Origin of the sequence: Novosphingobium olei (genome assembly GCF_037076535.1) — a bacterium.
Lineage (GTDB): Bacteria > Pseudomonadota > Alphaproteobacteria > Sphingomonadales > Sphingomonadaceae > Novosphingobium > Novosphingobium olei.
Window position 1 is genome coordinate 1,637,291 of the sequence record NZ_AP029021.1, and the last position, 115,343, is coordinate 1,752,633.

Below are 115,343 nucleotides of genomic sequence, written 5' to 3' on the forward strand. Positions count from 1 at the left end.
AAGCGCGGTGGTCGCGTCGAAATGGTAGCGAAGGCCGGCATAGACGGTCGCCATGCGCAGGAAGAACGGGCCGCTGTCATCGGCCATCAGCGTGGCGCTGGCCTTGAAGCTTTCGGGATAGGCGAGCCAGGTGGCGCTGCCGAACACCAGCCAGCTGGCCAGGCACAGTGCGATGGCGCTCGCGGCGGCAGCGGCAAAGGCGCTCCACTTGCGCCCGGCGGCGAGCCAGAACGGCACCAGCAGCGCAAGGTGCGGCTTGACGATCAGTGCGCCCAGCAATGCGCCGGCCAGCAGCGGACGGCGCGGCAGGGCGAGGCAGCCGCCGATCAGCAGCAGCGCGGTAAGGAAGCCGTTCTGCGCATGGCTCGCCGCGAGATAGGCGCCGGGAAAGGCGAGCACGGCGATGGGCGCATCGGGCAGCAGGCGGCGGCAGAGCAGGAACCAGGCGGCCCAGCCCGCGATCACCCATGCCACCCAGGCGCTGGCATAAGGCAGCAGGCCGAGCGGCGCGGCGACGAACAGGTAGGGCGGCGGATTGACGAAGACGACGAGCTGGCCGGTGCCCGAAAGCGCCTGCACCGCCTGTTCGGCGGCGATATCGTAAACCCGGGCCGGCGTGCCCGCCACAACGAGTTTGCCCGCGCCCCAGAAGGCGAGGAAATCGCTGCCGATATGGCCGGTCGCCTCGACATAGACCTTGGCGAGCATCGGCAGGTAGGCGAGCGCGATCATCAGGCCATAGGCGCGCACCCGGCCAAGGTTCAGGAACGCAAGCGAGCGCAGCGCGGCCAGGGGTGCGGCGGACGGCGCGGCGGGCGGGGCAGGGATGGCACGGGGTGACGTCAAGGATCGCTCTGGATTGCCGCTGGTTGCCGGCGTTTATGGCAAACAAGGGGTAAACAAAGCCTTTTGCCCGCCTTTTCCCTTGCGGAAGCGGGGGCTTTGCCTCCATTTTAAAGGCCAGATGCTCCGTCAGTACGAACTTGTCGAACGTGTGCTCGCCTATGCTCCCGATGCGGACGAGGCGATGCTGAACCGCGCCTATGTCTATACCGTGCAGAAGCACGGCACCCAGAAGCGCGCGTCGGGGGACCCCTACTTCTCGCATCCGGTCGAGGTCGCGGGCCTCATGACCGAGCTGAAGTTAGACCAGGAAACCATTGTAACCGCGCTGCTTCACGACACCGTCGAGGACACGCTGGCGACCACCGACGAGATCGAGCGCCTGTTCGGCGGCGACGTCGCGCGACTGGTCGACGGGGTGACCAAGCTCTCCAAGATCGAGACGATGACGGAGAACGAGCGCGCGGCCGAGAACCTGCGCAAGTTCCTGCTGGCGATGAGCGAGGACTTGCGCGTGCTGCTGGTCAAGCTGGCCGACCGGCTGCACAACATGCGCACGCTGCACTTCATCAAGAGCGAGGACAAGCGCCGGCGCATCGCGCGCGAGACGATGGATATCTACGCGCCGCTGGCCGAGCGCGTGGGCATGTACGAATACATGCGCGAGATGCAGCTGCTGGCGTTCGAGCAGCTGGAGCCCGAAGCCTATGCCACGATCACCGGCCGGCTCGCCGCGATCCGCAGCGAGGAAGGCGCGCAGGTTGACGCCATTGCCCTTCAGATCAAGCAGGTGCTGGCCGAAGCTGGCATGAAGGTTGAAGTTTCGGGGCGCGAAAAGCACCCCTATTCGATCTGGAAGAAGATGGCCGAACGGCACGTCAGCTTCGAACAGATCACCGACATCATGGCGTTCCGGGTGCTGACCGACAGCGAGGACGATTGCTACAAGGCGCTGGGCGTGCTCCACCGCGCCTGGCAGATGATCCCCGGGCGGTTCAAGGACTATATCTCCACGCCGAAGATGAACGGCTACCGTTCGCTGCACACTGCGCTGATCTACAGCAATGCGATGCGCGTGGAAGTTCAGATAAAGACGAAGGAGATGCACCGGCTCAACGAGTACGGGCTCGCCGCGCACTGGGCCTACAAGCAGGGCGGGCGGCCTGATGGACAGGTGGGCTGGCTGCGCGACCTGGTCGAGATCCTCGATGCAAGCCACGATGCCGAGGAACTGCTCGAGAATACCAAGATGGCGATCTACCAGGATCGCATCTTCGCCTTCACTCCCAAGGGCGCGCTGTTCCAGCTGCCCAAGGGTGCGACGCCGATCGACTTCGCCTTTGCCGTGCACACCAACCTGGGCGCGCAGGCGGTGGGGGCGAAGATCAACGGCCGCCACGTGCCGCTGCGCACCGCGATTGCCAATGGCGACGTGGTCGAGATCATCAAGAGCCGCAATTCCGAGCCGCAATTGTCGTGGCTGGGCTTCGTCGTCACCGGCAAGGCGCGCGCCGCGATCCGCCGCTTCGTGCGCCAGAAGGAGCGCGCCGAGATCGCCGCGATCGGGCGCAAGCTCTATGAGGAGATTGCCGAGCGGCTGCCTTCGAAGATCGGCAAGAAGGCGCTGGCCGATGCGGTGAAGCGGCTGAAGCTGGCTTCGGAAGAGGACCTGATGGTCGCCATCGGTTCGGCCAAGCTGGACGACCGCGCGGTGATGGAAGCGCTGGTGCCGGGCAGCGCGGCGAACCTGCCGGCAAGCGAGGAATGGCCCAAGCAGCAGCGCGCGATCGCGGTGCGCGGGCTGACCCCGGGCATGGCGTTCCAGCTGGCCGAATGCTGCCACCCGGTGCCGGGCGACCGCATCGTCGGCCTGCGCCGGCCGGGGCGCGGCGTGGAAGTCCATGCGATCGACTGCATGAGCCTGGCCGACGGGGTCGATGCCGACTGGATCGATCTCAGCTGGGATGCGCGCACCGACGGCGCGATCGGCCGCCTGCGCGCCGAGCTGTACAACCGCCCGGGCACGCTGGCCGAAATGGCCGGGATCTTCGCCAAGAACCACGCCAACGTCGTCAACCTGGAGATGACGCAGCGCGAAAATCCGTTTCATACCTATGAGGTGGACCTGGAAGTTCGCGATCTGGCGCACCTGACGCGGATCATCAGCGCGCTGCGCGCCAGCGATGCCGTGGCGCAGGCCGAGCGAATCTGAAGCCGCGCGCTGCGGCTCAGAACCGCAGCGTCAGGGGCACAGGCTCGCCTTCGGCAAGCCTCTCGGCTTTGCGCACCGCAGCCTTGATCGGCACGATCCAGCCGGTGTCCTTCGACGGGAAGGCCGAAGTCGACCAGCGGCTTTCGCCCACCTCGATTGCGACCTTGACCGAGCCCCAGCCGGCGCGGCGGCCGGTTTCGAGCCGGCGCATCGACGCGGTGGCGCTGAGCGCTTCACCCGCCGCGCCGTCGATGGTGACGAAGAACCAGTCACCGCCATTGCCGCCGGTCCAGCGCCACAGCGGCGGCGACAGTGCATGCAGTTCGTCCATGGCAGGCAAGTTCACGGCGCGTGGCGGACGGGGACGGGGATATTGCAGATGTCGGCGCCGCCCGCGGGGCGGATGTAGAACGGATCGCGCCGGTTGGCGCGGGCATCGGCATAGCGGGCGAAACTGGCGCTTTCCGTCGAAAGGTACTGGTAGTGCGGCAGATCGGGCACGTCGGTGCCGAGGCGGATGGCGCGGATGGGGGTGCGTTCGGCGGCGGTCTTGTAGAAGCCGAGATCGCCCGTGCCGCGCGGCAGGCTGGAGAGATGCTCGATCCCTTCGATCACCCGGCCGACGACGGCGATGTTGCGATCGAGCTGGCGCGGCGCGTGCCCGATCACGGCGTAGAGTTCGGCGCCGGTACCGGTGTCTGGCGGCATGTTGCGCCCGACGCCGACGGTGCCGTAGCAGTGGACGGGCGCGACGCCACCCGGTGCATAGGAAACCGGCCATCCCAGTACGACGCCAGTCCCGGCAGCATAGGCGTCATGCTGGGCGTTGGCCCAGCCCTCCGGGGCGGCCTTGGCGGTGTACTGGTCCTGCGCCACCACCGTCAGCCCCTGCGGCAGCGGCTTGGCCTTCGCGGCATCCTCGCCATCGGCATCGCCCCATTGCACGACGTAGTTGTCCTGCACGCGGTTGATGCTGGTGCCGTCCCACCAGTGCGCGGCGGCGACCTTGCGGATGTTGCCAATCCACCCTTGCGAGAAGGGCGGCGGCAGCAGCTGGATCACCACCCGCCGGAGCTTGCCCGCCGCATCGGGGGCGAGGTCCATGACGAGCAGGTCGGCCGGCGCGATCGCGCTCCAGTCGGCGGTGGGCGCCTGGCCCACGATCTCGAGCGGGGCGAGCGGCTTGGGCTCGCTCGCCAGAGCGACCGGAGGCGCGGCGGCTGCCAGGCTCGGGGCGAGGGCTGCCAGCAGGGGCAGGACGGCGGCAAGAAGCGGCTTGTGCATGAAACGCTTGTGCCAGCCTTCGCGCCCTTGCGAAAGCGCCGCCGTGCGGCTAGGGGCGCCGTTCCAGTGCGATTGGATGGTCGCCTGATTCACGGTCCGTGCAGGTCACGAACCGATCAGGCTCGTGCGGAGCGGTGGCCGAGTGGTCGAAGGCGCTCGCCTGGAAAGTGAGTATACGTCAAAAGCGTATCGAGGGTTCGAATCCCTCCCGCTCCGCCATTTTCTCCTGACAATTTGATCTGGTGTCCGGCGCCGGGAAGGGGCTGCGCATCGCTTTGCGAATGACTGGTGATCGGGCGCAAACCGGGTCATACTGCTGGCGCGATATTTCCAGGTGAAAGCGATATGGCGGCCGGAGATGGCGTTCATCGTCCGGCGCATGACAATCAAGCGCACGCAATCGCCTGACAACACAATCGCTGCGGGGGCAAGCGGATGAGGGGTTTGCTGGCAGGCGCCAGATGGCTTGGATTGGCGCTGGCCTTTGGTGCGCTGGCCATCGTGGACTTCGGGTGGTTCGGCTTTTCCCGGATCATCGACCAGCGCGGCGGTGACATCGCGCTGGCGCTTCATGCCCGATCGCGCCCGGCGTCGGATCGGGTCGTGTTCGTCGACATCGACCAGAAATCGCTCGAGGACATGAACGACCTTGCCGGAAGCTGGCCCTGGCCGCGTTCGGTGCATGGCGAGATCATCGATGCGATCGAACGACAGCATCCGCGCGCGATCGTGTTCGACGTGCTGTTCAACGAACCCGACATCTATCGCCCGGAACACGACGCGGCGTTCGTCGATGCCGTTGCGCGCAATCCCAACGTCTGGCTGGCGATGTCGCTCAACGCCGATGGCGAGGGCGCATGGGTCAGCGCGATGCCGGCGGGTGCGGGCGCAAGGCCCGCTGGGGCCGGCGTGCGCGACGCCCGGGTTCCCCTGATGCTGCCGCTGGTGGTGGCATCGCGGCCGGAGGCGATGCGCGGCGGCCTGATCAATTTCACGCCGGACAGCGACGGGGTGGGCCGGCATCATTCGCTTTGGCTGGAGCGCAAGGGCTGGCGCTTTCCTTCGTTGCCGGCACAGGTGATGGCGAGCCTTGGCCGGCCCTTGCCGGCGCAGCAGCGCGTGCTGTTGAACTGGCGCAGTTCCTGGCGGCACGTTTCCTTCGCGGACGTCTACCTCGATTCCCTGCGCGAACGAGCGCAGCGCCCGCGCGATGAATTCCGCGACCGGATCGTCGTCATCGGTACGGCCGCGCCGGGGCTGCTCGACCTGAGAGTGACGCCGCTGTCCAGCACCTACCCGGGGGCGCAAGTGCTGGCGACCGCGATCGACAACCTCGACCGGGGCGACTGGCTGCGCGAGCTGCCGCGGTCGGCAATGCTGCCGCTGGTGCTCGCCTTGATCGGACTTGTCGGATTGGGCTTTGCCCGGCAGGTGACGGCGGGACGGCTGATGGCCATCCTGATCGGCGCGACGGCTGTCGTGCTGGCAGGCGGGTGGGTTCTGCTGGGGCGCGGCGCCTTCGTGCCGATCTTCGCGGCATTGGCCTATGCATGGGCGTTCTACATCGCCGGCGTGGGCCTCGCCTATCTCGAAGAGCGCACGAAGAGGTTGCGCACGTCGCAGATGTTCAAGCGGTTCCTCGATCCCAATGTCGTCAGCGACCTGATCGAGCGTGGCGAGTTCGACCACCGCAACACGGCACAGGCGCGGGAGATTTCGGTGCTTTTCTCCGACATCAGAGGCTTTACCTCGCTGTCGGAGGTTTCGACGCCGGAAGATGTGGTGGCGATGCTGAACACCTACTTTTCACGCCAGGTCGACGTCATTTTTGCGCATTCCGGAACGCTGGACAAGTTCATCGGCGACGCGATCATGGCATTCTGGGGCGCGCCGCTGGAGCAGCCCGACCACGCCGTGCGCGCCGTGAACGCGGCGCTCGACATGTCGGTCGCGCTGGAAACGATGCGCGGCCAGATGGATGGGCTGGCGAGCACGCTCGAGATCGGCATCGGCATTCACACCGGACGCGCGGTGGTGGGTTTCATCGGATCCAGCGACCGGCTCGACTACACTGTGATCGGCGACACAGTAAACCTTGCCAGCAGGGTGGAAGGATTGACGAAGGGAATCGCCCGAGTTCTGGTGACGCAAACCACGCGTGACGCTGCGGGTGATGCCTTTGATTGGCGAGACGTCGGTCTCTATTCGGTCAAAGGGCGTGAAGAACAGGTTCGACTGTATGAACCATTGCGCAAAGATGGTAAGTGACCTGAACGAATTCATGGGGAGCATGATCGTGCGTTTGAGGCTCATGCTGGCGTCTGCGCTCGTCCCGGTGACGGGGGTGGCCCTGCTGACGGCAACGCCGGCCCTGGCCGCGGAAAAGGGCGTGGCCATCCGCGCCAGCGATCTGCTTGCCCGCCCGTTCATCGACGCTGAAAAGGCCGGTGCTGTCGCGGCGAACCAGCCAGTGACGATCGAAGCTCGGCAAGGGGCCTGGGTGCAGGTCAGCGCGGGCGGGAAGACCGGGTGGGTGCGCATGCTGAACCTGCGCCTGGAAGGAGCAGGTGGTGCAGCTGCCAGACCTGCGGTGGCGGACAATCGGCCCACCGCCGGCAACGCGCTGTCGAACCCGGCGGCCCTGCTGCGCACGGGGAGTTCGGGCCGCACGGTGACTACCGGGGTCAAGGGACTGGACGAGGAAGACATCAACAACGCATCGCCCGACTATACGCAGTTGGCGATGCTGGATGCGCTGGCGGTCGATCCGGGGGCGGCCCGCGCCAAGGCGCAGGCTGAAAACCTTACCGAAAACCAGGTGGCATACCTCAAGAAGCCGAAGGGCAGAGACTGATGAAGATCCTGCTCAAAACCGCCATGGCGCTGTCGCTGTTCGGCATTGCAGCCAGCCCCGCGCAGGCCCAGTTCCCCAATCTGGGAAGCCTTCTGAACAAGGCGCAGAATGCCAAGAAGATCGGGGATGGATTGCGCTCGATTTCCCAGGAGGAGGAGATCAAGCTGGGGGGTGATCTTGCCGGGATGATCCTGGGCGCGGCGCCGCTGGTCAAGGACGATGCCAAGCAGCGTTACGTCAACGAACTGGGCAGCTGGCTGGCGAGCCATTGCAGCCGTCCCGACTTGCCCTGGAAGTTCGGCATCATCGACAGTCCCGACTACAATGCCTTTTCCATGCCGGGCGGGTACGTGCTGATCACGCGTGGCCTGTTCGACCAGATGCGCAACGAATCCGAACTGGCCGGCGTGCTGGCCCACGAGATCGCCCATGTCGAGCGCAAGGATCACCTCAATGCCCTGCAGCGCAGCATGCGCGAACAGGCGCTGGGCGACATGCAACAGTATTTCCGCGGACCGGGCGGGATCGCTTCGCAGTTCACCACCGCACTGCTGGCGGCGGGCAAGGACATCTACACCCATGGCCTGAACAAGGGTGACGAGTTCGATGCCGACCGCAATGGCGTCGTCATCGCGGCGCGATCGGGGTTTTCGCCATTCGGACTGGTCGGCGTGCTGCAGACCTTGAGCGGGCAGAGCGATACGACCGGCCGCGCGCTGCACGATCGCACCCATCCCTTGGCTGCCGAACGGATCGACCGGCTCGACCTGGCGATGGGCACGCAGTTCGACGCGATGACCGGGGTGGTGGACGACCTGCCCTCGTTCGTCGCGCTGCGGGCCCCTCCGCCCCCGCCACCACCGCCGGCACAGGCGAAGCCGCCCGTGCGCAAGGGGAAGCGGCGCGGTTGACGGGAAGGGGGCGAGTGCAGCGGTGGCGCGGTCTGGCGTCTGCCGCTCTATCGCCTCATCGAAAGATGCCGGACGATCCAATCCCACGCGGATCGGAAGTGGCGGACCAGCCTGAATTCCCAGCGGTGGTCTGCACCATCCGCATAGGCCGATGCCGCGGGCACAACGATACCGATTGTCGTGCCCGCCGGCACGCGGCGGGCGATCGAAAGCTGGGCGCCGATGGCGGCAGCGCGTTCGCGCATGCCGATCAGCCCGAAGTGTCCCTCGCGCCGTCCCGCGCTGATGATCGGTTCGGCGATGCCGACCCCGTCATCCTCGACAAAGATGCACAGCTGATCCTGATCGTAGTTCACGATGACGTCGACGACATTGCGGCCCGAGTGGCGCAGCGAATTGCAGATCGCTTCGGCAATGATGTCCAGCAGTTGTTCGAGCGCCTGGGCATGCAGGGGCCGGGGGATGCCTTTCGCCGTGACCCTGACCGAGGATTCGTCCCCTTGCGTCATGTTCGCGATGATCCGGCGCAGCACGTTGGCAAGGTCCGCCCCGAGTTCGACCGAGCGCAGATCCTGCACGCGGTTGCGCCCTTCCACGAGGGCATCGTCCCCCCGCTTCATCGCGTTTTCCAGCTTTTCGCGGGCGGGCTGGTCCTGCGGGATCGTGTCTGCCACCGACTGGAACAGCAGCATCAGACCCTGGAACCCTTGCAGCAGCGTATCGTGCAGATCGCGCGCGATGCGTTCGCGTTCCGAAAGACGCGCTTCGTGCTGCGTGCGCAGCCGCGCCGAGAGCTGGGCAAGGCGCAAGGTGTAGGCCAGCCAGAGCAGCAGCCCGACCGCCAGCGCGCATAGCAGCAGAAACACACGCGACTGGAAGAACGTGGGCGCGATCACAAACGTGAAACGGGCGCCGGTGTTGTTCCACACCCCGTCGCTGTTGGCTGCGATCACCTGGAACGTATAGGTGCCGGGGCCGAGCCGGGTGTAGAACGCCTGTCTGCGGTTGCCCGCGTCGACCCAATCGGGATCGATGCCGTCCAGCTTGTAGCGGAAGGCAACGCGTTCCGGGATCGACAGGCTGAGCGCGGTGAATTCGATCTCGATGTTGGAAGTGCCCGCCGGAAGCTGGAGATTCCCCTGCGCCGGGTGGCGGCGATCGTTGGTGGTGATGGAATCGATCACCACGTTCGGCGCAAGGGGATTGTGGAACAGGTTGTTGGGATCGATCCACACCAGACCGTTGCCGGTGGTGAACCAGACCCGATCGGCTGCGTCTGCGACGACGCTGCTGCCATAGACGGCACCGTAAGGAGCGCCGGGCAGGCCATCGCGCGAATCGAGCAGTTCGTATTGCAGCAGACGCGGATCGGCACGATCGAGCGCGCTCTCCAGCGACTGTGTGCGGGCGCGCAGGATGCCGGCCTGGGTAAATATCCACGAGCTTCCGTCCGCTGTGTCGGCAATGCCGGTCACGCCCGAGAGAGCCGGGATGCTTGCCGCGCGCAAGGCGTGGAACTTGCCATCGGCGAAGCTGCCGATGCCATTTTCCCCGCCGATGATCAGGCCGCGACCATGGGGCTGGATGAAAGTGACGTCTCCGATGTTCAGCCCGTTGCGTGAGAAGTCCTCGGTCTTGCCGTTGCGCAACCGGAACAGGGTGCCGCCCGAATAGCGGATCCACATGCTGCCATCCGGATCGGGGATCAGCACTCCCGTTGCGCCGACCTTGGATTCGATGGGCAAGCGGCGCCAGCCAGTCGCCGACCGACTGAACACGCCGCGCACGAAGGTGGAGATCCACAAGGTGCCGCCCGTGTCATAGGCTGCCGAATAGACCGCCTTGCCCTCCACGCCTTCGGGAAGGGGCAGGGGCCTGGCGAGCGTGCGGCCGACCAACTGCTGGATGCCGTCCTGGGTTATCAGCCAGATGGTACTGTCGCGACGGTTGGTGACCATGCCGCGCAGGCGGCCGACATTCGCGACATAGCGTTCGGGCGGGTGCCCGGGCTGGATGCGATAGAGCGCCTGCGTGCCGTCCACCGCCCGGCTCGCAGTGCCGGACCAACCGGTGTAGGCGAAGATGCTGTCCCCGGCTGCACCGACGAAGCGCGCGCGAAAGCCCGATGGTACCAGCGTTTCGGTGACGATATTGGCAGGACGGAACCGATCGAGACCGAGGCTGGTGCCGATCCAGATGTTGCCTTCGCGATCTTCGAACAGCGTGTGGACGAGATCCGACGACAGGCCATTGGTCGAGACCGAAGGACCGCGGCTGTCGGCCCCCTGATCGAGCACAGGGACACCATGTGCGGTGCGCACCCGGCGCAGCCCCCCGCCGCCGACACTGGTACACCACAACGTGCCGTCGCGATCGAGCAGGATCGGGCCCTCGATCGCCTTGGGCAGAACGAGCCCGGGATTGTTCGACGGCTTGGCCGGCGTGCGCAAGCCGGCCAGATCGGGCATGGGATAGAGGTGCGTGACGCGCGTGTCGGTCGTCCACAAGCGGCCATCGGCGGTGGTGGTGAAACCTTCCGGCCCGCCGGCGTAGCCTTGCGCGCGCTGGAACTGCGATTGGCCGGGTTTGAGATAGAACAGGCCGCCAAGGTTCTTGGACCAGACCGTGCCATCGCGGGCCACCCCGAACGACCAGACCCCGCCGCTGCCTTCGCTGAAGGAAAAACCGAAATCGCCCTTGATGACCACCCACCGCTTGCCATCGAAGCGCAGGATGTTGTCGGGCGTCGATGCCCACACGGTCTTGTCCGCGCCGACGGCAAAGGCGTGTACGCTGGTGGAGCTGCGCGAGCTGACCGGGTAGTTGGTGACCTTGCCATCGTGCAGGTACGAGATCACGCCCACCGGCCGTTCGTAGCCGATCCAGAGCCCCCCGGTGGCGGTCGCTGCCAGCGCATGGATGCTCGGACTGGGCAGCTTGTCCGCCGCGATCCGTTCCACACGCACGCCATCGAAGCGATACAGGCCATTGACCGAGCCTAGCCACAGGTAGCCATCGGGTGCCTGCGTGATCGCCCAGATGTTGGCCGGCATGCCATCGGCGATGGTCCAGGCGGTGTGATGGAACTGTGCGATGGAACGGGTGGGATCGAGCGAGCGGGCAGGACCGGAAACCAGCAGCACCAAGAAGCAGGCAAGCACGGCCAACCCGGATTGCCGACGGCGCCTTCCTGCTGCCACCCTCAGGCAGGGTGACGCACTGCAGGTGGGCTTCGTCGATTTGCGCAATGCAGTCTTCCATCACTCGGCATGGGTGGCCGCCGGCACCGTGGGCGCATGCCTCCTGGCCGGACCGGGCTCTTATCACGATCGAGCATGGTATCGTCGACCGTTTTCAATTAGCATTTTCACCTTCGTTGCGGATCGGGGCTGGTGTGGCAACTGACGGGGGGTCTTTGCTCGGCGTATGGCCGCGGCCGTCAAGCGCGAGGAGGGCGGGGCAGTCGCCGAACCCGAGGCTGCCGGCGGTGGCAGTGCTTGCATTGGCCCTGCTTGTCGAACCAGCAGCGTCACGAGCGGCTACACCGGACGGCCCGGACGCAGCAGCCCCGCCGGGCAACGCCGACATCATCGTGACGGCAAACAAGCGCCCGGAACGCAAGCAGGATATTGCCATGTCGCTCTGGGCCATGTCGGCCGAGCAGCTCGATCGCGCGCAGGTCCGCGATTTCGACGACCTTGTGAAAGTCGAACCTTCGCTGACCGTCACCAAGACCACGCAGCCTGGCAACAACAGCATCAACATTCGCGGTGTCGGAACTTACGCCTTTTCGATCGCGACGCGGGCCAGCGTATCGGTCGTTGTCGACGATGTGCCGCAAGCCTTTCAGGCGCAGGCCTTCCGAGAGCTTGCCGACATCGCCTCGATCGAGGTGCTTCGGGGGCCGCAGAGCACGCTGTTCGGCAGTTCGGCGACGGCAGGGGTCGTATCCATCACCACCGCTGCGCCGACGACGAGACTGACGGCGGCAATGACGGGCGGCTTCACCAGCGATGGCGAGCAGCGGGCGAACGGTTTTGTGTCAGGCCCGCTGGCAGAGCGATTGCTGTTCCGCCTTTCGGCCAGCGCCAATCGCTATCGCGGCAACTTGCGCAACATCTACACCGGCAACTGGGTGGGCGGGCAATCAGGCATCGACCTTCGCGGCAAGCTCGTGTGGTCCGCGTCGGACGCGATCACCATCACTGCGGCGGCACACCACGATCGCGCCGGAACGAGCTGCTGCACCTCGGCCTATTACGCCGTTTCACCTGGGGTGAGCTTTGGCAACTTTGCGAGAGTTCGCGTGCCACAGGGCGTGATCCTCGGCAACATCGTGCCCGGGCCCGACAACCGCACGATTTCAGCCGATGTCGATCCGCGAGGCGACGCCACCGAAAGCGGGGCGAGCGTCAAGATGGACTGGCGACTGGGCAAGTATGCGCTAACCGCGATCAGCGGGTTCGCGACCTATGCGCTCGACGATCTGCAGGACACGGACGGCACCGCGTTCAACTGGGGGCCGGGCGGCGCCGGCGTCCCAGGCGCGGCCCGCGGTGGCTCGGCCAACGGCGGCTGGTTCCGCATCCGCTCGGTCACGCAGGAACTTCGGCTGACATCCCCCGCTGCCGAACGGCTGTCCTTCGTCGCCGGCCTGTTCTTCAGCGACACCCGCGCGCAGCGCTCGTTCGTGCGCGGCAGCAATTCGCTGGGTCCATACGGTTCGCTGGCCATCGTGCCGCCGACCACGTCAGCCTATTCGAGCTATTTCGCGCAGGCGCGCGACACCAACATCGCGGCGTTCGGGCAGGCGAGGTATGACCTGACCGGCCGCTTCGCGCTCTCCGCCGGCATTCGCTTCAATCGCGATGCCATGCGCTATCGCCTGATCGACCGGGTGGCCAGTGTCAGCTTCGGGGTGCCGGATTGTTCGTCGGCAACCCCGAGCGGGCTTGCGATTTCGACCTGCGACACCTTCAACGCCGTTGCGGGGCGGGTGGCGCTGGAGTTCCGGCCATCACCGGCGTTCCTCGTGTTCGCAGGCTACGATCGCGGGTACAAGGGCGCGGCCTACGATCTTTCCAGCACGTACACCACGCGCACGCCGGTGACCCAGGCCGGGCCATACAGCGGCTTCCCGGTGGCCGACGCGGTAGCGGCGAAGCAGCCGATCCGCCCGGAAACGGTCGATGCGTTCCAGCTTGGCTGGAAGAGCCGGCCGGCGAGCGGGCTGACCTGGAACGTGACCTTCTACCTGGAGATGTTCCACGGCTTCCAGGCGCAGAGCCGCGACGAGCTGACCCGCCAGAACATCCTGAACAGTATCGAGCGGGTTACTACCAAGGGTGTAGAGATGGAGGTGGCGGCAGAACTTTCGCCGGACTTCAGCGTGCACGGCTACGGCACGTGGAACGACGCGCGCATCGGGGCTTTCCCCAATGCAACGTGCTATTCCAGCCAGACCGCCGCACGGGGCTGCATCAATGGCCAGCAGGATCTTGCGGGCAAAAGCCTGCCCAATGCGCCAAGGTGGAAGTTCAGCCTGAGCGCGGAGCGCGAAATCCGGCTTCGCGCCGAAACCGGGCTGCGGTTGACCGCGAACTGGGTCTGGCAATCGCGCGTGGTGCAGAGCCTGTTGCAGGACCCGAACTCGGTTCAGCGCGCCTATGGCCTGTTGGGGCTTGGCGCCGAGCTGCACGATGGCCGGCGCCGCCTCCGCATCTATTGCTCGAACCTGTTCGACCAGAACTATGCGCTGAACCGAGGGCGCGACGGGAACTGGAACATCAATCCCTATGGCGCGACATCTGCGCCGATCAGCGATGCCACCAAGTGGACGCCCGGACGCGACAGCAGCCGCTATGTTCGGGTGGAATTCGCCTCGAGCTTCTGAAGCGCGAGAAGGCAGGGCGCCTTCGCCCGCACCGCGTTCGGGGCGATCACAGGTCGATGATGCCGCGCCGGGCGGCGACGGTCACAGCATGGGTGCGATCGCTGACGTGGAGCTTGGCGAAGATGCTCTTGATGTTCGACTTGATCGTTTCCTCGGCCACGCCCAGCTTCCACGCCACCTGCTTGTTGGCATGTCCCGCCGCGATCATGCGCAGGATGTCGATCTCGCGCGGGGTGAGCGGGTCCTCGATCGCGTGCAATGCGATCTCCTGGGCGACATCGGGATGAAGATGGCGCTGGCCGCGGTGGACTGCGCGGATGGCGTTGAGCAGTTCGCGGCGCAGGCTGCTCTTGAGCAGGAAACCCGCCGCACCGGCGCGCATCGCGGCAAGCGCCTTGGCATCGCCGGAATAGGTGGTGAGGATGATGATGCGCGCATCCGGATGGCGCGCCCTGATCGTCTCCAACGCCTGAACGCCGCTCATCTCGGGCATCTGGATATCCATCAGCACCAGATCGGGCCGGAGCTCCTCGAACAGGTGGATCGCGTCTGCGCCTGTCGCCGCTTCGCCCACGACGACCATGTCCGTCTGCAGGCCGATCACCGCTGCCACGCCTTCCCGCAACATCGGGTGATCGTCGGCAATCAGGATGCGGATCGGGGCTGTTGCTTTTGCCGGCATCCCAAAACAGTCCCCGCGTAGTCGCTGCGCCGGCGGCCTTGTGGCACGCCGTCCTGCCCGTGCGGTGGGGCCGGCGCATGGGCCACCACTGGCCCGATCGGGCCGACGGTTACCACGAGGGGTGCGCGGTTGGTAGCCACTCGAATTCGGGCTTCAGCCATCCCCCATCCGGGTGTTCCCGGCGTGGCCTGTGCAGCGCATTCTCCCGCCGCATTCGAACGGGGGACCAGACATGGACAAGCAGTTGCCGCCAGCCAGCGCTGGCATGGTCGTGCGCCGGGACGTGCTCGCCGCCGGGGCACTGGTCGCGGTCGCCGCGACCCTGCCGATCGCACCGTATTCAAACGCCGCATCAACTCCAGGAGACCGCACGATGGGCAAGATCACCACCAAGGACGGCACCGAGATCTTCTACAAGGACTGGGGGGCGAAGACGGCGCAGCCCATCGTCTTCCACCACGGCTGGCCGCTGACCGCGGACGACTGGGACAACCAGATGATGTTCTTCCTGGGCCAGGGTTTCCGCGTCATCGCGCACGACCGGCGCGGGCACGGGCGCTCGACCCAGACTGACAGCGGCAACGAGATGGACACCTATGCCGCCGATGTGGCGGCGCTGGCCGACCATCTCGATTTGCGGAACGCCGTCCATGTCGGCCATTCGACCGGTGGCGGGGAGGTGGCGCACTACGTCGCGCGGGCGCGCCCGGGACGCGTGGCGAAGGCCGTGTTGATCGGCGCGGTGCCGCCGATCATGCTGAAGACCGCGGTCAACCCCGGCGGCCTGCCGATGGAGGTATTCGACGGTTTCCGCACCGCGCTCGTCGCCAACCGCGCGCAGTTCTTCCTCGATGTGCCGACCGGGCCGTTCTACGGCTTCAACCGCCCCGATGCGAAGGTTAGCCAGGGCCTGATCCAGAACTGGTGGCGGCAGGGCATGATGGGCGGGGCCAAGGCGCACTACGACTGCATCAAGGCCTTTTCCGAAACCGACTTCACCGAAGACCTGAAGAAGATCGATGTACCCGTGCTGATCATGCACGGCGAGGACGACCAGATCGTACCGATCGCCGATTCCGCGCATCTGGCGATCAAGCTGGTCAGGAAAGGCACGCTCAAGACTTATCCGGGCCTGCCACACGGCATGGCTTCGACCCACCCGGACGTGATCAACGCCGACCTTCTCGCGTTCATCAAGGGCTGATGCGATGAGCTACACCAGCCGCATCGACCTTTCCGACCATGTGCGCAAGGAAGCCTGCGCCTTGCTGCAGGCGCGCCTGTCCGACGCTCTCGATCTGGAAGCGCAGGCCAAGCAGGCGCACTGGAACGTGAAGGGCCCGCATTTCCTGCAACTGCACGAGCTGTTCGACCGCCTGCATGACGAGATCGAGCAATTCGTCGATCAACTGGCCGAGCGCATCACCGCGCTCGGCCATGTGGCCGACGGGCGCATCGCCACCACCGCCGCAGCCACCACGCTCTATGGCTATCCGCTGGAGGCCACCGGCGGGGAAGCGCATCTCAAGGCGATCAGCGCGAACCTTGGCGCCTTCGGCAAGGCCGTGCGCGAGGCGATCGATCGGGCGGGCATGACCGGGGATGCCGATACCGCCGACCTGTTCACCCAGATCTCGCGCGAATGCGACAAGCAGCTCTGGTTCCTCGAAGCGCACCTGCAAGCGCACTGAGCATCACGATTTCAAGGAGAATTCCCATGTCGTTCCGGTCCCAGAAGCTGATCAATGCCGATGACACGCTGTTCATCTTCATCGACCACCAGCCGCAGATGGCGTTCGGCGTCACCAGCATCGACAGGCAGACGTTGAAGAACAACACGGTGGCCTTGGCCAAGGCTGCGAAGCTGTTCAACGTGCCGATCATCCTGACCGCGGTGGAGACCGAGGCCTTTTCCGGCTACATCTGGCCCGAACTGCTCGATGTGGTTCGCCAGAAGCCGATCGAGCGGACCTCGATGAATTCGTGGGATTCCGACGAGCTCGTCGCGCAGGTGAAGGCCAGCGGCAAGAAGAAGCTGGTGATCGCCGCGCTGTGGACAGAGGCCTGCCTGCTGTTCCCCACGCTGTGCGCGATCGAGGAAGGGTTCGAGATCTATTTCGTCACCGATGCCTCGGGCGGCACGTCGCTCGAAGCGCATGATGCGGCGATCCGGCGCATGGAACAGGCCGGGGCGCATCCGCTGACCACGATCAACGCGCTGCTCGAGCTACAGCGCGATTGGGCGCATCGCGATACCTACAACGGCGTGATGGACATCGTGCGCGAACATTTCGGCGCCTATGGCATGGGCGTCGACTACGCCTATACGATGGTACACAAGGCACCGCAGCGAGGCGCTTTCCCGCACGAAGCACCCCACCCCGAAGGCCATTGATACTTCACGGCCGAAGGGAGCCTCCTGCCCATGAAACCTTATCTCGCAGCACTTGGCATCGGCCTCCTGGTCGGTGCGCTGTACAGCCTGCTCGGCACGCGGTCGCCCGCCCCTCCCGCGATCGCGCTGCTGGGCCTGCTCGGCATGTTGCTGGGCGAGCAGGCCGTGCCGCTGGTGAAGCGGATGGTTCATGGACAGGAGGTCGCCTCGTTCTGGAAGAGCAATTGCGCCGAGCGTGTGACCGGCCTGCCACCCAAGGCGGATAAGGAGCCTTGAGCGCCAGTCGCCGCCAGACACTGGCGGGAGCGCTTGGGGTCTCGGCCATGTCCCTGATGCCCGGCATCGCCCGCGCGACCCATAGAAAGCCACAGCCCATGCACGACGGCCTCATCATCGTGAACGCCCTTGTCACCACGCTCGATCGGGAAAATCCCCGGGCCGAGGCGGTGGCCATCCGCGACGGGCGCTTCCTGGCGGTCGGATCGGAACAGGACGTGCGGGCCGCTGCGCCGGGCGCCGCGGTCATCGATGCCCAGGGGCGGCGCATGATCCCCGGACTTATCGACAGCCATATGCACATCATCCGGGGCGGGCTGAACTTCAACATGGAGCTGCGCTGGGACGGAGTGCCCACGCTTGCCGACGCGATGGCGATGCTGAAGGCGCAGGTCGATCGCACGCCTGCCCCGCAATGGGTACGCGTGGTGGGCGGGTTCACCGAACACCAGTTCGCCGAAAAGCGCCTGCCGACGCTTGCCGAACTCAATGCGGTGGCGCCCGATACGCCGGTGTTCATCCTCCACCTCTACGACCGGGCATTGCTCAACGCCGCAGCATTGCGGATCGTCGGCTATGGCAAGGACACGCCCGATCTTCCGGGCGGGGAGATCGTGCGCGATGCCGCCGGCAATCCCACCGGATTGTTGCTGGCGCAGCCCAATGCCACGATCCTCTATTCCACGCTGGCCAAGGGGCCCAAGCTGCCCGAGGACTACCAGATCAATTCGACCCGCCACTTCATGCGCGAGGTCAATTCGCTGGGCGTGACCAGCGTGATCGACGCCGGCGGCGGCTTCCAGAACTACCCCGACGACTACCACGTGATCGAGAAGCTGCACGAGGACGGGCAGCTGACCGTGCGGATCAGCTACAACCTGTTCACGCAGAAGCCCAAGGAGGAACTGGCCGACTTTGCCGGCTGGGTGAAGCAGGTGACCCCGGGGCAGGGCGACGATACCTATCGCCACAATGGCGCGGGAGAGATGCTGGTCTATTCCGCCGCCGATTTCGAAGATTTCCGCGTGGCAAGGCCGGACATGCCGCCCAGCATGGAAGGCGATCTCGAGCCGGTGATCCGCCTGCTTGCGGAACATCGCTGGCCCTGGCGGCTGCATGCGACCTACGATGAAACCATCGGGCGCGCGCTCGATGTCTACGAGAAGGTCAATCGCGACATTCCCCTCCAGGGGATCAACTGGTTCTTCGACCATGCCGAGACGATCAGCGAACGCAATATCGACCGTATCGCGGCCCTGGGCGGCGGGATCGCCGTTCAGCATCGCATGGCCTATCAAGGCGAATACTTCGTCGAACGGTACGGCCACCGCGCCGCCGAACGCACCCCTCCCATCGCCCGGATGATTGCGGCGGGCCTGCGGGTGGGCGCTGGCACCGACGCGACGCGCGTGGCGAGCTACAACCCGTGGGTCTCGCTGTCATGGCTGGTCACCGGCCGCACGGTGGGCGGTCTGTCGCTCTATCCCGGCGCAAACCGGGTGAGCCGCGAAAAGGCCTTGATGATGTGGACGTGCGAGAACACCTGGTTTTCGAACGAGGTCGGCAAGAAGGGCCAGATCAAGGCTGGCCAGCTGGCCGACCTTGCGCTGCTCTCTGCGGACTTCTTCGCGGTACCCGAACACGACATCGCCCACATCCGCTCGGTCCTGACGCTACTGGGCGGCGCGGTGGTGCATGGCGAGGGCGACTTTGCGCCGCTTGCCCCGCAGTTGCCCGCGCCGATGCCGGATTGGTCGCCGGTTCGCACCGTTGGCGGCTACCATCGCACGCCGGAGGCGAATGCCATGCTTGCCGCGGCCTGCGGCTGTGCCAGCGCATGTCAAGTGCATGGACACGATCACGCCCGGGCCTTGGGCGCAGCGACGCCTGTGGCCGATGTCCAGACCTTCTGGGGGGCACTGGGCTGCGGGTGCTGGGCGGTCTGACATGGGCGACACCGAGCCGCCTCTGATCCACGCGATCCTGGACTGGCCGCCGATCTGGCTTGTTGCGCGCCTGCTGCTGGTTGGTGCCTATGTGCTGGGTGCCATCGCGAAGCTGGCCGACTGGCCTGCCGCGGTCGCCGAGCAGGCGCGGTTCGGCATGGCCCCGGCGCCGCTATGGGCCGCGATCACGATCCTTGTCGAAATCGTCGGCCCGGTGCTGATCCTGACGGGACGGATGATCTGGCTCGGCGCGGGCGCGCTTGGTGTCTTCACCTTGCTGGCGGCGTTCGTCGCCAACGCGTTCTGGACGATGGAGGGCCCCGCGCGCTTCGCCGCTACCAATGCCTTCTTCGAGCATGTGGGCCTGGTCGGCGGCTTCATCCTCGCTGCGCTCGTCGCCGAACACGCCCGGCGCGAAGGACGTCCCTGACGATGGCGACCTCCCCACCCGCTCCGGTTCGCACCCCGGCACCGCTGTTTCGCCTGTTGCTGCTGCTTTCGGCGTCCACCGGCATGCTCGATGCGGCCAGCATCCTTTGCCTGGGCAAGGTCTTTACCGCCAACATGACCGGCAACGTGGTGTTCCTTGCCTTTGCCGCAGCGGGCGCGCCGGGCTTTACCGTCACGCCGTACCTGATTGCGCTTGCGGCCTTCATCGTGGGGGCCATCGTCGCGGGCCGGGTCTGGCGCATGCCCGGGCCACGGTCGCTGCAGCACTGGCTTGTGGTGGCGGCGCTGATCGAGGCTGCATTGCTGATCGTGGCAGGGCTGACCGCCCTTGGCGCTGCCCGGCCTGAAGACCTGCCGCCCTGGCGCCTGTTCGCCATCCTTGCCTTGACCGCCAGCGCCATGGGCTTTCGCAACGCGATCGTGCGCCAGTTGAAGGTGCCCGATCTCACCACGACGGTCCTGACGCTCACGATCACCGGTCTTGCGTCGGATTCGCAGTTCGCCGCCGGATCTGGTGCCAACCGGAACGCGCGCCTTGCCGCCGTGGCCATGATCTTCGGCGGGGCGGTGATCGGCGCGGCACTTGTCCTCCACGCAGGGCTTGCCGCCACCCTGCTGCTGACCGCGCTGATCGTGCTCGTCGGCACTGTCATCTTCACCCGCCATCCGCTGATGGCGGACCTTCGCCGCTGATGCGGTACCTTGCGGCAAGCCTGCTGTCGCTCGTCCTCGCGCCGCTGCCCGCCTGCGCCGCGCCCGATCGTACCAACGTGCGCTACGACGAGGACTGGTCAAGCGCTGCAGGCGCAGAGGGCATCGACCGGTTGAAGTACGTGCGGCTGGACGCATCGGGCGATATTTACGCAACGCTCGGTCTTGAGTTGCGAACACGCTACGAAGGATTCGATAATCCGCTGTGGGGCGCGTCCCGCGACGACGGCTATCTTTGGCTGCGGGCGATGCCTTCGCTGGATGTCGAGGCGGGGCCCCTGCGAGCCTTCGTCCAACCGATCGCCGGCTATGCCCGCGGCGTCAACGGCGGCAACGGCCCTGCCGACCAGACCGGGATTGACCTGCTGCAAGGCTTCGGCGAATGGCGGGTGCCGTTGGCGACCCATGGCACGATCACGTTGCGCGCCGGCCGCGAACTTTTTGGTCTCGGATCGGAGCGACTTGTCGGCCTGCGCTATGGCCCCAATATTCCGCAGCCGTTCGACGGAATGCGGGCGATCATCGCTCATGGCGCGGTCCGGCTCGATCTGATGCGGTTGCGTCCGGTGCAGATCGGGCTCGGCAACTTCGACGATCGCACTTCGCAGACGCGGAAGTTGGAAGGGGCCTACGCCACTTGGACAGTTGCGCCCAATATCGGCGTTGATCTCTATCTCCTCGGCTATCGCAACGACCTGGCGCGGTTCGACGGCATTTCCGGGGTGGAAAGGCGCAGGACCTACGGCGTTCGCGCGTTCGGCAAACGCGGCGGACTGTCGTGGAATTGGGAGCTGATGATCCAGCGCGGCTGGTTCGCGGGGCAACCGATCCGCGCCTGGTCCCTGGCGACGGAGACGGGCATTTCCTTTCCCGCCGTGCGGCTGCAGCCGCGTTTGCGGCTTCGCGCCAATGTGGCGAGCGGCGACAGCAAGACCGGTGACGGCAAGCTCGAAACGTTCAACGCCATGTTCCCGAAAGGAAAGTATTTCGGCGAACTTTCCCCGATCGGCCCTCGCAACATCATCAACATCCACCCTGGGATCGACCTTGTGGTGGCGCACGGGGTGGGCATCGAACTGACCGAGGTGTCCTACTGGCGCGCCTCAACGAGCGATGGAGTCTATGACGTTCCCGGGCAGGAAATCCGGGCCGCCGGAGCAAGCAAGGCACGCCACATTGGCGACCAGATCGAGCTAAGCACCTCCTGGAAGGCAAGCGCGACGGTATCCTTCGCAGCCTCGCTATCGTTGTTCCGCGCGGGCAGATTTCTCAAGGAGACCGGGGCCGCACGTCCTATCCACATGGTCGGCACCGAAGCGATGCTCAAGTTCTAACGCGAGACGAGCGCGGAAGTGCGTGCCTCCTATGCCTTGCTTGCATGGATGCGCAGGCGGTGCGGCCGTGGGTGCTTCGCCATCGGTACCGTGCTAGGCCGCGTTGAGGGACGATCTGGCGTAACTTGCAGGGGAGATGGGCGTGAGGCTGGGTTCGCGGTTCGACCTCAACCTTCTGGGCGTTTTCGAGGCGATCTACGCACGATCCAGCGTGACCCACGCGGCCCGGCACCTCAACCTTTCGCAGTCCGCCGTCAGCCATGCTCTGGCGCGGTTGCGGCGCGAACTGAACGACCAGCTTTTCGTCAGGGTGGACGGCAAGCTGGTGCCCACCGCGCTTGCGACGACGATCATAGAGCCCGTGCGAAGGGCGCTGCATGGTCTTGAGAGCGCGATCGGGGCCGCGCATGAGTTCGATCCCGCGCACTCTGCCCGCCAGTTCCGCATCGGCCTTCGCCCCAATATCGAGGCGAGGATGTTTGCCGATCTGGCGGTCGCGGCGCGGGCGGTGGCTCCGTCCGTGCAGCTGGCCAGCGTCGATTTCCGGCGCGCCGATCTGGCGCGCGCGCTGGCGCTGGGCGAACTGGACGTGGCTCTCGACGTCGAAAGCGAGGCGACGGCGGGACTGCAATCGCGAAAGCTGCGGCTCGACGTGCTGGTGGTTGCGGCGCGCCGCGACAACCCGCTGGTCGCCGATGGCCTGACGCTTGCTGCCTATCTAGATGCGCAGCACGTTTTCGCATCGCCTCGTCCGGCGGGGCAGGGGACGGAAGACCTTGCGCTGCAGGCGATCGGGGCGGAGCGCCAAATCGGCATGCGCTGCCAGGGCCTTTCCACCGCCTGGGATATTGTCGCGCGTTCGGACCTGCTGCTGACGTTGCCGCAGTCGCACGCTGAAACATTGCTGCACCGGGGCGGTGTAACGTTGTTCCCGCTGCCGCTGGAAGTGCCGCCCCGGCCGCTCAAGCTGTTCTGGCACGAGGTGGTCGAGGGTGACGGTGGGAACGCCTGGCTGCGTGAATCGATCACCGGTCTGCTCAGCGAGCAACATGCAGAGGATTCATGACCGCTATCTGCAAATGCAATTTGGTGCATGGCATCGGCCTGGGTTAGGCTTGCCGCAGAGAGGGAGCCAACCATGACCGATATCTATTCCATTCCCGAACTTGACGATCTGCGCATGTCCGAAAGCGCGCGGCCTCTGCTCGAGGCGGTGAAGCGGCACATCGCCGAGAACGTCGATCCGATCACCGAGGAATATTTCCGCCTTGGCGAAGGCCGGGCCGACCGGTGGAGCTTCGCGCCAGGCCAGCTTGAACTGCTCGATGGCGCCAAGGGGAAGGCCAAGGCTGCGGGTCTGTGGAATTTCTTCCTGCCCGACGCGGAAACCGGCGAGGGCCTCAGCAACCTCGATTATGCCTACATCGCGGCCGAACTGGGCAAGTCGCCGCTGGCTTCGGAATCGCTCAACTGCTCGGCCCCCGATACCGGCAACATGGAAGTGCTCGAACGTGTCGGCACGCCCGAGCAGAAGGCGCGCTGGCTGGAGCCCCTGCTGGCGGGAGAGATCCGCTCTGCCTATGCCATGACCGAGCCGAACGTCGCCTCTTCGGATGCCAAGAACATCAGCACCCGCGCCGTGCGCGACGGCAAGGACTGGGTGATCAACGGCGAAAAGTACTACATTTCGGGCGCAGGCGATCCCCGTTGCAAGATCATGATCACGATGGTGCGCACCAGCGACGACGGTCCGGCATCGCAGCAGCAGTCGCAGATCCTTGTGCCGATCGACACCCCGGGCGTGGAGATCGTCGGCCCGATGCACGTGTTCGGCGAAGACCACGCGCCGCGCGGCCACATGCACATCCGCTTCAACAATGTCCGCGTGCCGCACGAGAACATCCTCCTGGGCGAGGGCCGCGGGTTCGAAATCTCGCAGGTGCGCCTCGGACCGGGCCGCATCCACCATTGCATGCGCACGATCGGCAAGGCCGAGGTGGCGCTGGACTACATGGTCAAGCGCGGTTCCTCGCGCGAGGCGTTCGGTCGCTCGCTGATCATGCTGGGCAAGAACCTGGAACTGGTCGCCCGTGCGCGCATCGAGATCGAAGCGATGCGAATGGTGGTGCTCAAGGCCGCCAAGGCGATGGACGTGCTGGGCAACCGCGAAGCGCGCGTCTGGGTCAGCCTTGCCAAGGCGATGGTGCCGGAAAAGACCTGCCAGATCATCGACCAGGCGATCCAGATCCACGGCGCCACCGGCATTTCGCAGTGGACCCCGCTGGCGGAACTCTACACCGACGTGCGGCACCTGCGCTTTGCCGACGGTCCGGACGAGGTGCATCACATGGTGGTCGGCCGGCACGAACTCGGGCTGCACTGAACGGCTTGAGCCAGGGGCCGGGCGGCACGGGGTGCCGCCCGGTCCGAGCCTCAACCAAGGCGTCGAAGCGAAGCCTGCAACCCGGCCTCTTGCGATGGCTGCGTTTGTGGCTTGCTTCGAACGGTCGGCGCTGTCAGGTGGTCGGATGAAACCCGAAACGCGCGCGATGATAGCAGCCTCGGCCTATGCCCTGATCTTCGGCAAGAAGGTGGCGGGCGTCCACGATCACGCTTCGGGCGTGGACCTCGACATCGCAGCCGAGGCGCGCGAGGGGCGTGTGCAGGCGGTGGACGGCGCCCGTTCCGTCAGATTTGCAGGGACGCTTCCCGAGGTGCGCGATTCCAGCACCGGCGCGTACATTTCGTTCGAGCTCGACGGGACGACCGCGCGCGGGTTCGACCGTTCGACGTCCAGTCATTTTTCGCTGCGCGCGCAAGACCAGATCGTCCAGCTGTACGATCATGGGCAAGAGGCCTGGTTCGCGTTCAGCATCCAGACGATCTGACACGCTCGTCCGCTTTCGCGCGGTTGACCATGCAGCCACGCTGTGACAGCGCGAAGGCATTCCGGGAGTAGCGAAGCAGCCGTGCAGAACTTGTCTGAAACCGACGCGCCATCCAGCCTGCTTGGCGATCTGATCGCGCTGTTGCAGGTGTCACCGCTCGGCGACGACCGTTTCGAAGGCGGGTGCGAGCGCGACGCGCAGGCGCGCCTGTTCGGCGGGCAGGTCATCGGCCAAGCGCTGATGGCGGCGCAGACCACCGTTCCCGAAGGTCGATTGGTCCATTCGATCCACGCCTACTTCCTGCTTGCCGGCGATGGGCGCGATCCCGTGGAGTACGAAGTCGGGCGAGACCGCGATGGCGGAGCATTCTCGTTTCGATCGGTCGACGCCATGCAGGACGGGCAGGTAATCCTGCGGCTTGCCGCCTCTTATCAGCGCAAGGAGGTTTCGGTATCGCATCAGGTGGCGATGCCCGCAGCGCCCGATCCCGAAACGCTGGTCGATCACATCACCGCAGCCTTGCCGTTTCTGGACGAAATGGTGCCGGAGCTTGCTTCGCGCTGGCCCGGCCAGCGATCGGCAATCGAGTTCCGGCCCACCGATCCGCATCGAAGCTTTTCGGCCGAACCCGCCGAACCCGTGCAGTCGTACTGGTTCCGCGCAGTTGCGAAGGTGCCGGACCATCAGCCGCTTCAGCGCGCGCTCCTGGCCTACGCGTCGGACAAGATGCTGCTTGCAACGACCATGCTACCGCACGGCATCCATTGGTCGCGCCCAGGAATCCGTTCGGCAAGCATCGACCACACGCTGTGGATCCACGGCGACGTCGATATGGGCCAATGGATGCTTTACCACCAGACCAGTGACTGGACCGGCGGCGGTCGCGGGCTGATCCATGGCAAGATCTTCACCCGCGACGGTCGCCTGGTAGCCACCGCGATGCAGGAAGCGGTATTGCGCATCTCGCCTGAATCAACGCCGAAGCGCTGAGCGGATGTAATCATCCAAGCGTCGGCGCCATTGGCGCCAGTTGGTATATCCTTACTCGGGCCTCGCATCTTCGATCTCAGGTATTCGCAACGGCCTTAGGCCGGTGGCCCCTCAAGCGTGCCATCGTTCTGTCACCGAAGTTTATCCAAACTGCCACGTGCAGCGCCTAGCGGACCAATCGCTCCAACGTTCGAGCGTTACGTGGCTAGGGGGATATATCTATGAGGGCATTCAGATCGACGGCGTGCGCCTTGCGGGCGGGCTTGTTGGCAGGCACGATCATGTCATTGGGATTTTCTTCGCAAGCCATCGCTGGCGAGGCTGGCAACGCTGAAGAGACCGAAGCGGCGGCAGCGCCGGTCGCAGGGAACGGCCTGGTCGATGCGAATGCGATCATCGTTACCGGCGCCAAGACGACGCGTTCGGCAACTGCGATCCAGCAGACCGAAATCCAGAAGATCCTGCCCGGCGTTTCACCGCTAAAGGCGATCCAGACCCTTCCGGGGGTGCTGTACATCACGGCCGATCCGTGGGGCAACAACGAGCAGAACGCGCAGACGTTCGTGCACGGCTTTGCCGGCAACCAGCTTGGCTACACGATGGATGGCCTGCCGCTGGGCGACCAGAGCTACGGCAACTACAACGGCCTTTCGCCGCAGCGTGCGGTCATTTCCGAAAACGTTGGGCGCGTGGTGGTGGCGACGGGGGCGGGTGACCTTGCCACGCCATCCAACAGCAACCTGGGCGGTACGGTAGAAACGTTCTCGTCCGATCCGTTGGCGAAGTTCGGCATCCAGGGCGCCCAGACCGTGGGCAGCTATGATGCTTCGCGAACCTACCTGCGGATCGACACGGGCGATTTCGCGGGCGGCAATTCGGCCTATATCTCCGGCGTGCGCCAGCGCGCACGCGCCTGGGATTTCAACGGCATCCAGAAGGGGTGGCAGGCGAACGCCAAGTTCGTCCACGACAGCGAAGCGGGCAAATTCACCCTCTATTTCGACTACAACGACATGGTGCAGCCCAACGAGGACGCCACCGTGTTCTTCAAGCCTTCGGCGGGCGGCACGGCAACTGCGGCGCAGCTCTACACGCCTTATACCAAGCCGTTCTATTACCCTGATTTCGACGGCTACCGTTCGGGCTACCTCAACGCGTTCGGCAATTCGCCGGCCGCGCAGGGCAGCAATTATCGCAATTACTATTCCGATGCCCAGCGCACCGACTATCTCAGCTACCTGCGTTACGACGCGCGGCTTTCCAGCAAGGTGACTTGGTCGAACACGGCTTATTACCACCACAACGACGGCGTGGGCGTGGTAGCCGGACCGTTGGGCCAATCGATCACCACCGCGCAGGCCTATCTCGATCCGAATTACGGCAGCCTGCCATCCAACTGCCGCTTCACTGCCAACAACAACGGGACGAAGCCGGCAGCCTGCACCGCGCTGAATTCGGCGCAGGCGGCTACGGCCGGCGCGGCGCTGGTGGCGGCAACGGGCGGATCGGGCCTGATCACGCGCACTACTGAGTACCGCATCGATCGCGTCGGGCTGATCTCTTCGATCAGCGCGGAATTGGGCCGGCACAAGATCGACCTGGGCGGATGGTTCGAACACAACAGCACCACGCAGTGGCGCCGCTGGTACGCCGTGCCGGTGGGAAGCCCGGCGATGAGCACGCCCTACATCCGCCCGGGCGACGTGATGGAACCGCTGTTCACGCAGTATCAGGGTGAAGCCCGGATCAAGCAGTTGCAATTGCATCTGCAGGACACTTGGCAGGTCACGGATCAGCTGCTGGTTCAGGCCGGTTTCAAGACCAGCGCCCAGTGGGCCAACGGCCGTTTCCCGGTGCAGCCCAAGGTCGGATCGCTTGGTGGCACCACCGCGCTGCCCCAGGGGAAGATAAATTCGTTCAACTGGTTCCTGCCAGCCGTGGGTGCGACCTATAACGTCAACGGCCACGAGCAGTTCTACTTCAACGTGCAGAAGAACCTTCGGCAGTATCAGGCCTATCTCGCAGGCGGTGGCGGACCGTGGTTCACGGGCAGCCAGGCGGCGTTCGATGCTTTCGCCCGCGAAGGCAAGCCGGAGACGAGCTGGACCTATGAGGCCGGCGTCCGGTCAAATCGCCAGCTAGGCTCCGGCGTGGCGCTGCAGGCACAGCTGAACTACTACCATGTCGACTTCAGCAACCGGCTGCTGGCCATCCCGACCAACCCCGGCGGCATTGCCGGCAGCGGTATCACGGGCGGCACGTCGACGCTCGTCAATGTCGGCAGCGTCAAGACCGATGGTTTCGATGCAGCCCTTACGCTGCGCTTTGGCAACACGTTCTCGGTCTACAACGCGTTGTCCTACAACCTGTCGAAGTACAAGAACGACTACACTTCGACCGCTCTTGGGATCGGTGCGGCGACCGATACCTGCATCGGTGGTTACCTTGTCACGGGCGGCATCGTGCCAACCTGCGGAAAGCAGCTGCCCGGCACGCCCAAGTGGATGAACAAGACCGTGGCCACGCTCAACGTGGGGCCGATCGAGATCCAGGGTATAGGCGACTATGTTGGCAAGCGCTTCGCGACTTTCACGAACGATGTTAGCGTTTCGTCCTATTTCCTGACCTCGCTGCGCATTGCAGCGCGTGTGCCGGAAGGTTCGCTGCCACTGCGCAAGGTTGAGCTCGCACTGAACGTGACGAACTTGACCGACAAGAAGGGCGTTTCGACGCTGTCGATCGGCTCGGCCACCAACAGCTACTCGGCCTATCCGATTGCGCCGCGGCAGTGGTTCTTGACGCTTTCGGCTGCCTATTGAGGAAATTCCCCCGGCATCAGTACAAAAACGGCGTGCTCTCACGTTCGTGGGGGCGCGCCTTTTTATTCGGAGCCAAGGCCCACCCCCGACTGTAAGTTTCGGCTACATTCGGCGACAAAGCGGATGATCCCCTGCTAAACCAGGGGGACGGTCATCCAGGGGGGACATCTTGCTCTTACACTCGAGGTTCTTGCACGCCGCCGCAGCGGTTGCGCTGGCTGTTGCATATTCGGCACCCGTGCATGCCCAGCAGGCCGGACTTCAGGTGTCGCTGGTGGAGGGGCAGGGCGACCAGCCGGCGGCAGGCGTCGATGTGATCATCGAGAACGCCGAGATCGGTTTCCGGCGCATGGTCCGCAGCGACGCAAACGGGATGGTGCGGCTGGACGGCGTGTCCACGGCCGGGCGCTACAGCGTTCGCTTGGGCAACGCGCCTGCCAGCGAGGCGGTGACGGTTGCGCTGCGGGCGAACTTCACCAGCAGCGTGACCCTGCGCCGGAATGGTGGCAGAGCGATCGTGGTCGAAGGCCATCGCGCGGTGACAGGGATCAACGCGGTCAATGCCGAGGTTTCGGCTTCGCTCGACAAGGCGGAACTGGTTGCGCTGCCCATCGAGGGGCGCGATGTGCTGGGTGCGCTGGTGCGGCTGCCCAACGTGGTTCCGTCGACCGGGTTTTTCGCAGAATCCCCCTCGATCTCGATCAACGGGGCCAACGGTCTCGACGCCAACTATCTGCTCGACGGGCTCGACAATAACGAGAACTTCCTCGGCGGGATCAAATTCCCTGTTCCGCTGGGTTTCACCCGCAACGTCACCGTCCTCGCGAACTCCTATTCGGTGGCCTACGGCCGGACGGCCAATGGCGTGGTGAACTACACTTCACCATCGGGGACCAACGATTATCACGGTGAAGTCTACGCGCTGGTTCGTCCGGGCCGCCCCTTAGACGCGGCTTCGCCCTATCCGCGGCGCGACCTTTCCGGCAATCCGGTTGGCGAAAGCTTCGAGCGATATCAGGCAGGCGCCAGCATGGGCGGCCCGATCGCGCGGGACCGGACGTTCTTCTACGCGAACTTCGAATACACCCGCGATCGCAACGTGCAGGTGGTCGATGCGCCGGCATTGGGCACGGTGGCGAACGTGACCGGCCACAACGAGGCCTACCTCGGTTCGCTGCGAATCGACCATCGCCTGACAGACGACTGGACGCTGAGCCTGCGCGCCAATGTCGGGCGAGTCACGGTGGACCGGCCCGGAGGAAGCCTTGGCGGGGGCAATGTCACGTTCCCTTCGGCCGGATCGGACCAGCAGCGCTTCTCCACGCTCGTGGCGGCATCGGCCAGCTATTCGGGCGACGCGTGGAGCTATGACGGCGCGGTGCAGTTCAGCCGGTTCCGCTGGGACTATGCCCGGCCCAAGGGAGAGCCCGGGCCGCAGGTCACCGTGCGTGATCCGTCGGGCCTTGCCGTCGCAGTATTGGGCAATCCCGGTTATGTCTTCAACGATCTGGAAAAGACATGGCAGACGACGCACCGGCTGCAACGCAAGCTTGGTGCGCACAAGCTGACGATTGGCGCGGACGTGCTTCATTCGGACTTCGCGCTGCTGGGCGGAGGCAATCCGGACGGGAACTACACGGTGGACCTGACCGATGCGCAACTGGCGACCTTGGCCGGCAGCGGCAAGGGCCTTGCACTGTCGGCGCAAGACGTTCTTTCGCTCAATCCGGCCGTTGCCAACTACTCCGTGGAACTGCGGCCGCGCGCCTTCGGCACAGGGCAGACGCAGTTGGGCTTCTATGTCGAGGATGAATGGCAGGTCGGCCCCCGGCTGACGGCAACATTCGGGCTGCGCTGGGACTATGACAGCCTGACGGGCAAGGGCGGGAAGGGCGCCGACCTTGACAACTTCGCGCCGCGCCTATCGCTGAACTACCGCCCCGACGCCCGATCGACTGTGCGGTTCGGGGCCGGGATATTCACTGGAAAGCTGCCATACTCGGTGATCTCCGACGCCCTGCAGCGCAATACCACCTCGCCTGGCTTCGTTTCGCAATTGCGGGCGTTGCAGGCCAAGGGGCTGGTTCCGGCCGGTGTCGATCTGGCCAAGGTGACGTTCGACGGCAACCTTGCGGTTTCGCCCGCCTGCACGACGGTTTCGGCCTGCCCCGCGCCCCGGCAGGTTCAGGCCCTGCGCGACAGCGCGACGCTGGGCGAAGCGCGGATCCTCAATCCCGAAGGCTACAAGAGTCCGTGGAGCCTGCAACTGAGCGCCGGGTATCAGGTTCAGGCGAGCGATACGCTGACACTGAGCGCGGACGTGATCTACAGCCGATCGCACAATCTGGTGCGGCTGCGTGATCTCAATGCGCCGGCACCGTTCACGCCCAACCTTGCCGCACTGACCGACGCCAACATCGCCCTGCTCAAGGCGCAGCCGGACAACGCATCGCGCTTTGCCCTGGCGCAGTCTCTGGGGCTGGTGCGCAGCCAGGCGGATGCGGACGCCACCCGGCCGGTCGCGCTGGTCGCAGGTGGGGCCAGGCAGATCACCGTGTCGGAAACGAAGGGCGAGTCCGAGTACAAGGCGCTGATCCTGCAGGTGAACAAGGCGCGCGGCGAAGATGCCTATGCCTTCCGCATCAGCTATACGCTGTCCAAGCTGTCCAACGATACCGACGACATCAACTTCCGCGCCGCCAACTCGAACGATTACAGCACGGAGTGGGGGCCATCGGCCAACGACCGGCGGCACGTGATCTCCGCAGTGGGCTACCTTTACCCGTTCGATGGCCTGAGCGTGAGCGTGGCGGGGCTTTTCCAGTCCGGACAGCCAGTGAACCTCGTGCCCGATGCTCGCATTTTCGGGACGCAGGACCTTAACGGCGATGGCGCTTCCTTCGGCGAGAGCTATGTCGGGAATTCGGACCGCTATCCCGGCGCCAAGCGCAACTCCGCCCGGCTGCCATGGTCGGCAACCATCGATATCGGCCTGCGCTATGGGATCCCCGCGTTCGACGGGCGGCTCGAGCTGAGCGCGGATGTATTCAACGTGTTGAACACCAACAACAAGTCCGGCTTTGCCAACGCGGCGACCACGTCCAACCAGATCCAGTTCGGTGGCGGCGCACCGTTCGTGCAGCGCAATGCGGGGCCACCACGCCAGTTCCAGTTCGGGCTTGCGTGGAAGTTCTGACCCGTCGAAGGTCTGGCATCAGCTTGAAGGGGTGAAATAGGCGATGGCGATCCTGCAGCAGGGCCAGGGGCTGATCGGCATCGGGCTGATCCTGCTGATCGCCTGGGGTGTCTCCGAGAATCGACGAGCCATGCCGGGCTGGCGCTGGATCGCGGGCGCCCTGATCATGCAGCTGGCCATCGCGCTTGCGTTCATCCGCGTGCCGCTGGTGTGGCGCGCGGTAGAGGCGATCAACAGTGGCGTCAGCGCGATCGAGCAGGCGACCCTGGCGGGATCGAGCTACATGTTCGGCTATCTCGGTGGAGCGGAGCTGCCATTCGTGCTCAAGCCCGGCGTATCGCCGCCGATGATCATTGCCTTCCAGGTGCTGCCGCTGATCATCGTGTTCTCGGCGCTGACGGCGCTGTTCTGGCATTGGGGCGTGCTGCGCTGGCTGGTCAACGGCCTTTCGTGGGTGCTGCGGCGAACGCTTGGGGTTACCGGCGTCGTCGGATTGAATGCCGGCGCCAACATCTTTCTGGGCGTGGTGGAAGCTCCGCTGATCGTGCGTTCCTGGTGCGCCACGATGTCGCGCTCGGAACTGTTCGCCGTGATGGTGCTGTCGATGGCCAACATCTCGGGCGCGTTGCTCGTGCTTTATGCGACGACACTGGCGCCGATCCTGCCCAATGCCGTGGGGCACATGATCGTAGCGTCGTTCCTGTCGCTGCCGGCGGCGATCCTGATCGCGCGGATGATGGTGCCCGAAAGCGAGGGCGAGCGCGACAGCGCCGCGGCGGAACCGGAAGTCCATTACGAGGACACGATGGATGCCATCCTGCGCGGCACGACCGAAGGCGTGCAACTGGTGCTGGCCGTCATCGGCACGATCATCGTCATCTTCGCGCTGGTGAACCTTGCCGACCAGATCCTGGCCAACCTGCCGCTGGTCGATGGTGGGCCGATCACGCTGCGGCGCCTGTTCGGGTGGTTCTTCGCGCCCTTCATGTGGGCGATCGGTGTGCCGTGGCGCGAAGCGGTACCGGCCGGGGCGCTGATGGGCACGAAGACCATCCTCAACGAATATGTCGCCTATCTGCAGTTTTCGCAGGTGCCCGCTGGTACCTTCACCCCACGAACGGAGCTAATCGTCACCTATGCGCTTTGCAGCGTCGCCAATCTTGCCAGCGTGGGCTTGCTGGTGACGACGATCGGCACGCTCGCGCCCGGTCGGCGACGCGAGGCCGCGCAACTCGGGATGAAAAGCTGGCTCGCCGGCAATCTTGCCTCGGGCATGTGCGGGGCGGTGATCGGCCTTGTCACATTGGCGGGTTGAGGGGAGGCTAACGCGATGTTCGATGCCCGCCTGCGACCGCTGATCGACCCGCCGCTCAACCGGCTGGGAAAGTTGCTGGCCGGCATGGGACTTTCGGCGAATGGGGTGACATTTGCCGGGCTGGCGGTGGGCATTGGCGCTGGCTGGGCGCTGGCATCAGGGCATGTCGGCCTTGGTCTGGCGCTCATTCTGGCCAACCGGCTGCTCGATGGCGTCGACGGGGCCATCGCACGTGCGACGCAGCTGACGGACTGGGGCGGGTACTTCGACATCGTGGCCGACTTCGCGTTCTATGTCGCGGTGCCGGTGGGCTTTGCCCTGCTATCGCCTGGCAACCTGCTGCCCGCGGTGGTCCTGATCGCGAGCTTCACGCTGACCGGCACGAGCTTCCTTGCCTTCGCTACGATTGCTGCGAAGCGCGGGCTTGAGACGACGGCGCACGGCCGGAAGAGTTTCTTCTACAACACGGGCCTTGCCGAAGGCAGCGAGACGATCATCGCCTTCATCACGATGTGCCTGCTGCCGGTTCATTTCCCGCAGATTGCCTATGTTTACGCGGCGCTATGCGTGGCGACGGTGGTGCAGCGCACCCTCGTCGCCCGCGCAACGTTCGCTCAGGCGCCCTGAAGCTGCGCCAGGAAACTGCGGATACGCTTGGCGTTAACGCCCATGTCGGACACGCCGATCCGGCTGACCGAGCGCACGTCGACGATGCTTGCCGTCCCATTGTCGGCCGGCGTTGCGCGCACGGCGATATCATCGTGGAAGCGAATGAAGGAGACCGAAGCCGTCGCTTCGAGCTTGCCCGCGGCGGGATCGTTGAGCGCGATTTCCCAACCGTTCTCCTTGGCGATGCGCGCCGCGTCGGCGATCACCTGCGCCGGCGCCCTGGCAATGCGGACGGTCTTGAGATCCCCATAGGCGGCCGCATGAATCTTGCGCCAGTTGTCCACCGTGCCGACGCCAGCCAGGTTGTCGGCGCGAAGTGGCAGCTTGGTGAACGCCGGCGGATTGGCGAGGTCCGTGGTGATGTCATGGATCGCAGGAACCTTGCCGGAGAGCGCCGGGCGGGTCGCGATGAAGGCCACGAACGGCAAGGACAGGACGATCGCGAGAATTGCCTTGCCGCGTGCAGGCGAGCGATGGCGCAGACCGAGCAGCAGCCCGATAACGCCGAGCACGAACGCAATAAGCGCTACCAGTCCGCCAAGCGCAAGGCCGCCGAAGCCGACCAGCTTGGGGACCACGTCATACCGCCCCAGCGTGACGCCGATGATCGCTATGATCAGGCCAAGAATGGCGAGAGTGCGCGCCCAGGTGCTGAGGCGCCGCGTCCACTTGCCGTCGTTTTCGTCCTTCGCGTTAGACATAATTCCCCCTCCTGATTTACCGTCGCTACCGACCGTGCAGGCTTTGGTCGGTGCGCAGCGCGCATTCTTACACCAGCGGCGATATTCGCCAGCAAAAGATGCCGCGTCAAAAACGCTGTAAGGATCGCGCCGATGGTGCGACCAATGGGCTCAGGGGCACGGGGGGAAGGGGCGATTGTCGTGACACCGGGATGGTCTGGCCAGAAGTCGTCGAACGGGCGGCCGATCCGGCTGTTGCTCGCCGGCGGTGGGCACGCGCACCTCGGCGTGCTCAAGAGCTGGATTGCGCGGCCGCCACACGGCATCGAGACATCGCTGATCACGAGCGAGCGATACCTGATCTATTCCGGGATGGTGCCGGCCTGGATCACCGATCCGGCCGTCGACGAGGACTTTCGGATCGATCTGATTTCGCTGGCGGACCGCGCCGGGATCGACTGCATCATTGGCTCGGTGGTGGGGATGGATGCGAACCAGCGCGAGGTCGTTCTGGACAATGGCGAGCGCTTGTCGTTCGACCTGCTGTCAATCGCGACCGGTGGAGAGATCGACACGTCGACCCTGGCCGATCTCGGCCCGAGACTGCTGCCCGTGCGGCCGATGCCCGATCTTGTGCGACGATGGCCGTTGGTTCGCGACACGGCGATAAGGACGCCGGGATTTCGCGTTGCGGTTGTTGGCGGCGGAGCGGCAGGAGTCGAATTGGCGCATGCGATCAGTTCCACCCTTGCGGGCAGCTGCGCCGCGCCGGTGATGCTTGTTTCGGATGCGGAGGCGCTATTGCCAGGGCATTCAAGTCGTGCGCGTCGTCTGGCGCAAGAGCGATTGGCACATGCCGGTGTCGAGCTTGTGGAAGGGCATGCCTCCGCAACGCCCGATGGCCTGTTGCTGGATGGCGGCCGGCGCATCACGGCAGGGTGTGTCGTTGCCGCGACCGGAACACGAGTGCCACGCTGGCTTCGCAGTTCGGGCCTGCAACTTGACGGGCAGGGGTTCATTTCGGTTGGCCCGGACCTGCGCAGCCAGTCGCATCCCCATGTGTTTGCTGCGGGCGATATTGCTAGCTGGCGGGATCGTCGGGGCGGTCGAACGGTGGCGCGGTCCGGCGTCCATGCCGTGCATATGGGGCCCGTGCTCGCGGAAAACCTGCGCCGAACGGCGCGTGATGCCGGTGCGCGACTTCGCGTCTATCGCCCCCGCCGCCGGAGCCTGTATCTGCTTTCAACGGGTGATGGCCGTGCCATCCTGTCGTGGGGAAGCGTTGCGATGGCGGGGCGCTGGGTCCAGCGGTTGAAGAACCATATCGATCGGCGGTTCGTCAGGGAATGGGCAAGGCTCGGCTCCGGCGCGAAGGGCATGGCGTGGAGCAACTGATCGCAAGGCAGGCATCCGCTGGTGCGATGCAGATCGTGATCGACGATACTTTTGTGCGCGCGGTGCGTCCCGATCTTGTGCGCTTTGCCCGGCTCCAGCTTGGTAATGACGACGAAGCCGAGGATGCGGTGCAGGAAGCGATCGCGGGCGCCCTGCGCAATGCGCGGGCGTTCCGGGCGGAAGCCGCTCTCAAAACATGGCTGATCGCGATCCTGAAGAACAAGGTGGCCGACATCCTGCGCCAGCGGCGTCGCGGGCCGCTGGCGGCAAGCCAGCTTGAACAGGAACCTGCGGACGAGCCCTTGCCCGATCTGTTCAACCGCTTCGGGGTGTGGCGCAATGCCGCGCGACCTGCGTCGTGGGAAGATCCGGAAGCCGCCATTCACAGCCGCCAGTTCCTGAGAATGTTCGATGCATGCCTCAACTGCCTGCCCCCGCAGCAGGGCCGCGTTTTCCTGATGCGTGAAGTCGTGGAGCTTCCCGTCGACGACATCTGTGACGAACTCGGTCTGTCGACTGCCAATGTCTATGTCATCCTCCATCGCGCGCGCCTGGCCTTGCGCGACTGCATGGAGAAGCGCTGGTTTTCCAGGAAAGCGCCAACGCCATGAACTGCCACGATGCGACCTTCCTTCTTTCGCAGCAGCGCGAACGCAATCTGACTCGGCTAGAACGGCTGCGGGTCAAGATCCACGGTGTGGTCTGCCCGGCCTGCGCGCGCTTTGGCGAGCATGTCGACATGCTTGGAGAGGCGGCGCGCAACTACGCCACGATTGCCGAAGACGACGATCATCACAGCAACGGAACCGCAGCATGAAACGCATCGCCATCCTGCTCGCACTCGTCGTGGCGATTGCGGCATTCGTTCACTTCGATGTGGCCCAGATGCTGACGCTGGCGAATCTGAAGGCGCAGCAGGGTGCGATCGATGCGGCCTATCAGGCGTCGCCTGCCAAGGTCGCCGGGCTGTTCGTCCTGCTTTACGTCGTGCTTACGGCGATCTCGTTTCCCGGCGCCGCGATCCTTACGTTGGCTGCAGGCGCGATTTTTGGCCTGGGCGTCGGCCTCGTCCTGTCGTCAGTGGCTTCGACCGTCGGGGCGACGCTCTCGTTCCTGTCCTCACGGTACCTTTTCCGTGATGCGGTCCAGGCGCGCTTTGGCGACAAGCTCAAGGCGCTCAATGCCGGGATAGAGCGCGACGGAGCTTTCTACCTGTTCTCGCTGAGGCTGGTGCCGGTCTTCCCGTTCTTCGTGATCAACCTGGCCATGGGGCTGACACCCATTCGCGTGTGGACGTTCTTCTGGGTCAGCCAGGTCGGCATGCTGCTAGGCACGGCGGTCTATGTGAACGCGGGGACGAGGCTTGCCGAGATTCAGAGCCTGAAGGACGTTGCATCGCCTGCGCTGCTGCTGTCGTTCGCTGCCCTGGGATTGCTGCCGTGGGCGGGCAGGGCGATCATGAACGCGATCAAGCGGCGCAGGGTCTATGCAGGTTTCAGCCGGCCAAAGCGCTATGATCGCAACATGGTGGTGATCGGCGCTGGCGCAGCTGGTCTTGTCACTTCGATCATCGGTGCGACGGTGAAGGCGAAGGTAACGCTGGTCGAAGCCCACAAGATGGGCGGTGATTGCCTTAACTATGGCTGCGTCCCAAGCAAGGCGCTGATCAAGAGCGCGTCCGTCGCCGATACCATCCGTCATGCCGATGCCTACGGTATTGCGGGTGTGGAGCCCCGGGTGGATTTCCGCGGCGTGATGGCGCGGGTACGCGATGTGATCACCAAGATCGAGCCGCATGACAGCGCAGAGCGCTACACGGGGCTGGGTGTCGACGTTGTTCAGGGATACGCGCGGATCGTCGATCCCTGGAGAGTGGAGATCAAGTGCGCCGATGGTTCGGTTCAGTTTCTGACGACCCGTTCGATCGTGATTGCCGCCGGCGCCGAACCGGTCGTTCCCCGGCTGCCCGGGCTTGAAGGCTCGGGATATCTCACCAGCGATACGCTGTGGGACGCTTTCTCTAAGCTCGATCGCGTGCCCGAGAAAATCGTGGTGCTCGGCGGTGGCGCGATTGGCTGCGAGCTGGCGCAGGCGATGGCCCGGCTGGGCGGGAAGGTGGTGCAGGTCGAAATGGCCGAGCGTGTTCTTGCCAGCGAAGACGACGACGTTTCCGCCTTGGCAAAAGCCGCGCTTGAACAGAGCGGGGTCGAGGTGCTGACCAGCCACGCCGCCGTGCGGGTCGAAGGGGCAGGTGATGCGCGCAGCCTGATCGTCAAGGGCCCGAAGGGCGAGCGGACGATCGGGTTCGACGCGCTGATCGTTGCGGTTGGTCGCAAGGCGCGGTTGTCTGGCTATGGTCTGGAAGAGCTTGGCATTTCGACCGACCGCACTGTGGTGACCGACGAATATCTCGCGACCGAATTTCCGAACATCTTTGCAGCGGGCGACGTCGCAGGGCCCTTCCAGTTCACCCATACCGCATCGCATCAGGCCTGGTACGCGGCCGTGAACGCGCTGTTCGGTCAGTTCCGGAAGTTCAAGGCCGACTACCGCGTCATTCCGCGAACGACCTACATCGACCCGGAGATTGCCCGCGTCGGGCTGAACGAGCGCGAGGCGAAGGGGCAGGGGATCGCGCACGAGGTGACGATCTACCATCTCGACCACTTCGAGCGTGCGATCATCGAAGGCGCGACCACCGGCTTCGTCAAGGTGCTCAGCGTTCCCGGCAAGGACCGTATCCTTGGCGTCACCATCGTTGGCGAACACGCGGGTGAATTGCTGGGCGAGTACGTGCTGGCGATGAAGCACGGGCTCGGGTTGAAGAAGATCATGGGGACGATCCACGCCTATCCGACGATGATCGAGGCGAATAAGTTCGCAGCCGGCGAATGGCGCAAAGCGCATGTGCCGCACCGCGTGCTGGGCTTCGTCGAAAGATACCATGCTTGGCGCAGGGGATGATGAGCCGCGCGATGCAAACATTCTGGGAACCGAGAAGCGACATCTGAGTATTCCGCGCGACGACGCTCCCGGCCCCATATGACGGCAGGGCGCCGGGCACGCTGGGGATCGGAAATACATGGCGCAGGCTGCGGCCTATGAGTTCAAGCCGCATGAGCGGCCGACTCTTCCGGGATCGCCGGCCAATCCGGATCATCCCAAGGCGAGGCGTATCGCGTACTTCGGGATAGGCGTTCTGATAGGGCTGGCAGGCGGTCTTGGCAGTGCGCTGGTGGCAGTCAACCTGCCTTTCGCACAAGGAACGCTGGGCCTCGGACCTGACGAGGCGACCTGGCTGACGGCCGCGTACCTGATGACCAACACGTCGGCCAACCTGGTGCTCGTGAAATACCGCCAGCAATTCGGATTGCAGCCGTTCATACGCTGGATGCTGGGCGTCTATGTCGTTGCGACCATATTCCATCTATTCGTTCACGGGTTCTGGTCGGCAATAGCGGTACGTGCGGCCGGCGGGCTTGCGGGAAGCGCGCTATCGTCGCTGACCGTGCTTTATCTCATGCAGGCCATGCCGGCGACCAAGCGTCTGGCCGGCCTCATGATCGGCATATCCGTTCCCCAGATCGCGACACCGCTGGCGCGCGCGCTCTCTCCCAGCCTGCTTGTGTCGGGCGACTGGCACATGCTCTACTGGTTCGAACTCGGGCTGGGCCTGTCTTGCCTCGCCGCGATCGTCGCTTTGCCCTTGCCGCCAAGCGAGCGTGTCAAGGCCTTCGAGAAGGGAGACATCATCAGCGTGCTGTTGCTCGTGCCGGGAATGGCGATGCTGATCGCCGTACTCAGCCAGGGGCGGATCGAGTGGTGGACCTCGCGCCCTTGGATGGGATACGCGCTGGCCGGCGGCCTGGTGATGGTAACCACGGCCTTCGTCTTCGAGCATTTCCGCAAGAGCCCGCTGATCAACACCCGGTGGCTGGGTACCCGTGAGATGCTGCGGCTGATGTCGATCGCTGCGGCCGTGCGCATCCTGCTTTCCGAACAGGCGTTCGGATCGGTCGGCCTGCTAACGGCGGTCGGCATGACCAACGAACAGATGGTCGGACTGAACCTCATCATCATTGCAGCCTCGATTGCGGGGCTGGTCACGGCGCTTGTCACGCTCAATCCTGCCAACGTCACCCGCCCGATCACGATATCGCTGGTCTTGATCGCTATCGGCGCATTTCTCGATGCGGACGCTACGAACTTAACGAGGCCCGAGAACTTCTACCTCAGCCAGGCGCTGATCGGCTTTGCCAGCGTGCTGTTCCTGAGCCAGGCGATGGTGATCGGCCTTGCGCGCACGCTGCTTGCCGGCCCGCGCAACTTCGTCAGTTTCATCGTGCTGTTCAGCATGAGCCAGTCGCTTGGCGGGCTTGTCGGCGGTGCACTGCTAGGCACCTTCCAGACGGTGCGTGAGAAGATGCATTCGGCCGAGATCGTGCAAGGCATCGTGATGACCGATCCGCAGGTTGCGGCGCGCATCGCGGCCGGCGGGCGGCTTGTGGCAAGAACCATCGGCGATCCGGTTTTGCGCAGCGCCGAGGGCGCCGCGATACTTTCGCAACAGGCAACGCGCGAAGCCAATATCCTGGCCTTCAACGACGTGTTCCTGCTGCTTGGCATTCTGGCCGTATGTGCGGTGGCGTGGTCGATCCTGATCCGCTGGCGCATCGTCCGGTCGGGCGAGGAATCGCCGCTGGTCAAGCTGCAGCGCATGCAGCAGGCAGCGGCAGCAGCGGCGGCTACATCCCCTTCGCCAGCTGCGGACCCCACACCTTCAAGGACTTCCGAATGACACAACCGGCGATCGGTGCAGATGCGTCCACGCCCACCCCTCCTGCGGCCGCGGATCCGGCTCCGTCTGACAGCTGGCGACCGCAGCGGCCGACTGGGGCGCGGCTGGTTCTGGTGGTGGTGGCGCTGCTCGGATCGGTGGCGGCGATTCTCTATGCCTGGCATTTGCCGCCGTTTGCGAGCCTGTCCCAATCGACCGACAACGCTTATGTCCGCGGCAAGGTCACGGTGATCAGCCCGCAAGTCAGCGGCTATGTGACGCAAGTGCTCGTCAAGGATTTCGCCCGTGTCCGCAAGGGACAGGCGATCGCCGTCGTCGATGACCGCCAGTATCGCGCCAAGGTAGAGCAGGCGCAGGCAAACCTGGCCGCACAGGAAGCGGCACTGGCCAATTCGCAACAGAGCGAGAAATCGCGCAAGGCTGCCATTGGCGGCCAGGATGCCGCAATCGCCAGCGCGCAGGCGCAACTGGTGAAGGCGCGGGCGGACATGGATCGCGCAAGCGCGCTTGTTCGGGACGGCTCCATCTCCGAGCGCGAAAGGGACCAGACGCGCGCGGCGCTGCTGGCGGCCCAGGCGGCCGTTCAGCAGGCACAGGCGGCAAGGGGCGTTGGCGAACAGGACGTCCGCAGTGTCTTGGTCGGCCGCGGCGGGCTTGCGGCCAGCGTGGAAGCCGCGCGCGCGCAGCTTCACGCCGCGCAGGTCGATCTTGAAAACACCGTGATCCGCGCACCGGAAGATGGCCAGCTTTCGGAGATCGGCGTCCGGCTTGGCGCATTCGTGACCGCGGGCACGCAGTTGCTGTTCCTGGTTCCCGACGACATCTGGGTCATCGCCAATTTCAAGGAGGCGCAGACCGCCCGCATGGCCGTTGGCCAGCCGGCCCGGTTTACCGTTGATGCGCTTGCCGGACAGGAGCTGACCGGCCACGTCGAGAATATTTCGCCCGCTGCCGGTTCGGAATTTGCCGTGCTGAAGGCGGACAATGCAACGGGCAACTTCGTCAAGGTCGCCCAGCGCATTGCCGTGCGCATCCGGGTCGATCCGGGTCAGACGGCGGCACGCCGGCTGCGCCCCGGCATGTCTGTCGAAGCCCGCGTGGACACCTCGAAATGATCCGCGGGATCGCACGCATTTCGCTTGTTCTGCCCTTGCTTGCGACGGCGTGCGCAGGGCCGAACGTGGAGACCGCAAAGATACCGCCGGTGGTTCCGCCGCAGGACTGGCGGCTTGACCTTGGTCCCGGCGTTCCGGTCGATGCCGAATGGTGGCGAGGATTCGGGGACCCCCAGCTATCGTCACTCGTCGAGCAAGCTCTCGCCCGGAACGCGGATGTCGCGATCGCGGCGGCGCGGGTACGCGAAGCGCGTGCGCAGCAGGACCTTGCCGGGTCCGCCCTCCTGCCGACGCTCGACGCCGGCGTTGGCGCATCGGATTCGCGCAGCGTCAACCCGTTTGGCCAGCCGGTCGAACAGCGCGCGGCCCAGCCACAACTCCAGGCGGCATGGGAGATCGACCTGTTCGGCCGGCTTTCGGATCAGGTCAGTGCCGCGCGGTCGGCCTGGCTGGCAAGCGCGGCGGCGCGAGATGCGGCCCGGCTGTCGGTCGCATCGGCAACGGCTAGTGCGTACGTGGCGCTGCTGGCGCTGGACGACAGGCTAGCACTCGCGCGCCGCACTTCGGATATCCGCAAGGGCGCGCGCGATCTGATCGCGCGACGGGTCGAGACCGGCTATTCGCCCAAGCTGGAGCTTCAGCAGGCCGAAGTGGACTATCAGTCCGCGCTGCTGCTGATCCCCGCGATCGAGCAGGCGAGGGCTCGCCAGGAAAACGCGCTGAGCGTGCTGGTCGGCAGGGTGCCGGGACCGGTGGAGCGGGGGCGCGGGCTTGATGCCCTTTCCCGTCCGCCGTTGCCGGGGTCGCTACCGTCCGAACTCCTGCGACGCCGCCCGGATGTGGCTCAGGCCGAATATCAGCTCGCGGCCAGCGACAGCAATCTCGCCGCTGCGCGCAAGCGCTTTCTCCCCCAAGTTAAGCTTTCGGCGTCGACCGGTGCAGCGTTCTCCTCGCTGCTGTCAGGGCCAATCGCGCTTTGGTCGGTGGGCGGAAGCATTCTTGCTCCGCTGTTCGAGGGTGGGCGACTGCGGGCGGGCGTTGGGACAGCCGCAGCCCAGCGCGACGCGGCTGCCTTCGCTTACCGCAAGGCGGCCCTTACCGCCTTCCGCGAGGTGAACGATGCGCTTGCCGCCGTCGACGGACAGGATCGTCAGGTCCAGATCCAGACACGACAGCGCGATGCTCTTGCCGAAGCCAATCGATTGGCCACCAACCGCTATCGCGAAGGGTATTCGCCCTTGCTGGAACAGCTCGACACGCAGCGCGGGTTGCTGTCGGCAGAGCTTGCGCTGATCCAGACGAAGGCCGACGCCTATTCGGCGCGAATCAGCCTGTATCAGGCGCTCGGTGGAGGGTGGTCGCCATCGGAGGGGCCGTGATGGCGGCGACTGCCTGCAGACCGGCACTGGAACGGGGGTGCGAGCGGTCTCTCCTGGCGAGGAGCGCCCAGAGGGCAACGCCATGAAGTTGATCGGCGTGCTCGGCGGAACCAGCTGGCCTTCGACCATCCTGCCATATCGGTTGCTCAACGAAGAGGTCGAGCGCCGCCTGGGTGAGAGGCATTCGGCGCGGATCGTGCTTTACAGCATCGACTATCACGACATCCGAAGTGCCTATTCGGCCGACTGGAGCGTAATTCCTCCGCTGTTGCGGCGCGAGATCGATACGTTGCTGCGCTTTGCTCCGGACTGCTGGATGATCGCCAACAACACCCTGCACAAGATCTATGACCAGCTGGCCCCCGGCTTGCCAGCAGCTCCGCCGATGTTTCACGCCATAAAGCTCGTGCGCGCGCATTTGCTGGAAAGTCGTACGCACAAAGCGCTGCTTCTGGGCACGCGCTTCACCATGGAGGACGGCTACTATGCCGACCCGCTGGTCGCGGCCGGCATCGAGGTGGTCATCCCGCAAGAGGAAGACCGCATCCGCATCGGCGCAATCCAGACCCGTCTTGCCAATGGCGAGATGGATGCAGCATTCACCAGCTATTTCGCGCAGTTGATAGAAGCCCACGCTGCACAAGGTTGCGAGGCAGTGATCCTGGGGTGCACCGAACTGCCGCTGGCGATCACCACAGCGTCTTCGGTGTTGCCGCTGGTCGATCCACTGGTGCTGCAATGCCGCGCCTGCGTCGACTTCGCCCTGCGCTGATCACCGGGCCAGACGGATGCCGCTGAAAGCCCAGCGGGCAGAGGCAGGGAAGAAGTTCCGGTAGGTTGCCCGCGCATGGCCGTCTGGTGTCGCCAGCGATCCCCCGCGCAGCACCATCTGGTTGCTCATGAACTTGGCGTTGTATTCGCCTACCGCGCCTTCAGGCGGCATAAACCCCGGATAGCCGAGATAGGCTGAGGCGGTCCACTGCCAGGCATGGTTGTAGAGGCCATGCAGCCCGCCGTGAACGCTCGCGACTTCCCATTCGGCTTCCGTCGGCAAGCGCGCGCCTGCCCAGCGGGCGTAGGCGTCTGCCTCGAATTGGCTGACGTGGAGCACGGCCTGATCCGGATCTACTGGCCGGCGGCCGCACAGCGTGAACCGGCTCCAGCCATCGGCCTCTTCTTGCCAGTAGAGCGGCGCGGTCCATCCTTCGCGCTGGACCAGGTCCCAACCTTCTGACAGCCACAGCTCGGGCCGGTGATAGCCGCCATCGGCGATAAACGCCGTGTATTCACCCGCCTTTACCAGCCGCGTCGCCATCTCGAACGGTTCCAGCCAGACACGATGGCGCGGTGTCTCGTTGTCGAAGTGAAAGCCTGCGCCGCCATGCCCGATCTCGTAAAGGCCGCCCGGCTGCTCCCGCCAGCCGAACGCCTCACCCAGCGGCTGCAGTTCGAAGGTATCGGCATAAGCGGGTTGCAGCGGATTGCTGGACAGCACGTGCTTGATGTCCATCAGGATCAATTCCTGATGCTGCTGTTCGTGCTGGCAGCCAAGTTCCACCAGCGGCCCCCAAGCCGACGGTGCCAGCTGTTCCATCAGGTGTTCCATCGCGCGATCGACGTGCGCGCGATAGTCCATGACTTCGTTCAGGCGGGGGCGAGTAAGAAGGCCACGATGGGCGCGCGGGTGCCGCTGGCCCACGCCGACGTAGTACGAGTTGAACAAAACCGCATAGGCCGGATCGAAAGGCCGGTAATCTGGCAGCAGCGGCTGCAGCAGGAATGTCTCGAAAAACCACGTCGTGTGGGCGAGGTGCCACTTAGCCGGGCTGACGTCGGGCATCGACTGGACCTGGCAGTCCTCTGGTGACAGCGGCGCGACCAATGCCTCGGTGTAGGCGCGAACTTCGCGGAAGCGTCGCAACACCTGCGTCGCGCTTTCATAGAGCGTGGCCGCACCTGCAGGGACGGGCCCGCTCACGGCTGCATGTCGTCCTTGGCCGCGGCCCAGACGTGCAGCCCGAACATCTCGCGCTCGTCCGTCCAGAAGGCCAGAGGCTCCCACCCGGCGGTTCGCGCCAGCAGACGCGCTTCTGGCAGGGTGTACTTGTAGCTATTCTCGGTGTGGATCGTCTCGCCCCCGCGCATGGCGAAATGTTCGCCCGCTGCCTCGAACGTCACATCCTCGCGCGCGACCAAATGCATCTCGATCCGGCCCAGCCCGTCGTGCCAGATGGCGCGATGTTCGAACGCCTCGACAGGGATCGTGCCTTCCAATTCGCGGTTGATCCGCCGCAGCAGGTTGAGGTTGAACTCGGCCGTCACGCCAGCGGCATCGTCGTATGCGGCTTCGAGCAGATGCGGGTTCTTCCGCGTGTCGATGGCGATCACCAGCAAGGCATCCTCGCCTAGCGTCGCGCGGAACGAGCGCAGCAGTTCGACGGCTGCGCGATGTTCGAAATTGCCAATGGTTGAGCCGGAGAAAAATCCGATCCGCTCCCCCTTCAGTGGAGGAAGATCAAGCGCGTGGGTGAAATCGCCGGGCACAGCAACAACCTCCAGCCCCGGACGCGAGGCAGATAGTGCGGCGGTCGATTCTTCCAGGAAGTCGGCCGAAATATCGATCCCCACGTACGTTTGCGCCGCGACCGCATCCAGCAGCAGCGGGGTCTTGGTGGCAGAGCCCGCGCCGAATTCGATCACCGTCGGATGGCGGCCCGCGAACCGCGCCAGATCGGCTGCATGGTCGCGCAGCAGGCCGAGCTCGGTGCGCGTGGGGTAGTATTCGGGAAGCCGGGTGATTTCCTCGAACAGCTCGGAGCCGCGCATGTCGTAGAAATAGCGCGCAGGGATCGTCTTGCGGTGCTGGGCAAGCCCGCGCACCACATCGCGTGCGAAGGGACTGTCGAGGCGGGTAAGCGTTTCGGTCATAGTCGGCCTTCCTGCTGGAGCGGACATTTCCTGCCCGAGCGGACGGCGCAAAGTCGGCGAAGTGCTGTTCGGACCGGCCCGGTGGCCTTTTCAATACAGCCCGCGCGGCATCCTCAATTCCCCCACACCGTATTATCGCGTGAACCAGCAAAGCCTGTGTTAGTTCCTCAAGCGATGAACAGACGAGGACGAGGCGTGAACGCCCAATCATCCGTATTGTCGCGCGCCTCGCAGGGCATCGCGGCGCTTTCAACCATCGTCGAATGGTACGATTTCACGCTTTACCTCTATCTTGCTGCGGTGCTGTCGCGCGTATTCTTCGGTGCCGGGCAGTCGGGGGTGCTGGTCACGCTGGGAGGCTTTGCAGTCGCCTACCTGATGCGGCCGATCGGGGCGATCGTGTTCGGCCACGTCGGCGATCGGTTCGGCCGTCGGCGCTCAATGCTGGCATCGATGCTGCTCATGACCGTCGCCATGCTGGTAACCGCGCTTCTTCCGACACGCGATCAGGCCGGCGACATTGCCGGTGGCCTGCTCTTGCTCATCCGGTGTCTGATGGGCTTCTCGGTCGGTGGCGAATACACCGGCGTCGTCGCCTACCTGATGGAGGGGGCGCGACCGCATCGGCGCGGTCTTGTCACTTCGATTGCTTCCGCCGCAAGCGAAGTCGGCGCGCTTCTCGCCGCCGGTATCTCGGCGCTCACCGTCAGCCTGCTTAGCGACGCCGATCTCGTCGCGTGGGGTTGGCGTATACCCTTTCTGTTCGGCGCAGTCCTAGCAGGCGCGTTACTGGCAGCCCGGTTCGCGATGGAGGAATCGCCCGAATTCGAACGCCAGAGCCGTGCCGGTACGGTGCCTGTCCGGCCATTGCGGCACGCTCTTGTCCATCACCGCGCCGGAATCGTGCGCGGGTTTGCGATTTCCGCCCTTGGATCGATCACCTATTACGTCGGCATCACTTACGTACCAGTGTTCCTGACCTCTACCGGAGCGTTGCAGGAAGCGCAGACGCTGCAGTTGGCGACGATCGCCGCCGCTGCGGTGATCGTGGTAACGCCACCCATTGGCGCGCTGTCCGATCGGATCGGACGAAAGCCGGTGCTGATCGCGTGCGCGCTGGCTGCCGCGGTTCTGCCGGCGTTGCTCTTCGGACTGATGACCCATGCCTCGCTTGCGCTGGCCACCACCGCAGCCGTGGTGCTCGCTGCGCTGGCTGGCGCAGTCAGCGCGGTAGGCGCGGTGGCAACGGCCGAACAGTTTCCCGGTGAGGGGCGCCTGAGCGGCCTTGCTTTCGGCGCCACCACCGCCACGGCGATCTTCGGGGGCCTTGCCCCGTGGGTTGCCCAGACGCTGCTCGGTCGCACGGGATGGGCACCGCTGCCGGGGGCCATGATCGCGGTCGTCGCGCTGTGCATTCTGCCGGTGCTTCTGACCATGCCTGAAACAGCCCGTCCGGATAAGCAGGACTGATCGCAATCAGTCGGGTGCACTAGGGTTGGATCTCCTCCAACACGAAGCCTACCAGATGCTGACCCGCTGCTCCGGGGGAAGGTACATTGCGTCGCCCGGCTTGATGCCGAAAGCCTGGTACCACGGCGCGAAGTTCCGGACGATGCCATTGACACGGTACTTGTCCGGCGAATGCGGATCGCTGAGCAACTGCTGGCGCACCGCTTCGTCCCGTCGCTTGCCCTGCCACGCGTGGGCGTAGGCCAGGAAGAAGCGTTGATCGCCGGTCATGCCGTTCAGCACCGGCGGTTCACCATGGCGGGCGACGTAACGGCGGTAAGCGGCATAGGCGGTTTCCAAGCCGCCGAGATCCGCAAGGTTCTCGCCCAGTGTCAGACGGCCTTTGATCTTGACTCCCGGGATCGGCTCGTACTGGTCGAACTGCTCGGCAAGGCGGTCAGCCTTGACCGTGTACTGGGCCGCCGTTTCCTTGGACCACCAGTCGCGCAGTCGTCCCTTTGCGTCGAACTGGCGCCCCTCATCGTCGAAACCGTGGCCCATTTCGTGGCCGATCGTGGTTGCACCCGTTTCGGCATAATTGACGGCGGGGTCGGCATTGGGATCGAAGAACGGCGGTTGCAGGATCGCCGCCGGCAACGTGATCTGGTTCATCGTGGGATCGTAGTAGGCGTTCACCGTCTGGGGCGTCATGTACCACAGACCCCGGTCCACCGGCTTGGGGAAGCGCTTCAACTGAAGTCGCCACTGGAAGTCGGCGACGGCCATCTGGTTCGCCAGCGGATCGGTGCGGCTGACTGCGAGCGTGGTGTAATCGATCCATTTCGCAGGGTGTCCCACGCGCGGATCGAACATGCCGAGTTTTTCCAGCGCTGCCTTGCGCGTGGCTTCGTCCATCCACGTCGCGGCTTGGATCTTTTCCTTGTAGGCCGCCTCCATGTCACTGACGAGTTCGTCGGCCTTGGCCTGCGTTATGGGCGACCAATAGCGCTGGACGTAGATTGCCCCGACCGCTTCTCCAAGCGCGTCGTCGATCAGGGCCATCCCGCGCTTCCAGCGGGCGCGTTGCTCGGCGACGCCGCGCAGCGTCTTGCTGTAGAAATCGAAGTTCGCCTGGTCGAACGCCTTGGGCAGGAACGGCGCGACTTCCGAAATGAAGCGGGCCGTCATCCACTCCTTCCACGTCGAAAGCGGCACGTCACCCAACCGCTTGGCCGTGGCCGCCACCGCGCTCGGTTCAGAGACATTGACCTTGGCGGCGCTGGAAAGTCCCATCGACGCAAGCGTCGCATTCCAGTCAAGTTCCGGCGCGAACTTGGCAAGTTGGGCGCGCGACATCGGGTTGTGCGTCTTTACCGGGTCGCGGCGCTGCTCCGGCGTCCACTGGTCCTGGCTAATCCGCGTTTCCAGCGCGATGATCCGATCAGCCTTGGCGGCAGCGTCCGGAATGCCAGCCAGTTGCTGGATTTTGATCAGATAGGCGCGATAGGCCTGGCGTATGGCGTCGTACTTCTCACCCTTCAGGAGGTAATAATCACGGGTTGGCAAGCCGAGGCGAGCTTGACCGGAATCCGCCATGTACCGGGTCGGATCATCCACATCGGCCGAGATGCCGATGTTTACGGGGGACGGATAGCCCGGCCGCATCATCAGGCGGACGAGTTCAGGCCTCGTGCGGATCGCATCGATCCTGGCGAGCCATGGCTTGAGAGGTTGCAAGCCGTGCGCCTCGACGGCGGCTTCGTCCATCCATGCTGCGTAGAAATCGCCAACCTTCTTTGCGGTGGCTGTTGCAGGCTTCGCCGCGGCTTCCTCGACGATCCGCCGAACCTGCCCCTCAATCTCGTCAGGCAGGTCATAGTTGTAGCCGGTACCAACCTTGTCGGCGGCGATTGGCTGATTCTTCAACCAGGTCCCCAGAGCATAGACGTAGAAATCGTCACCGGGCTTCACACTGGTATCGAGATGCTGCAGTTCCAGGCCCCACGGTTGGTAGCGTGGCGTGGCAGATTGTGCGGCAACCAGCGCGGGGATCGATACGAGGACAAGAGCAGGCAAAAGTTTCAGGCGCATCGATGACTCCGGCTTTGGATCGCGAGATGCTAGGCGTGAACAAATGCCCTGCCAAGGCACCCGCGTCTTGACTCGTCCGACGCGTTCGCGCTGGGGATAAGGCCACAGGCGCAATAGGGCATCTGGAGTAGCTGGTTGGCATCGGTCGACAATTCCGGGGGGCGTAGACGGATCGTCAGCGCTGGTGAATGGGTAAAGGAGACCTTCGCTCGGGTCCTGGTGCGGATCGCCGGCCCCGTCATATCGATCGGCGTGCTGGTTGCGGCCTTGATCGCTGTCAGCGAGATCGACTTCGTGCAAGCCAGCGCGCTTGTGCCCCATGGCACGATGTTCTGGTGCGTTTTCGGGATTGGGTATCTGGCGCTGCCGGTTGGCGACTGGCTCATTTTTCGACGGCTGTTCGGTGTTGGTATCTCAGGCTTCGAGCCCTTGCTGCGCAAGCTCGTCGCCAACGAGGTTCTTCTCGGGTATTCGGGCGAGGTCTATTTCTACAGCTGGATCCGGCGTAACCTGCCGCTAGCCGTGGCACCGTCGAGGGCGATCAAGGATGTCGGCATCCTGTCCGCACTCGTCGGAAATGCTGCCACGCTGCTGGCGCTGGTTGCCGCCCTGCCGGTTGCGGATCGTGTCGGCATAGATCGCATCGATCCAATTGCCATCGGCGGATCGGCAGCGGTCCTTCTGCTGGTGACTTGCGCGTCGCTTTGGTTCAGCCGCCGCATATTCAGCCTCCCGGCATCCGACCTGCGCTTCGTCACGCAGGTTCACGTTTGCCGCTTCGTCTTCGCCACCGTTGCCACGATCTTGCTCTGGCATTTTTGCCTGCCAGCTGTTTCGTGGGGAGTGTGGACCGTGCTGATGGGGTTGCGCCTTCTGCTGGCACGTCTGCCATTCGTCGCGAATGCAGACGTGGTCTTCGCCGGATGCGCCGCCGCGCTGCTGGGTCACGACGTGCCGGTGGTGGGTGTCATCGCCATGCTCGCCACGATCACGGTTTGCGCGCACCTGCTGGTCGGGCTTGCTTTGGGGGTTTCGGCAATGTGGGCTCAGGTCTGCAGAAGCGCGCCGGAGCCACCGACAGTCTGACGCCGTCAACACGTCAGGGCGTGTGATCAATACCCCAAGACTGCAGCCTTGCCTGCAGCGGCTGTCTCCGCAAAACAGCCGCTTCCGCGATGCGCGCGTCTGCGATCGCGTCGCCGGCAGGATGTCCAGCACCGGGATGACACATCACCAGATGAAGCGGACCGGCTGCGGCAAAGAACCGGGGCAGAAGCCATTCGTAGTTACCGCGGAAGTCGTAATGTCCGCCAAATCCAACATTCGTGGAGAGGCCGGCCCTCGCGATCTGGCGACGCAGGCCAAGCGCGTGAAACGCGGAGCCAAGCGCCTTGCCGGCAAAGGGGCGTTGCGCCATCGAACGCAGGGCATCGGCGGGATTGCGGATCCATGCGTGCGGCGCGTGTCGCCGTGTTGCCGCAATTACCAGTGCGCGCACGCCAGGATGGACATGAACGTGCTGGTGCGCATCGACGAAGTCGGGAGGACGCCCGATCCTCTCGATGAACGCAACGATCTGAGCGTCGATTTCATTGGCGAGTTCGATGGCGTCGAGCTTGCCAAGATAGGCGAGCGCCATCATCCGGTCGGGCGAAGGCAGCCTTCCCCGACTATCCTGCAGCGACAGGCGGGTGAGGGGGAGTTCGTCCGACAGGACGAGGTGCAGGCCGATCTGCACGCCGGATTCCGGGACTGCAAGCGGGGCAATCAGGGCCGCGTCTTCCGTCCATCCGGGCAGGCTTGCCATGCAACTCACAGCATTGATGCAGCGCCGTTCGGCGAGATCGGCGATGGTTTCGCTGATCCCGCGCGAGAGGGCGAAGTCATCCGCGCAAAGGGTGTAGCTGGGCAATTTCGCTCGACCCTCTGGTCTGGTTCATTCCATCGCGGCGAAGGCGCTCGCTGGTCAGCTTGCGATCTCGAAGGCGCACGGCCAGGTATTCGTGGAAAAAGGCAAGGCGACTGTGCTGCGTGGTCAGGTGATAGCGCAGGCGTTCGGGAAGATTCCAGCCCGTGCTGCTGATCGTACGCGGGCGCGAGATCGGTGCGCATTCGAAGCCTGCATCGTAGGCTATCCGTCCCTGGTGCTCGATCCTGGCCATGACCTCGTGATCTTCCAGGACCCAGTTCCAGACCGCCGGGTCGAATCCTCCTGCCCGCTCAAGCATAGAGCTGCGAAAGACCTGTCCGGCGCCTCCGTTGAGACATTGCTGCGGCAGAAGCCGCGCCATGAGTGCCATGCGCAGTCCGGCTACGCGCCTGGTCAGCGCGGAGGCGCCGGGCTCAGACGTTGCCGCAACCGCGGCGGCCACCCCGGGCTGGTCGAGCAGCGCCTCAGCCCGCGAGAGATAATCGCGTGGGTAGACGGTGTCGGCATCGCAGGTGGCGACGAAGTCTGTGCAGACGAAGGTCATGCCGCGGGCGAGAGCGGCGACCTTGCCCGGTTGCATCTCGTTCGCGAACGTGACGTCGAGCCCCAGCCTGCGCGCGAGATCGAGTGCCTCAGTTCCGCCGCCGTCGGTTGATGCATTGTCCACCAGGATGAGGCGAAAGGGGCGATCCTGCTGCGCCAGACTGTGCAGGCTGATCGGAAGATAGCCGCGTTCGTTGTGAAAAGGCAGGACCACCGTCCAGCGACAGCGTTCCGCACTTGGCGGGCCTTCGGTTTCCGCCAGGCATGCCCAGCTGCGCGCCGGGTCGATCCCGGCGCTGATGGACTTCTGCGCGATCGCGTTCACTCCTTGCTACTCCCCCTGCTCGGATCAGCATTGGCTTGCCCGGCAGGAATCCCTGCCGGCGTCGGATCGGCCAACTCCCCTTGGCCGGGTGCCGTCTCGGACACCGTCATCACTCCTCGCAAAGATCGGCTGGCACCCCCGTAGCCGGCAGATTAAATCGCGTTCATTCGCTGGCGCCGTCACGGCTCACGCAAGAACGCTCTCGGCAGACGCAATCTTGTATCCCAGTCCGCGCACGTTCTCGATGGTCAGGCCGCAACCCTTGTTTGCCAATTTCTTGCGCAGACGGTGAACGCATACTTCGAGCGCATTGGTGCTGATGAGATCATTCAGCCCGCAAAGATGGTCCTGGATCGTGCCAATCGGAACCACCCGTTCCTTACGGCGCAACAGCAATTCCAGCAGCTTGCGCTCGCGGGGCGATAGCGCGAGGACGCCGCCGTCCACGGTCGCGATGCCGCTATCCAGGTCGTAGGAGACATTGCCTGCGCTGATGCACGGACCGAGGCGATCGTCGACGCGGCGCATGACCGCTTCGATCCGGGCCACAAGCTCGTCGAACAGGAAGGGCTTGCTGAGATAGTCATCGGCTCCAGCCTTCAGTCCTTCGACGCGGGCGTAGGGATCTACGCGATCGCTCAGCACCACCATCGGCGTCTTGTTGCCGGCCTTGCGCAGCTTGCGAAGAAGGGCGATGCCGTCTTCCTCGCGCGGTTCGTCAAGATCGAGAACCACGGCGTCGAAAGCATAGCTCGACAACAGTTCTTCCGCCTCGGCGACGGTCCGCGCCGACTCCGGCGTCAGGTCGGCACGAGCCAGTGCGCTGGCCATGGCGCCGGCCAGCATCCTCGTCTCTTCAACAACCAACATGCGCATGCGTGAAAGCCATCCCTGGTAAGCTGGTGCGGGGAAGAAGCACGCAAGTCCTATCGGATCGGCGAAATGCCAAAGGCTTTGCCGGAACATTAAATTTTGGCTGGGGTCGAAGAAGGGCGGCTTCCGGGCGTCGACACGTAAGCGGACTGTAAGCGGCGATGGCTAGCGGGCTTGGCGGGCGGACCCCCACCAAATTCATGGCTTTCCGATGAACTTCCTCAATACCGTCCCGGAACTGAGCCGGAAGCAGCAGCTGCGGTTACTCGCGCTGGCAGTCGCGGCTGTGGCCGCCATGTTCGCAGCGTTCGCCGGCATTCGGGCGCTCGTTCGTCCGAAGCCTGTTCCGGTCGCCTCGCTGCCGCAGGGCGAAGTTCAACTGACGCGCCAGCAGATGGCGAGCGTGACGATCGCAACGGCGCGCGCCGACGACGGCGTAGAGCGCACCGGTGCCAGCGGCCAGATCGCCGCAGACGAAACGCGCAGCACGCCCGTGTTCCTCCCGTATTCGGGGCAAGTGCTGAAGGTCATGGTCCAGAACGGGGACCGGGTCACGCCCGGCGCCGTGCTCTTGCGGATCAGGACGAGCGATATCGTCGATGCGCGCAATGCGCTGTTCGCGGCCGAAGCACAGCGCGCCGGGGCAGCAGCGCAAGCGCGGGCGGCAGCGGACAATGCCCGTCGCGCCGAGGAAGTCTATCGGGAAGCGGGCGGCGCGCTCAAGGATCTGCAGCAGGCCCGTAGCGATCTCGCCAACGCGCAGGCTGCCTTGCGCATTGCCGAGTCCGCGGCCGCCGCCGCCAGAGACAAGCTGGTCGTGTTCGGCAAGACTCCGGGCGAGATATCAAGGTTGGGCCGGGCAAGCGACATCGGCGGGCTTCACGCCGACACCAACCTGCGGGCGCCGATCGGGGGTGTCGTGGTCACCCGGTCCGTTGCCGATGGACAATATGTCACGAGCGGAGGGACCCAACCGGCCTTCGTCATCGCGGACCTGTCCCGCGTCTGGCTGGTGGCGCAGGTGCCCGAAACCAGCGCGGCACGGATCCATGCTGGCGATCGCGTGGAAGTTCGCACGACCGCGCTGCCCGGCCAGACGTTCGACGCAGTGGTGGACAATGTGGCGGCCCAGATCGATCCGGTGTCTCATCGCCTTACGGTGCGCGCCACCATCCCCAATCCGCAAGGTCTGCTCAAGCCGCAGATGTTTGCCGACTTCGTGATCAAGTCGCCGGGTTTGAAAGTCTCGGGCCAGCAGCCGGCGGGCGGCGCTTCGGTGCCCGACGATGCGGTTATCCATGAAGGCGATTCCGCGCGCGTGTGGGTCTATCTCGGCAACGGCAGGGTTGTGGCGCGGCCGGTGATCACTGGACCCAGCCACGACGGCGTCGCCACCATCATTTCAGGCTTGAGACCAGGCGAAAGGATCGTCACGAGCGGCGCGCTGTTCGTCAACGAGGCGGGGCTGCACGGATGATCGGGCTCGTCCGGCTCGCGCTTCGCCAGCGCCTTACCATCGTCGGCTTCTTTGTCGCGATGGTGCTTGCGGGCGGCATAGCCTTCTACAACCTCAACATCGAAGCCTATCCCGACCCGGTCCCGCCGATGGTGGAGATCGTGACCCAGAGCTCGGGCCTGTCTGCCGAGGAGATGGAGCGCGGCGTGACCGTGCCGATCGAGGTGCAGATGGCCGGCCTGCCGCACATGACGGCGATCCGGGCGATCTCGCTGTTCGGCCTGTCCGACGTGAAGATCCAGTTCACGTACGATTTCAATTACGATCAGGCACAGCAGCAGGTCATCAACCGCCTGTCGCAGCTGCCGCCCTTGCCGGGTGGTGTCGTCCCGGCCATCTCGCCGACGAGCCCCGTGGGCGAGATCTATCGCTACCAGATCAAGGCGCCGCCGGGATATTCGGTAGAGGATCTCAAGACGTTGCAGGACTGGGTGCTGCAGCGCCGCTTCAAGGCGATCCCCGGCGTGATCGACGTGACGGGATGGGGCGGCAAGCTGCGCAGCTATGACGTGGTTGTCGATCGGGACAAGCTCGCCGCGCATCACACCACGGTCGGCCAGGTCATTTCGGCCCTCTCGCACGCGAACGCCAACGTCGGCGGGCAAACGATCAACTTCGGCGCGCAGAGCGCGATCGTCAGGGGGATCGGCCTGATCCAGTCACCTGACCAGATCGGCTCGACGCTGGTGAGCCGTGATGGCGACGTACCGGTGCTGGTGCGCGACGTGGCCGAGATCAAGATCGGCAACCTGCCGCGCAACGGCATCGCCGGGCTGAACGATCAGGACGATATCGTCCAGGGCATTGTCCTGATGCGCCGTGGCGCGGAGTCCATGCCGACGATCAAGGCGGTCAAGGCCGAGATCGAGCATATCAATTCAAGCGGCATTCTGCCGCCGGGCGTCAGCCTCGAGCGGATTTATGACCGATCCGACCTGATCGGCGTGACCACCCACACGGTCATGGAGAACCTGGTCGCCGGCGTGCTGCTCATCTTCTTCCTGCAGTGGGCGTTTCTGGGCAATCTCAGGAGCGCGCTGATCGTGGCAGCGACAATCCCCTTTGCTCTCGCGTTCGCAGTGCTGATCCTCACGCTGCAGGGGGAATCGGCCAATCTGCTGTCGGTGGGCGCGCTCGATTTCGGCCTCGTCGTGGATGCCACGGTGATCATGGTCGAAAACATATTCCGCCACATGGCCGAGCGATCGCATCACGTGACAAACCATGAAGGCGAAGGCGCACACTTCACCTTTGCCAGCCGCATATCCGCTGTGCTCGCCGCTTCGAGCGAGGTCAGCCGCGGAATCTTCTTTGCAGCGGCGATCATTATCGCAAGCTTCCTGCCGCTGTTCACACTCACCGGCGTGGAAGGGCACATCTTCGGCCCGATGGCCAAGACGTATGCTTACGCCATCCTCGGCGGCCTGATCGCGACATTCACCGTTGCTCCGGTGCTGGCAACGATGCTCCTGCCCGACCGGTTGAGCGAAGTCGAAACGTGGATCGTAAGCCGTCTGCGCCGGATCTACGAACCCGCGGCAAGCTTCGCCTGGCGCAACCAGGTGCTTGCGATCGGCGGCGGAGTGGTGCTGGTGGTTGGCGCGCTCATCGGAGTGCGCTCGCTCGGTGTCGAATTCCTTCCCCATCTCGAGGAGGGGAACCTCTACATCCGCGCTTCACTGCCGGCATCGATCTCGCTGGAGGCCGGCGAGCCGATGGCGCGGGCCATCCGCCGCGACATCATGCGCAATCCCGAAGTCCTGGCGGTACTATCCGCCCATGGTCGCCCGGACGATGGCACCGATGCCACCGGCTTCTTCAACGTCGAATACTTCGTCCCACTCAAGCCCTTCGACGAATGGCCTTCCGGCATGGACAAGGAAAAGCTCGTGGCGGACATGTCGCGCAAGCTGGCTGACAAGTACCCCGGCGTGGACTTCTCCTTCTCCCAGATCATCGAGGACAACGTCGAGGAGGCGGCCTCCGGGGTAAAGGGCGCGAACTCGGTCAAGCTGTTTGGCCCCGACCTTGCCACGCTCGAGAACCTGGCGGGCCAGATCCGTGACCAGATGGCCAAGGTGCACGGCATCGTCGACCTTGGCATTTTCCAGTCGCTGGGGCAGCCGACCGTCCGGGTCGACGTCGACCGCATCAAGGCCGCGCGCTATGGCCTGACTGTCGATGACGTGAACCAGACGGTGCAAGCCGCGATCGGTGGTGCCAGCCCGGGGGATCTCTACGAAACGCACACCGACCGCCACTTCCCGATCATGGTTCGCCTGAAATCCGACCAGCGTGACAGTCTGGAAGCGGTGAAGCGCATCACGGTCGGTGCCACGGCAAGCGATGGCAGCACGATACAGGTGCCGCTGTCCGATCTCGCCAGCGTGACGCTGACCAGCGGCGCATCCTTCATCTATCGCGAACACCAGTCGCGCTATATCCCGATCAAGTTCTCGGTGCGCGACCGCGATCTCGGTAGCGCCGTGGCAGAAGCACAGCGCAACATCGCCCGCAATGTGACTTTGCCACCCGGCTATACGCTCGAATGGGCGGGCGAACTCGCCAACCTGGAGAACGCCGTCCATCGCCTTGAAATCGTCGTGCCGATCAGCCTGCTGCTGATGCTGGGCCTGCTCTACGCAAACTTCGGCAACCTGCGCGACACGCTGCTCTCGTTCAGCGTGATCCCGATGGCGATCGTTGGGGGCGTGCTCGGGCTTCTGCTCACAGGCACGGCGTTCTCGATCTCTGCCGCGATCGGCTTTGTCGCGCTGTTCGGCATTTCGGTCATGGACGGCATCCTTGTGGTGACCAATTTCAACCAGGCCATGGACGAAGGCGCAGAGCGCGAAGATGCTTTGCGGACGGCGACAACGAACTCGCTGCGCCCGGTGGTGATGACGTGCCTTGTGGCAGCCATCGGCCTGCTGCCGGCCGCACTGTCGACGGGCATCGGCAGCCAGGTGCAGAAGCCGCTCGCCTTGGTAGTTGTTGGTGGCATGACGCTTTCGCCGGTGCTGATCCTGCTGGTCCTGCCCCTGCTGATCGCGCGCTTTTCGAGCCGGCTGCACGGTGGCAACCCTGCGGAAACGCGTTCGGACGAGCCTGATAGTGCAGAGCTGGGCGAGGGGGCTGTCTGATGCGCGCCTACCTCACGCCATTGGCATTGGTTTGCCTCGCCAGCCCGGCCTTTGCCGCAAAGGGGGACAGCACCAATGTTCCCGTGCCACCGACCTTGGTGGGCACCGCGCCGGAAACCGTGCTCAGCAAGCCGATTGCACCTGCCAGTGGACCTGCGCAGACAGTCGTGGCCGCGGAACGGGTAGCGCCCTCTTGGTGGCACGCGTTCGGGAGTATCGCGCTCGATACGCTGGTCGATCGCGCGCTCCTTGCCAACAACGACATTGCCGTCGCCAAGGCCAATCTGGCCCAAGCCCACGAGCTTGCCCGTGCAGCCCGTGGCGGAGCCCTGCCTCAAGCCGACCTTGGCTACAACGTAGAGCGCCAGCGCCTTTCGCGAACGCTTTCCTCTCCGTTGAACGATCCAGCGCCGACCGTATTCTCGCTCCACACCGCGCAAGTCAGCGTCAGCTATGCCCCTGATCTGTTCGGCGGCAACGCGGCAAGGGTCCGCTCTGCGAAGGCTGCAGAACGCGTGGCGGCCGAGCGGCTCGTCGGACAGCGCAACATGATTGTCGCGAACACCATCCTCGCCGTGATCCAGAACGCCATGCTCGAAGCGCAGGAAACAGCGGCCAGCACAGCGCTTAACAGCAATCGCGAACTGCTTGACCTTACCCGCCGCCGCGAAGCACTCGGAGCCGTCGGTAAGGCCGACGTCGCGGCGCAGGAACTTGCCCTCGCATCGGCCGAAACCACGCTCGCCGGGCTCGAACGGGTGCGCAGGACGAACCTTGCCGTGCTGTCGGTACTGCTTGGGGAGGACCCGGGTACAAACCTGCCCTCATTACCCGCCTTGGCCGATCTGCGCCTCCCGGATCGTCTGCCACTGGTCCTGCCATCCGATCTGTTGGCGCAGCGACCCGATGTCGCGGCGGCCGCAGCGACGCTCGAAGGGGCAGGGGCCGACGTCAAGGTAGCCATCGCCGCGCGGCTACCCGTCCTCTCGCTCAGCGCGACAGCGGGCGGCACCGCGCAGACCTTCTCCGACATGTTCCGGGATGGCAATCCGTTCTGGACGCTGCTCGGTGGGTTGACCGCCCCACTGTTTCACGGCGGCGCTCTGAAGCACCAGCAGAAGGCAGCCGAGGCGGCCCTGGAAGCGGCAAAGGCAAATTACCGGGCCACCGCGCTTCAGTCGTTCGCCGACGTATCGAACGCGTTGACGGCGCTCGCCACCGATGGCGATGCGCTGGATGCAGCCAAGCGCGCGGACGACGCCGCGAGCCGCAACCTCGACTATGCCCAGCGGCGCCTCAGAATCGGTGTCGGCGGAACGTTCGATGTATACGTGGCGAACGCAGCCGCCCAATCCGCGCGAAGCCAGGCGATCAGCGCCATCGCCATGCGGCTGTCGGATTCGGTCGCCCTGTTCACCGCGTTGGGCGGCAATGTGCAGGCAGAGCCAAAGTGACGCACCGGCCGACCATGAACAGATTCCACGCTTTTACAGCGCTTGCGGCGCTGGCCCTATGCTCTTGCGCGCCCGAGGTTGCCGTCCCCGTGAAGCTTGAGGCGGGCGCTGCCGATCCGTTGCATCTTCATCACGTCAAGGCGCGATCTGATCGCGATGGCGTCCTTGTCTCGGGACAGGCCGATGGCCCGCGTCTTGGGTACGCACATCGCGGCGGCGTGGTCATCACGCTCGACGCGGGCTCGGAAATGCCATTTCAGCAGCGCTGTGTTGAAGAGCCGATCTCTCGCCGCAAGGATCCCGTGGGCTCGTTCGCGGTGCGCTTTATGAACGTCCCGCCGGAACAGGTCCGTGGCGTCACGGTAGATGTCCGCGCTGAATGCCCCAAATTATCCCGTCTCCCGAATTGAAATCGGTACAACCGAGCTTGAATGGTCGCCTGGCTCAAGCGCAAATGACCCCGGGGAGGAGATCCCCGGGGTCATCACCTTCACATGGTGTTCTTGAAGACGGTCAGGCGATGTCGAACCTGTCGGCATTCATCACCTTCACCCAGGCGGCGATGAAGTCGTCCACGAACTTCTGCTCGTTCCCGATCTCCGCGTAGACTTCGGACACGGCGCGAAGCTGCGAATTCGATCCGAAGACGAGGTCGGTCCGCGTCGCCCGCCAGCGCTCCTCGCCCGTTGCGCGGTCGGTGCCGACGAATTCCTCGTCCCCGCTTTCGTCCACCGTCTTCCACTTCGTGCCCATGTCGAGCAGGTTGACGAAGAAGTCGTTAGTCAGCAGCCCGGGCCGGTCGGTCAGCACGCCGTTGCGGCTGTTGCCGGCATTGGCGCCGAGCACCCGCAATCCACCCACGAGCACGGCCATCTGCGGGATCGACAGTCCCAGCAGATGCGCGCGATCGAGCATGATTTCCTCGGTCTTCACCGTCTGCTTGGTCGCTAGGTAGTTGCGGAAGGCATCGGCGCGAGGTTCGAGCACGGCGAAGCTGTCCGCATCGGTCTGCGCCTCGCTCGCGTCGCCGCGACCGCCTGTGAACGGCACCGTAACGTCGAACCCGGCGTCGCGTGCCGCCTTTTCGACCGCTGCCGACCCAGCCAGCACAATCGCATCAGCCATCGAAAGGCTGCCGCGCAATTCGTCGATCCGGGAGAGGACGCCTGCGAGTTCCTGCGGATCGTTGACCGCCCAATCCTTCTGCGGTGCCAAGCGAATGCGTGCACCATTGGCACCGCCGCGGTGGTCCGATCGGCGGTAGGTCGATGCCGAGGCCCAGGCCGCCTTGACCAGTGCCGAGATCGGCAAGCCGCTTGCAAGGATCGCGTTCTTGAACGCTGCGACATCGTCTTCAGAGGGTGTTGTCCCCGCTGGCACGGGATCCTGCCAGATCAGGTCTTCAGCCGGAACCTCAGGGCCGAGGTATCGGGCCTTGGGCCCCATGTCGCGATGGCACAGCTTGAACCAGGCGCGCGCGAAAGCATCATCGAGTGCCGCCTGGTCGTCACGAAAGCGCTCGGAGATCTTGCGATATTCCGGGTCCATCTTCAGCGCCATGTCCGCGGTGGTCATCATCGTCGGCACGCGTCGGGATGGATCACGGGCGTCGGGGGCCATGTCCTCCGGGTCCGGGTTGATCGGCTGCCACTGATGCGCGCCGGCAGGGCTGCGAACCAGTTCGAACTCGTACTTGAACAGCAGGCGGAAGTAGTCGCCGCCCCATTGCGTCGGGTTCGGCGTCCACGCACCCTCGATGCCGGAGGTCGTGATGTGTCCCTTTTCGATCTGGTCGGCATCCGTCGCCCAGCCAAAGCCCATCAGCTCCATAGCTTCGGATTCGGGCGCGCCGCTCAGCTGGTCGGCCGGCACCGCGCCGTGTGCCTTGCCAAACGCATGACCACCAGCGGTCAGGGCGACAGTTTCCTCGTCGTTCATGCCCATCCGCTCGAACGTGACGCGCATGTCGCGGGCCGATTGGAACGGGTTGGGGATGCCGCCGGGTCCTTCCGGGTTCACATAGATCAGGCCCATCTGGATCGCGGCGAGGGGGGATTCTAGCTCCCACCCCTTGTCGGGCTGGATACGGGTCTGGGCACCGGTGTCGACCCAGGCTTCTTCGGTACCCCAGTAGATGTCGCGCTCCGGCTCGAAACTGTCGGGGCGCCCACCGCCGAACCCGAAGACCGGCCCGCCCATTGATTCAATCGCCACGTTTCCGGCCAGGATGAACAGGTCGGCCCAGCTGATGTTCTTGCCGTACTTGCGCTTGATCGGCCATAGCAAGCGGCGCGCCTTGTCCAGGTTGCCATTGTCTGGCCAGGAATTGAGTGGCGCAAAGCGCTGCTGCCCGCTTCCCGAGCCGCCGCGACCGTCGGCCGTGCGGTAAGTGCCGGCCGAGTGCCAAGCCATGCGGATGAAGAACGGGCCATAGTGCCCGTAGTCTGCCGGCCACCAGCTTTGTGAATCGGTCATCAGCGCGCGAAGGTCGGCCTTGAGAGCTTGATAATCCAGCTTCTTGAACACATCGGCGTATTTGAATTCCGTGCCCATCGGATCGGGGGAAGCGCCATTCTGCGTCAGGATGTCGAGCTGCAGGGCACCGGGCCACCAGTCCTTGTTGGTTCGCCCCAGCAAGGCACGCACGCCGCCATCTTCGGCCTGGAACGGGCACTGCCCGCGCATTTGTCCGGTTGTCTCGTTCATCGCGCTTCTCCACTTCCTAATTGCAGCGAAGGTAACGGGGCGCCTGTGATTTGAGAAACGACTAAAGATGGATATAATAATTGATTACGTCGATTTAGCGCGCCCGCGATCGGCTAAATAGCTGACAAAGCCGGCGATAAATCGCTCGATCTGGTCTCGGGTCTCCTGATCGATGACCTTGCCATCTTCGCCGATCACCTTGGCGGCATGCGACACGAGCAGCCGCCCTCCCGGCCACAGATCGACGCCCAGCGTGCGCAGCACCGGGAGCCAGTGGTTCTGCGACAGGATCGTCCCGAATCCTCCCGGAGAAGCGCCGATGATCGCAAAGGGGCGATCCTTGAATACGCGCGCCGAATCCTCCGGTGGACGCGATGCCCAGTCGATGGCGTTCTTGAACACGCCGGGAATGCCATTGTTGTATTCGGGCGTCCCCAGGATCACCCCGTCCGCGGTTGCGACCGCCTCTTTCAGCGCCGCCACCGGTCCCGGGATGCCATCAGCCTCTTCGACATCTGCATCATACAGCGGAACGCCATGCAGCGTGTGCACGTTTAGAGTAGCGCCGGCCGGCATCAGCTCGGCCGCTGTTCTCAGCAGGGCGGTGTTGAAAGACGCACTTCGCAGGCTTCCGGAAACTCCGATCAGGCGGATCACGATGCATGCCCTTTCTGAATGGAAGGGACTTCGCCTGGGCCGACGGTCATTAGCTCCTGCCATTCGGGATGCTTGAGGTACCGCGCCCGTACATACGGGCACAGCGGGATGATGCGAAACCCGCTGCTGCGGGCATCTTCGATCAGGAAGTCGACAAGCGCGGCGGCCGCTCCCGTACCGCGCAGCTCATCCGGCGCGCCGGTGTGGTCGGCGCTGATGAGCCCGGGCCCGCGATGGGTGAAGGTCAGTTCGGCTTCGGCGGAAATGCCGGTCACTTTCGCCACGTACCGGCCGTGACGGCCGTCGTCTTCCTTGGAAATGGTGATTTCGGTCATCGTGCACTCCGGTCTAGGTCACCCATCGCACAAGTCGCCGACGCATAATCGAGTTGTGTCCTGCTGGACTGGCGCTCACTTGATCTGGAGCGGAATGCCCGCGACGGTCAACACCACCGAGCAGCAATGCCGGGCGATTTTCTGGTTCAGCATGCCCGCCTCGTCGCGAAACGCGCGGGCGAGCGCGTTGGTGGGGACAATGCCCATGCCGACTTCGTTGGCGACAAGGACCACCGGTCTCGGGCACCGGGTGATCGCCTGGACAAGTTCGTCGCCGGCAATGGCAACGTTGCGTTCGGCCAGCATGATGTTCGACAGCCATAGCGTGAGGCAATCGACAAGGACCGCACCGTAATCCGGTCCGATGTTCTCAAGCATCGCAGGCAGTTCGAGCGGAGCTTCGAAAGTGCACCATCGCGGACCACGATCTGCCTGATGTCTGGCGATCCGGTTCGCCATCTCTTCGTCGAAGGCCTCCGCCGTCGCGACATAGGCGAGCGGCCCGTGATGCTTCTCGGCCAAAGTCTGCGCATGCGCGCTCTTGCCCGACCGCACGCCCCCAACCACAAGCACTGCTTCGCTCATGGCCGATATCCTGCGATGTTCAGCAAGGCAGGAATATCGAGGTGTCGTTCCAGCGCGTCGGCCAGCTCGTCTAGCGCGGTGTCGATGCGATGGGTGTGATCGACGCCGTCACTGCCGGCCTTGAGCAACGCCAGAAGCTGGCCGCGAAAGCCGGGCGCCGAAAGCAGGCCGTGGCAATATGTGCCGAACACGCGCCTGTCGGCCGACATGGCGCCATCCCGCCGTCCGTCATCCAGCACGGCGAACGGGCGGTAGCAGTCTGGTCCCGCGGTCACGCCCATGTGCATTTCGTATCCATCGAATGTGCCTCCCATGGCGGCCCCCGATACCGGCATCAGTGCCTTGCGGGACGTCAGCGTCGTTTCGACGTCGAGCAGAGCCAGGCCCTCGGCAGCCCCGTTCTCCCCTTCGATACCGGTGGGGTCGGCAATGCGGCGGCCGAGCATCTGGTATCCCCCGCAGATCCCGAGGATGACGCCTCCGGCACGATGGTGGGCGATTACGTCGATGTCCCAGCCCTGGGCGCGCAGGAAGGCCAGATCGGCAAGAGTCGCTTTTGAGCCGGGCAGGACGATAAGGTCCACCTCCCTTGGGATTGGCATCCCCGGGGGCACCATAGCGACATCGACATCAGGCTCCTGTCTAAGGGGGTCGAGATCATCGAAGTTCGAGATCCGGGGAAGGATAGGACAGGCAACAAGACAGCGTCCGCTCGCTACAGAAAGTCCCCTTTCCAGGATCACCGCGTCTTCGCTCGGCAACCGGGCAACAGCCGGTAGCCACGGGACGACGCCCAGCCCTGGCCAGTCGGTCAGACGTTCAATGGCCCGATATCCATCGGCGAACAGCGCCGGATCGCCGCGGAACTTGTTGATGATGAAGCCGCGGATCATCGCCGCATCCTCGGGATTGATCACCGCCCGTGTGCCGGCGATCGCGGCGATGACGCCACCCCGGTCGATGTCGCCGACCAGGACTACCGGAACGTTTGCCGCGCGGGCGAAGCCCATGTTGGCAATGTCGCCCGCGCGCAGGTTTATCTCCGCCGGACTTCCTGCTCCTTCGACCAGCACGATTTCCGCACGGGCGCAAAGGCGCGCATGGCTTTCCAGCACCTCGGGCAGCAGCGGGCGCCGACCTTCGAGGAAGTTCGCGCTGCCAAGCGTGCCGCGAACCTTGCCTTGGACCACCAGTTGCGCGGTCCGGTCCGCCTGTGGTTTCAGCAGAACCGGATTCATGTCGGTATGGGCCTGCGCTCGGCACGCCATCGCCTGCAACGCCTGCGCGCGCCCGATTTCCCCGCCGTCGACGGTCACAGCGGCGTTGTTGGACATGTTCTGCGGCTTGAACGGCAGGACGCGAAGCCCGCGGTTGGCAAGCGCACGGCACAAGCCTGCGACCAGAACGGACTTGCCCACGTCCGAGCCGGTTCCCTGCAGCATCACCGAAACCATAGCGCTCCTATCCCTGTCATGATTGCCAGCGCGATCCACGCGCGCCGGTAGATCAAGATGGCACGGGCAAGATCGGCCATGCCGGGCGCGACGCCATCGCCGATCCATGGCTTGTCGTACACCACTCCGTCATAGCGGACCGGTCCTGCAAGCCGAACGCCAAGAGCTCCCGCCATGGCAGCTTCGGGCCATCCCGCATTGGGTGATGCGTGTTGCCCATGGTCGCGGCACAATACTCTCGCGCCCTTGCCAGCCACCACGACGATCAGTAGCGCGGAAAGGCGGGCAGGGATCAGGTTGGCCAGATCGTCTAAACGCGCGGCGGCCCAGCCATAGGCGCGATAGGGTTCCTCGATGTGGCCAACCATGCTGTCGGCCGTGTTCGCCGCCTTGTACGCATACGCCAGCGGCAGCCCGCCAACGGCGAGCCAGAACAGGGGGGCGAAGACGCCATCACAAAGGCTTTCTGCGAGGCTTTCGATGGCGGCGCGGGCAATGCCATCTTCGCCAAGTTCATGCGTATCGCGGCCGACGATCCTGCCGAGCGCAGCACAGGCGGCGGGGAGATCGCCGGCGCGCAGGGCGGCGAGGATCGGGCGGAGGTGATCGTCGAGGCTGCGGGCGGCGAGCGTGGGCCAGGCGGCGAGGGCGAGCAGCAGATGAGAATCCAGCAGCGTCTGAAGGAGCAGCCCAAGCCCAGCCGCCGCCCCGATCAGGAAGATCTGCGCCACGATGCCAAGCGTGCGGCGCGGCAGCCCGATTCGGTTGAAGCGCCTGTCGCAGGCCGCGATGAGCCGCGCGGCGAGACCCACCGGATGCCCGACGAGGTGGTAGAGCCATCGTGGCCAGCCCAGCACTGCTTCGAGGGCGAAGGCGAGTGCGATGGCGAGCGGGTCAGCCATCGCGCAGTGCCCGGTCGAGCCGCGCGAGTGCGAGGCCATCGGCGGGGACGCCGAAGCGCAGGTGGTTCGGGTTGTCGGCGAAGGGACGGACGAGGATGCGGGCGCGGGCAAGCCGTTCAAACAGCGCAGCCGCATCCGGCGTGACGACTAAGCGGAACAGCGGGCTGGCACCCATTCCGATCAACCCGTGGCGGTCCAGCATGGCATCGAGCGCAACCGCCCGCGCCGCCAGATCGATGCGTGCCTGCGCGATCCAGCTCTGGTCCCGGTATGCCGCCGACGCGATCCTGAGCGCTGCGGCGTGAAGCGGCCAATCCCCCATGGCTCTGCGCAGCGATGCGATCAGCAGCGGCGGCGCGATAGCGAAACCGAGGCGCAGGCCGGCGAGCCCGAAGAACTTCCCGAAAGAGCGCAGCACGACGAGGTTGGCTCGTGCAGCGACGTTGCCCGCGACGCTTTGCGCAGGGGTTGCATCGGCAAAGGCTTCATCGACGACGAGCCAGCCATCCCGTGCCGCGATCCGGTCGTGCCACGCCAGAAGAGCCGAGCCGTCGCGCAAGGTTCCATCCGGGTTGGCCGGGTTGGCGATCATCACAGTGGCCGCAGCACCGGGATCTTCGCCGAACAGAATGGGAGCACTTTCGGCGAAGGCATCGACATGGGTGCGATAGGTTGGCGGAACGGCCCGGCCGGGAAGCGCGATCAACCGCGCGAGCAGACGCATGCCCGCTTCGCTTCCCGGCATGGCGCAGCACAATTCCGGAGCACATCCGAAGTGTGCGGCCGCCGCAGCCTCCAGCTCCACCAGCGTTTCGGGGGAGGGTAGATTCGCCCATTCGACAGGCCCCGCTTTGGCAACAGGCCACGGCCGGGGATTGATCCCGGTGGAAAGGTCGAGCCAATCCCTGCGTGAACCGCCATAGCGGCGCGCGGCCGCATCAACTCGACCGCCGTGCTGAAGAAGCGCGAAAGTCATCGGGCCAGGACCAGCGCGAGCAGGAGCGCAGTTTCGACGAGTTCGATGCCCGCGCCGTGGCCGTCGCCCGAGATACCGCCGAGCCTGCGCCTAAGCCACAAACCCCAGCCCCAAGCGACGACCGGTGCGATCAGCAACGCGGGCGCGACAAGCACGCTTGCCGACAGCAGCAGTGCCGCCCACGCTGCAATGTCTCGCCAGCGCACCGCAGCCCCGAACAAGGTTCCAAGTCCCTTGTGAAGCGGTGGCAGGACAAGCGCCCAGCCGAGTGGTGCGGTTCGTGCGATCATCGGCACAAGGATCAGGGCTGGTGCCGAGAGGGTAACACCAGGGGCGGCAAGAGCGTGGAGCAGCACAAGCTTGGCAAGGCATTGCTGGACGATCGCGACGACACCGAAACTTCCGATATGCGGATCGGCCAGCACCTGTGACAGGCGGGACTTGTCGGCATGGCTCGCCCCTGCCGCATCGGCGATGTCGCCCAGACCATCGAGATGAAGGGCGCCGGTGAAAAATATCCATGACGCCAGCCCCACGCACGCCGCGACCCATGGATCTACCATCGATCCGACGAAGAAGGCTGCGACAAGGCAAAGCCCAACCGGCAATCCCGCAAGCGGAAACCATGGAAATGCACGCGCAAAATCACCTTCGTCCGGAACGGAGTGGGGCAACGGCAACCGGGTCAGGAAGCGGACCGCCAGAAGGGGGCCGTTCACGTCTGCAAACCCGTGACCTGCGCGGTGGGGATGCTGCCCTGCCATAGGCGAAGGCTGACCAAGGCGGCATAAGGTAGATCGAAAGCCCACACCTGTCGGTGATCGAGGCCAAGCAGGAGTGAGAGCGCGGCCCGGATCGAGCCGCCATGCGCGACGACCAGCGTCGGTCGATCGATTTCGGCCAGCGCGGCTGCAACCCGGCTGCGAAGGTTTGACCAGCGTTCACCATCTGGGGGGGGGTTACGATCCGGGTCTTGCCAGAACCGGGCGAGGGCTTCGCGCGGCAGGCGTTCCGGCGTCTGTCCATCCCAGTGGCCGAAATCGAGTTCGCGCCAACGAGCGTCGAAGTTCGGCACCAGCCCAATAGAGGCGGCGATACGGGCGGCGGGAAGGGCCGCGCGGGCCAGATCCGACGCAACGACGGCAGCGATGTCCAGCCCTTCTGCCCGAGCGAAGCATCGATCGATCCCGGCAGGCAGTGGCGCTTCGTCGGTGCGGCCAAGCATCAACCCTTCGCGGATCGGTGCGCCGTGACGAAGGAGGTGAACAGTAATCTCTCGCATCGTCAGCTGGTCCCCGCGCTTACCGCGGCTTCTGCAAAGGTTGCCATTTCCCCGTGCGTGGCGAGCGCTGCGCGCACGATGTGCGCCGCCACGGCAGCGCCCGAACCTTCGCCCAACCGCATGCCGAGATCGAGCAACGGGACAAGCCCGAGACGCTCCAGCAAGGCGCCGTGCGCGCCTTCGGCCGACCGGTGCGCAGCAAGGCAATGGTCGACCACGGCGGGATGCGCTGCCGCAAGGGTTGCCAAGGCCGCGCTGGCGATGAAGCCGTCAAGCAGGACGGGGATGCGCGCGTGGCGGGCAGCGAGCATGGCGCCCGCCATGGCGGCAATTTCTCGCCCGCCCAGCCGGCGCAGCGTTTCGAAGGGTTCGGTGCAATGGGGCCCGTGAAGCGCCAGCGCCTGCGCCACGGTGCGGGCCTTGCGATCGAGCGCCTCCGCGCCGACGCCTGAGCCGCGCCCCACCCAATCCTGCGCGCTACCGCCATAGGCGATGGCAGCCAGGGCCGCTGCCGGTGTGGTGTTGGCGATACCCATTTCGCCCACGATCAGCAGTTCCGCATCCGCCGGGACTGATGCCGCGCCGGCGGTCAGCGCGGCCAGGCATTCTTCCGTTGTCATTGCCGGGCCCTCGGCGATGTCTTCCGTCGGTCGGTCGAGATTGAGTGCATGAACGGCAAACGAGGCGCTCAAGGCGCGCGCCAGCGCGTTGATTGCCGCACCCCCTGCCTGGAAGTTGGCGACCATCTGCGCGGTGACGTCGGCCGGGAAGGCGCTGACACCTCGGGCGGCGACGCCGTGGTTGCCGGCAAAGACCGCGATATGGATGCGATCAACCCCGGGGCAGGCAGTCCCCTGCCACCCGGCCATGAACAGCGCGATATCTTCGAGCCGCCCGAGCGATCCCGATGGCTTCGTCAGCTCAGCCTGACGCTCCGCAGCATTCACGATGGCGTCTGCATCGGGCGCGGGCAGGTTGCGCAAGGCGTCCCCGAAGGCCGCAGGATCGGAAAAGGCGATCATGCGCAGACGTATCCTTCGGGTGGCGTGCGAGTGATGAAGTGTCCTTTCACCCCGTCAGGCCATTGCGCGTAGGCAACGACGCCCTCTTCGCTCTGCCCATGGCGCGCCGCGTAACCGAGGATGGCCTTGGCCGCTTCGGCATCGGGGGTGAAGCCGCCGAGGACATAGCCGATCTTGCCGGCTTCGCGGATGTGGACGACGCAATGGCGGGTGCAAGCGAACAGGCAGGGCATTTCCTGCACCGCAACGCCGGCGAGCGTGGGGTCTTCCTCCTGCGCCTGGCGCAAGGCCCGGGCGAGCAGCGCGCCACCGCGCTGCCCGCCTTCGTCCTCGCGCGCGTCGGCGGACAGGCGGCAGGTGTTGCACACGACCACCGCCGGACCCGTTTCGACCGCGCGCAGCATCAGAAGCGACTCCGCACGCCGAGGTACGCCACACGGCCAAGGCTGCCGTAGCCGCTGGCGGTTTCGTAGCGCACGTCGCCCACGTTTTCGACCCTGCCATAGAAAGTCAGGCCGGATGCCGCCTGCCATTCCGCGCGCAGATCGGTCAGCCAGTAGCCATCGAGCGTGGTAGTCCCGGTCGCGCGGTCGAACGTCTGCCCGGCATGCCGCACGGCGACGCTGGCGCGGAGGCCCTTGAAGGCGCCTTGGGCAAGGTCGATGCCCGCCTCTGCATTGGCGAGATGGCGCGGCACGCGCGCAAGCTGGCGGCCGAACGAGGCGCTGCCGCTGGTGCGGTCCTGCGCTTCGATCCAGCTGTAGTTGCCTTCGGCGAAAAACACGCCCAGGCGCGCCGAGGCGGCGATTTCCAGTCCGCGCGCGTGGGCCTTGCGGACGTTGGCGTAGTAGCCGAACCGGGTTGTGGTGGTACCGGGAACGTAGCAGGCCACCGGCAAGGTTCCGCTGGTGGGGCAAAATGCGAAGTCGATCAGGTTGTCGGTATCGCGTTCGAACCACGTGGCCGATGCGCGCAATGCCTGGCCCAGCGCCTGTTCAGCGCCCACTTCCCATCCGCGTGCTCTTTCGGGCTGAAGATCGGCCGCACCGTACAAGCTGAACAGCTGGTAGAGCGAGGGCGCCTTGTACCCCTCGTCATAGCTGGCGCGCAGGATCGTCTGTCCCTTGTTGGGAGTATATACCGCGCCCGCGCTTGCCACGGTATTGCCGCCGAAGCGCGACTGGTCATCGTGTCGCAGGCCACCGTTGAGGGTGAGGCCGGAGAGCGGGGTCAGGCGCAGTTCGCCGTAGACGCTGTTGGTATCGGCCTTGTTCGGTGTGAGCGCGTAGGGCTTTGCATTGTCTCCCGGCGAGGCGGTCGTCATGCGCTGCTCTTCGCGTTCTGCTCCGAACACGACCTGCGCGGCGGGCGAGAAGGCGAACGTGCCCTGGTATTCGTAGCGCCGAATGCGCCCGTGGGCATCGAAGTTCAGCTGGCGAATTTTGCGCGCCGGATCGTAGTTGGTGCGGTCGGTCTCGGTCTGGAGGAAGGCGACGCGGTTGGTGAAGCGGCCATCGGCCAGCGCGAAGTTGAGTCCGGCATAGCCCGACCATTCGCTGGTCAGGCCAAAGGCCGCACTGTCTCCCGACGTGCCGTCGAAATCGTTGCGGGAATCCGACCAGTAGCCGCGCAGGTCCAGGCTGACGGCAGGGGCAAGGTGGACGCGCGCGGTGCCGTTGGCGGCGGTGCGGCGATAGCCGTCGGGCTCGGTGCCGTTGGAGCGGGCCGAGATGCCGTCGGTTGTGAAAGTCGATCCAGACAGGCGCCAGTCCACGAGAGCGGATGCACCGCCGATGCCGGCCTTGGCGGACACGGTCTGAAGCCCGCCGGCTTCTGCGGCAAAGCTGCCCTCGAGCGGCTTTTCTGGCGAACGCGTCGTCACGTTGACCACGCCACCGATGGCATCGCTGCCCCACAGGATCGACTGGGGGCCGCGCAGGATCTCGATGCGTTCGAGATCGTCGATGAACAGGTTGGAATACCCGTACCCCGCGGCGGTGGAGGACGGATCGGCAAGGCGCATGCCGTCGATCACCATGACCGACTGGCCCGCATCGGCGCCGCGGATGCGGATCGAGGTGGCGGTTCCATAGCCACCGTTGCGGGTGATGCTGATGCCGGGCGTGCGGACGAGGATGTCGGTGAGGGCGATGGGCTGTTCCTGCCGGATCGCCGCTTCGTCGAGCACGGTGACGCTGGAGGAGACGCGATCGCGCTCCACCGGGGTGCGCAGGGCGGTGACGACGATGTCGGGGCCGGGGGCGACCTCTTCCGGGGCGTGCTGGGCATGGGCCGCAGCGGGCGAAAGGAGAGCGGCTGCGAACAGGGTACGGGTAATGATGCGAGACATGATGGTCCCTTCTGGCAAACGGCACGGGGCCGCGCCTTTTCGGGACGCAACGGGGCGACGCCATGTCGCGGATCGCCGGGCAGGATGCCGGCACGACAGGACGCAGCCCGCGCGGCACGAGCCGGCGAGGCGGTTGCTGTCGTTGCGCGAGGGATGGTCCGCCTGGATGAGCTGGGCGGCAACCTCGAACACCCGGTGCACCCTGCCCGGATGAAGAACGACTGCGGCAGGCAGGTCTCCTGGCTCACGGGTCAGCGCCGGTCCGGCCGCCTTCTCAGAACCGTGAAGTCCCAATGGCATAGTGGCCGGATGGCTCGCCGCTTACAGTTGCAGGGGCAGCCCGGGGCTTTCACCCGAGTTCCCTTTTGATCCCCTTGCGGGGAACCTGTCGCGAGGCGGGCAACTATCGTGCGTTGCGCCATTGCGCAAGGCATCTTGCTTGCGCGATCGGCACTTTGCGCTTATCCCTTGACCCGCAACGGGTGCCCGAGAGGGCTTAATCGGGAAGTCCGGGCGGCGGTAATCCGCCACAATCCGGCACTGCTCCCGCAACTGTAACCGGTGAGCGCATCGCCATCATGCCATTGGGGCCACGGCCCTGAGAAGGCGGCGAAAAGCGCGGCGATCCGGAAGTCAGGAAACCGGCCCTTGCCGTCGTTCCTTCGCGCGGGCGGGATGTACCGGGCGGACGAGGGACCTGCCGCGTGCCGTGGCAGGATCAGCCCTTGGCGGACGACACCAGTGTGTTGTGTCGACAAGGGGAGCCAAAACCCGTGTGCCAGTCCTGATCGCATTACCCGCGCAAGGCGGCGCGCAAACGCGCGTGCGGCTCCCTGGCGTTCGACGCCGTCCCTTCCATTCCATCACGAGGAACTTCTGACGATGGTCCGTCAAAACCGATTCGATCTTGCCGTCTGGGCCGCGCTTGCCGTGGTCATGCTCGTCACGCGTACGCATTCGCTGAGCAATGTGATGCACTTGCCTGACACCAGCCTCGCCAGCTTCTTCGCGCTGGGATACCTGGTGCGCAACCGCATCGCCTTTGCCGGACTGTTCGGCCTTGCCTTCGCCATCGACGTGGTGGTGATCTATGTGATGGGCGGTTCCGGCTTCTGCTTCACCCCGGCCTACGCGATGCTGCTGCCCGCCTATGGCGTAATGTGGGCTGCGGGACGCTTTGCGGCCCGGAAGCTGCCGATCACGGCAAGTTCGATTGCGCCCGCCGCGCTGCTGGTGGCGGTGGCCACGCTGGTGTCCGAGCTGATGTCGAGCGGCGGGTTCTACTTCCTTGGCGGCCGGTTCGAGGATCCCACGCTGACCGGCTTCGCACCGCGCCTGTTGCGCTATTTCCCGCCGACGTTGTTCGCCACGCTGGTGTGGACGTCGGCCGCTGCCGCAGCGGTCGCTTTGGTTCCGGCGCTGCGCCCGGCAGCGCGTGAAGCCGCGCAATGAGCGAGAACGACGACGTCGCGCGCGATCTTGCCCACAAGGCGCGCGCGCAGAAGCACAAGCAGGTGGTCGACGCGAAGATCGCGGCGGCCACCCGCGACAAGGGGCTGCTGCTGGTTCTGACCGGCAACGGCAAGGGCAAGTCGTCCAGCGCGTTCGGCATGGTCGCGCGCACGCTCGGCTATGGCCGCAAGGCCGCCGTGTTCCAGTTCATCAAGGGGGCGGAGAACGTGGGCGAGCGTGCCTTTTTCGCCAGCCATCCCGACGTGATCTGGGAAAAGTGCGGCGAAGGCTTCACCTGGGAGACGCAGGACCGCACGCGAGACATCGCCGCGGCGCGTGCCGGTTGGGAAAAGGCCAAGGCGGCGCTGGCCGATCCCGACATCAGCCTGGTCGTGCTCGACGAGCTGACCTACCTCGTGACCTACCGATACCTGTCGCTGGATGAGATCATGCCTGCGATCGAGAAGAGGCCAGAGATGCAGCACGTCGTCATCACCGGCCGCGCCGCCGATGAGGCGCTGATCGCGGCCGCCGATACCGTCAGCGCGATCCGCGACGTGAAGCATGCCTTCCGCGATGGCGTTCGTGCGCAGGAAGGAATCGACCGGTGAACATGGCCGCATCTTGCCCTGCGCTGATGGTCGCCGCGCCCTCGTCGGGGCAGGGCAAGACGCTCGTCACCGCCGCGCTCGCCCGTGCCCATGTTCGGGCCGGGCGGCGCGTGCGCGTGTTCAAGTGCGGGCCGGATTTCCTCGACCCGATGATACTGGAAGCGGCGAGCGGAGCACCGGTTCACCAGCTGGACCTGTTCATGGTGGGAGAAGGAGCATGTCGCGCGCTGCTGCAACGTGCCGCCGGCGAATCCGACCTGATCCTGATCGAAGGCGTGATGGGGCTGTTCGACGGCGCTCCATCCGCCGCCGATCTTGCCGCGATGTTCGGCGTGCCGGTGCTGGCCGTGATCGACGCATCCGCCATGGCGCAGACGTTCGGAGCCCTTGTGCATGGCCTCGCGACATGGCGCGATGATCTCGCTGTTGCAGCGGTGCTGGCCAATCGCGTCGGCAGCGAACGGCATGCCGAAATGCTGGCAGAGAGCACACCCGAAGGCTGCCAGTGGCTGGGCGCGCTGCCACGCGATCCTGCGGTCGGTCTGCCCGAGCGACACCTCGGCCTTGTCCAGGCCGAGGAGATTGGCGATCTGCAGGCAAGGCTTGATCGTGCCGCTGACCTGCTGCCCATCGATGCGCTGTGGTTGCCCCTGCCAGTTACGTTCGCTGCACCGGAGCAGAGTCCGATCCCGCGTCTGCTGGATGGGCGAACCATCGGCGTAGCCCGTGACGAGGCCTTTGCCTTTCTGTATCCGGCCAACATTGCCTTGCTGGAAGCGATGGGGGCGAGACTTGCCTACTTTTCGCCGCTGCGCGCATCCGCGCTGCCGGCCTGCGACGCGATCTGGCTCCCCGGTGGCTATCCCGAGCTTCACGCGGCACAACTTGCTGCGAATGCACCCATGCTACAGGCCATTCGGGCGCATCATGAAGCGGGCAAGCCCATCGTCGCCGAATGCGGGGGCATGCTGTTTTGTGCAGAAAGCCTGACTGACGGTGCGGGGATCAGCCACGCCCTGCTTGGTATCCTGCCGGGACAAGCTGCCATGCAACCGCGTCTCGCTGCGCTGGGCCTGCAAGCCTTGCCGGCTGCAGGAGGAGACCTGCGGGGCCACACGTTCCACTATGCCCAATTGGAAACGCCACTTGCGCCGCAAGCGGTCGCACGCAGTCCGGATGGCCGCGCGGGAGAGCCCGTGTTTCAGATGGGGTCGCTATGGGCGAGTTTCCTGCACGGGTATTTTCCGTCTGCACCGCACGCGGTTGCAGTAATGTTTTGCGGGCAGGGCTCCTGAACTTTCAACCGATCAGCGCCTGCTCTGCCAGCCATCGGCGCGCGCCCGCGTCTCACCCGCTGCATCGAGCGCAGGACCGTCGGCCATTTCCTGCACGAACTGCATGATCTCGGCCGGCGAAGCCGCCTGACGATACTCGGAAGCGGGCCCTTCGCCTTGCCCCATGTGTTCGAGCTTCCAACCCAGATCATCGCGGCAGGCTATGCCGTTGCGATCAGGTGCCGCAAAGGCGCGGCAGTACCGCCCGTCATGCGCGCGAAAGCTGAGCAGGATACGGCTCGGTTCGTTTCCGCCTTGCTGCGTAGCAAGGCGCTGATCGAGCATCGTTGCAAGCTCCGGCGAGGCGTAGCCCTGCTGCGGAGTGGCCGGGCGTATCAGAATTGCGGCAGCGATCGACGCCGCGAGGGCAGGGGCAGCGATCCATATCCAGCGCCGCCGCTTTGCCTTTGCCGCGGCGAAATCGACCACGTTCGAGCTTTCCTGCAGCAGGCGCAGGTGCTGCGGGTTCGCCGGTTCGTCGATCAGCGCGCCGAAATGCGCCGATAGCCGGGCCCGAAGCGCCTGGTGTGCAGCGACCTGCGCCTTGAGTTCGGGCGATCCTTCCACCGCGCGGGCGACTTCATCCGCATCAATGCCGGTCAGCTGTCCGTCGGCGAAGGCGGCAACCTGTTCGGGGGTGGGCGTCATGCGGTTTCTCCCAGTCGCGCCAGCAGCGCATCGCGCCCCCTTACGAGCCGTGAATTGAGCGTGCCGACCGGGCAGCCGATGATGTCGGCCGCTTCCTTGTAGGAATAGCCTTCGACCATGACGAGGATGACTGCCTCGCGCTGCTCGTCGGGCAGGTGCGCGAGCGCGCGATCGACGTCCGAGAGCATCGCGGTCGCCTCCTGTCCGCCGTCGCTGCCGATATCGCCCCCCAGCTCCTCGGCTATGAACGTCTGCCCGCGCCGCGTTCTGGCGCGCACTTCGTCGATCCACATGTTCCGCATCATCCGGTAAACCCAACTGTCGAGGCGAGAGCCATCCTGCCATTTCGTCCGGTTGCGCAAGGCGCGCTCGAGCGTTGCCTGGCACAGGTCGTCCGCTTCCGAACGGTCACGCGACAGGCCCACCGCGAAGCGTCTGAGCCGCGGCAGCAGTTCGAGCAGGGCACTTGCAAATGGATCAGACAGGGCTTTCGACCTTTCTGCAGGATGCAACGGACAAGGCCGTACGTTTCATCCATAGCCAAGCGAAAATGTGAGATTGACGAGGCATGCACAAGAACCTGATCCCCGGCGCGCTGTTCCTTGCCACGGCCTCGGCACCCGTCGCAGCGCAGATCGCGATGCCGGTGACAGCGCCTGTCTCCGGCGGCGCGCTCGATTCCGCGATCGGAACGGTCGCGCAGACGGCAAGGCGGGCGCTTGACGGCTCGATCAGCGGGCTTGAAAGCCTGCCGGAGCGGGCGTCGCGGGTGGCGCGGGATCGGGTCGAGCGCCTGTCGCAGTTCGTGCGCGAACGGCGCGACGCGGTGGAGCGCGACAGCCACGGGGAACCCGCCCGCAAAGGCGTGCTTCTGATCACGGACCCGCCCGCGGATCTTTCGCAAAGATTGGCAGGTTCGGGATTCAGCGTGACCGGGATCGATCAACTTGGCGATGTCGGGATCGCCGTGGCGGCAGTGCGTGTGCCGGAGGGCTTGCCGCTCGCCAAAGCCGAAGCGGCGCTGCGCCGCCTGATGCCTGATAGCGAGATTTCAGCCGATACGCTGTCTTTCCAGAGCGGCTCGGCTGCGGCAGCGCGTAGCGGTTCTCCCGGACGTCTGACGGCAGCGCCCGAGATTGCGGCGCCGGTCGGCATTGTGGACGGAGGCGCCGCCGGCGCGGTTGCCGAACAGCGGGGGTTTGCGCTGGGCGCACCGATGCCGAGCGCCCATGGCAGCGCCGTGGCATCCCTTCTGCAGGGCGCCGGGGTGCGGCGCGTGCTAGTGGCGGATGTCTATGGCAAGGACCGCGCCGGTGGATCGGCCTTGGCGATCGCACGGGCGTTCGACTGGCTAGTCGGCCGCGGGGTGCGTACGATCAACATCAGCCTTGTCGGGCCCGCCAACCCTGTTCTGGCCAAGGTCGTCGCCGCAGCGCAGCGGCGCGGCGTCGTCGTTGTGGCGCCGGTCGGCAACGACGGTCCGGCTGCGCCGCCAGCCTATCCGGCATCCTTTCCGTTGGTGCTGGCGGTAACCGGGGTGGATGCGCGCAACCGTCCGCTGATCGAGGCGGGGCGCGCGCTTCATCTCGATTACGCAGCGCCCGGGGCGGACATGCGGGCGGCAAACGCTGCCGGGCAGATGGTGCCGGTGCGCGGCACTTCGTTCGCGGCACCGCTCGTCGCGGCCCGCGCGGCCGCGGCCACGGGGCAAGACGTGCGCCAGGTGCTGGATCGCGAGGCAGTGGATCTTGGCCCGCGCGGGGCTGACGGCAGTTTCGGACGCGGCCTGATCTGCGGCCAGTGCAGGCGGTGAAAAAATCGTGCGGGCGATGGATTAAGCGCACCCCGGCATCCGTTTCTCCTTTCGAAGGACACAAGCGACGTGTCCGCCAATCGATGAAAGGATGATCTGATGCGTACTATTCTTGCAGCTTCGGCCGCGATGCTGATCGTTGCCACGCCGGCCCATGCGCAACTGCTGGGCGGTGGCGGACTTGGCGGTGGGCTGGGCGGTGGTCTGGCCGGTGGTCTGGGCGGCACGCTAAGCGGCGCTACGGGCGGCACGCTCAATGGCGGTCCCCTTGGCTCGACCATGGATTCGGTCGAAAGCTCGACCACGGGCCGCGTTCGCGGATCGGGTTCGGCTTCGGCGCACAAGTCGGTTGATCGCAAGAGCGGCAAGGTCCACGCCGATGGCAGCGCGGACGGCTCGCTTGCTTCGACGACGAACACCAGCCTTGCCACGACGACGGGACCGCTGAACGCGGCGTCCTCAATCACCGGCTCGCAGTCCGCTTCGGGCAGTGGCTCGGGATCGATCGACGGCCAGCTTGTCGGCACCGACGCCGTAAAGTCTGCCGCCGGTTCGGCCCGCAGCACCGCAACCGGCACCGGACAGGCGCTCGTTTCGGGCACGCGGAACGCAGCAGGTTCGGTTGCCAGCACCGCGCAGGGCAGTGCGAGCGGAGCCGGTTCCTCGGCGGCTAACCTGAGCGGCGGCAGTCTGGCGCTGGCAGGTAGCGCGGCTTCGTCGGCCGAGGGCGCATTCTCGGTGAGCAAGGGCATGAGCGTGCTGGGCCCCGATGCCACCAAGCTCGGGACCGTAACCCAGGTGGTCAGCGACGCGCGCGGCCATGTCGAAGCGCTGGTGGTGAAGGTGCGCGGGCAGAAGGCCACGCTGCCCACGAGCAACTTCAGCGCGAGCGGCAATGGACTGGTCTCGGCCATGAGCGCGGCCCAGATCACCAAGTCGGCGTCGGGATCGACCAACTGACGCAGGACATCGCCAGCAAACGCGAGTGACGGGAAGGGGTGCCATGACGGCACCCCTTCTTCGTTGCGGACGGGCGGAGAGGATAAAAGGGCGGGACCCCGATGCAGGGTAATGGGTTGGTCACTATGCCGGGAGCCGCTGCCCCGTCGCAAGGAGATCCGAGATTACCGATGCCCTGACCACGCTTCCCCCGCCGCCGGCGAACGCGCTGAAGGGGGCCAGCCTGTTCCTCGACCTGGACGGTACGCTGCTTGACCTTGTCGACGACCCGGACGAGGTGCGCTTCGATCCGGAGACAGAGAAGCTGCTGGCGACGCTGATAGCGCGGCTCGATGGCCGGGTAGCTATCGTGAGCGGGCGGTCGCTAGAACAAATCGACAGGATCCTGGGCCCCTGCGCGGCGGATCTGGCGATCTCGGCAAGTCATGGCAGCGAGCATCGCTGGCAAGGCGTTCATGCGCATCCGGCGCGGCCGGCGAGCCTGGACGAAGTCGCCGGGCTGTTCCGACGGTTCGCCGCCAAGCATCCGGGAACGCTTGTCGAGGACAAGAGCTTCGGTGTGGCGCTGCACTATCGCAAGGAGCCCGGTGCGGAAGCGCAGGCGCTTGAGCTAGCTACATCGCTGGCTTATTCGTTCGACCTTCATCTTCAGCGCGGCAAGATGGTGGTCGAACTGCGCGTTGCGGGCGGTGACAAGGGCGCCGCAGTGCGCCGGCTGATGAGCCGCAGCGCGATGGCAGGTACCGTGCCGATCTTTGCAGGCGACGATCTGACCGACGAGCCGGGCTTTGCTGCCGTGCGTGAACTGGACGGCATCGCGGTGCTTGTCGGTGACCAGCGCGCGACGGCGGCCAACTTCCGCCTTCCATCGCCTGAGCACCTGCGCCGCTGGCTTTCGGAGGCGGCGCGATGACGGCGACGCTTGATCTCTGGCCGATCGGCAATTGCCAGGTCTCCGCGCTCGTCGATGCCGATGGCCGCTTCGTGTGGGGTTGCGTGCCGCGCGTCGATGGCGACCCGCTGTTCTCAGCGCTGCTGGCGGGGGAGGCGCCCCAGACCGGCTTCTGGTCGATCGACATTGAGGATCGCGTCGAGACGCGTCAGCAATACCTGCGCAACACCCCCGTCTTGGTCACCCGCCACCGGGATGCCAATGGCGGTGAGGTCGAGATCGTCGATTTCTGTCCCTATTTCCGGCGCAATGGCCGCTCGTACAGGCCCGTGGCCTTCGCGCGCATCGTTCGCCCGCTGGCAGGATCGCCGCGGATCACCGTGCGCCTTCGCCCCACACAGGAATGGGGCGAGCCGCGCCAGATCGCCGCGGGCGGGTCGAACCACATCCGCTTCCCCGCCGATGCCATGACGATGCGGCTGACGACCACGGCGCCGGTCGGTCTCGTGCTGGAGGAACGGACCTTCCGGCTGGAGCAGGCGCATACCTTTTTCCTCGGTCCGGACGAGAGCTTTGCCGGCGATCTTTCGGCGACGGTCGACCAGATGCTGACCGAGACCACTGCCGAATGGCAGGAATGGGTGCGCGGCCTTGCCATCCCGGTGGAATGGCAGGACGTGGTGATCCGCTCGGCCATCACGCTCAAGCTGTGCCAGCACGAGGAGACCGGCGCGATCGTCGCCGCGATGACCACCTCGATCCCCGAACATGCCGGATCGCAGCGTAACTGGGACTATCGCTATTGCTGGATCCGCGATGCTTATTACACCGTTCAGGCACTGAACCGCCTTGGCGCGCTGGATGTGCTGGAAAGCTATCTCGCCTTCCTGCGCAACATCGTCGATGATGCCAAGGGCGGCCATATCCAGCCCCTGTACGGCGTGCTGGGCGAACCCGAGATCGAGGAGCGCGAGGCCGCGCAGCTGACCGGCTATCGCGGGATGGGCCCCGTGCGCGTGGGCAATGCGGCCTATTCTCAGGTCCAGCACGACGCCTATGGCCAGATCGTGCTGTGCAATACGCAAGCCTTCATCGACCAAAGATTGCTGCGCATGTCCGGCCTCTCCGATTTCGAGGCGCTCGAGAAAGTGGGAGAGCGTGCCTGGCAGTTGTTCGATCAGCCGGACGCCGGGCTGTGGGAGCTGCGCACACGCCAATCGGTCCACACGTATTCGGCGGCCATGTGCTGGGCGGCGTGCGACAGGCTCGGGAATGCGGCAGCTGCACTGCACTTGGATGAACGCTCCGAGTTCTGGGGCCAACGCGCAGCAGCGATGCGCGCTCGGATCGAATCGGCAGCGTGGCGCGAGGATACGCAGCGCATGTCGGCCACATTCGAGGGGGACGATCTGGATGCCAGCGTCATCCAGCTGCTCGACCTGCGTTTTCTGACGCCCGACGATGCGCGCTTCACCTCGACGCTCGCCGCAATCGAGCAAGGTCTCCGCCGTGGATCGCACATGCTGCGCTACGCAACCGAGGACGATTTCGGCCTCCCCGAAACCGCTTTCAACGTCTGCACGTTCTGGCTGATCGAAGCCCTTCACCTCACCGGTCGGGGCAGCGAAGCCCGCGCGCTTTATGAAGAGATGCTGGCGCGTTGCACCAAGGCGGGGCTGCTGTCCGAGGACATCGATCCGGTCACCGGCGAACTCTGGGGCAATTACCCGCAAACCTACTCGCTTGTCGGTCTGATCAACTGTGCCGTCCTGCTGAGCAAGCCATGGAATTCGGTACGATGAGCAGACTGATTGTCATTTCCAACCGCGTGAGTACTGGCGGTGGTGCGCAAGGGGGTCTTGCCGTCGCCCTGTCGGCTGCGCTGCGCGAGCATGGCGGGATCTGGTTCGGCTGGTCCGGCAACGAAACCAGTGAATTCACTGGCCAGATCTCGCTAGAGCGGATCGACGGCGTGACCACTGCAACGGTCGATCTCGAAGAGCAGGATATCGAGGAATACTATAACGGCTACGCCAACAGGACGCTGTGGCCCTTGTTCCACTATCGCATCGACCTTGCCGAATACGAGCGCAGCTTTGCCGGTGGCTACCAGCGCGCCAACGAACGCTTTGCCGATACCGTACGCCCGCTGATCGAGCCCGACGACCTTGTCTGGGTGCAGGATTACCACATGTTCCCGCTGGGCCGGGAACTGCGCGAGCGTGGCATCGCTAACCGGATCGGGTTCTTCCTGCACATTCCCTGGCCGCCAAGGCGCCTGCTCGCGACACTGCCGGAAGCGCGCGCGCTCGTCGAAGGGCTGCTCGACTACGACCTGATCGGCTTTCACACCGAGGAATGGCTGCAGTCGTTTTGCGACTTTGCCCGCGATGAACTGGGGGGGGTCGTGGATGAGGAAAACGTGCTCTCCGCGCTTGGCCGCAGGGTGCGCCTGATCGCTTGCCCGGTCGGCATCGATGCGACCGAATTCGCCGCCCTCAGCCAGACCGACAAGGCCCGCCAGACGTTCGAGCGCGTGCAGGAAAGCGCCGTCGGGCGGACTTTGATCGTCGGTGTCGATCGTCTGGATTATTCCAAGGGGCTGGAGGAGCGCTTTCTCGGCTACGAGAGGTTCCTGACCGAGCATCCAGCGGAGCGCAAGGAGGTGGTCCTACTGCAGATCGCGCCGCCGTCCCGTGGCACGGTGGATAGCTACCAGCGGATCCGCAGCACGCTTGAAGGCTTGGCTGGGCGCATCAACGGCGCTCATGCGGCGCTCGACTGGGTGCCCATCCGCTATGTGAACCAGGGATACCCGCGCGAAATGCTCGCCGGGGTCTACCGCGCAAGCAAGGTCGGGCTGGTGACGCCGCTTCGCGACGGCATGAACCTTGTCGCCAAGGAATATGTCGCCGCGCAGGATCCGGACGATCCGGGCGTCCTGATCCTGTCCCGCTTCGCCGGTGCTGCCGAACAGATGCAGGAGGCCATTCTGATCAATCCGCACAGCGCCGAAGAGATTTCGGACGCGCTGCGCCAGGCGATCTCGATGCCGCGCGAGGAACGGATCGAGCGCTGGCGAAAGTTGATGAACACGGTCGTCGAACAGGATGTCATGTGGTGGCTGAAGCGCTTTACCGATGCGCTGGAAGCCATCCCAGCGTCGCAAAGCGCCTTGATCGACGCGGAAGGGCAATCAGGCGGGGTTTGATTCGGCCGTTCGGCTCGATGCCGCCGATCGGGGAAAGCGAATTTCGCAGCGCAGCCCTTCGGGTCTGAGGTCGTAGTCGAGCTGCCCCGATAGGGTGCCCGTCACCGCCGTTGCCAACAGCTTCGTGCCAAAACCTTTTGGGCGGCCCTCGACGGGGGCGGGGCCGTCCAGCTCCAGCCACCGCAGCTCGACGTCGCTCGAATCCGGGCCGGCGCTGTTTAATGACAGCTCGACTCGGCCAGATGCCGAAAGGGCGCCGTATTTCACCGAGTTCGTCAGGAGTTCGTGCAGGACCATGCTCAGCGCCTGCGCCGCACCGGGATTGAGCTGCAGCGGCTGGTCGAGGTGATGGACCGTGATCGCATCGCCAAATGGCGCGAGTTCCTGCGCGATTATCTCGTCCAGCGCCACCCCGGACCAGCGGTGTGCGGCGAGCAGCGCATGAACCCGGCCGAGCGCCTGGATTCGATCGACGATTGATGCCTTGAACGCGGCAGGATCGCCATGGAAGCGGGTGAGCTGAACAACCGACTGGACAACGGCCAGCAGGTTCTTGGCGCGATGATCGACTTCGCCCATCAGCAGGGCCTCGCGCTCTTGTGACTGCTTCTGGTCGGTAACGTCCTCGCAAAGGATGCCAATCCCGCTGGTACGCCCTTCGAGACCGCGCACCGGATAGAACATTTCCTTCCAGTAGCGCGATGTACCAAGGTTAGCGGCGGTTTGGCCGGAAATTTCAACGTCTCTGACCGCCTCACCCGTATCGAGCACGCTGCGTAGGATGGGCTCGGCCGATGATCGCAGATCGGGCACCAGGTCCCAGGCCGACTTTCCGACATGGTCCTCAATGCTGTAGCCGTTCATTTCCGCCAGCGCGGAATTGAGCCGCACGAAGCGCATCTGGTCGTCCAGCAGGCCAAGGCCGATCGGTGCCTGCTCGTAAATCGCTTCAAGTTCGGCAAGCCGTTCGACCGAGGCGTGCTCCCGCCGCATCAGATCTTCGGCTTGCGCCAGAAGGACGACCTCGCGAGCGCGCAGCGCATCGGCAAGGCTGGTCAGCCGCACGAGAATTTCGATGACGGTCAGCGCAACCAACGCAAACATCGCAAGCGCAACGGGCACGTTCGTGGCCTCTGCGTTGCCCGACAGATAATAGAAGAAATAGGCTGCGCACGCCAGAGACAGGGCGAGCGAGAGGTTGGCAGCCAGCCGTCCGCCGATCAGCGTGCTGACCAGGATCGCCGGATAGAACGGGATGAAGGGGGCCGGATACCACGGCCCGAGCAGATATCGCGCCGCTGCAGAAAGCGCGACCATCGTGACCGGAAGCAGGATCCGCAGCAACGGATGGGTGCGAAAACGCGCGCGCAGCGCAAACCACCAGGACGCCGTTGGCGTGCGTTGTTCTGCAGCCGTGAGAGATGACACCCCAGCACTTCCTTCGACCAAGATCCTGACGGTAGGACGATCCGCGCGCGTACGCAATTTCCGATGGAAATAGGGTCTAACCCTGCGGGAAAGCACGGCAAAGAAAGCGGTGGCGGACAGGGTGGGATTCGAACCCACGGTGAGCTTGCACCCACGGCGGTTTTCAAGACCGCTGCCTTAAACCACTCGGCCACCTATCCGTTTGCTCCACTGCCGTTAGCGATGGCCGGGCCTGTCGGGAAGGGGAATTGTTGCGGCGGGGCATTCCCAAGACCTGCGCGGCTGTGCGACAAGCTATCCGATGATGTTTTTCCTGCAAGCGCTTCGCCGCCGTTTCCCGTGCTCCATGCTCATCGCCTGCGCCCTTGCCGGAATGGTCGGGACAATGCCGGTTGCCCGGGCCCAGACCGCCGAGGATGAGGCGGGCTTTCCGGGGTATCTGCAACTCCTCGCCGCGCGTGCCCGGGCCGCCGGCGTGCGGGAATCGACGATAAACAGTGTCATCCCGACGCTGACCTTCAGCCCACGCGTCATCCAGCTCGACCGCAGCCAGCCAGGCGGCGGGCCCAGCACCGGTTTCAGCCCGTTTGCGCCCTATCGCCGCACGCACGTCGATGCGGCGCGGATTGCGGGCGGCAGGCGCCAGTACGCAGCCAATTCGGCGCTGCTTGCCCAGATCGAGCGACAGTACGGCGTGCCGGGAAAGATCGTGCTCGCCATCTGGGGGCACGAAAGCAACTACGGCAGCTATACCGGCGACTTCGACCTTGCCCGGTCGCTGGCGACACTGGCCTATGAAGGACGCCGGCGCGAGCTTTTCGCCGACGAGTTCGTCGCGCTGCTCAAGATGATCGACCGGGGCGTACCGCGGTCGAAGCTGGTCGGCAGCTGGGCAGGGGCCTTCGGCAACCCGCAGTTCCTGCCGAGCGTCTACCTCCGCGTGGCCCAGGATGCTGACGGCAGCGGCCTCGCCGACATCTGGTCCAGCACGCCCGACACGCTGGCATCGATCGCGAACTATTTCCGCGATGCAGGCTGGCGACCGGGTCAACCGTGGGGCGTGGCCGTGGACGTGCCGGCATCGCTCGACAGGGCGAGCCTTGCCACGACGCTGGTCAGCCCGCGCTGCCCGCAGGTCTTCGCGCGGCATTCGGGCTGGAAGACAATGCGCGAATGGCGCGTGCTCGGCGTAACGCCGCAGGGCGCGGGCCTTGCCGACGACGTTCAGGCAACCCTCATCGAACCCGATGGACAAGGGCGGACCGGTTATCTGCTAACCGGAAATTATCGAGTCATCCTCGATTATAACTGCTCGAACTTTTATGCCCTGTCCGTGGGATTGCTTGCTGATGAGATTGCCCGCTAACCGATTTGCACCGCTTCTTGCGCTTGCCCTGCTGGGCGCGGCGCCGCCGCCCGCGGTCGACCGGTTCGGGCCGGCGGGGGACTATCCGGTTACTGTTGGCGATCCGATCACGATCGATGGCGTCATCTACACCCCCGTCGACACGCTCAACTATGACGCGGTCGGCTATGCGGTGACGGCCGATGGCGCTGGCGTGGCAGGGGGCCACCGCACGTTGCCCTATCCCTCCTACGTCGAAGTGACGGCGCTGGATTCGGGCAAGACCACGCTGGTCCGCATCGATCGCCGCGGGCCGATGACGGGGGATGCCCTGATCGAATTGACCCCCATGGCACGCGCGCAGCTGGGGCTTGCCGAAGGATCGCGCGCGGCGGTTCGGGTCCGCCGGGTCAACCCACCGGAAAACGAGCGAGCCCTGCTGCGCACCGGGCAGGAAGTGCCGCCGCGCATGGATACGCCGCCAGGACTGCTCGCGGCGCTCAAGCGCAAGCTCGGCATCGTGCCGGTCGCACCTTTGGCCGCCGCGCCTTCGGCCCCGGTCCTGCCGCCACCGCCACAGGTTTCCACCCCGAAGAACCCGGTAGCGACCGCCAAGCCCGCTTTGCCGCGCCCCGTCGTCAGGCCCAGGCCTGCGACCACGGCGAAACCGGCCGTGAGCGAAGCAGCGGTTCAGCCGGTCCCCCAGCCAGCCCCCGCGTCAACGGCAGCGACCCGCAAGCCGGCGCAAAAGTCTTCGGAACAAACGACAGTCAAAAGCGCGCGCTTCGTCCAGGTCGGCGCCTTTTCGACCCGGGATCGCGCAGAAGCTGCAGCCAGGCAGGTTGGCGGCAGCGTTTCGGCGGCAGGCAAGTTGTGGCGCGTGCGGATTGCCGCTTCGTCCACGACGGACGCGCAGGCCGCTCTGGCGAAGGCGAAGCGGGCAGGCTATGCCGACGCCCGGGTTCTGATCGACAGGTAAGGCGTTCGGAACCCCCGATCCATGGGGTTGCTGCTTGTATCGTCCGATTGCTTTTCTTGGCGCGCTGACGCTCGCATCCGTTCCCGTTTCGGCCGCTGCACCCGGCAGTGCGCCCGCATTGCCCGCAATCGCAGGCGCGGTTGCCCCGATGCCGGAAATCAGCGCACCGATCGGCTTGCTGATCGACGTGAATTCGGGCCGCGTGCTGTTCGAGCGCCAGTCGCACCGGCGCTTCGTCCCGGCATCGCTGACGAAGATCATGACCAGCTACGTCGCCTTCGAACTGATCGACCAGGGCAAGCTTCAGCTTGGCCAGACGTTCACGATGAAGCCCGAAACCTTTGCCAAGTGGCACGGCGTCGGCAGCACGATGTTCCTGGGCAACAACAGTCAGACCACCGTCGCCGACCTGCTCGAAGGCATCGTAACCGTATCGGCGAACGATGGCTGCGTGGTGCTGGCTGAAGGCGTTGCCGGCTCGGTTCCCGGCTTCACTGCGATGATGAACGCTGAAGCCAAGAAGCTGGGCATGCGCGACACGCACTACAACACGCCCAATGGCTGGATGGATGAAGGGCAAACTTGGGTTTCGGCGGCCGACCTCGCCAAGCTGTCGATGGCGCTCATCACCCGCCATCCGGCGCTTTACAAGCGGTTCTACGGCCATCATCAGGCGACGCTGGGCGGCATCACGCAGAACAATCACAACCCCCTCTACGGCCATACCGAAGGCGCAGACGGGGTGAAGACGGGCTTCACCAACGAGGCTGGCTACGGCCTCGTCGGCTCTGCCACGCGCAACGGACGGCGGCTGATGATGGTGGTGGGCGGCTACGACCGCCCCAACGACCGGGCGCAACAATCGCGCGCGCTGATCGAATGGGGCTTTGCGGCGTGGTCGTCGCACCCCCTCTACAAGGCCGGTTCACGGCTTGGCAGCGCCGCTGTCCAAGGGGGCGAAGATACCGGGGTCGATCTCGTCGCGCCGCACGATTTCGCTTTGACCTTGCCGGCGGGCACAGCAGGCAGGCCGACGCTGGCGATCCGTTACAAGGGACCCTTGCGCGCGCCGATCGCGAAGGGACAGCAGGTGGCAACGCTGCTCGTGCGCATTCCGGGGCAGCCCGAAGAGGCCCTGCCGCTGGTGGCGGCGAACGACGTTGCCAAGGGGGGCGTCATTGCGCGTCTTCGCAACGGTTTTCTGTCCATGGCGGGCCGCTGATGTCGCCATCGGGCCTGTTCCTTGCGCTCGAGGGCGGCGAGGGCGCGGGTAAGTCCACGCAGGCGCGCCTGCTGGGCGACGCGTTTCGCCAGAAGGGCCGCGAAGTTGTCCTGACCCGCGAACCCGGTGGCACATCCGGTGCAGAGGCGATCCGTTCGCTGCTCCTGTCCATTGAGGGGGATGGCTGGGGGCCGCGCGCCGAAGCGCTGCTCTTCGCCGCAGCGCGCGCCGATCATGTCGACAAGCTGATCCGCCCGGCGCTGGCGCGCGGTGCGGTGGTGATCTGTGACCGGTATCTCGATTCCAGCAGAGCCTACCAGGGCGGCGGAGGGGGGCTGTCCGACGCCGATCTGCTGGACCTGCACCGCATCGGCAGCGAAGGGCTGCTCCCGGACGTAACGCTGCTGCTCACGCTTTCGCCTGGGGAGGCGGCAGCCCGCCTTGCCTTGCGCGATCGCGGGAATACCGACCGGATCGGCGGTCGCGCTGCCGACTACCACGCGCGGGTCGCCGCCGCATTCGACCGTTTGGCACAAGCCGAGCCGGCGCGTTTCGCAACGGTCGAGGCTGCCGGGTCGCCCGAGGATGTGCACGCCCGCATCATTGCCGCGCTCGGAAGCCGCGTGTGACTGATTTGCTGGGCCACGAACAGCCGTGGGCGGCGTGGCGCGCGGCGATGAACGGCCATCGCATGCACCATGCGTGGTTGCTCGCCGGGCGCGAAGGCTTGGGCAAGGCTACCTTTGCAATGGCAGCGGCGGCCGAACTGGTGGCCGAAGCCGGCATGCCGCAACCCGCGCCGGAGAGCCATCCCGATATCCATCTGCTGATCCCGCTTCCCGCCAACGATGACGAGGCGAAGAAGATGGAGGATCGTCGGCCATATCAGAAAAAGCGCAGCATCAGCGTCGACCAGATCCGGGGCATACAGCGCAGGCTCGTCACGCGGCCAACGCTCGGTGCCCGGCGCGCGGTGATCATCGACAGTGCTGACCTGCTGGAAAAGGCGGCCGTGAACGCCTTGCTCAAGAGCCTGGAGGAACCGCCGCAGGGGACGTTCTTCCTGCTGGTGACGCACCAGCCCGGGCGATTGCTGCCCACCGTGCGTTCGCGTTGCCAGGTGCTTCGGTTCCACACGCTCGATAACGATCAACTGGCGCGTGCTCTCGACATGGGGGCGCCCGGGCTGGATGAAGCCACGCGGCGCGCGGCGGTGGCCGTGGCGGCGGGATCGCCGGGCGCGGCGCTCCATTTTGCCGAGCAGGACCTGGGGCAGGTCTTCGCCGTGATGCAGCAGCTTGTCGAGCGGGGCGATCCGGACTTCGCCTTGCGCGGGCGGTTGACCGAGGTGATCGGCGCGCGACCCGATCGCGAACGGCAGATGGCGGCGATCGAGGCAGCGCGCATGGTGCTGGTGCTTGCACTTGGCGCAGAAGACGATGCGCGGCGCGTGCGGATTGCCGACGCGCATGCCCGGATCGTGAACCTCGCCGCGCAGGCTCCGATCTACAATTACGACCCCGGCCTGCTGGTGCTGGAAATCGGCGGGTTGCTGGCATCGGCCGCGCGCACTAGGGAAGCTGCAAGCCGATAGGCATGCAAAATCCATAAGGAAGCGACCGTCCCAATGGGCGAACCCTACTACATCACCACCGCCATTTCGTACCCCAACGGCAAGCCGCACATCGGCCATGCCTACGAAGCGATTGCCGCTGACGTCATCGCCCGTTTCCAAAAGTCGATGGGCCGCGACGTGCGCTTCCAGACCGGGACCGACGAGCACGGGCTCAAGATGGCACAGAAGGCGCGCGACCTGGGCATTACACCGAAGCAACTTGCCGATGAAATGTCGCAGCATTTCATCGATATGTGCGCCACTTTGAATATCGATTACGATGTTTTCCTGCGCACCACCGAAGCGCGCCATCACGAAGCGAGCCAAGCCATCTGGCGCCGGATGGAAGCCAATGGCGACCTCTATCTAGATCGCTACGAGGGCTGGTACTCGGTCCGCGACGAAGCTTACTACGACGAGAGCGAGCTTGTCGAAGGGGAAGGGGGCACCAAGCTCTCGCCGCAGGGCACGCCGGTCGAATGGACGGTAGAGGAATCGTGGTTCTTCCGCCTGTCGAAGTATCAGGAACCGCTGCTCACGCTCTACCGGGAGAACCCCGAGTTCATCCAGCCCGACGCGCGCCGCAACGAGATGATCGCGTTCGTCAGCCAGGGCCTGCGCGATCTATCGGTTTCGCGCACCAGCTTCGACTGGGGGGTGAAGGTTCCGGGAAGCGACAACCACGTCATGTACGTCTGGGTCGATGCGCTGACCAACTACCTGACCGGGTTGGGTTTCCCCGGGGAAACTTCTGCGGTTGAAAAGTACTGGCCCGCAAACCTGCACCTGATCGGGAAGGACATCGTCCGCTTCCACACGATCTACTGGCCGGCCTTCCTGATGAGCGCCGCCCTGCCGCTTCCCCGGCAGGTGTTCGGCCACGGTTTCCTGCTCAATCGCGGCCAGAAAGAATCCAAGAGCCTTGGCAACGTGACCGATCCGGTCGAGCTGGCCGGGCGGTTCGGCGTCGACGCGCTGCGCTACTTCCTGATGCGCGAAGTGGCGTTCGGGCAGGACGGCTCCTATTCGCCAGAGGCGATCGTCACGCGCTGCAATGCCGAGCTGGCGAACAGCTACGGCAACCTGGTCCAGCGCGTGCTGTCCATGATCTTCAAGAACATGGACGGCGAACTTGCCACCTTTTCGACGATCGAGGCGGATGACGTGCTGCTCGCCACGGTGCGCGAAGCGTGCGCGGTCGACCTTCCGCGCGAATTCGCCGCGCTGAACTTCTCCGCCGGGATCGATGCATGGATGCGCGCGGTGTTCGCCTGCAACGCCTATATCGATGAACAGGCGCCGTGGTCGCTGCGCAAGACCGATCCGGAACGCATGCGCGCCGTCCTGCTTTGTCTGTTCATGGCCATCCGCGACCTTACCATCGCCATTGCCCCGGTCGCGCCGGGCGCGGCCGCCAAGGTGCTTGACCAGCTCGGCATCCCGGCGGACCAGCGGCGGATCGCGGATCTCGGCCATGCCGAATGGTACATGGACCGGGTTAACGCCGGCGAACGCCTGTCCGCACCGGTCGGCGCGTTCCCGCGTCTGGAACTGCCGCAGGAAGACGCCGCCTGATGCTGATCGATTCGCATTGCCACCTCAACTACAAGGGTCTGATCGAAGAGCAGCAAGAGGTGCTCCTTCGCGCGCGCAAAGCGGGCGTGCGGGGATTTCTCAATATCTCGACCCGCCAGCGCGAGTGGGCCGATGTGGTGGCTACGGCGCATCGCGAGCCGGATGTCTGGGCGAGCGTCGGCATTCATCCGCACGAAGCCGACGGACACGCCGATCTGGGTGAAGCCGTGCTACGCGAAGCGACGCAGGATCCGCGTGTGATCGCGATCGGCGAAACCGGGCTCGACTATTACTACGATCATTCGGATCGGCAGGTGCAGCAAGACCTGTTCCGCGTGCATATCCAGGTGGCACGCGAAACAGGGCTGCCATTGATCATCCACACGCGTGAGGCGGAGGACGACACGCTGCGGATCCTTGCCGAAGAGAAGGGGAAGGGCACTTTCCCCGCGCTGATCCACTGCTTCACCGCTTCGCCCGAATTTGGCCGCGCGGTGCTTGAGCTGGGCCTCACCATCTCGCTTTCGGGCATCGTCACGTTCAAGAATGCCAAGGACTTGCAGGCCTTTGCCGCCGAAGTGCCTGACGACCGGCTGCTGGTCGAAACCGACGCGCCGTTCCTTGCCCCCGTGCCGCACCGGGGCAAGACCTGCGAACCCGCATTCGTGTCCGACACGCTGCGCTTCGTCGCTGGCTTGCGGGGCACGGTACCTGAGAAACTGGCTGAGCTTACCGGCGCCAACTTCTTCAGGCTGTTTGCGAAGGCGGCGGCGTGAAACTGATCGTCCTGGGATCGGGCACGTCTACCGGCGTTCCGCGGATTGGCAATGATTGGGGCGATTGCGATCCTGAAGAACCGCGCAACCGTCGTACGCGGGTGGCGATCATGGTGGAAGGCGCTGATGGGGCGCGCATCCTGGTCGACACGCCGACGGACCTGCGCCACCAGCTTCTGTCAACTGGGATCGGCCGGATCGATGGCGTAGTGTGGACGCATGATCACGCCGACCATACCCATGGCATCGACGACTTGCGGCCGTTGCGGATGGGGCGCGGCGCGCCAATTCCGGGCTACGCGGCGGACGAGACGGTCCGGCGGCTGCGGCAGCGGTTCGGCTATGTCTTTGCCGGGCAACATGGCTATCCCACTATCTGCAATCTGGATAACCTTGACCGCGTGCGGATGATCGCCGGCATTGGCGTCAGTCATTGCCAGATGCTCCATGGTCCGGCGCAATCGACCGCATTCCGTTTCGACCAGAATGGGAAGTCCATCGGCTATGCGACGGATTTCAGCGAGATCAATGCCGAAATGGTGGCGCTGTTCGACAAGGTGGACGTACTGGTGGTCGACGCCTTGCGACGTCAGCCGCATCCGACGCACGCGCATCTGGGCATGGCGCTGGAACTGGTCGAAGCGAGCCGTGCCGGACGTGGCGTGCTGACGCATCTCGACAAGTCAATGGACTACCGCGCGTTGTGTGCGGAAACGCCGGCACATGTCGAGCCGGGCTATGACGGCATGGAGATCGAACTGTGAGCGGTGACAAGCTGATCGCGATCATCGGGATCGTCATGGCGCTCGTTCTCGTGGGCGCAAACGGCCGTATGCGCACGTTGCCGCGGCAGAGGATGCTGCTGATGGCGGCAGGCTGGATTGCCATCATCGTCGTGGTGGCGCTTGCCTTTGGATCCGCGCGTCCACCTGCGATTTAACATAATCATTATTATCGAACTGGAGCATGTCGCGTGGAGCAAGGCCCCCCTGCCAGTCGCAAGGCCCTTTCGAACAACCTCGATCGCCTGCTGAACATCATGGCGACCCTGCGCAACCCGCAGCGCGGGTGCGAATGGGACAAGGCGCAGACCTTTTCCACCATCGCGCCCTATACAATCGAGGAAGCCTACGAGGTCGCCGACGCGATCGAGCGCAATGACATGGCGGCACTGCGCGAGGAACTCGGCGACCTCCTGCTCCAGGTCGTGTTCCATTCGCGGATTGCAGAGGAAGCCGGCACGTTCGGGTTCGATGACGTCGCTGCAGCGATAGCGGACAAGATGGAAGCCCGCCATCCACACATCTTCGGCACCGCCAGCGCAGATGGCCAGGCCCGCGAGGAACGCTGGGAAGCAGCCAAGGCGGCAGAGCGCGCGGCCAAGGGCGCGACCAGCGCGCTGGACGGCGTCGCCTCCGCCCTTCCTGCACTGATGCGTGCGGAAAAACTGCAGAAGCGTGCCGCCCGCGTAGGCTTCGATTGGCCCGATACAGACACCCCGACGACCAAGCTTGCCGAGGAAGTGGCCGAGCTTGCCGCGGCTGAAACAGACGAGGAACGGCTTGCCGAAGCCGGCGATCTGCTGTTCGCCGCGGTGAACGTGGTGCGAAAGTACGGCATTGCGCCGGAAGATGCCTTGCGGTTCGGCAATGCCAAGTTCGAGCGCCGCTTCCGGGCGATGGAGGCACTCGCCAATGGCGGTTTCGAAACCCTGTCGCTCGATGCGCAGGAGGCGCTATGGCAAAGGGTAAAGGCGGCCGAGCGTGCCGAGCAAGCACACCCGCCGGTGGCGGGCTAGATACGGGTAAACCGTCCCAGATCCTTGGGGCTCAGCCGTACATTGAGGCGCAGCGACGGCATGCCCGCCTCGTCCTCCACTTGGCGTTCGGACAAGACCTCGCCATGGGCGTGAAGCCAGGCGAGGCGCTGGCCGTCGCTTAGTGGCACAGTCAGTTCGAGTTCCTGCGCGCCCCCGGTCAGCAGCGAGGAGAGCCGTTCGAGAAGGTCGGTCACCCCCTCCCCGGTCACCGCCGAGATCGGCACGACCGGCACTTCGGGCACGCCATGAGTGATGAGATCGCGCCGCATGTCGCGCTCGTCAGGCGCGAGCAGGTCCCACTTGTTCCACGCCTCGATGATCGGCACCGAACTGCCATCCTCCCCGATTACGCCCAGATCGGCGAGGATCTCTTCAACCTCTGCTTTTTGCTGCGCGGTTGCCGGATTGGAGATATCGCGTACGTGCACGATCACATCGGCGGCGGTTACCTCTTCGAGCGTCGCGCGGAAGGCGGCGACGAGCTGCGTCGGAAGGTCCGAGATGAACCCCACGGTATCCGACAGGATCGCCTTTTCGACGCCGGGCAGACGGATCGCGCGCATCGTCGGATCAAGCGTTGCGAACAACAAGTCTTCGGCCATCACGCCCGCACCGGTCAAGCGGTTGAACAGCGTCGACTTGCCCGCGTTGGTATAGCCCACCAGTGCGATGATCGGCCAAGGCGCGCGCTGGCGGCGATCGCGATGCAGGCCACGCGTGCGCCGCACCTGTTCGAGTTCGCGCCGCAGCCGCGCCATGCGGTTGCGGATCATACGGCGGTCTGCCTCGATCTGGGTTTCGCCCGGCCCGCCAAGAAAGCCGAAGCCGCCGCGCTGGCGTTCAAGGTGCGTCCACGATCGCACGAGCCGGCCTGCCTGGTAATCCAAGTGGGCCAGTTCGACCTGCAGGCGTCCTTCAGCGGTCGCGGCACGCTCGCCGAAGATTTCGAGGATCAAGCCCGTCCGGTCGATGACCTTGTGCTTGAGCTTTTCTTCAAGGTTGCGCTGCTGGATTGCCGAGAGCGAGCCGTCGACGATGACGAGTTCGGCTTCGTTCTGCGCCAGCGCGACACCGATGCGCTCCACCTGGCCTTCGCCGAACAACGTCGCCGGGCGCACCGCGCGGATCGGCAGCACGAAGGCATCGACGACCTCGATCCCGATGGCGCGGGCAAGGCCCTGCCCCTCTGACAGCCTCACCTCGGCATCTTCACCAAGGCCGCCGCCCTTTTTGCGGATATCTGGCAGAACAACGATGGCGCGCGCGCCGCGGGTCACCTCGCCTTCGAGATCACCCGCGTCGCGGCCGAATTCAAATGTGCTCAAAGGTCAGGTGCTCTCGCCGTCCCAGTCGCCCGACAGGTCGACATGGCCCGCAGGCTGGATGGTCGACACCGCGTGCTTGTAGGCAAGCTGGACATAGCCCTCGCGTTCGAGCAGCATGCAGAACAGATCGTACGAGGCGACCTTGCCTTGGAGCATGACGCCGTTGACGAGGAACATCGTGACCTGGACCCCGGCATCGCGCACGCTGGACAAGAAGACTTCCTGCAGCAGGCGCTTCTTGCCGTTGTCGTCCCCGCCGCCCTGGAAGTGGGCGACCGAAAGCTGCTGGCCGGGCATGATCGTGCTGATCGCGTGCTTGTAGACGAGCTGGGACTGCCCATCACGACGAAGCAGGATCGAGAAGTTGTCGAACCAGGTCACGATGCCCTGCAGCTTCACGCCCTTCACCAGGAACATGGTGACAGGAATCTTGTTCTTGCGCAGGTGGTTGAGGAACAGGTCCTGCAGGTTCTGGCCCTTGCCTCCCGAAGGTCCGGCCGATGGCGACGGAGCAGCGGGCGAAGAGGCTGAAGGTGCCGCTTCATTTGCGGGTTCGGCCGCCTTGGAACGAGGGCGGGCAGAAAGGGTCCGTCCGGTCATGATGTGACTCCTTCGTATTGGCGCGGCCTTTATGCTGACCGTCGCGATCTGGCCTCGGTCTCCCGAATCTGGATCGGGAAACCTTGGCCGGGTTCAATGACAACTTATTGCCCGATGCCCTGCGGGTAAACATGTAAGTTCTACCACGGTTCCGGCAGCCTTGGCGGGATCGCTATTCGTCGTCGTCCTCGTCCTCGCGCCGCTCGGCCATGCCGAGCAGCTTGAGTTTTCGATGCAAAGCCGACCGCTCCATGCCAATGAAGCTGGCAGTCTTTGAAATGTTGCCGGAAAATCGCCGGATCTGGACTTTCAAATATTCGCGCTCGAAATTCTCCCGCGCTTCGCGCAACGGCACGCCCATCAGCGCGGACGAGGTGTTCCCGCCTCCGAAGCGCGTGCTGACGATTTCGGAGGGCAGCATGTCGGCCTCGATCCGTTCGAGCCGGTCGCGCGGGGCGAGGATGATCGTGCGTTCGACGACATTGCGCAGCTGCCGCACATTGCCCGGCCAGTCATAGGCTTGCAGCGCGGCCATCGCCTCGGCCGAGACGACCGGCGGCGCAATCCCCTGCTCACTCGCATAACGGGTGAAGAAGTGGTCGATCAGCGAGGGAATGTCGTCGCGCCGTTCGTTGAGAGGCGGGATCGTGACGGGGACGACGTTGAGGCGATAGTACAGGTCTTCGCGAAAGCGCCGCTCGGCAATTTCCTTCTCGAGCGGGCGCGAAGTCGATGAAACCACGCGCACGTCGACCCTGATCTGGCGATTGCCACCAACGCGGACAAATGCCTGATCGGTCAGCACCCGCAGGATGCGCGCCTGGCTGGAGGCCGGCATATCGGCAACTTCGTCGAGGAACAGCGTTCCGCCGTCTGCCATCTCCAGCAGCCCTGCCCGCACCAGCTTGCCATCGGCTTCTTCGCCGAACAGTTCCTGCTCGAATCGTTCGGGAGTGATCCGGGCGGCGCTTACGGTGACGAAAGCGCTCTGCGCACGCGGGCTCCACGAATGGAGCAGGCGCGCGGCCACTTCCTTGCCCGCTCCAGCCGGGCCCGTGATCAGAAGCCGGCTGCCGGTGTTGGCCACACGCTTCAAAGTCGCGCGAACGGCGTTGATCGACGCACTATTGCCGGTGAATTCGTCGGCGATGGCAAAGCCTTCGCGCAGGCGCTGGTTTTCGCGCCGCAGTCGCTCGGTTTCGGTGGCCCTTTCGACCAGCAGCAGGAGGCGTTCGGCCTCGAACGGCTTCTCGATGAAGTCCATGGCGCCACGGCTGATCGCAGAAACCGCCGTGTCGATGTTGCCGTGGCCCGAGAAGATCAGGACGGGAAGCTCGGGCTCGCGCTTCTTGATCTCGTCGAGCACTTCCAGTCCGTCCATCGGGCTACCGTGCAGCCACACGTCGAGCAGCACCAGGCTGGGTCGGCGCTCGTCGATCGCGGCCAGCGCCGCGGTGCTGTCCGCCGCCGTGCGACAGCCATAGCCTTCGTCGCTCAGCACGCCAGCGACCAGTTCGCGAATATCGCGCTCGTCATCGACGATGAGGATATCGAGTGCCATGCCAGAATTCCTGCGGTTGTCGGTCACAACGCCATCGGCGCGGACGCCGAGGCCGGATCAGATAGGTTGGAATCGAGAGGATTGCGGGCGAAGCGCATGATTACCCGGGTGCCGCCGCCGGGTTCGTTGGCGAACTGCATCTCGCCGCCGTGTTCCTCGACGATCTTGTTGACGATGGCGAGGCCAAGGCCGGTGCCCTTCTCGCGCGTGGTCATGTACGGTTCGAGGATGCGCTCGCGATCGACCGGTAGGCCGACGCCGTTGTCGGCGACCGCAACGGTGACAGATTGCGCATCGCCTGCAAGCGATACGGCGATGCGGCCCTTGTAAGCGCCCACTTCGACTTTTGCTCGCTGTTCAATGGCTTCGAGGGCATTCTTGAGGACATTGGTCATGGCCTGACCCACCTGATGGCGATCCGCCTCGAACACCATACCCCCCTCGCCCGTGAACGAATAGTCGATCTCCGGATGGGCAACCTCCTGCAGGAACAGGGCCTGCCGCACGAGATCGCTCGCATCCTCGTTGCGGAACACGGGCTTGGGCAGGCGCGCAAACGACGAGAATTCGTCCACCATCTTGCGCAAGTCGCCGACCTGGCGGATGATCGTGGCGGTCAACTCCTCGAACAATTCCGGATCGGTCTCGATCTGCCGGCGATAACGCCGCTTGAGCCGCTCGGTGGCCAGCTGGATCGGCGTGAGCGGATTCTTGATTTCGTGGGCGATGCGGCGAGCAACATCGGACCACGCGGCGCGCCGCTGATCGAGGAGCTGCCGCGTGATGTCCTCGAACGTGACCACATGGCCGGTCGTGTCGTGCGTCACCTTGACGGCGAGCGTCAGCAGGTCGCCGTTCTTGGAATAGTGGACCAGCCCGCTCGGATCGCCCGATTCCACCAGTTGCGCCAGTTGAGGGGCGATTTCCGCAAGCGGCGTACCAACGAGATCCTTCGCATCGGGATCGCGCAGCAGCTTCTGGGCCGAGCTGTTGATCAGGCGGATGGCGCCTTCCTTGTCGATCGAGACGATACCGGCGGTGATCGATTCAACGACCGCCTCGATGAACGCGCGCCGCACTTCGAGCTGCGCATTGGCGCTGACCAGCGCTTGCGTCTGGCCTTCGAGCTGCGCCGTCATCCGGTTGAAGGCCCGCGTCAGCAGGCCAACTTCGTCGGTTCCGCTATGGGGCGTCACCCGCATCGAAAAATTGCCGCTGCCGACGTTGCGCGCGGCCGAAACCAGCTCCACCAGCGGTGCGACCTGGCGGTCGGCGAACCGCAGCGCCACCCAAACCGCAAGCGAGACCAGCGCGAGGCTAATGCCGAAAAGTGCCAGGTTGAAGCGCAGCTGCAGCGCACGGGCACGGCGTGTGAGGACATCGTATGCCTTCAGGACCGACTGCGCACGCTGCCACTGGTTGAGCGCAAGCGCATCGGAGTTGCGCGCGACGTAGAGGTAGATGCCGCGCGTCCGATCGACCGGCGTGACCGCCTCGATCCGTTCCGCCGAAGCATTGACGACGACAGGTTCGCCGGCATCGATCTTCTGCAACTCGTCAGGCGTGATGCGCTGGCGATCGTCGTTCGAATTGGGATCGACGATCGCGGCCGTGCGCAGCGTTCCGTCGGGCCGGCGCTCCACCAGCGCGGATTCGTTGAGCTTGCGGTTGATGACCTGCCACGAATAGCCTTCGGCGAAGTCCTGGCTGGTGATCGGCGCCTGGGCCAGATAATCGCGCAAGTCGCCGGCCATCGCGACGCTCTCATTGCCCACGTCGCGCAGCTTGTCGGCGTAGTAGCCGCGCGCCAGATTGTTGGCGTTTTCCAGCATTCCGCGCGAATTGTCCGAGAACCAGAACTCTACGCCAGACTGGAACAGCAGCGAGGCGAACAGCACGACAAGCAGGGTCGGGATTGCTGCGATCAGCGAAAACAGCCAGACAAGCCGCAGATGCAGCCGGCCACTGCTGCCAAGGACGCTCTTCGAGGCGCGGCGCAGCGCGATCCTTCGGCCGAACAGCACGATCAAGGCCATCGCCGGCACAAGCGTGCCGATCAGGAGGCTCGACGTGATCCGCGAAGGAAGCAGCTGGTTCGCCGCGGTGTTGGCGCTGAATGTGCTCCAGCTGACCCACAGGGCCACCGCGAGAATGAAGACCGCGGTTAGCTCGAGCAGCAGGAAGACGTTGGCCCTGCGCAGCGTCACGAGCAGCCTGCGCCACCATCGTGGCGAGCGGCGTGACTCGGATCGGAGTTGCTGCATCATAGTGGCCTACAAACAACACCCATGTTGCTTGTTTGCAAGGCATTTACGCGCGGATGCCCTTTGGGCGGGGCAAGTTAGGGCTTTGCGAGCGCTACTTCCGGTACAATATCTAATTCGCTCAACCGCTTGCGCAAGGTGTTGCGATTGATGCCGAGCAACTGCGCCGCGCGTAGCTGGTTTCCGCCGGTGGTCGACAGGGCGTGGAGGAACAGTGGGCGCTCGAAGGCAGCAAGCGCCTCGTCGTAGAGTGCGCCGGGTTGCGGGCGGGCTACGGCCAGCCAGCTCGCGAGTGCTTCCCCGAAGTCCGCCTGCCGCGCGGGCTCGCCGTCGTCACGCGTGTGTGCACCACCGTCGCCGGCCAGCAGCGGCTCGATGGTGCTCGTATCGATCACCTCGTCGCGGGCCAGCAAGGCCAGACGATAGATGAAATTTCGCAGTTCGCGAACGTTGCCGCGCCACGGCTGCCGGGCCAGCAGCGCAGCCCCTGCGGCCGTCAGCGACCGGCGCGGCAGGCCCTCACTCGCCGCCAGCGCAAGAAAGTGCCGCGACAGGGCTTCGATATCGTCGGCCCGTTCCCTGAGCGGGGGAAGCTCGATCGGCACCACCGCGATGCGGTAATATAGGTCTTCGCGAAACTGGCCCGCTGCGATCATCGGCACAAGATCGCGGTTGGTCGCTGCCACGATCCGGCAATCGAGCGTGATCTCCTCCGTACCGCCGACCCGGCGAATGCGGCCCGACTGCAGGGCGCGGAGCAGGCGCGTCTGGGCCTGCATCGGCATGTCGCCGATCTCGTCGAGGAACAGGGTACCCCCGCCTGCCTGCTCGAACTTGCCGATGTGGCGGGCGTGCGCGCCGGTGAACGCGCCCTTTTCGTGACCGAAAAGCTCGCTTTCGATCAGCTCGGCAGGAATGGCGGCGGTGTTGACCGCGATGAACGGCCCCTGCGCGCGGTTGCCGAGCTGGTGGATCGCTTCTGCCACCAGTTCCTTGCCCGTGCCGGATTCGCCCAAGATCAGCACGGTCAGATCGTTGCGCAGCACGCGCGTGATCATGCGGTAGACGGCCTGCATCGCCGGACTGCGGCCGACCAGCGGCAGTGCCTGCGGCTCGTCCGAAGCTTCGCCAGAGCCTTCGGCATTATGGCTCGACCCGATGGCCTGGCGGACCGTGCGGACCAGTTCTTCGAGATCGAAGGGCTTGGGAAAATACTCGAACGCGCCGGTATCACTGGCCCGCACGGCAGTATCGAGCGTGTTCTGGGCACTGAGGATGATGACCTGCATCTGCGGGCAGTTCAGACGCACCCGGCCAAGGCTTTCGATCCCATCACCATCGGTGAGCATGACGTCGGTCAGCATCAGACCATAGGCTCTGTCCGCCAGCAGCCGGTCGCGTTCGGCGATCGAATCGCACCGGTCGACCTTGAAACCCTCGGCCTCGAGCGCGGCGGTGATGACGATGGCGATCGAGGCGTCATCCTCGACGAGCAGGATCGACTTCTTCACTTGGCTGCCTCTCCCACCGCTTCGACCGGCACCGTTCCCGCAACGGGCAGGTGCAGACGGAAGTGCGTCCAGCCCTTGCCCTCGTCGCGATCGTGCGAAATCCGCCCGTGCATCTCGCGCACCAGTTTCTGCACGAGCGCGAGGCCGAGCCCTTGGCCGCTCTTCTTGGCGGTGACGAAAGGTTCGAAGATATGGTCGCGAAGCGCAGGGTCGATGCCCGGCCCATTGTCACTCACCCGCAGTTCGATCGGTAGGCGTAGCGGCTTGCCCCCCGGCCCCGCGTGAAGCTGGATGCCGCTGGCAAAGCGCGTGCGCACGGCGATGCGTGGCGGCGTGCTGCCTTCGCAGGCCTCTCGCGCGTTGGTCATCAGGTTGAGCAGGACCTGCACCAGCGCATCCGGGTTAGCCATGATCGGCGGGAGCGAAGGATCGAACTCTTCCTCCACGACCAATTTTCCGCTGCTGGATGCGGCAATGATGGCCTGCGCGTGACGCACGGCTTCGTGCAGGTTGCAAGGCACCGCCGGCTCCTGGCTGCGCCGCGAGAGCGACTGCATCTGGTCGATCAGCTTGGCGATGCGATCGACTTCCGCCGTGATCAGCCCGGTCAACGCCTTGTCCGAGCCTTCGAGCTTGCGATCGAGCAATTGCGCGGCGCCGCGGATGCCGGCCAGCGGGTTCTTGATTTCGTGGGCGAGGACCTCCGGCGCGCGGAGCGCCACCCCTTCCCCGCCGCCAGAGCCGCCCCCATCGCCGGACAGCGCGTCGACCCCCAGCACTTCGTGCAGGATCAGCATCTGCCAGCCCGGCGAATGGGTTACCGGTGACGTCATCACGTCGAAACGCCGCGCAGGTTCGCGCAGCACGCGCACTTGCGCATCTCGCGCAAACAGCTGTGCTTCGCCCTCAGCCAAGCGGCCGAGGATGAGCGGCTCGTCAAATTCGAAGATTTCGGCGACGTTGCGACCGATCAGGCGGCGTGCGCCCTTGCCGGCCAACTGCTCGGCCGCCGGGTTCACCGACGAGACGACCAGATCCGGGCCCAGCAGGAAAACCGCCAGCGGGAGGCTGGCGACAAGACGCTTGGGATCGGGCCGATGCCCTTCCCGCCGCGTCTCGCCCGGCAGGCTCACGGCCGCTGGATCATGCGGCGGCGCGCCGGTCGACATGGTCTGCATCGAGAAGGCGCCCATAAAACCCAGCCAGGCTTTCTAGCACGGCGTCGGCATCGTCGATGAAGTTCACGCGGTTTCTGAACTCGGCCGAGCCCGGCAGGCCCTTCGTATACCAGCCAAGGTGCTTGCGCGCCATGTTGACGCCGGTGACCGGCCCGTAGTGTTCGAGCATCGCGTGGTAGTGTTCGACAATGACTGCGTACTGCTCGGCGAGCGACGGGTCGGGCCGGCGCTCGCCCGTTTCGAGCCAGTGCATGACCTGGCCGAGGAACCAGGGCCGACCGTAGGAGCCGCGCCCGATCATCACCCCGTCGGCGCCGCTCTGCTCGATCGCCTGCGCAACATCCTCGATCGCGCAGATATCGCCGTTTACGATGACCGGAATGTCCACCGCTTCCTTCACCTTGCGCACAAAGGCCCAGTCGGCGCTGCCCTTGTACATCTGGTTGCGGGTCCGGCCGTGAACGGTGATCATCTTAGCGCCGATATCCTGCGCAATGCGGGCGAGTTCGGGCGCGTTGAGGCTATCGTGGCACCAACCCATGCGCATCTTGACCGTCACCGGTACCGACACTGCCTTCACGGTCGCTTCGATCAGGCGCGTCGCGAGCGGAATGTCACGCATCAGCGCGGACCCGGCATCGCCGTTGACGACCTTGCGAACCGGACAGCCCATGTTGATGTCGATGATCGCGGCCCCGCGATCTTCCTGCAGTTTCGCCGCCTCGCCCATCTGCTCCGGCTCGCAACCGACGAGCTGCATCGACACCGGCTCTTCGGTGGGATGCCACATCGCCTTCTGGATCGACTGGCGCGTTTCGCGGATCGCCGCCGGGCTGGCGATCATTTCGGTGACGTTGAGCCCCGACCCGTAGCGCCGTACCATCGTCCTGAATGGCAGGTCCGACACACCCGTCATCGGCGCGAGCACGACCGGGAATCCGACGGTAACGGGACCGACGGCCAGCGGCTGCAGCTTGGGCGGCTTTGGGGTAGCGTTCATGAAAAGGGTGCTCTGCCTAAAAAACAGGCAGCACATAGTGGAACCGGCGCTGAAGGGCAAGGTCATCGGCCGACACGCTTGCCCGCTTGCCTGTGGCTGCAGGTGACTGGTAGAGGCGCGCTCGCATGACTGCGCCCCTTCCCCCATCAACCAGCGCCGGAGTCGCCGCGATCATCGTCGCGGCGGGCAAGGGCCTGCGTGCCGGTGGCGAGGTGCCCAAGCAGTTCGCCCGATGGCGCGGCGCGCCCTTGCTGCGCCATTCGGCCCAGGCAATGGCTAAGGCGGGCATTGCCCCGATCGTCGTCGCCATTCCCGCTGGCTGGGACGACGTTGCCGCGCAAGCCCTCTCCGGCCTCGATGAAATCGTACTCGTCCACGGTGGCGAGACCCGGCAGGAATCAGTGCGCCTCTCGCTCCAGGCCTTGGAGGAGCATCGCCCCACCAACGTCCTGATCCACGACGCGGCCCGGCCCGACTTGCCGGCGCGCGTGATCGAAGACCTTGTGACAGCCTTGGCTTCAAAGCCCGGGGCCATTCCCGTGTTGCCCGTAGTCGACAGCGTCGTGCGCGGCGACGAAGGCGTGCGGGTCAAGTCGGTCAGCCGCGACGGGCTCTACCGCGTGCAGACACCGCAGGCATTTCGCTTCGCGGAAATACTCGCCGCGTATCGCGCCTGGCAGGGCGTTGCCGATGCGGGTGACGATGCCGAAGTGGGACAGGCGGCAGGACTTGCCATCGGCCTCGTCCAAGGTGACCAGCGACTGCGCAAGGTCACCTTCGCCACCGACCTTGAGGAGATCAGCTTGCCCGAACGTCACCCGCGCACAGGGCTCGGCTTTGACGTCCACCGCCTGGCCGAGGGCGAGGAGCTCTGGCTTTGCGGGATCCGCGTACCGCACGACAAGGGCCTTGCAGGTCACAGCGATGCGGACGTTGCCATCCATGCGCTCGTCGACGCCATTCTCGGCGCGATCGGTGCCGGAGACATCGGCGACCATTTTCCGCCTTCGGACCCGCAGTGGAAGGGGGCATCATCCGACCGCTTCCTAGCCCACGCCGTCGCGCTTGCGCGCAAGGCGGGCTATCGCCCCGGCAATGTCGACGTGACGATCATTTGCGAAGCCCCGAAGATCGGCCCGCACAAGCCGGCGATGCGGGCCCGGCTTGCCAAAATCATGGGCGCGGACATCGATCAGGTAAGCGTCAAGGCAACCACGACCGAGCGGCTCGGCCTCACCGGTCGCGGCGAAGGGATCGCGGCGCAGGCCGTGGCCGTTATGGTCCCGCTGCAGGAGGAGTTTCCGGGATGAAGCAGGTGACTTCGAAATTCGTCGCGCTAGCGGCGCTGCTCGGCATGGCGTCTGCGCAGACCGCATTGGCGCAGGACTGCCTGACCCAACCCGAACTGACCGGCATGGTCACCTTCGCCCTGCCCGTCGTGATGGACGGCGCGATGAAAGCCTGTCGCCCTACCCTTTCACCGCAGGGCTATTTCGCGACGCAGGGACCCGCGCTGGTCCAGCGCTACGCGGCGCGCAAGCAGGAGGCATGGCCGGCGGCAAAGGCCGCGATCCTCAAGATCGGAGATTCCCGCGACGCCCGGATGAAAGACATGATCGGCAATCTTCCCGACAGCGCGCTGCAGCCTTTTGCGGAAGGCATGGTGGCGCAGATGGTGACCGAGGGGATCAAGCCCGACCAGTGCGTTGCCATCGAACGGGCCACCCGCCTGCTGTCCCCGCTGCCGCCGGAAAACACGGCCGAGCTACTGACCTTCATCGTCGGCCTCGCCGATCGTCCCAAGCCGGGCAAGAAGGCCACCCTCAATCTTTGCCCGCTGAATTGAGCCCGCCATGGAAACGCTGATTTTGTCCCAAATCGTCGATCTTGCACGCCGCGTGATCGAGGAAAATGCGGCGCGCGGTCGTACCGTTGCCCTGGCCGAAAGCTGCACCGGCGGTCTTGTTGCCGCGGCCCTGACGGAAATCGCGGGCAGCTCGGCGGTGCTCGATCGCAGCTTCGTCACGTATTCCAATGAATCCAAGAACGAGATGCTGGGCGTTTCAATGGACGTGATCGACACGTTCGGCGCGGTTTCGATCGCGGTCGCCTGGTCAATGGCGCAAGGCGCGCTCAAGCATTCGAGGGCGGATGTGGCGGTGGCGATCACTGGCGTCGCAGGACCTGGCGGGGGATCCGAGCAGAAGCCGGTCGGCACCGTCGTCTTCGCAAAGGCCGAACGCGGCGAGGACCCTGAGGCGGTAAATGCGGAACTCAAGTTCTTCGAGAACGCGACGACGCGCTCCGACGTCCGCCGTGAAGCTGCGATCTGCGCCCTTGAACTGCTGATGCCGCCGGCCGACTGAAACCCTGCCGAATGCGCGGCCCGGGACTTAGGCCGTTGGTGCAGGCAGGCCGTAGAGCTTTTCGGCGCGCGCTTCGAAGGCGTTGACCATCTTGCGGAAGGCGCGGTCGAGATACTGGCCGGCCAGCTTCTCGAAGATCGCATTGCGGAACGTGAAATCGACACAGAAGTCGATCACGCAGCCGCCCTTTCCGTCGGGCGCGAATGCCCACGAATTCGACAGGCTCTTCATCGGGCCGTCAAGGTATTCCACCTCGATCCGGTGCGGACGATCCTTCTTCACTCGCGAGGTGAACTTTTCGCGCAGCGCATTGAAGCCGACCAGCATGTCGGCCACCATTTCCTGCTCGCTGTCCGACTTCACCCGCGTTGCCACGACCCAGGGGAGGAATTCGCCGTAGCGCTTCACGTCGGCGACAAGGTCGAACATCTGCTCCGGCGACCACGGCATGGGGCGCTGCTCGGAAATGTGCGGCACGTCGACGCTCAGCCCTTCAGCGCAGCCTTGGCGAGCTGCGCTTCGCGCGCGGCGCGCATCTGCTTGAAATCGTCGCCGGCGTGGTAGCTCGACCGGGTCAGTGGGCTCGACGCCACCTGCAGGAACCCCTTGGCCCGCGCGATCGAGCCATAGGCATCGAACGCCTTGGGCGTGACGAACTCCATCACCTTGGCGTGCTTGGGTGTCGGCTGCAGGTATTGCCCCATGGTCAGGAAATCGATCTGCGCGCTGCGCATGTCGTCCATCACCTGATGCACCTCGAGCCGTTCTTCACCCAGCCCGAGCATGATGCCCGACTTGGTGAAGATCATCGGATTGTGGCGCTTCACTTCCTCCAGCAGGCGCAGCGACGCGTAGTAGCGCGCACCGGGCCGGATGGTGGGATAAAGACGCGGCACGGTCTCGAGGTTGTGGTTGTAGACATCGGGGCCCGCCTCGACGATCGCGGCAACGGCAGCGGCCATCTTGCCACGGAAATCGGGCGTCAGGATCTCGATGGTGGTGTTCGGCGTCTGCTCGCGCAGGGCCTTGATCACCTTCACGAACTGGCCAGCGCCACCGTCGGGAAGGTCGTCGCGGTCGACCGAGGTGATGACGATGTGCTCAAGCCCCATCTTGGCGGCAGCTTCGGCAACATGGCCCGGCTCGAACGGATCGACCGCGCGCGGCATGCCGGTCTTCACGTTGCAGAACGCGCAGGCTCGGGTGCAGACATCGCCCAGGATCATCACCGTGGCATGTTTCTTGGTCCAGCATTCGCCGATGTTCGGGCAAGCCGCTTCTTCGCACACCGTATTGAGCTTGAGATCGCGCATGAGCTGGCGCGTCTCGCCATAGCCCTTGCTGACGGGCGCTTTCACGCGGATCCAGTCCGGCTTGCGCTGGCGGACGGGGCGGCTTTCGATCTCTAGCTTGGTGACAGGTTCGGTCATGGGGCCCAGATAGGCTCATCGCAGCGCACTTGAAAGACTCAATCTAAGCCTGCAAGGGCACTGGTCATGGCAACCGAGAGATCCCCCGAGCTGGAGCAGCTCATCGCCGGCTACCGCCGTTTCCGTGAACATGGCTGGACGCCCCGGCTCGAACGCTGGCAGCAGCTGAAGGACGGGCAGGAGCCACAGGTGATGATCATCGCCTGCTCGGACAGCCGGGTCGATCCCGCGCAGATCTTCGATACCGATCCCGGCGAGATGTTCGTGGTCCGCAACGTGGCCGCAATGGTCCCGCCGTTCGAGACCAACCCCGGGCACCACGGCGTTTCGGCCGCGCTCGAATTCGCGGTCCAGGTGCTCAAGGTCAAGGAGATCGTGGTCATGGGCCACGGCATGTGCGGCGGTTGCAAGGCTGCCCTGACCCAGAGCCTGAAGGGCGCCGAGCTTGGCGAAGGCGGCTTCGTCGCCGACTGGATCGGGCTGCTCGATGAGGCGCGCGAGCCGGTCGTCCACGAGCATGGCACCGAAGGCCGCACGGCCGAGCGGGCGATGGAACAGGCCGCCGTCAAGGTCAGCCTCCAGAACCTGCGTACTTTCCCATGCGTGCGCTCCAAGGAGCGCAGCGGCGAACTCAAGCTGCGTGGCGCGTTCTTCGCGATTTCCGATGGCGTGCTGCACGTGCTTGACGAGGGCAACGGCACCTTCGAGCCGGTCGCCTGAGACACGTTCGGTTCGATCGGCAACGAAAAAAGGCGGCTCCACCGGAGCCGCCTTTTCCTTTTGGCGTATCGGCCTGACGGCTTACTTGCCGGCAGCCTTCTGGTCGACCCAGACGGTCCACAGCTTGGCCATCGGCGCGCGAATGCCGGTCACCTGGGCGAAACTCGCCTTCGCGTCGGCCCACTTCGCCTGGTCTGCCTGGGCGATGCCGAGACGGGTCAGCGCGCGATCCTTGTCGATCCCGCCCTTGGTAAGCGCGAGCTTGTAGAACTCTTCCGCCTTGGCCGCTTCGCCATACTGCAGGTAGGCATCGCCCGCCGCATTGGCGGTGACGCCGTTGGCAGCAGCCGCTGCATCCTTGGCAAGGCCGGGCAGCGAAGCCTTGTCGGCCGCGATGCGACCCTTGGCCTGCGTCATGGCGTCGCTGACGAAGGTGTCGGTCGACTTCAGCGCGCCGGCAGCGAGACCTTCCTGCGCCACCTTGATCACTTCGCCGGGGTTCCGGCGAGCGTCTGCAGCCTGGATGTAATCGACGTATTCCCGCTCGGTGTACTTCGGATCAGCCTTCAGCGCGCCCGAACGGTCCATCAGGCGGCCGAGGTCGAGGTTTTCCTGCGCAGTAAACTGGCTGGAATTGCGGACCAGCTGCGTGGCGCCAAGCCAGTTGAGCGACGTCGGGTAAGCCTGGGCGAGCATGATGGCCCATTCGCCCGTTTCGGCGTTCAGCTTGCCATTGTAGGCGATGCGATTGGCACGGCTGTACCACGCCTCGGGCGCAACGCCGCCAGCGGCCTTGCGCGCCGCGATCGCCTGCTTCAGCGCATCGAGACCCGCCTTGGGGTTGCCGGTCTGGGCATAGCTTTCAGCCAGCATTTCCGCCGCCACGTCATCGGTGTAATTCGCCGCGACGACCGGCTGCAGCGCCTTGATCGCGCCGGCGTAATCCTTGGCTTCATAAGCCTTGGCGCCGATGAAGAACTGTACAAGGCTCACCTTGTCGGCCGGCAGCTGGCCGGAATCGAGCATGTTCTGAAGGCCTGTGCGCACCAGCGCGCCGTCGCCGACCCAGTTGCCGACCGACTGCTGCCACTGGCCGAAGATGATCTGGTCGGCGGGCGTCTTGACGTTGGGCTGGATCGCCGCGAGCTGCGGTACCAGCGCCTGGCCCGCGGTCTTCTGTGCGTCGCCAGTCTGGCCCTGCGCGGCGGTGAACGCCGGTTGGAACGCCTGAGCGGCCTTCACGAATTCGGGCGAATTGCTGACCTTGCCGCCCTTGGCTTCCTTTTCCTTGGCGCTCGCCACCGCCGGAACGAACCCGCCGGCTGCAACGCCCGTGGCGATCGCCAGTCCGAGCGCGGCGCGCGCAGCTGCCGACTTGCCGAATTTGCCGAAAGAACCCCGCATCTTCATGATCTCCTGTTCGACCCGGACCCGGTCTTGCCCGATCGCCCGTTGCCGGGCCGGTACCTCTCCATGGTCGCCTTTGCGCTAGTGGCGCGGAATTGCGCCGTTGGCAACGCCCACAACCATTGGATCATGCGCCGTGAACGCGCTTTGAACAGCAACTTGTCCTGCCATTCAGGCAACTTGTCGCATGTGTGGAAAACTGGCCATTCTTGACCGCGATAGAGCCGCCCTTGCTGGCTTTGCCGCGGCATATGTCCTAGGGCGTAAGCCTTCCCATAAATCATAAGCCAAAACGCGGAAACCTGCACGTGAGCGACGACACCCAGATGATCGATCCGGCTGCCCCCGGCGGCGAAGGCGAATTCCAGCGGATCGACATCGTCGACGAAATGAAGACCAGCTACCTCGATTACGCGATGAGCGTGATCGTGTCCCGCGCGCTGCCCGACGTGCGCGACGGGTTGAAGCCGGTTCACCGTCGCATTCTGTTCGCCAGCCAGGAAGGCGGCTTCGTCGCCGGGCGGCCCTATCGCAAGAGCGCCAAGATCGTCGGCGACGTGATGGGCAACTATCACCCGCACGGCGACAGCGCGATCTACGATGCGCTGGCGCGCATGACCCAGGACTGGTCGATGCGCGTGCCGCTGATCGATGGGCAGGGCAACTTCGGCTCGATGGACCCCGATCCGCCGGCCTCGATGCGCTACACCGAAGCGCGCCTTGCCCGCGTGGCCAACTTCCTGCTTGACGATCTCGACAAGGACACGGTCGATTTCGCCGACAACTACGACGGGTCGCGGCAGGAGCCGACCGTCCTTCCCGCGCGTTTCCCCAATCTGCTGGTCAACGGCGCTGGCGGCATAGCGGTGGGCATGGCCACCAACATCCCGCCGCACAACCTTGGCGAGGTGGTCAACGGCTGCCTGGCCTACATGGACAACCCGCTGATCACGATCGACGAGCTGATCGAGATCATCCCGGGACCGGACTTCCCCACCGCCCCGATGATCCTCGGCACCGCCGGCGCTCGCAAGGCCTACCACGAAGGCCGCGGCTCGATCATCATGCGCGCCCAGCACAAGATCGAGGAAGGCCGCGGCGACCGCCGCTCGATCGTGCTGACGTCGATCCCCTATCAGGTCGGCAAGAACAGCCTGGTCGAAAAGATCGCCGAGGCCGCCAAGGACAAGCGGATCGAGGGCATCTCGGACATTCGCGACGAATCCAACCGCGAAGGCGTGCGCGTGGTTATCGACCTCAAGCGCGATGCCACGCCGGAAGTCGTGCTCAACCAGCTCTGGCGCAACACGCCGGCGCAGTCGAACTTCCCGGCCAACATGCTCGCCATCCGTGGCGGTCGTCCAGAAACGCTGAGCCTCAAGGAAATCATCGAGGCCTTCGTCCGCTTCCGCGAAGAAGTGATCACCCGTCGCACCAAGTTCGAGCTGAACAAGGCGCGTGATCGCGCGCATATCCTGCTCGGCCTTGTCGTCGCGGTCACCAACCTCGACGAAGTGGTCAAGATCATCCGCGGTTCGGCCAATCCGGCGATCGCGCGTGAAACGCTGCTTGCCCGCGAATGGCCGGTGGGTGAGATCGCGCCCTACCTGCGTCTGGTCGAGGCGATCGAGAACGATGCCGACGACGGGTCGGGCAAGCCTTACAAGCTGTCGGAAATCCAGGTCCGCGCCATTCTCGACCTGCGCCTCCATCGCCTCACCGCGCTTGGCCGCGACGAAATCGGCGACGAGCTGAGCATTCTGGCCAAGGCGATCGAGGAATACCTCGCCATCCTGGCCGACCGGGTAAAGCTCTACGCGGTGATGCGGGAAGAACTGGTCGCGGTGCGTGACCAGTTCGCCACGCCGCGCCTTTCGCAGATCGCTCCGGCTGCCGATGGCATCGATGACGAGGACCTGATCGAGCGCGAGGACATGGTCGTGACGATCACCCTCGACGGCTACATCAAGCGCACGCCGCTTTCGACGTTCCGGGCCCAGGCGCGCGGCGGCAAGGGTCGCAGCGGCATGGCGACCAAGGACGAGGACGCCATCGCCACGATGTTCGTCGCTTCGACCCACACGCCGGTGCTGTTCTTCTCGACCGCGGGCAAGGTCTACCGCCTCAAGGTCTGGCGCCTTCCCGAAGGCGGGCCCGCCACGCGCGGCCGCCCGGTGGTCAACATGCTGCCCGCACTGGACAAGGACGAGACGATTGCCGCCGTCCTTCCCCTGCCCGAGGACGAAGGCGAATGGGGCAAGCTCCACGTCATGTTCGCCACCGCCAAGGGCAACGTGCGCCGCAACGCCATGGACCTGTTCGCCAACATCCCCAGCAACGGCAAGTTCGCGATGCGCTTCGAGGAAGATAGCGAGGACCGCCTGATTGGCGTGGCGCTGCTGTCCGAAGGCGACGACGTGCTGCTGGCGAGCCGCCAGGGCAAGGCCATCCGCTTCCCCGCCGACGACGTGCGCGAATTCCAGAGCCGCACCTCGACCGGCGTTCGCGGCATGACGCTGAAGGATGGCGACGAGGTGATCTCGCTTTCGATCCTCCATCGCGTTGGCGTGAAGGACCAGGACGAGCGCGACGAGTATCTGCGCTTCGCGCCGTGGAAGCCTGAAAAGGATGGCGAAATGGCCGATCAGGAGCGCTATGCCTTCCTGATGGAGCGCGAGCAGTTCATTCTGACGGTCTGCGCCAACGGCTATGGCAAGCTCTCCTCGGCATACGAGTATCGCCGCACCGGGCGTGGTGGCCAGGGCATCACCAATATCGACAATATCGCCCGCAACGGGCCAGTCGTGGCTAGCTTCCCGGCCGCGCAGGCCGATCAGCTCATGCTGGTGACGGATCAGGCCAAGCTCATTCGCCTCCCGCTCGAATCGCTGCGCGTGATCGGGCGCGGTTCGGCCGGTGTCCGCCTGTTCAACGTCTCGGGCGAGGAACATGTGGTAAGCGCCGTCCGTCTTGCCGATGATGGCGGCGAAGACGTGCCGGGCGAACAGGAAGCAGGCGAGCAGTCGGAATGAGTGAAACACCGCAGGTTGCCTACAAGGTGCTGACCGCACCGCAGATGGCGCAGCTTGAAGCGGACGCGGTGTTCAAGGGCGCGCCGGTCGATCTGGCGGATGGCTACATCCACCTGTCGACCGAGGCGCAGCTTGCCGAAACGGTCGACAAGCATTTTGCCGGGCAGGATGACTTGCACCTCGCCACCGTGGATCTCGCAGTGTTGGGCGATGCGGTGAAATGGGAACCGTCGCGCGGCGGGCAGTTGTTCCCGCACATCTATGCAGATCTGCCGCTCAGCGCCGTGCTCGCCTACGGTCCGCTGCGCCGCGACGAACAGGGCGCGATCGTGCTCCCCGTCGCGAGCTAATCTATTCGGCCCGGAATTCGCCCCTCGTCTTCAGCGCGCCGATGACGCCGGTGCAGATCAACAGCTGCCCGAAATAGTAGAGCGGCCAGACCAGCAGGTGGGGAATGGCACTCTGCGCGAGCGGCCCCATCCGCGCGAAGATGAGCAGGTCTGAAGCCACGAACATCATCGCGCCGATCCCGACGCGGTAGCGCGGAAAGTCGCTCAACCACGCGGCAGCCCCCATCCCGCCAAGGCCGAGCGCATAGAGCGCCACTTGCGGTTGGCCGGAGAGCCCGAAGGCAATCAGCGGCACGCCGATCAACGTCGCAACGCCAAGAGCCTTCTGGCTGACGCTGGGCGTCGGTCGGCGATGCCCGAGATAGAGCGCAATGGCTGCTAGATGGCCCAGCAGAAACGCCACTGCACCCAACGTGAAATCGATCTCCAGCATCATGTCGCCTATCGCGCAGAGGGCCATGACCAGCGCGATGCGGTGCGCATCGCGCGCAGGATGGTGCGACCAGGCGTAGAGCGCCAGCAACGCGACGCCGCCGCCCTTCCATGCGATCTCGTAGATGCCAGGCACCATCGTATGGTCGGCCAGCCAGTAGCTGAGACCGAACACCAGGCTGAGTGCCAGCCATGGCCGGCGCTGGGCAAGTGTTCCCTGCGGCATCCAACCCCCTTCCCCTTCGTCCCGGCCACCTTGGGGTTGTGGCTCCCGCGATGCAATGCCAATGCGCGTGGCATGGAGTATCAGGTTCACATCATCGGCGGCGGCATGGCCGGCAGCGAGGCTGCCTGGCAACTGGCGCGCCGCGGCATTCGCGTCCGCCTGTCCGAAATGCGCGGTGGCGGAGACACGACCCCAGCCCACCAGAGCGATGGGCTTGCCGAACTGGTCTGCTCGAACTCGTTCCGCTCGGACGATCACGAAAAGAACGCGGTCGGCCTGCTGCATGAAGAGATGCGTCGCTGCGACAGCCTGCTCATGGCCGCCGCCGAAAAGGCGCGCGTTCCCGCAGGATCGGCACTCGCCGTCGATCGCGACGTCTTTTCCGCTGCGGTGGAAGAGGCGCTGCGATCGCTGCCCACGCTGGAAATCGTGCGCGAACGTGTCGATGTCCTGCCGCAAGACGGGCTCGCCATCGTTGCCACCGGCCCGCTGACCGCCCCTGCCCTCGCCGGCTCGATCGGTGCGGCAACCGGCGCGGACTCGCTCGCATTCTTCGATGCCATCGCCCCGATCGTCTATCGCGACAGCATCGACATGAAAGTCGCCTGGATGGCCTCGCGCTGGGACAAGGGCGCCGAAGCCTCCCTCGCGCTGGGCGGCGACGGGCGCGACTACATCAACTGCCCGATGACGAAAGAGCAGTACTTCGCGTTCTGGGAAGAATTGCAGGCCGGCGAGAAGACCGAATTCCGGGAATGGGAAGCGAACACGCCGTACTTCGACGGCTGCATGCCGATCGAGGTGATGGCTGCGCGCGGGCCAGAAACCCTGCGCTTCGGCCCGATGAAACCGGTCGGCCTCGACAACCCGCACTGGGCCACGGCCGAACACCCCAATGGGCGCTGGCCCTATGCCGTCGTGCAGCTGCGCCAGGACAACAAGCTCGGCACGCTGTGGAACATGGTCGGCTTCCAGACCAAGCTGAAATATGCGGAGCAAGTGCGGATCTTCCGCACGATCCCGGGCCTTGAAAACGCCGAGTTCGCGCGGCTTGGCGGCCTGCACCGCAACACCTTCCTCAATTCGCCCACCTTGCTCGACCGGCAACTGCGGCTGAAATCAGCGCCGCACATCCGCTTTGCCGGCCAGATCACCGGCTGCGAAGGCTATGTGGAAAGCGCTTCAGTGGGATTGCTCGCGGGCTTGATGGCGGCAGCAGAATTAGCGGGGCGAAACTGGACCCCGCCGCCGCGCACTAGCGCGCTGGGCGCCCTGCTTTCGCACATCACCGGCGATGCCGAGGCTGAGAGCTTTCAGCCGATGAACGTCAACTTCGGGTTGTTCCCGCCGCTTGCCGACGTGAAGAAGAAGCAGCGCAAGGAAGCCTACACCGAACGCGCCAAAGCGGACCTGCGCGACTGGTTACCGACGCTCGCCTGACCCCCCTGACGCCAAAGCTGCTCAGCTGCACTTGCACGCCGGTTTCTTGGGCGCGACTTTCGTCGTGGCGTATTCAGCCCTGTCCAGCGCTCCGTTACCATCGGCATCGGCCTTCTTGAACTTGTTCGACGTCGCCACGGCCCACTCCTCGAAGGTCAGCAGGTTATTGCCATCGAGGTCCAGCTTCCGGAAATCCTTGACCCTCGGCGCGAGCATCTCGTTCCGGGTGATCCGCCCGTCGCGATCCTTGTCGAGCCGGTCGAACCGCCGTTGCTCGCGCGTCTGCTCGGACACGTGCGGCAATGCAGGCCCCACCGCGTCACCTGCGTCCGCGTCTGGCAGGTCATCCTCGACCGCCTGCGCGCTCGCGGCGGTAGCAAGCTTAGCCACCGGCGTTGCGCGTTCGGTTGCGGCCCGGCCTTGCCACCAGAACGTGCCCGATGCGACCAAGGCCAGCGCTGCGAATGCTCCGATAAGGATGCGGTTCATCGCCGAACTCCCAGCTGGCGCGACTCGGGAAGCTTAGCTGCGCGGCTGGTCCCGCAAAGGTAGAGATCGCTCCATTTTAGCGGCCGAACAGTCCCACCCGCAGCAGCCTGCCGAAGCGGAGCATCGGGCGGGTGTCGTCCGCTGCAAGCGCTGCCGCGCGCAGCACAGCCAGCGGCCGCATGGAGCGCGGCAGGCGCGGCGTAGCGTTCGCCGCCGCCTTCCGGTCGAGCCATTCACCCCCAGCTTGGGCCACGGCGGCAAGCACCGCCCCGTCCCGCGCCCCGCCAAGCCGCGCGATGGCGGCCAAGGCGCCGATCCGCGCCGCGCGCAGGGCAACGCCGCCATCCGAGCCGACGTTGCGCGCCTCCCAGCCATCGACGATCGCGCCCAGCGCGGCACGTTCGGCATCCCACGGCGCGAGCACGGCCAGAAGCGGTTCGCCCTGCGGCCAGCGCGAAACCGGCTCGCCCATCCGATCGCGCCACCAAGCGAGCCGCAACTGCACCATGATCGGATCGCGCCCTTCGCGCGCCGCATCGGCCAGCCTATGATCGAACGCCAGAAAACCGATCCACAGCGCGCGCAAGCCCGCGGGGGCATAGGCGACGGCAAGTCGCTCGACCGGATCGAGCTGCACGTCATCGAGAGCTTTGTCTTGGTTTTCAATCGCCTGCATGTGCGACATCGGGACCTTATGAATACGGTATGACGGTAACGGCAAATTAACGCCGTCGGTTGCATTACCACTAACTAACGGACGCAATCGGTTAGGGGAC

100 protein-coding genes, 2 tRNA genes and 2 riboswitches (1 of these 104 cut by a window edge) are annotated in these 115,343 nt (G+C 65.0%); of the genes, 61 read left to right on the plus strand and 41 right to left on the minus strand.

The genetic code is table 11. From position 1 onward, the window contains the following. On the minus strand, positions 1–846 hold the 5' portion of the coding sequence (locus AACH40_RS07770) for a glycosyltransferase family 87 protein (RefSeq protein WP_338645335.1). Its footprint begins 357 nt before the window's first position; the window shows 846 of its 1,203 coding nt (coding positions 1–846); its start codon is at positions 844–846; the stop codon falls past the left edge of the window. Between the two features lie 118 nt (positions 847–964). On the opposite strand from AACH40_RS07770, the gene AACH40_RS07775 reads away from it, so the two are divergent. Further along, on the plus strand, positions 965–3,055 hold the full coding sequence (locus tag AACH40_RS07775) for a RelA/SpoT family protein (protein WP_169494231.1): 2,091 nt from the start codon (positions 965–967) through the stop codon (positions 3,053–3,055). A gap of 16 nt (positions 3,056–3,071) precedes the next feature. Here AACH40_RS07775 and AACH40_RS07780 read toward each other — a convergent pair whose 3' ends face one another. Together AACH40_RS07780 and AACH40_RS07785 are read right to left on the minus strand one after the other, a co-directional pair. Further along, complete coding sequence (locus tag AACH40_RS07780; protein ID WP_338645340.1) at positions 3,072–3,386, minus strand: DUF1905 domain-containing protein; 315 nt, start codon at positions 3,384–3,386, stop codon at positions 3,072–3,074. A gap of 11 nt (positions 3,387–3,397) precedes the next feature. Continuing rightward, on the minus strand, positions 3,398–4,339 hold the full coding sequence (locus tag AACH40_RS07785; RefSeq protein ID WP_338645968.1) for a peptidylprolyl isomerase: 942 nt from the start codon (positions 4,337–4,339) through the stop codon (positions 3,398–3,400). 128 nt (positions 4,340–4,467) lie between these two features. On the opposite strand from AACH40_RS07785, the gene AACH40_RS07790 reads away from it, so the two are divergent. The 4 genes from AACH40_RS07790 (at position 4,468) to AACH40_RS07805 (ending at position 8,104) form a co-directional block, all read left to right on the plus strand. Further along, positions 4,468–4,558: transfer RNA gene (locus AACH40_RS07790), tRNA-Ser, on the plus strand. Positions 4,559–4,774: 216 nt separating this feature from the next. Next, entirely contained in the window at positions 4,775–6,607 is a 1,833-nt protein-coding gene (locus AACH40_RS07795) for an adenylate/guanylate cyclase domain-containing protein (protein WP_338645342.1), read from the plus strand. 28 nt (positions 6,608–6,635) lie between these two features. After that, a complete protein-coding gene (locus AACH40_RS07800; protein WP_338645344.1) occupies positions 6,636–7,193 on the plus strand; it encodes an SH3 domain-containing protein in 558 nt (185 codons plus the stop codon). Continuing rightward, positions 7,193–8,104: a M48 family metalloprotease gene (locus tag AACH40_RS07805; protein WP_338645346.1), complete on the plus strand. Its 912-nt coding sequence runs from the start codon at positions 7,193–7,195 to the stop codon at positions 8,102–8,104. The genes AACH40_RS07800 and AACH40_RS07805 overlap by 1 nt, the downstream gene beginning before the upstream one ends. Positions 8,105–8,151: 47 nt before the next feature. Here AACH40_RS07805 and AACH40_RS07810 read toward each other — a convergent pair whose 3' ends face one another. After that, positions 8,152–11,265: a sensor histidine kinase gene (locus AACH40_RS07810; protein ID WP_338645970.1), complete on the minus strand. Its 3,114-nt coding sequence runs from the start codon at positions 11,263–11,265 to the stop codon at positions 8,152–8,154. A gap of 326 nt (positions 11,266–11,591) precedes the next feature. On the opposite strand from AACH40_RS07810, the gene AACH40_RS07815 reads away from it, so the two are divergent. Next, a complete protein-coding gene (locus AACH40_RS07815) occupies positions 11,592–13,997 on the plus strand; it encodes a TonB-dependent receptor (protein ID WP_338645349.1) in 2,406 nt (801 codons plus the stop codon). 46 nt (positions 13,998–14,043) lie between these two features. On the opposite strand, the gene AACH40_RS07820 is transcribed toward AACH40_RS07815, so the two are convergent. Continuing rightward, positions 14,044–14,679, minus strand: coding sequence for a response regulator transcription factor (locus tag AACH40_RS07820; protein WP_338645352.1), 636 nt, complete (start codon positions 14,677–14,679; stop codon positions 14,044–14,046). Between the two features lie 373 nt (positions 14,680–15,052). Between AACH40_RS07820 and AACH40_RS07825 the strand changes: the two genes are divergently transcribed. From AACH40_RS07825 to AACH40_RS07900, 16 genes are all read left to right on the plus strand, one after another. Next, on the plus strand, positions 15,053–15,883 hold the full coding sequence (locus AACH40_RS07825; RefSeq protein ID WP_206069704.1) for an alpha/beta fold hydrolase: 831 nt from the start codon (positions 15,053–15,055) through the stop codon (positions 15,881–15,883). Between the two features lie 4 nt (positions 15,884–15,887). Continuing rightward, positions 15,888–16,370 carry a DNA starvation/stationary phase protection protein Dps gene (gene dps / locus AACH40_RS07830; RefSeq protein ID WP_338645355.1) on the plus strand — a complete coding sequence of 161 codons (483 nt, stop codon included), beginning with the start codon at positions 15,888–15,890 and terminating at the stop codon, positions 16,368–16,370. Between the two features lie 26 nt (positions 16,371–16,396). Then, positions 16,397–17,074 (plus strand): hydrolase, encoded by a 678-nt coding sequence (locus tag AACH40_RS07835; protein ID WP_338645358.1) that lies wholly within the window; start codon positions 16,397–16,399, stop codon positions 17,072–17,074. A gap of 30 nt (positions 17,075–17,104) precedes the next feature. After that, on the plus strand, positions 17,105–17,350 hold the full coding sequence (locus tag AACH40_RS07840; RefSeq protein ID WP_338645360.1) for a DUF1427 family protein: 246 nt from the start codon (positions 17,105–17,107) through the stop codon (positions 17,348–17,350). Between the two features lie 98 nt (positions 17,351–17,448). Next, positions 17,449–19,296 carry an amidohydrolase gene (locus AACH40_RS07845; RefSeq protein ID WP_338645362.1) on the plus strand — a complete coding sequence of 616 codons (1,848 nt, stop codon included), beginning with the start codon at positions 17,449–17,451 and terminating at the stop codon, positions 19,294–19,296. Between the two features lies 1 nt (position 19,297). Next, entirely contained in the window at positions 19,298–19,726 is a 429-nt protein-coding gene (locus AACH40_RS07850; protein WP_169494848.1) for a DoxX family protein, read from the plus strand. Between the two features lie 2 nt (positions 19,727–19,728). Continuing rightward, positions 19,729–20,439 (plus strand): YoaK family protein, encoded by a 711-nt coding sequence (locus AACH40_RS07855; protein WP_169494847.1) that lies wholly within the window; start codon positions 19,729–19,731, stop codon positions 20,437–20,439. Positions 20,440–20,579: 140 nt separating this feature from the next. Next, positions 20,580–21,791 (plus strand): alginate export family protein, encoded by a 1,212-nt coding sequence (locus tag AACH40_RS07860; RefSeq protein ID WP_338645974.1) that lies wholly within the window; start codon positions 20,580–20,582, stop codon positions 21,789–21,791. A 142-nt stretch (positions 21,792–21,933) separates the two neighbouring features. Continuing rightward, positions 21,934–22,857 carry a LysR family transcriptional regulator gene (locus tag AACH40_RS07865; protein ID WP_338645367.1) on the plus strand — a complete coding sequence of 308 codons (924 nt, stop codon included), beginning with the start codon at positions 21,934–21,936 and terminating at the stop codon, positions 22,855–22,857. Positions 22,858–22,929: 72 nt separating this feature from the next. Continuing rightward, on the plus strand, positions 22,930–24,174 hold the full coding sequence (locus AACH40_RS07870; protein ID WP_338645370.1) for an acyl-CoA dehydrogenase family protein: 1,245 nt from the start codon (positions 22,930–22,932) through the stop codon (positions 24,172–24,174). 145 nt (positions 24,175–24,319) lie between these two features. Continuing rightward, a complete protein-coding gene (locus AACH40_RS07875) occupies positions 24,320–24,679 on the plus strand; it encodes a hypothetical protein (RefSeq protein ID WP_338645372.1) in 360 nt (119 codons plus the stop codon). An 81-nt stretch (positions 24,680–24,760) separates the two neighbouring features. Next, on the plus strand, positions 24,761–25,669 hold the full coding sequence (locus AACH40_RS07880) for an acyl-CoA thioesterase II (protein WP_338645375.1): 909 nt from the start codon (positions 24,761–24,763) through the stop codon (positions 25,667–25,669). Positions 25,670–25,950: 281 nt separating this feature from the next. Then, positions 25,951–28,488, plus strand: a complete 2,538-nt coding sequence (locus tag AACH40_RS07885) for a TonB-dependent receptor (RefSeq protein WP_338645378.1) — start codon at positions 25,951–25,953, stop codon at positions 28,486–28,488. Between the two features lie 238 nt (positions 28,489–28,726). Beyond that, positions 28,727–31,684 (plus strand): TonB-dependent receptor domain-containing protein, encoded by a 2,958-nt coding sequence (locus AACH40_RS07890; RefSeq protein ID WP_338645381.1) that lies wholly within the window; start codon positions 28,727–28,729, stop codon positions 31,682–31,684. Between the two features lie 43 nt (positions 31,685–31,727). Next, entirely contained in the window at positions 31,728–32,999 is a 1,272-nt protein-coding gene (locus AACH40_RS07895) for a NupC/NupG family nucleoside CNT transporter (protein WP_338645384.1), read from the plus strand. Positions 33,000–33,014: 15 nt separating this feature from the next. Then, entirely contained in the window at positions 33,015–33,626 is a 612-nt protein-coding gene (locus tag AACH40_RS07900; protein ID WP_338645387.1) for a CDP-alcohol phosphatidyltransferase family protein, read from the plus strand. On the opposite strand, the gene AACH40_RS07905 is transcribed toward AACH40_RS07900, so the two are convergent. After that, on the minus strand, positions 33,614–34,369 hold the full coding sequence (locus tag AACH40_RS07905; RefSeq protein ID WP_338645389.1) for a DUF1499 domain-containing protein: 756 nt from the start codon (positions 34,367–34,369) through the stop codon (positions 33,614–33,616). The two genes, AACH40_RS07900 and AACH40_RS07905, sit on opposite strands and share 13 nt — an antisense overlap. 234 nt (positions 34,370–34,603) lie before the next feature. Here AACH40_RS07905 and AACH40_RS07910 point away from each other — a divergent pair, with 234 nt between their 5' ends. From AACH40_RS07910 to AACH40_RS07945, 8 genes are all read left to right on the plus strand, one after another. After that, positions 34,604–35,743 carry an FAD-dependent oxidoreductase gene (locus AACH40_RS07910; RefSeq protein ID WP_338645392.1) on the plus strand — a complete coding sequence of 380 codons (1,140 nt, stop codon included), beginning with the start codon at positions 34,604–34,606 and terminating at the stop codon, positions 35,741–35,743. Next, positions 35,731–36,354, plus strand: coding sequence for a sigma-70 family RNA polymerase sigma factor (locus AACH40_RS07915; protein WP_338645394.1), 624 nt, complete (start codon positions 35,731–35,733; stop codon positions 36,352–36,354). The genes AACH40_RS07910 and AACH40_RS07915 overlap by 13 nt, the downstream gene beginning before the upstream one ends. Further along, the gene (locus AACH40_RS07920) at positions 36,351–36,560 is read left to right on the plus strand and encodes a zf-HC2 domain-containing protein (protein WP_338645396.1); all 210 of its coding nucleotides are present in this window, start codon (positions 36,351–36,353) and stop codon (positions 36,558–36,560) included. The genes AACH40_RS07915 and AACH40_RS07920 overlap by 4 nt, the downstream gene beginning before the upstream one ends. Continuing rightward, positions 36,557–38,707 carry an FAD-dependent oxidoreductase gene (locus AACH40_RS07925; protein ID WP_338645398.1) on the plus strand — a complete coding sequence of 717 codons (2,151 nt, stop codon included), beginning with the start codon at positions 36,557–36,559 and terminating at the stop codon, positions 38,705–38,707. The genes AACH40_RS07920 and AACH40_RS07925 overlap by 4 nt, the downstream gene beginning before the upstream one ends. Before the next feature lie 118 nt (positions 38,708–38,825). Beyond that, the gene (locus AACH40_RS07930) at positions 38,826–40,541 is read left to right on the plus strand and encodes an MFS transporter (RefSeq protein WP_338645401.1); all 1,716 of its coding nucleotides are present in this window, start codon (positions 38,826–38,828) and stop codon (positions 40,539–40,541) included. Then, positions 40,538–41,656: an HlyD family secretion protein gene (locus AACH40_RS07935; protein ID WP_338645403.1), complete on the plus strand. Its 1,119-nt coding sequence runs from the start codon at positions 40,538–40,540 to the stop codon at positions 41,654–41,656. The genes AACH40_RS07930 and AACH40_RS07935 overlap by 4 nt, the downstream gene beginning before the upstream one ends. A 65-nt stretch (positions 41,657–41,721) precedes the next feature. Continuing rightward, a complete protein-coding gene (locus AACH40_RS07940; protein WP_338645405.1) occupies positions 41,722–43,035 on the plus strand; it encodes an efflux transporter outer membrane subunit in 1,314 nt (437 codons plus the stop codon). Positions 43,036–43,117: 82 nt separating this feature from the next. Beyond that, positions 43,118–43,807, plus strand: coding sequence for an aspartate/glutamate racemase family protein (locus AACH40_RS07945; RefSeq protein WP_338645407.1), 690 nt, complete (start codon positions 43,118–43,120; stop codon positions 43,805–43,807). Here AACH40_RS07945 and egtB read toward each other — a convergent pair whose 3' ends face one another. After that, the gene (gene egtB, locus AACH40_RS07950; protein WP_422394891.1) at positions 43,808–45,013 is read right to left on the minus strand and encodes an ergothioneine biosynthesis protein EgtB; all 1,206 of its coding nucleotides are present in this window, start codon (positions 45,011–45,013) and stop codon (positions 43,808–43,810) included. Next, positions 45,010–45,963 (minus strand): L-histidine N(alpha)-methyltransferase, encoded by a 954-nt coding sequence (gene egtD / locus AACH40_RS07955; RefSeq protein WP_338645409.1) that lies wholly within the window; start codon positions 45,961–45,963, stop codon positions 45,010–45,012. Before egtD ends, egtB begins: the two co-directional genes overlap by 4 nt. Positions 45,964–46,158: 195 nt before the next feature. On the opposite strand from egtD, the gene AACH40_RS07960 reads away from it, so the two are divergent. Continuing rightward, complete coding sequence (locus tag AACH40_RS07960) at positions 46,159–47,433, plus strand: MFS transporter (RefSeq protein ID WP_338645412.1); 1,275 nt, start codon at positions 46,159–46,161, stop codon at positions 47,431–47,433. A gap of 48 nt (positions 47,434–47,481) precedes the next feature. Here the strand turns inward: AACH40_RS07960 and AACH40_RS07965 are convergent, their stop codons facing one another. Further along, positions 47,482–49,503 carry a M13 family metallopeptidase gene (locus tag AACH40_RS07965; protein WP_422394901.1) on the minus strand — a complete coding sequence of 674 codons (2,022 nt, stop codon included), beginning with the start codon at positions 49,501–49,503 and terminating at the stop codon, positions 47,482–47,484. Between the two features lie 267 nt (positions 49,504–49,770). On the opposite strand from AACH40_RS07965, the gene AACH40_RS07970 reads away from it, so the two are divergent. Further along, positions 49,771–50,589, plus strand: coding sequence for a hypothetical protein (locus tag AACH40_RS07970; RefSeq protein WP_338645418.1), 819 nt, complete (start codon positions 49,771–49,773; stop codon positions 50,587–50,589). A gap of 13 nt (positions 50,590–50,602) precedes the next feature. Here the strand turns inward: AACH40_RS07970 and AACH40_RS07975 are convergent, their stop codons facing one another. From AACH40_RS07975 to AACH40_RS07985, 3 genes are all read right to left on the minus strand, one after another. Beyond that, positions 50,603–51,415, minus strand: coding sequence for a ChbG/HpnK family deacetylase (locus AACH40_RS07975; protein ID WP_338645421.1), 813 nt, complete (start codon positions 51,413–51,415; stop codon positions 50,603–50,605). Next, positions 51,387–52,301, minus strand: coding sequence for a glycosyltransferase family A protein (locus AACH40_RS07980; protein ID WP_338645424.1), 915 nt, complete (start codon positions 52,299–52,301; stop codon positions 51,387–51,389). The genes AACH40_RS07975 and AACH40_RS07980 overlap by 29 nt, the downstream gene beginning before the upstream one ends. Positions 52,302–52,487: 186 nt before the next feature. After that, complete coding sequence (locus AACH40_RS07985; protein WP_338645427.1) at positions 52,488–53,177, minus strand: response regulator transcription factor; 690 nt, start codon at positions 53,175–53,177, stop codon at positions 52,488–52,490. Positions 53,178–53,385: 208 nt separating this feature from the next. On the opposite strand from AACH40_RS07985, the gene AACH40_RS07990 reads away from it, so the two are divergent. The 4 genes from AACH40_RS07990 (at position 53,386) to AACH40_RS08005 (ending at position 59,697) form a co-directional block, all read left to right on the plus strand. Further along, positions 53,386–54,651: an efflux RND transporter periplasmic adaptor subunit gene (locus AACH40_RS07990; RefSeq protein ID WP_338645429.1), complete on the plus strand. Its 1,266-nt coding sequence runs from the start codon at positions 53,386–53,388 to the stop codon at positions 54,649–54,651. Continuing rightward, positions 54,648–57,833 (plus strand): CusA/CzcA family heavy metal efflux RND transporter, encoded by a 3,186-nt coding sequence (locus AACH40_RS07995; RefSeq protein WP_338645431.1) that lies wholly within the window; start codon positions 54,648–54,650, stop codon positions 57,831–57,833. The genes AACH40_RS07990 and AACH40_RS07995 overlap by 4 nt, the downstream gene beginning before the upstream one ends. Further along, positions 57,833–59,287: an efflux transporter outer membrane subunit gene (locus AACH40_RS08000; protein WP_338645433.1), complete on the plus strand. Its 1,455-nt coding sequence runs from the start codon at positions 57,833–57,835 to the stop codon at positions 59,285–59,287. Before AACH40_RS07995 ends, AACH40_RS08000 begins: the two co-directional genes overlap by 1 nt. An 89-nt stretch (positions 59,288–59,376) precedes the next feature. Continuing rightward, the gene (locus AACH40_RS08005; RefSeq protein WP_338645436.1) at positions 59,377–59,697 is read left to right on the plus strand and encodes a hypothetical protein; all 321 of its coding nucleotides are present in this window, start codon (positions 59,377–59,379) and stop codon (positions 59,695–59,697) included. A 103-nt stretch (positions 59,698–59,800) separates the two neighbouring features. On the opposite strand, the gene katG is transcribed toward AACH40_RS08005, so the two are convergent. The 12 genes from katG to AACH40_RS08065 form a co-directional block, all read right to left on the minus strand. Then, positions 59,801–61,993 carry a catalase/peroxidase HPI gene (gene katG, locus AACH40_RS08010; protein ID WP_338645438.1) on the minus strand — a complete coding sequence of 731 codons (2,193 nt, stop codon included), beginning with the start codon at positions 61,991–61,993 and terminating at the stop codon, positions 59,801–59,803. 84 nt (positions 61,994–62,077) lie between these two features. Then, positions 62,078–62,650, minus strand: coding sequence for an NADPH-dependent FMN reductase (locus AACH40_RS08015; RefSeq protein ID WP_338645441.1), 573 nt, complete (start codon positions 62,648–62,650; stop codon positions 62,078–62,080). Next, positions 62,647–62,985, minus strand: coding sequence for a GNAT family N-acetyltransferase (locus tag AACH40_RS08020; RefSeq protein ID WP_338645443.1), 339 nt, complete (start codon positions 62,983–62,985; stop codon positions 62,647–62,649). The genes AACH40_RS08015 and AACH40_RS08020 overlap by 4 nt, the downstream gene beginning before the upstream one ends. A gap of 75 nt (positions 62,986–63,060) precedes the next feature. Then, the gene (gene cobU / locus AACH40_RS08025; RefSeq protein WP_338645445.1) at positions 63,061–63,570 is read right to left on the minus strand and encodes a bifunctional adenosylcobinamide kinase/adenosylcobinamide-phosphate guanylyltransferase; all 510 of its coding nucleotides are present in this window, start codon (positions 63,568–63,570) and stop codon (positions 63,061–63,063) included. Continuing rightward, positions 63,567–65,024 (minus strand): cobyric acid synthase, encoded by a 1,458-nt coding sequence (locus AACH40_RS08030; RefSeq protein WP_338645978.1) that lies wholly within the window; start codon positions 65,022–65,024, stop codon positions 63,567–63,569. Before AACH40_RS08030 ends, cobU begins: the two co-directional genes overlap by 4 nt. Further along, entirely contained in the window at positions 65,012–65,926 is a 915-nt protein-coding gene (gene cbiB / locus AACH40_RS08035) for an adenosylcobinamide-phosphate synthase CbiB (RefSeq protein WP_338645447.1), read from the minus strand. Before cbiB ends, AACH40_RS08030 begins: the two co-directional genes overlap by 13 nt. After that, positions 65,919–66,902 (minus strand): threonine-phosphate decarboxylase CobD, encoded by a 984-nt coding sequence (cobD, locus tag AACH40_RS08040; RefSeq protein ID WP_338645449.1) that lies wholly within the window; start codon positions 66,900–66,902, stop codon positions 65,919–65,921. The genes cbiB and cobD overlap by 8 nt, the downstream gene beginning before the upstream one ends. Then, positions 66,899–67,666: an adenosylcobinamide-GDP ribazoletransferase gene (gene cobS, locus AACH40_RS08045; RefSeq protein ID WP_338645452.1), complete on the minus strand. Its 768-nt coding sequence runs from the start codon at positions 67,664–67,666 to the stop codon at positions 66,899–66,901. The genes cobD and cobS overlap by 4 nt, the downstream gene beginning before the upstream one ends. After that, positions 67,618–68,184 (minus strand): histidine phosphatase family protein, encoded by a 567-nt coding sequence (locus AACH40_RS08050; RefSeq protein ID WP_338645454.1) that lies wholly within the window; start codon positions 68,182–68,184, stop codon positions 67,618–67,620. The genes cobS and AACH40_RS08050 overlap by 49 nt, the downstream gene beginning before the upstream one ends. A 2-nt stretch (positions 68,185–68,186) precedes the next feature. Continuing rightward, positions 68,187–69,206: a nicotinate-nucleotide--dimethylbenzimidazole phosphoribosyltransferase gene (gene cobT / locus AACH40_RS08055; protein WP_338645456.1), complete on the minus strand. Its 1,020-nt coding sequence runs from the start codon at positions 69,204–69,206 to the stop codon at positions 68,187–68,189. Further along, complete coding sequence (locus tag AACH40_RS08060) at positions 69,203–69,610, minus strand: DUF1636 domain-containing protein (RefSeq protein WP_338645459.1); 408 nt, start codon at positions 69,608–69,610, stop codon at positions 69,203–69,205. Before AACH40_RS08060 ends, cobT begins: the two co-directional genes overlap by 4 nt. Then, entirely contained in the window at positions 69,610–71,556 is a 1,947-nt protein-coding gene (locus tag AACH40_RS08065; RefSeq protein WP_338645461.1) for a TonB-dependent receptor plug domain-containing protein, read from the minus strand. The genes AACH40_RS08060 and AACH40_RS08065 overlap by 1 nt, the downstream gene beginning before the upstream one ends. A gap of 212 nt (positions 71,557–71,768) precedes the next feature. Then, a riboswitch (cobalamin riboswitch) is annotated at positions 71,769–71,960 on the minus strand. A gap of 58 nt (positions 71,961–72,018) precedes the next feature. Next, positions 72,019–72,220: riboswitch (cobalamin riboswitch) on the plus strand. Positions 72,221–72,438: 218 nt separating this feature from the next. Between AACH40_RS08065 and AACH40_RS08070 the strand changes: the two genes are divergently transcribed. Genes AACH40_RS08070 through AACH40_RS08080 form a run of 3 tightly spaced genes read left to right on the plus strand, consistent with a single transcriptional unit; the run spans position 72,439 to position 74,914 of the window. Then, positions 72,439–73,008 (plus strand): hypothetical protein, encoded by a 570-nt coding sequence (locus AACH40_RS08070; RefSeq protein WP_338645463.1) that lies wholly within the window; start codon positions 72,439–72,441, stop codon positions 73,006–73,008. Next, entirely contained in the window at positions 73,005–73,619 is a 615-nt protein-coding gene (gene cobO, locus AACH40_RS08075; RefSeq protein WP_338645465.1) for a cob(I)yrinic acid a,c-diamide adenosyltransferase, read from the plus strand. The genes AACH40_RS08070 and cobO overlap by 4 nt, the downstream gene beginning before the upstream one ends. Positions 73,620–73,621: 2 nt before the next feature. After that, positions 73,622–74,914: a cobyrinate a,c-diamide synthase gene (locus AACH40_RS08080; protein WP_338645980.1), complete on the plus strand. Its 1,293-nt coding sequence runs from the start codon at positions 73,622–73,624 to the stop codon at positions 74,912–74,914. 12 nt (positions 74,915–74,926) lie between these two features. On the opposite strand, the gene AACH40_RS08085 is transcribed toward AACH40_RS08080, so the two are convergent. Together AACH40_RS08085 and AACH40_RS08090 are read right to left on the minus strand one after the other, a co-directional pair. Beyond that, the gene (locus AACH40_RS08085; protein WP_338645467.1) at positions 74,927–75,601 is read right to left on the minus strand and encodes a hypothetical protein; all 675 of its coding nucleotides are present in this window, start codon (positions 75,599–75,601) and stop codon (positions 74,927–74,929) included. Beyond that, positions 75,598–76,026 carry an RNA polymerase sigma factor gene (locus AACH40_RS08090; RefSeq protein WP_338645470.1) on the minus strand — a complete coding sequence of 143 codons (429 nt, stop codon included), beginning with the start codon at positions 76,024–76,026 and terminating at the stop codon, positions 75,598–75,600. Before AACH40_RS08090 ends, AACH40_RS08085 begins: the two co-directional genes overlap by 4 nt. 143 nt (positions 76,027–76,169) lie before the next feature. Between AACH40_RS08090 and AACH40_RS08095 the strand changes: the two genes are divergently transcribed. The 5 genes from AACH40_RS08095 to AACH40_RS08115 all read left to right on the plus strand — a co-directional run bounded on the left by AACH40_RS08095 (position 76,170) and on the right by AACH40_RS08115 (position 82,477). Beyond that, a complete protein-coding gene (locus AACH40_RS08095; protein ID WP_338645472.1) occupies positions 76,170–77,414 on the plus strand; it encodes a S8 family serine peptidase in 1,245 nt (414 codons plus the stop codon). A gap of 99 nt (positions 77,415–77,513) precedes the next feature. Beyond that, complete coding sequence (locus tag AACH40_RS08100; protein WP_338645474.1) at positions 77,514–78,374, plus strand: hypothetical protein; 861 nt, start codon at positions 77,514–77,516, stop codon at positions 78,372–78,374. Positions 78,375–78,651: 277 nt separating this feature from the next. Beyond that, entirely contained in the window at positions 78,652–79,287 is a 636-nt protein-coding gene (gene otsB, locus AACH40_RS08105) for a trehalose-phosphatase (protein WP_338645476.1), read from the plus strand. Further along, positions 79,284–81,068 (plus strand): glycoside hydrolase family 15 protein, encoded by a 1,785-nt coding sequence (locus tag AACH40_RS08110; RefSeq protein ID WP_338645478.1) that lies wholly within the window; start codon positions 79,284–79,286, stop codon positions 81,066–81,068. The genes otsB and AACH40_RS08110 overlap by 4 nt, the downstream gene beginning before the upstream one ends. Next, positions 81,065–82,477, plus strand: coding sequence for an alpha,alpha-trehalose-phosphate synthase (UDP-forming) (locus AACH40_RS08115; RefSeq protein WP_338645480.1), 1,413 nt, complete (start codon positions 81,065–81,067; stop codon positions 82,475–82,477). The genes AACH40_RS08110 and AACH40_RS08115 overlap by 4 nt, the downstream gene beginning before the upstream one ends. Here AACH40_RS08115 and AACH40_RS08120 read toward each other — a convergent pair. Both AACH40_RS08120 and AACH40_RS08125 read right to left on the minus strand, forming a co-directional pair. Then, on the minus strand, positions 82,463–84,043 hold the full coding sequence (locus tag AACH40_RS08120) for an HWE histidine kinase domain-containing protein (protein ID WP_338645482.1): 1,581 nt from the start codon (positions 84,041–84,043) through the stop codon (positions 82,463–82,465). The two genes, AACH40_RS08115 and AACH40_RS08120, sit on opposite strands and share 15 nt — an antisense overlap. Further along, positions 84,016–84,105: transfer RNA gene (locus AACH40_RS08125), tRNA-Ser, on the minus strand. The genes AACH40_RS08120 and AACH40_RS08125 overlap by 28 nt, the downstream gene beginning before the upstream one ends. Before the next feature lie 185 nt (positions 84,106–84,290). Here AACH40_RS08125 and AACH40_RS08130 point away from each other — a divergent pair. From AACH40_RS08130 to mazG, 10 genes are read left to right on the plus strand one after another with little or no spacing between them, the layout of a single operon-like run. Then, complete coding sequence (locus AACH40_RS08130; protein WP_338645484.1) at positions 84,291–85,271, plus strand: lytic murein transglycosylase; 981 nt, start codon at positions 84,291–84,293, stop codon at positions 85,269–85,271. Further along, the gene (locus AACH40_RS08135; RefSeq protein ID WP_338645487.1) at positions 85,255–86,229 is read left to right on the plus strand and encodes an SPOR domain-containing protein; all 975 of its coding nucleotides are present in this window, start codon (positions 85,255–85,257) and stop codon (positions 86,227–86,229) included. The genes AACH40_RS08130 and AACH40_RS08135 overlap by 17 nt, the downstream gene beginning before the upstream one ends. Before the next feature lie 34 nt (positions 86,230–86,263). Continuing rightward, complete coding sequence (locus AACH40_RS08140; RefSeq protein ID WP_338645490.1) at positions 86,264–87,451, plus strand: D-alanyl-D-alanine carboxypeptidase family protein; 1,188 nt, start codon at positions 86,264–86,266, stop codon at positions 87,449–87,451. Then, positions 87,451–88,080, plus strand: a complete 630-nt coding sequence (gene tmk / locus AACH40_RS08145; protein ID WP_338645492.1) for a dTMP kinase — start codon at positions 87,451–87,453, stop codon at positions 88,078–88,080. The genes AACH40_RS08140 and tmk overlap by 1 nt, the downstream gene beginning before the upstream one ends. Then, entirely contained in the window at positions 88,077–89,045 is a 969-nt protein-coding gene (locus AACH40_RS08150) for a DNA polymerase III subunit delta' (RefSeq protein ID WP_338645494.1), read from the plus strand. Before tmk ends, AACH40_RS08150 begins: the two co-directional genes overlap by 4 nt. Positions 89,046–89,078: 33 nt before the next feature. Further along, positions 89,079–90,641, plus strand: coding sequence for a methionine--tRNA ligase (gene metG, locus AACH40_RS08155; RefSeq protein ID WP_338645496.1), 1,563 nt, complete (start codon positions 89,079–89,081; stop codon positions 90,639–90,641). Continuing rightward, on the plus strand, positions 90,641–91,417 hold the full coding sequence (locus AACH40_RS08160) for a TatD family hydrolase (protein ID WP_338645498.1): 777 nt from the start codon (positions 90,641–90,643) through the stop codon (positions 91,415–91,417). Before metG ends, AACH40_RS08160 begins: the two co-directional genes overlap by 1 nt. Beyond that, on the plus strand, positions 91,414–92,181 hold the full coding sequence (locus tag AACH40_RS08165; protein ID WP_169494792.1) for an MBL fold metallo-hydrolase: 768 nt from the start codon (positions 91,414–91,416) through the stop codon (positions 92,179–92,181). The genes AACH40_RS08160 and AACH40_RS08165 overlap by 4 nt, the downstream gene beginning before the upstream one ends. Beyond that, positions 92,178–92,357 (plus strand): hypothetical protein, encoded by a 180-nt coding sequence (locus tag AACH40_RS08170; RefSeq protein ID WP_169494791.1) that lies wholly within the window; start codon positions 92,178–92,180, stop codon positions 92,355–92,357. The genes AACH40_RS08165 and AACH40_RS08170 overlap by 4 nt, the downstream gene beginning before the upstream one ends. Before the next feature lie 33 nt (positions 92,358–92,390). Next, positions 92,391–93,215, plus strand: a complete 825-nt coding sequence (mazG, locus tag AACH40_RS08175) for a nucleoside triphosphate pyrophosphohydrolase (RefSeq protein WP_338645503.1) — start codon at positions 92,391–92,393, stop codon at positions 93,213–93,215. Here mazG and hflX read toward each other — a convergent pair. From hflX to dusB, 7 genes are all read right to left on the minus strand, one after another. Next, complete coding sequence (hflX, locus tag AACH40_RS08180) at positions 93,212–94,561, minus strand: GTPase HflX (RefSeq protein WP_338645505.1); 1,350 nt, start codon at positions 94,559–94,561, stop codon at positions 93,212–93,214. The genes mazG and hflX overlap by 4 nt on opposite strands. A gap of 3 nt (positions 94,562–94,564) precedes the next feature. Next, positions 94,565–95,161, minus strand: coding sequence for an RNA chaperone Hfq (gene hfq, locus AACH40_RS08185; RefSeq protein ID WP_338645507.1), 597 nt, complete (start codon positions 95,159–95,161; stop codon positions 94,565–94,567). Positions 95,162–95,333: 172 nt separating this feature from the next. Continuing rightward, positions 95,334–96,722, minus strand: coding sequence for a sigma-54-dependent transcriptional regulator (locus tag AACH40_RS08190; RefSeq protein ID WP_169493303.1), 1,389 nt, complete (start codon positions 96,720–96,722; stop codon positions 95,334–95,336). A gap of 23 nt (positions 96,723–96,745) precedes the next feature. Then, positions 96,746–98,989, minus strand: coding sequence for a sensor histidine kinase (locus tag AACH40_RS08195; RefSeq protein ID WP_422394892.1), 2,244 nt, complete (start codon positions 98,987–98,989; stop codon positions 96,746–96,748). Positions 98,990–99,063: 74 nt separating this feature from the next. Further along, the gene (locus AACH40_RS08200; protein ID WP_338645510.1) at positions 99,064–100,497 is read right to left on the minus strand and encodes a sigma-54 dependent transcriptional regulator; all 1,434 of its coding nucleotides are present in this window, start codon (positions 100,495–100,497) and stop codon (positions 99,064–99,066) included. Then, positions 100,494–101,666, minus strand: a complete 1,173-nt coding sequence (locus AACH40_RS08205; protein ID WP_422394902.1) for a two-component system sensor histidine kinase NtrB — start codon at positions 101,664–101,666, stop codon at positions 100,494–100,496. The genes AACH40_RS08200 and AACH40_RS08205 overlap by 4 nt, the downstream gene beginning before the upstream one ends. Continuing rightward, positions 101,641–102,675, minus strand: a complete 1,035-nt coding sequence (gene dusB / locus AACH40_RS08210) for a tRNA dihydrouridine synthase DusB (protein ID WP_338645514.1) — start codon at positions 102,673–102,675, stop codon at positions 101,641–101,643. Before dusB ends, AACH40_RS08205 begins: the two co-directional genes overlap by 26 nt. Positions 102,676–102,800: 125 nt before the next feature. Here dusB and AACH40_RS08215 point away from each other — a divergent pair, with 125 nt between their 5' ends. Genes AACH40_RS08215 through AACH40_RS08225 form a run of 3 tightly spaced genes read left to right on the plus strand, consistent with a single transcriptional unit; the run spans position 102,801 to position 105,041 of the window. Further along, complete coding sequence (locus AACH40_RS08215; protein WP_338645516.1) at positions 102,801–103,985, plus strand: bifunctional 2-C-methyl-D-erythritol 4-phosphate cytidylyltransferase/2-C-methyl-D-erythritol 2,4-cyclodiphosphate synthase; 1,185 nt, start codon at positions 102,801–102,803, stop codon at positions 103,983–103,985. Next, positions 103,982–104,521: a hypothetical protein gene (locus AACH40_RS08220; RefSeq protein WP_338645518.1), complete on the plus strand. Its 540-nt coding sequence runs from the start codon at positions 103,982–103,984 to the stop codon at positions 104,519–104,521. Before AACH40_RS08215 ends, AACH40_RS08220 begins: the two co-directional genes overlap by 4 nt. Before the next feature lie 7 nt (positions 104,522–104,528). Beyond that, entirely contained in the window at positions 104,529–105,041 is a 513-nt protein-coding gene (locus AACH40_RS08225) for a CinA family protein (protein WP_338645520.1), read from the plus strand. Between the two features lie 27 nt (positions 105,042–105,068). Here the strand turns inward: AACH40_RS08225 and AACH40_RS08230 are convergent, their stop codons facing one another. Both AACH40_RS08230 and lipA read right to left on the minus strand, forming a co-directional pair. Beyond that, positions 105,069–105,518: an SRPBCC family protein gene (locus AACH40_RS08230; RefSeq protein WP_169493310.1), complete on the minus strand. Its 450-nt coding sequence runs from the start codon at positions 105,516–105,518 to the stop codon at positions 105,069–105,071. 8 nt (positions 105,519–105,526) lie between these two features. Next, on the minus strand, positions 105,527–106,471 hold the full coding sequence (lipA, locus tag AACH40_RS08235; RefSeq protein ID WP_169493311.1) for a lipoyl synthase: 945 nt from the start codon (positions 106,469–106,471) through the stop codon (positions 105,527–105,529). 66 nt (positions 106,472–106,537) lie between these two features. Between lipA and AACH40_RS08240 the strand changes: the two genes are divergently transcribed. Continuing rightward, a complete protein-coding gene (locus AACH40_RS08240) occupies positions 106,538–107,191 on the plus strand; it encodes a carbonic anhydrase (protein ID WP_169493312.1) in 654 nt (217 codons plus the stop codon). Positions 107,192–107,272: 81 nt separating this feature from the next. On the opposite strand, the gene AACH40_RS08245 is transcribed toward AACH40_RS08240, so the two are convergent. Beyond that, positions 107,273–108,595, minus strand: coding sequence for a hypothetical protein (locus AACH40_RS08245; RefSeq protein WP_338645525.1), 1,323 nt, complete (start codon positions 108,593–108,595; stop codon positions 107,273–107,275). Positions 108,596–108,924: 329 nt separating this feature from the next. Here AACH40_RS08245 and gyrA point away from each other — a divergent pair, with 329 nt between their 5' ends. Both gyrA and AACH40_RS08255 read left to right on the plus strand, forming a co-directional pair. Next, positions 108,925–111,630 carry a DNA gyrase subunit A gene (gene gyrA, locus AACH40_RS08250; RefSeq protein ID WP_169493623.1) on the plus strand — a complete coding sequence of 902 codons (2,706 nt, stop codon included), beginning with the start codon at positions 108,925–108,927 and terminating at the stop codon, positions 111,628–111,630. Next, on the plus strand, positions 111,627–111,980 hold the full coding sequence (locus AACH40_RS08255; RefSeq protein WP_338645527.1) for a DUF952 domain-containing protein: 354 nt from the start codon (positions 111,627–111,629) through the stop codon (positions 111,978–111,980). Before gyrA ends, AACH40_RS08255 begins: the two co-directional genes overlap by 4 nt. Before the next feature lies 1 nt (position 111,981). On the opposite strand, the gene AACH40_RS08260 is transcribed toward AACH40_RS08255, so the two are convergent. Further along, the gene (locus AACH40_RS08260) at positions 111,982–112,638 is read right to left on the minus strand and encodes a lysoplasmalogenase (RefSeq protein WP_338645529.1); all 657 of its coding nucleotides are present in this window, start codon (positions 112,636–112,638) and stop codon (positions 111,982–111,984) included. Between the two features lie 72 nt (positions 112,639–112,710). On the opposite strand from AACH40_RS08260, the gene trmFO reads away from it, so the two are divergent. Further along, positions 112,711–114,078, plus strand: a complete 1,368-nt coding sequence (gene trmFO / locus AACH40_RS08265) for a methylenetetrahydrofolate--tRNA-(uracil(54)-C(5))-methyltransferase (FADH(2)-oxidizing) TrmFO (protein ID WP_338645531.1) — start codon at positions 112,711–112,713, stop codon at positions 114,076–114,078. Between the two features lie 21 nt (positions 114,079–114,099). Here the strand turns inward: trmFO and AACH40_RS08270 are convergent, their stop codons facing one another. Continuing rightward, positions 114,100–114,567 carry a hypothetical protein gene (locus tag AACH40_RS08270; RefSeq protein WP_338645533.1) on the minus strand — a complete coding sequence of 156 codons (468 nt, stop codon included), beginning with the start codon at positions 114,565–114,567 and terminating at the stop codon, positions 114,100–114,102. A 76-nt stretch (positions 114,568–114,643) separates the two neighbouring features. Beyond that, the gene (locus AACH40_RS08275) at positions 114,644–115,252 is read right to left on the minus strand and encodes a hypothetical protein (protein ID WP_338645535.1); all 609 of its coding nucleotides are present in this window, start codon (positions 115,250–115,252) and stop codon (positions 114,644–114,646) included. Between the last annotated feature and the right edge of the window lie 91 nt (positions 115,253–115,343).

Excerpts from the sequence above, each read along its gene's own strand:
- AACH40_RS07775 (WP_169494231.1), top strand. The coding sequence starts at position 965 with ATGCTCCGTCAGTACGAACTTGTCGAACGTGTGCTCGCCTATGCTCCC.
- AACH40_RS07780 (WP_338645340.1), bottom strand. The coding sequence starts at position 3,386 with ATGGACGAACTGCATGCACTGTCGCCGCCGCTGTGGCGCTGGACCGGC.
- AACH40_RS07785 (WP_338645968.1), bottom strand. The coding sequence starts at position 4,339 with ATGCACAAGCCGCTTCTTGCCGCCGTCCTGCCCCTGCTGGCAGCCCTC.
- AACH40_RS07795 (WP_338645342.1), top strand. The coding sequence starts at position 4,775 with ATGAGGGGTTTGCTGGCAGGCGCCAGATGGCTTGGATTGGCGCTGGCC.
- AACH40_RS07805 (WP_338645346.1), top strand. The coding sequence starts at position 7,193 with ATGAAGATCCTGCTCAAAACCGCCATGGCGCTGTCGCTGTTCGGCATT.
- AACH40_RS07820 (WP_338645352.1), bottom strand. The coding sequence starts at position 14,679 with ATGCCGGCAAAAGCAACAGCCCCGATCCGCATCCTGATTGCCGACGAT.
- AACH40_RS07825 (WP_206069704.1), top strand. The coding sequence starts at position 15,053 with ATGGGCAAGATCACCACCAAGGACGGCACCGAGATCTTCTACAAGGAC.
- dps (WP_338645355.1), top strand. The coding sequence starts at position 15,888 with ATGAGCTACACCAGCCGCATCGACCTTTCCGACCATGTGCGCAAGGAA.
- AACH40_RS07835 (WP_338645358.1), top strand. The coding sequence starts at position 16,397 with ATGTCGTTCCGGTCCCAGAAGCTGATCAATGCCGATGACACGCTGTTC.
- AACH40_RS07840 (WP_338645360.1), top strand. The coding sequence starts at position 17,105 with ATGAAACCTTATCTCGCAGCACTTGGCATCGGCCTCCTGGTCGGTGCG.
- AACH40_RS07845 (WP_338645362.1), top strand. The coding sequence starts at position 17,449 with ATGCACGACGGCCTCATCATCGTGAACGCCCTTGTCACCACGCTCGAT.
- AACH40_RS07850 (WP_169494848.1), top strand. The coding sequence starts at position 19,298 with ATGGGCGACACCGAGCCGCCTCTGATCCACGCGATCCTGGACTGGCCG.
- AACH40_RS07855 (WP_169494847.1), top strand. The coding sequence starts at position 19,729 with ATGGCGACCTCCCCACCCGCTCCGGTTCGCACCCCGGCACCGCTGTTT.
- AACH40_RS07870 (WP_338645370.1), top strand. The coding sequence starts at position 22,930 with ATGACCGATATCTATTCCATTCCCGAACTTGACGATCTGCGCATGTCC.
- AACH40_RS07875 (WP_338645372.1), top strand. The coding sequence starts at position 24,320 with ATGAAACCCGAAACGCGCGCGATGATAGCAGCCTCGGCCTATGCCCTG.
- AACH40_RS07885 (WP_338645378.1), top strand. The coding sequence starts at position 25,951 with ATGTCATTGGGATTTTCTTCGCAAGCCATCGCTGGCGAGGCTGGCAAC.
- AACH40_RS07895 (WP_338645384.1), top strand. The coding sequence starts at position 31,728 with ATGGCGATCCTGCAGCAGGGCCAGGGGCTGATCGGCATCGGGCTGATC.
- AACH40_RS07900 (WP_338645387.1), top strand. The coding sequence starts at position 33,015 with ATGTTCGATGCCCGCCTGCGACCGCTGATCGACCCGCCGCTCAACCGG.
- AACH40_RS07905 (WP_338645389.1), bottom strand. The coding sequence starts at position 34,369 with ATGTCTAACGCGAAGGACGAAAACGACGGCAAGTGGACGCGGCGCCTC.
- AACH40_RS07920 (WP_338645396.1), top strand. The coding sequence starts at position 36,351 with ATGAACTGCCACGATGCGACCTTCCTTCTTTCGCAGCAGCGCGAACGC.
- AACH40_RS07925 (WP_338645398.1), top strand. The coding sequence starts at position 36,557 with ATGAAACGCATCGCCATCCTGCTCGCACTCGTCGTGGCGATTGCGGCA.
- AACH40_RS07930 (WP_338645401.1), top strand. The coding sequence starts at position 38,826 with ATGGCGCAGGCTGCGGCCTATGAGTTCAAGCCGCATGAGCGGCCGACT.
- AACH40_RS07935 (WP_338645403.1), top strand. The coding sequence starts at position 40,538 with ATGACACAACCGGCGATCGGTGCAGATGCGTCCACGCCCACCCCTCCT.
- AACH40_RS07945 (WP_338645407.1), top strand. The coding sequence starts at position 43,118 with ATGAAGTTGATCGGCGTGCTCGGCGGAACCAGCTGGCCTTCGACCATC.
- egtD (WP_338645409.1), bottom strand. The coding sequence starts at position 45,963 with ATGACCGAAACGCTTACCCGCCTCGACAGTCCCTTCGCACGCGATGTG.
- AACH40_RS07965 (WP_422394901.1), bottom strand. The coding sequence starts at position 49,503 with ATGCGCCTGAAACTTTTGCCTGCTCTTGTCCTCGTATCGATCCCCGCG.
- AACH40_RS07985 (WP_338645427.1), bottom strand. The coding sequence starts at position 53,177 with ATGCGCATGTTGGTTGTTGAAGAGACGAGGATGCTGGCCGGCGCCATG.
- AACH40_RS07990 (WP_338645429.1), top strand. The coding sequence starts at position 53,386 with ATGAACTTCCTCAATACCGTCCCGGAACTGAGCCGGAAGCAGCAGCTG.
- AACH40_RS07995 (WP_338645431.1), top strand. The coding sequence starts at position 54,648 with ATGATCGGGCTCGTCCGGCTCGCGCTTCGCCAGCGCCTTACCATCGTC.
- AACH40_RS08000 (WP_338645433.1), top strand. The coding sequence starts at position 57,833 with ATGCGCGCCTACCTCACGCCATTGGCATTGGTTTGCCTCGCCAGCCCG.
- katG (WP_338645438.1), bottom strand. The coding sequence starts at position 61,993 with ATGAACGAGACAACCGGACAAATGCGCGGGCAGTGCCCGTTCCAGGCC.
- AACH40_RS08020 (WP_338645443.1), bottom strand. The coding sequence starts at position 62,985 with ATGACCGAAATCACCATTTCCAAGGAAGACGACGGCCGTCACGGCCGG.
- cobU (WP_338645445.1), bottom strand. The coding sequence starts at position 63,570 with ATGAGCGAAGCAGTGCTTGTGGTTGGGGGCGTGCGGTCGGGCAAGAGC.
- AACH40_RS08030 (WP_338645978.1), bottom strand. The coding sequence starts at position 65,024 with ATGGTTTCGGTGATGCTGCAGGGAACCGGCTCGGACGTGGGCAAGTCC.
- cbiB (WP_338645447.1), bottom strand. The coding sequence starts at position 65,926 with ATGGCTGACCCGCTCGCCATCGCACTCGCCTTCGCCCTCGAAGCAGTG.
- cobD (WP_338645449.1), bottom strand. The coding sequence starts at position 66,902 with ATGACTTTCGCGCTTCTTCAGCACGGCGGTCGAGTTGATGCGGCCGCG.
- cobS (WP_338645452.1), bottom strand. The coding sequence starts at position 67,666 with ATGGCAGGGCAGCATCCCCACCGCGCAGGTCACGGGTTTGCAGACGTG.
- AACH40_RS08050 (WP_338645454.1), bottom strand. The coding sequence starts at position 68,184 with ATGCGAGAGATTACTGTTCACCTCCTTCGTCACGGCGCACCGATCCGC.
- cobT (WP_338645456.1), bottom strand. The coding sequence starts at position 69,206 with ATGATCGCCTTTTCCGATCCTGCGGCCTTCGGGGACGCCTTGCGCAAC.
- AACH40_RS08060 (WP_338645459.1), bottom strand. The coding sequence starts at position 69,610 with ATGCTGCGCGCGGTCGAAACGGGTCCGGCGGTGGTCGTGTGCAACACC.
- AACH40_RS08065 (WP_338645461.1), bottom strand. The coding sequence starts at position 71,556 with ATGTCTCGCATCATTACCCGTACCCTGTTCGCAGCCGCTCTCCTTTCG.
- AACH40_RS08070 (WP_338645463.1), top strand. The coding sequence starts at position 72,439 with ATGGTCCGTCAAAACCGATTCGATCTTGCCGTCTGGGCCGCGCTTGCC.
- cobO (WP_338645465.1), top strand. The coding sequence starts at position 73,005 with ATGAGCGAGAACGACGACGTCGCGCGCGATCTTGCCCACAAGGCGCGC.
- AACH40_RS08080 (WP_338645980.1), top strand. The coding sequence starts at position 73,622 with ATGGCCGCATCTTGCCCTGCGCTGATGGTCGCCGCGCCCTCGTCGGGG.
- AACH40_RS08085 (WP_338645467.1), bottom strand. The coding sequence starts at position 75,601 with ATGACGCCCACCCCCGAACAGGTTGCCGCCTTCGCCGACGGACAGCTG.
- AACH40_RS08095 (WP_338645472.1), top strand. The coding sequence starts at position 76,170 with ATGCACAAGAACCTGATCCCCGGCGCGCTGTTCCTTGCCACGGCCTCG.
- AACH40_RS08100 (WP_338645474.1), top strand. The coding sequence starts at position 77,514 with ATGCGTACTATTCTTGCAGCTTCGGCCGCGATGCTGATCGTTGCCACG.
- AACH40_RS08110 (WP_338645478.1), top strand. The coding sequence starts at position 79,284 with ATGACGGCGACGCTTGATCTCTGGCCGATCGGCAATTGCCAGGTCTCC.
- AACH40_RS08115 (WP_338645480.1), top strand. The coding sequence starts at position 81,065 with ATGAGCAGACTGATTGTCATTTCCAACCGCGTGAGTACTGGCGGTGGT.
- AACH40_RS08130 (WP_338645484.1), top strand. The coding sequence starts at position 84,291 with ATGCCGGTTGCCCGGGCCCAGACCGCCGAGGATGAGGCGGGCTTTCCG.
- AACH40_RS08135 (WP_338645487.1), top strand. The coding sequence starts at position 85,255 with ATGAGATTGCCCGCTAACCGATTTGCACCGCTTCTTGCGCTTGCCCTG.
- tmk (WP_338645492.1), top strand. The coding sequence starts at position 87,451 with ATGTCGCCATCGGGCCTGTTCCTTGCGCTCGAGGGCGGCGAGGGCGCG.
- metG (WP_338645496.1), top strand. The coding sequence starts at position 89,079 with ATGGGCGAACCCTACTACATCACCACCGCCATTTCGTACCCCAACGGC.
- AACH40_RS08160 (WP_338645498.1), top strand. The coding sequence starts at position 90,641 with ATGCTGATCGATTCGCATTGCCACCTCAACTACAAGGGTCTGATCGAA.
- hfq (WP_338645507.1), bottom strand. The coding sequence starts at position 95,161 with ATGACCGGACGGACCCTTTCTGCCCGCCCTCGTTCCAAGGCGGCCGAA.
- AACH40_RS08190 (WP_169493303.1), bottom strand. The coding sequence starts at position 96,722 with ATGGCACTCGATATCCTCATCGTCGATGACGAGCGCGATATTCGCGAA.
- AACH40_RS08195 (WP_422394892.1), bottom strand. The coding sequence starts at position 98,989 with ATGATGCAGCAACTCCGATCCGAGTCACGCCGCTCGCCACGATGGTGG.
- AACH40_RS08205 (WP_422394902.1), bottom strand. The coding sequence starts at position 101,666 with ATGTCGACCGGCGCGCCGCCGCATGATCCAGCGGCCGTGAGCCTGCCG.
- dusB (WP_338645514.1), bottom strand. The coding sequence starts at position 102,675 with ATGAACGCTACCCCAAAGCCGCCCAAGCTGCAGCCGCTGGCCGTCGGT.
- AACH40_RS08215 (WP_338645516.1), top strand. The coding sequence starts at position 102,801 with ATGACTGCGCCCCTTCCCCCATCAACCAGCGCCGGAGTCGCCGCGATC.
- AACH40_RS08220 (WP_338645518.1), top strand. The coding sequence starts at position 103,982 with ATGAAGCAGGTGACTTCGAAATTCGTCGCGCTAGCGGCGCTGCTCGGC.
- AACH40_RS08225 (WP_338645520.1), top strand. The coding sequence starts at position 104,529 with ATGGAAACGCTGATTTTGTCCCAAATCGTCGATCTTGCACGCCGCGTG.
- lipA (WP_169493311.1), bottom strand. The coding sequence starts at position 106,471 with ATGACCGAACCTGTCACCAAGCTAGAGATCGAAAGCCGCCCCGTCCGC.
- AACH40_RS08240 (WP_169493312.1), top strand. The coding sequence starts at position 106,538 with ATGGCAACCGAGAGATCCCCCGAGCTGGAGCAGCTCATCGCCGGCTAC.
- AACH40_RS08245 (WP_338645525.1), bottom strand. The coding sequence starts at position 108,595 with ATGCGGGGTTCTTTCGGCAAATTCGGCAAGTCGGCAGCTGCGCGCGCC.
- gyrA (WP_169493623.1), top strand. The coding sequence starts at position 108,925 with ATGATCGATCCGGCTGCCCCCGGCGGCGAAGGCGAATTCCAGCGGATC.
- AACH40_RS08255 (WP_338645527.1), top strand. The coding sequence starts at position 111,627 with ATGAGTGAAACACCGCAGGTTGCCTACAAGGTGCTGACCGCACCGCAG.
- AACH40_RS08260 (WP_338645529.1), bottom strand. The coding sequence starts at position 112,638 with ATGCCGCAGGGAACACTTGCCCAGCGCCGGCCATGGCTGGCACTCAGC.
- trmFO (WP_338645531.1), top strand. The coding sequence starts at position 112,711 with ATGGAGTATCAGGTTCACATCATCGGCGGCGGCATGGCCGGCAGCGAG.
- AACH40_RS08270 (WP_338645533.1), bottom strand. The coding sequence starts at position 114,567 with ATGAACCGCATCCTTATCGGAGCATTCGCAGCGCTGGCCTTGGTCGCA.
- AACH40_RS08275 (WP_338645535.1), bottom strand. The coding sequence starts at position 115,252 with ATGTCGCACATGCAGGCGATTGAAAACCAAGACAAAGCTCTCGATGAC.